Source organism: Pseudomonas sp. Os17, from assembly GCF_001547895.1.
Classification (GTDB): domain Bacteria; phylum Pseudomonadota; class Gammaproteobacteria; order Pseudomonadales; family Pseudomonadaceae; genus Aquipseudomonas.
In genome coordinates this window covers 6,563,507-6,673,686 of sequence record NZ_AP014627.1, presented here as the reverse complement: position 1 = coordinate 6,673,686, position 110,180 = coordinate 6,563,507, and the positions used below count along the sequence as shown (strand labels likewise).

General features: G+C 63.4%; 107 protein-coding genes and 1 other RNA gene (1 of these 108 cut by a window edge). 56 read left to right on the top strand and 52 right to left on the bottom strand.

Annotation, left to right across the window (positions count from 1 at the left end; translation table 11 throughout):
* Both POS17_RS29670 and POS17_RS29665 read right to left on the bottom strand, forming a co-directional pair.
* Positions 1–1,342 carry the 5' portion of a phospholipase D family protein gene (locus POS17_RS29670; RefSeq protein WP_060841708.1) on the bottom strand. It extends 224 nt beyond the left edge of the window, so only the first 1,342 of its 1,566 coding nucleotides appear in the window; its start codon is at positions 1,340–1,342; the stop codon falls past the left edge of the window.
* Between the two features lie 66 nt (positions 1,343–1,408).
* On the bottom strand, positions 1,409–2,833 hold the full coding sequence (locus POS17_RS29665) for an aminotransferase-like domain-containing protein (protein ID WP_060841707.1): 1,425 nt from the start codon (positions 2,831–2,833) through the stop codon (positions 1,409–1,411).
* Between the two features lie 180 nt (positions 2,834–3,013).
* Here POS17_RS29665 and POS17_RS29660 point away from each other — a divergent pair, with 180 nt between their 5' ends.
* Positions 3,014–3,256, top strand: a complete 243-nt coding sequence (locus POS17_RS29660; RefSeq protein WP_060841706.1) for a DUF1127 domain-containing protein — start codon at positions 3,014–3,016, stop codon at positions 3,254–3,256.
* A 27-nt stretch (positions 3,257–3,283) separates the two neighbouring features.
* On the opposite strand, the gene POS17_RS29655 is transcribed toward POS17_RS29660, so the two are convergent.
* Positions 3,284–4,576, bottom strand: a complete 1,293-nt coding sequence (locus POS17_RS29655; RefSeq protein ID WP_060841705.1) for an NAD(P)/FAD-dependent oxidoreductase — start codon at positions 4,574–4,576, stop codon at positions 3,284–3,286.
* Positions 4,577–4,724: 148 nt separating this feature from the next.
* On the opposite strand from POS17_RS29655, the gene POS17_RS29650 reads away from it, so the two are divergent.
* Positions 4,725–5,078, top strand: coding sequence for a YkgJ family cysteine cluster protein (locus tag POS17_RS29650; protein WP_060841704.1), 354 nt, complete (start codon positions 4,725–4,727; stop codon positions 5,076–5,078).
* Positions 5,079–5,135: 57 nt separating this feature from the next.
* Here the strand turns inward: POS17_RS29650 and POS17_RS29645 are convergent, their stop codons facing one another.
* Entirely contained in the window at positions 5,136–5,624 is a 489-nt protein-coding gene (locus POS17_RS29645; protein ID WP_011064210.1) for an Lrp/AsnC ligand binding domain-containing protein, read from the bottom strand.
* 157 nt (positions 5,625–5,781) lie between these two features.
* Between POS17_RS29645 and dadA the strand changes: the two genes are divergently transcribed.
* The 6 genes from dadA (at position 5,782) to POS17_RS29615 (ending at position 11,920) form a co-directional block, all read left to right on the top strand.
* Complete coding sequence (dadA, locus tag POS17_RS29640) at positions 5,782–7,083, top strand: D-amino acid dehydrogenase (RefSeq protein WP_060841703.1); 1,302 nt, start codon at positions 5,782–5,784, stop codon at positions 7,081–7,083.
* Entirely contained in the window at positions 7,055–7,408 is a 354-nt protein-coding gene (locus tag POS17_RS29635) for a RidA family protein (RefSeq protein ID WP_060841702.1), read from the top strand. Before dadA ends, POS17_RS29635 begins: the two co-directional genes overlap by 29 nt.
* Positions 7,409–7,499: 91 nt before the next feature.
* Positions 7,500–8,573 carry an alanine racemase gene (alr, locus tag POS17_RS29630; protein WP_060841701.1) on the top strand — a complete coding sequence of 358 codons (1,074 nt, stop codon included), beginning with the start codon at positions 7,500–7,502 and terminating at the stop codon, positions 8,571–8,573.
* 132 nt (positions 8,574–8,705) lie between these two features.
* Entirely contained in the window at positions 8,706–9,254 is a 549-nt protein-coding gene (locus POS17_RS29625) for a cupin domain-containing protein (RefSeq protein WP_011064206.1), read from the top strand.
* 181 nt (positions 9,255–9,435) lie between these two features.
* Entirely contained in the window at positions 9,436–9,852 is a 417-nt protein-coding gene (locus POS17_RS29620; RefSeq protein WP_011064205.1) for a c-type cytochrome, read from the top strand.
* Between the two features lie 136 nt (positions 9,853–9,988).
* The gene (locus POS17_RS29615; RefSeq protein ID WP_060841700.1) at positions 9,989–11,920 is read left to right on the top strand and encodes an acetyl-CoA hydrolase/transferase C-terminal domain-containing protein; all 1,932 of its coding nucleotides are present in this window, start codon (positions 9,989–9,991) and stop codon (positions 11,918–11,920) included.
* A gap of 100 nt (positions 11,921–12,020) precedes the next feature.
* Here the strand turns inward: POS17_RS29615 and POS17_RS29610 are convergent, their stop codons facing one another.
* Both POS17_RS29610 and rep read right to left on the bottom strand, forming a co-directional pair.
* Complete coding sequence (locus tag POS17_RS29610; RefSeq protein WP_016968070.1) at positions 12,021–12,593, bottom strand: xanthine phosphoribosyltransferase; 573 nt, start codon at positions 12,591–12,593, stop codon at positions 12,021–12,023.
* 55 nt (positions 12,594–12,648) lie between these two features.
* Entirely contained in the window at positions 12,649–14,658 is a 2,010-nt protein-coding gene (rep, locus tag POS17_RS29605) for a DNA helicase Rep (RefSeq protein WP_060841699.1), read from the bottom strand.
* 267 nt (positions 14,659–14,925) lie between these two features.
* Here rep and POS17_RS29600 point away from each other — a divergent pair, with 267 nt between their 5' ends.
* On the top strand, positions 14,926–16,599 hold the full coding sequence (locus POS17_RS29600) for a putative bifunctional diguanylate cyclase/phosphodiesterase (protein WP_060841698.1): 1,674 nt from the start codon (positions 14,926–14,928) through the stop codon (positions 16,597–16,599).
* A 41-nt stretch (positions 16,600–16,640) separates the two neighbouring features.
* On the opposite strand, the gene POS17_RS29595 is transcribed toward POS17_RS29600, so the two are convergent.
* Positions 16,641–18,041, bottom strand: a complete 1,401-nt coding sequence (locus POS17_RS29595) for a NorM family multidrug efflux MATE transporter (RefSeq protein WP_173655966.1) — start codon at positions 18,039–18,041, stop codon at positions 16,641–16,643.
* A 159-nt stretch (positions 18,042–18,200) separates the two neighbouring features.
* On the opposite strand from POS17_RS29595, the gene POS17_RS29590 reads away from it, so the two are divergent.
* Positions 18,201–19,121 (top strand): LysR substrate-binding domain-containing protein, encoded by a 921-nt coding sequence (locus tag POS17_RS29590; protein WP_060841696.1) that lies wholly within the window; start codon positions 18,201–18,203, stop codon positions 19,119–19,121.
* A gap of 193 nt (positions 19,122–19,314) precedes the next feature.
* The gene (locus POS17_RS29585; protein WP_060841695.1) at positions 19,315–21,291 is read left to right on the top strand and encodes a methyl-accepting chemotaxis protein; all 1,977 of its coding nucleotides are present in this window, start codon (positions 19,315–19,317) and stop codon (positions 21,289–21,291) included.
* A gap of 26 nt (positions 21,292–21,317) precedes the next feature.
* Here the strand turns inward: POS17_RS29585 and POS17_RS29580 are convergent, their stop codons facing one another.
* The gene (locus POS17_RS29580) at positions 21,318–22,244 is read right to left on the bottom strand and encodes an ABC transporter six-transmembrane domain-containing protein (RefSeq protein ID WP_414159252.1); all 927 of its coding nucleotides are present in this window, start codon (positions 22,242–22,244) and stop codon (positions 21,318–21,320) included.
* A 113-nt stretch (positions 22,245–22,357) separates the two neighbouring features.
* On the opposite strand from POS17_RS29580, the gene POS17_RS29575 reads away from it, so the two are divergent.
* Together POS17_RS29575 and POS17_RS29570 are read left to right on the top strand one after the other, a co-directional pair.
* Entirely contained in the window at positions 22,358–22,936 is a 579-nt protein-coding gene (locus POS17_RS29575; protein WP_060841693.1) for a TetR/AcrR family transcriptional regulator, read from the top strand.
* A 113-nt stretch (positions 22,937–23,049) separates the two neighbouring features.
* Positions 23,050–24,264 carry an aldose 1-epimerase family protein gene (locus tag POS17_RS29570; protein WP_060841692.1) on the top strand — a complete coding sequence of 405 codons (1,215 nt, stop codon included), beginning with the start codon at positions 23,050–23,052 and terminating at the stop codon, positions 24,262–24,264.
* Positions 24,265–24,268: 4 nt separating this feature from the next.
* Here the strand turns inward: POS17_RS29570 and POS17_RS29565 are convergent, their stop codons facing one another.
* The gene (locus tag POS17_RS29565; RefSeq protein WP_060841691.1) at positions 24,269–25,762 is read right to left on the bottom strand and encodes a YifB family Mg chelatase-like AAA ATPase; all 1,494 of its coding nucleotides are present in this window, start codon (positions 25,760–25,762) and stop codon (positions 24,269–24,271) included.
* Between the two features lie 189 nt (positions 25,763–25,951).
* Positions 25,952–26,212, bottom strand: coding sequence for an accessory factor UbiK family protein (locus tag POS17_RS29560; RefSeq protein WP_060841690.1), 261 nt, complete (start codon positions 26,210–26,212; stop codon positions 25,952–25,954).
* Positions 26,213–26,627: 415 nt separating this feature from the next.
* Between POS17_RS29560 and glnK the strand changes: the two genes are divergently transcribed.
* The 4 genes from glnK (at position 26,628) to sutA (ending at position 29,399) form a co-directional block, all read left to right on the top strand.
* Positions 26,628–26,966, top strand: a complete 339-nt coding sequence (gene glnK, locus POS17_RS29555) for a P-II family nitrogen regulator (protein WP_002555808.1) — start codon at positions 26,628–26,630, stop codon at positions 26,964–26,966.
* Between the two features lie 33 nt (positions 26,967–26,999).
* On the top strand, positions 27,000–28,337 hold the full coding sequence (locus POS17_RS29550; RefSeq protein WP_060841689.1) for an ammonium transporter: 1,338 nt from the start codon (positions 27,000–27,002) through the stop codon (positions 28,335–28,337).
* A 210-nt stretch (positions 28,338–28,547) separates the two neighbouring features.
* A complete protein-coding gene (locus tag POS17_RS29545; protein WP_060841688.1) occupies positions 28,548–28,973 on the top strand; it encodes a secondary thiamine-phosphate synthase enzyme YjbQ in 426 nt (141 codons plus the stop codon).
* A 102-nt stretch (positions 28,974–29,075) separates the two neighbouring features.
* Positions 29,076–29,399, top strand: coding sequence for a transcriptional regulator SutA (gene sutA, locus POS17_RS29540; RefSeq protein WP_016965454.1), 324 nt, complete (start codon positions 29,076–29,078; stop codon positions 29,397–29,399).
* A gap of 128 nt (positions 29,400–29,527) precedes the next feature.
* On the opposite strand, the gene POS17_RS29535 is transcribed toward sutA, so the two are convergent.
* The 6 genes from POS17_RS29535 to lptM are packed head-to-tail and all read right to left on the bottom strand — an operon-like array spanning position 29,528 to position 34,111.
* The gene (locus POS17_RS29535) at positions 29,528–30,223 is read right to left on the bottom strand and encodes an HAD family hydrolase (protein WP_060841687.1); all 696 of its coding nucleotides are present in this window, start codon (positions 30,221–30,223) and stop codon (positions 29,528–29,530) included.
* Positions 30,223–31,119: a tyrosine recombinase XerC gene (gene xerC, locus POS17_RS29530; RefSeq protein WP_060841686.1), complete on the bottom strand. Its 897-nt coding sequence runs from the start codon at positions 31,117–31,119 to the stop codon at positions 30,223–30,225. Before xerC ends, POS17_RS29535 begins: the two co-directional genes overlap by 1 nt.
* Positions 31,120–31,121: 2 nt before the next feature.
* A complete protein-coding gene (locus POS17_RS29525) occupies positions 31,122–31,847 on the bottom strand; it encodes a DUF484 family protein (protein WP_060841685.1) in 726 nt (241 codons plus the stop codon).
* Positions 31,848–31,860: 13 nt separating this feature from the next.
* A complete protein-coding gene (gene dapF / locus POS17_RS29520) occupies positions 31,861–32,691 on the bottom strand; it encodes a diaminopimelate epimerase (RefSeq protein WP_047306595.1) in 831 nt (276 codons plus the stop codon).
* 4 nt (positions 32,692–32,695) lie between these two features.
* Positions 32,696–33,943 (bottom strand): diaminopimelate decarboxylase, encoded by a 1,248-nt coding sequence (gene lysA, locus POS17_RS29515; RefSeq protein WP_060841684.1) that lies wholly within the window; start codon positions 33,941–33,943, stop codon positions 32,696–32,698.
* Between the two features lie 9 nt (positions 33,944–33,952).
* The gene (gene lptM / locus POS17_RS31395) at positions 33,953–34,111 is read right to left on the bottom strand and encodes an LPS translocon maturation chaperone LptM (RefSeq protein WP_082729310.1); all 159 of its coding nucleotides are present in this window, start codon (positions 34,109–34,111) and stop codon (positions 33,953–33,955) included.
* A gap of 239 nt (positions 34,112–34,350) precedes the next feature.
* On the opposite strand from lptM, the gene cyaY reads away from it, so the two are divergent.
* The 3 genes from cyaY to rnk all read left to right on the top strand — a co-directional run bounded on the left by cyaY (position 34,351) and on the right by rnk (position 35,477).
* Entirely contained in the window at positions 34,351–34,683 is a 333-nt protein-coding gene (gene cyaY, locus POS17_RS29510) for an iron donor protein CyaY (RefSeq protein ID WP_060841683.1), read from the top strand.
* Positions 34,684–34,687: 4 nt separating this feature from the next.
* Entirely contained in the window at positions 34,688–34,921 is a 234-nt protein-coding gene (locus tag POS17_RS29505; protein ID WP_016966946.1) for a DUF1289 domain-containing protein, read from the top strand.
* Positions 34,922–35,063: 142 nt separating this feature from the next.
* Positions 35,064–35,477 carry a nucleoside diphosphate kinase regulator gene (gene rnk, locus POS17_RS29500; RefSeq protein WP_011064182.1) on the top strand — a complete coding sequence of 138 codons (414 nt, stop codon included), beginning with the start codon at positions 35,064–35,066 and terminating at the stop codon, positions 35,475–35,477.
* Positions 35,478–35,483: 6 nt separating this feature from the next.
* On the opposite strand, the gene POS17_RS29495 is transcribed toward rnk, so the two are convergent.
* The 3 genes from POS17_RS29495 to POS17_RS29485 all read right to left on the bottom strand — a co-directional run bounded on the left by POS17_RS29495 (position 35,484) and on the right by POS17_RS29485 (position 39,223).
* On the bottom strand, positions 35,484–38,330 hold the full coding sequence (locus POS17_RS29495) for a class I adenylate cyclase (protein WP_060841682.1): 2,847 nt from the start codon (positions 38,328–38,330) through the stop codon (positions 35,484–35,486).
* A 169-nt stretch (positions 38,331–38,499) separates the two neighbouring features.
* Complete coding sequence (locus POS17_RS29490) at positions 38,500–38,745, bottom strand: TIGR02647 family protein (RefSeq protein WP_016966944.1); 246 nt, start codon at positions 38,743–38,745, stop codon at positions 38,500–38,502.
* Between the two features lie 193 nt (positions 38,746–38,938).
* The gene (locus tag POS17_RS29485) at positions 38,939–39,223 is read right to left on the bottom strand and encodes a hypothetical protein (protein ID WP_060841681.1); all 285 of its coding nucleotides are present in this window, start codon (positions 39,221–39,223) and stop codon (positions 38,939–38,941) included.
* 125 nt (positions 39,224–39,348) lie between these two features.
* Between POS17_RS29485 and POS17_RS29480 the strand changes: the two genes are divergently transcribed.
* On the top strand, positions 39,349–40,008 hold the full coding sequence (locus POS17_RS29480) for a glutathione S-transferase family protein (protein WP_060841680.1): 660 nt from the start codon (positions 39,349–39,351) through the stop codon (positions 40,006–40,008).
* Positions 40,009–40,072: 64 nt separating this feature from the next.
* On the opposite strand, the gene argH is transcribed toward POS17_RS29480, so the two are convergent.
* Positions 40,073–41,467: an argininosuccinate lyase gene (argH, locus tag POS17_RS29475; protein ID WP_060841679.1), complete on the bottom strand. Its 1,395-nt coding sequence runs from the start codon at positions 41,465–41,467 to the stop codon at positions 40,073–40,075.
* A 625-nt stretch (positions 41,468–42,092) separates the two neighbouring features.
* Here argH and POS17_RS29470 point away from each other — a divergent pair.
* From POS17_RS29470 to POS17_RS29440, 7 genes are all read left to right on the top strand, one after another.
* Positions 42,093–42,839: a LytR/AlgR family response regulator transcription factor gene (locus tag POS17_RS29470; protein ID WP_060841678.1), complete on the top strand. Its 747-nt coding sequence runs from the start codon at positions 42,093–42,095 to the stop codon at positions 42,837–42,839.
* A gap of 126 nt (positions 42,840–42,965) precedes the next feature.
* Positions 42,966–43,907, top strand: coding sequence for a hydroxymethylbilane synthase (hemC, locus tag POS17_RS29465; RefSeq protein WP_060841677.1), 942 nt, complete (start codon positions 42,966–42,968; stop codon positions 43,905–43,907).
* Entirely contained in the window at positions 43,904–44,671 is a 768-nt protein-coding gene (locus POS17_RS29460) for a uroporphyrinogen-III synthase (protein ID WP_060841676.1), read from the top strand. Before hemC ends, POS17_RS29460 begins: the two co-directional genes overlap by 4 nt.
* A 16-nt stretch (positions 44,672–44,687) precedes the next feature.
* Positions 44,688–45,827, top strand: a complete 1,140-nt coding sequence (locus POS17_RS29455) for a uroporphyrinogen-III C-methyltransferase (RefSeq protein WP_060841675.1) — start codon at positions 44,688–44,690, stop codon at positions 45,825–45,827.
* Positions 45,824–47,062 carry a heme biosynthesis protein HemY gene (locus POS17_RS29450; protein ID WP_060841674.1) on the top strand — a complete coding sequence of 413 codons (1,239 nt, stop codon included), beginning with the start codon at positions 45,824–45,826 and terminating at the stop codon, positions 47,060–47,062. The genes POS17_RS29455 and POS17_RS29450 overlap by 4 nt, the downstream gene beginning before the upstream one ends.
* Positions 47,063–47,228: 166 nt before the next feature.
* On the top strand, positions 47,229–47,750 hold the full coding sequence (locus POS17_RS29445) for a disulfide bond formation protein B (RefSeq protein WP_060841673.1): 522 nt from the start codon (positions 47,229–47,231) through the stop codon (positions 47,748–47,750).
* A gap of 209 nt (positions 47,751–47,959) precedes the next feature.
* Entirely contained in the window at positions 47,960–48,418 is a 459-nt protein-coding gene (locus tag POS17_RS29440) for an Rsd/AlgQ family anti-sigma factor (protein ID WP_060841672.1), read from the top strand.
* 59 nt (positions 48,419–48,477) lie between these two features.
* On the opposite strand, the gene POS17_RS29435 is transcribed toward POS17_RS29440, so the two are convergent.
* Positions 48,478–49,143, bottom strand: a complete 666-nt coding sequence (locus tag POS17_RS29435; RefSeq protein WP_060841671.1) for an FKBP-type peptidyl-prolyl cis-trans isomerase — start codon at positions 49,141–49,143, stop codon at positions 48,478–48,480.
* Positions 49,144–49,336: 193 nt separating this feature from the next.
* Here POS17_RS29435 and POS17_RS31385 point away from each other — a divergent pair, with 193 nt between their 5' ends.
* Positions 49,337–50,383 carry an AlgP family protein gene (locus POS17_RS31385; protein WP_082729941.1) on the top strand — a complete coding sequence of 349 codons (1,047 nt, stop codon included), beginning with the start codon at positions 49,337–49,339 and terminating at the stop codon, positions 50,381–50,383.
* Here the strand turns inward: POS17_RS31385 and POS17_RS29420 are convergent.
* A complete protein-coding gene (locus tag POS17_RS29420) occupies positions 50,380–50,844 on the bottom strand; it encodes a TIGR02444 family protein (RefSeq protein WP_060841670.1) in 465 nt (154 codons plus the stop codon). The genes POS17_RS31385 and POS17_RS29420 overlap by 4 nt on opposite strands.
* A 50-nt stretch (positions 50,845–50,894) precedes the next feature.
* Between POS17_RS29420 and POS17_RS29415 the strand changes: the two genes are divergently transcribed.
* From POS17_RS29415 to POS17_RS29405, 3 genes are all read left to right on the top strand, one after another.
* Positions 50,895–52,805 (top strand): ATP-binding cassette domain-containing protein, encoded by a 1,911-nt coding sequence (locus POS17_RS29415; RefSeq protein WP_060841669.1) that lies wholly within the window; start codon positions 50,895–50,897, stop codon positions 52,803–52,805.
* The gene (locus POS17_RS29410) at positions 52,805–53,386 is read left to right on the top strand and encodes a mechanosensitive ion channel family protein (RefSeq protein WP_025130900.1); all 582 of its coding nucleotides are present in this window, start codon (positions 52,805–52,807) and stop codon (positions 53,384–53,386) included. Before POS17_RS29415 ends, POS17_RS29410 begins: the two co-directional genes overlap by 1 nt.
* A 191-nt stretch (positions 53,387–53,577) precedes the next feature.
* Complete coding sequence (locus POS17_RS29405) at positions 53,578–54,210, top strand: LysE family transporter (RefSeq protein ID WP_060841668.1); 633 nt, start codon at positions 53,578–53,580, stop codon at positions 54,208–54,210.
* Between the two features lie 59 nt (positions 54,211–54,269).
* On the opposite strand, the gene POS17_RS29400 is transcribed toward POS17_RS29405, so the two are convergent.
* The 5 genes from POS17_RS29400 to POS17_RS29380 all read right to left on the bottom strand — a co-directional run bounded on the left by POS17_RS29400 (position 54,270) and on the right by POS17_RS29380 (position 59,111).
* Complete coding sequence (locus POS17_RS29400; protein WP_060841667.1) at positions 54,270–55,013, bottom strand: penicillin-binding protein activator LpoB; 744 nt, start codon at positions 55,011–55,013, stop codon at positions 54,270–54,272.
* A 3-nt stretch (positions 55,014–55,016) separates the two neighbouring features.
* A complete protein-coding gene (gene lpoB, locus POS17_RS29395; RefSeq protein ID WP_060841666.1) occupies positions 55,017–55,604 on the bottom strand; it encodes a penicillin-binding protein activator LpoB in 588 nt (195 codons plus the stop codon).
* A 33-nt stretch (positions 55,605–55,637) separates the two neighbouring features.
* Entirely contained in the window at positions 55,638–56,009 is a 372-nt protein-coding gene (locus POS17_RS29390) for a YcfL family protein (protein ID WP_060841665.1), read from the bottom strand.
* A gap of 12 nt (positions 56,010–56,021) precedes the next feature.
* On the bottom strand, positions 56,022–57,515 hold the full coding sequence (locus POS17_RS29385; protein WP_060841664.1) for a COG3014 family protein: 1,494 nt from the start codon (positions 57,513–57,515) through the stop codon (positions 56,022–56,024).
* Positions 57,516–57,740: 225 nt separating this feature from the next.
* Positions 57,741–59,111 carry a COG3014 family protein gene (locus POS17_RS29380; protein ID WP_060841663.1) on the bottom strand — a complete coding sequence of 457 codons (1,371 nt, stop codon included), beginning with the start codon at positions 59,109–59,111 and terminating at the stop codon, positions 57,741–57,743.
* A 242-nt stretch (positions 59,112–59,353) separates the two neighbouring features.
* Between POS17_RS29380 and POS17_RS29375 the strand changes: the two genes are divergently transcribed.
* Entirely contained in the window at positions 59,354–61,252 is a 1,899-nt protein-coding gene (locus POS17_RS29375) for an FTR1 family protein (RefSeq protein WP_060841662.1), read from the top strand.
* A gap of 77 nt (positions 61,253–61,329) precedes the next feature.
* Positions 61,330–61,785 (top strand): YaiI/YqxD family protein, encoded by a 456-nt coding sequence (locus POS17_RS29370; RefSeq protein ID WP_060841661.1) that lies wholly within the window; start codon positions 61,330–61,332, stop codon positions 61,783–61,785.
* A 145-nt stretch (positions 61,786–61,930) separates the two neighbouring features.
* On the opposite strand, the gene elbB is transcribed toward POS17_RS29370, so the two are convergent.
* Positions 61,931–62,596, bottom strand: a complete 666-nt coding sequence (gene elbB, locus POS17_RS29365; protein ID WP_060841660.1) for an isoprenoid biosynthesis glyoxalase ElbB — start codon at positions 62,594–62,596, stop codon at positions 61,931–61,933.
* 51 nt (positions 62,597–62,647) lie between these two features.
* Positions 62,648–63,274 carry a DedA family protein gene (locus POS17_RS29360; protein WP_060841659.1) on the bottom strand — a complete coding sequence of 209 codons (627 nt, stop codon included), beginning with the start codon at positions 63,272–63,274 and terminating at the stop codon, positions 62,648–62,650.
* Positions 63,275–63,481: 207 nt separating this feature from the next.
* Here POS17_RS29360 and hemB point away from each other — a divergent pair, with 207 nt between their 5' ends.
* Positions 63,482–64,495 carry a porphobilinogen synthase gene (hemB, locus tag POS17_RS29355; RefSeq protein WP_060841658.1) on the top strand — a complete coding sequence of 338 codons (1,014 nt, stop codon included), beginning with the start codon at positions 63,482–63,484 and terminating at the stop codon, positions 64,493–64,495.
* Positions 64,496–64,513: 18 nt separating this feature from the next.
* Positions 64,514–66,727: a polyphosphate kinase 1 gene (gene ppk1 / locus POS17_RS29350; protein WP_016965639.1), complete on the top strand. Its 2,214-nt coding sequence runs from the start codon at positions 64,514–64,516 to the stop codon at positions 66,725–66,727.
* 168 nt (positions 66,728–66,895) lie between these two features.
* On the opposite strand, the gene ppx is transcribed toward ppk1, so the two are convergent.
* The 5 genes from ppx to POS17_RS29325 all read right to left on the bottom strand — a co-directional run bounded on the left by ppx (position 66,896) and on the right by POS17_RS29325 (position 71,396).
* Complete coding sequence (ppx, locus tag POS17_RS29345) at positions 66,896–68,398, bottom strand: exopolyphosphatase (RefSeq protein ID WP_060841657.1); 1,503 nt, start codon at positions 68,396–68,398, stop codon at positions 66,896–66,898.
* A gap of 154 nt (positions 68,399–68,552) precedes the next feature.
* On the bottom strand, positions 68,553–69,287 hold the full coding sequence (locus tag POS17_RS29340; RefSeq protein WP_060841656.1) for an amino acid ABC transporter ATP-binding protein: 735 nt from the start codon (positions 69,285–69,287) through the stop codon (positions 68,553–68,555).
* A complete protein-coding gene (locus POS17_RS29335) occupies positions 69,274–69,924 on the bottom strand; it encodes an amino acid ABC transporter permease (RefSeq protein WP_060841655.1) in 651 nt (216 codons plus the stop codon). The genes POS17_RS29340 and POS17_RS29335 overlap by 14 nt, the downstream gene beginning before the upstream one ends.
* Positions 69,921–70,589, bottom strand: a complete 669-nt coding sequence (locus POS17_RS29330; RefSeq protein ID WP_060841654.1) for an amino acid ABC transporter permease — start codon at positions 70,587–70,589, stop codon at positions 69,921–69,923. The genes POS17_RS29335 and POS17_RS29330 overlap by 4 nt, the downstream gene beginning before the upstream one ends.
* Positions 70,590–70,610: 21 nt before the next feature.
* Positions 70,611–71,396 (bottom strand): transporter substrate-binding domain-containing protein, encoded by a 786-nt coding sequence (locus tag POS17_RS29325; protein WP_060841653.1) that lies wholly within the window; start codon positions 71,394–71,396, stop codon positions 70,611–70,613.
* 254 nt (positions 71,397–71,650) lie between these two features.
* On the opposite strand from POS17_RS29325, the gene POS17_RS29320 reads away from it, so the two are divergent.
* The 6 genes from POS17_RS29320 to POS17_RS29295 all read left to right on the top strand — a co-directional run bounded on the left by POS17_RS29320 (position 71,651) and on the right by POS17_RS29295 (position 77,734).
* Positions 71,651–72,355, top strand: a complete 705-nt coding sequence (locus POS17_RS29320; protein WP_060841652.1) for a FadR/GntR family transcriptional regulator — start codon at positions 71,651–71,653, stop codon at positions 72,353–72,355.
* Between the two features lie 120 nt (positions 72,356–72,475).
* Positions 72,476–72,805, top strand: a complete 330-nt coding sequence (trxA, locus tag POS17_RS29315; protein ID WP_060841651.1) for a thioredoxin TrxA — start codon at positions 72,476–72,478, stop codon at positions 72,803–72,805.
* Between the two features lie 246 nt (positions 72,806–73,051).
* Positions 73,052–74,311, top strand: a complete 1,260-nt coding sequence (rho, locus tag POS17_RS29310; protein WP_016967176.1) for a transcription termination factor Rho — start codon at positions 73,052–73,054, stop codon at positions 74,309–74,311.
* 125 nt (positions 74,312–74,436) lie between these two features.
* Positions 74,437–75,903: a 4-hydroxy-3-polyprenylbenzoate decarboxylase gene (gene ubiD / locus POS17_RS29305; protein ID WP_060841650.1), complete on the top strand. Its 1,467-nt coding sequence runs from the start codon at positions 74,437–74,439 to the stop codon at positions 75,901–75,903.
* Positions 75,903–76,871 (top strand): CDP-6-deoxy-delta-3,4-glucoseen reductase, encoded by a 969-nt coding sequence (locus tag POS17_RS29300; protein WP_060841649.1) that lies wholly within the window; start codon positions 75,903–75,905, stop codon positions 76,869–76,871. The genes ubiD and POS17_RS29300 overlap by 1 nt, the downstream gene beginning before the upstream one ends.
* Before the next feature lie 212 nt (positions 76,872–77,083).
* Positions 77,084–77,734, top strand: a complete 651-nt coding sequence (locus POS17_RS29295) for a gamma-glutamylcyclotransferase (protein WP_060841648.1) — start codon at positions 77,084–77,086, stop codon at positions 77,732–77,734.
* Between the two features lie 12 nt (positions 77,735–77,746).
* Here the strand turns inward: POS17_RS29295 and POS17_RS29290 are convergent, their stop codons facing one another.
* On the bottom strand, positions 77,747–78,724 hold the full coding sequence (locus tag POS17_RS29290) for an NADPH:quinone oxidoreductase family protein (RefSeq protein ID WP_060841647.1): 978 nt from the start codon (positions 78,722–78,724) through the stop codon (positions 77,747–77,749).
* A gap of 158 nt (positions 78,725–78,882) precedes the next feature.
* Between POS17_RS29290 and POS17_RS29285 the strand changes: the two genes are divergently transcribed.
* Positions 78,883–79,290, top strand: coding sequence for a flagellar basal body-associated protein FliL (locus tag POS17_RS29285; RefSeq protein WP_060841646.1), 408 nt, complete (start codon positions 78,883–78,885; stop codon positions 79,288–79,290).
* Positions 79,291–79,391: 101 nt separating this feature from the next.
* Here the strand turns inward: POS17_RS29285 and POS17_RS29280 are convergent, their stop codons facing one another.
* From POS17_RS29280 to POS17_RS29265, 4 genes are all read right to left on the bottom strand, one after another.
* Positions 79,392–80,510 carry an ABC transporter permease gene (locus tag POS17_RS29280; RefSeq protein WP_060841645.1) on the bottom strand — a complete coding sequence of 373 codons (1,119 nt, stop codon included), beginning with the start codon at positions 80,508–80,510 and terminating at the stop codon, positions 79,392–79,394.
* Positions 80,510–83,230, bottom strand: a complete 2,721-nt coding sequence (rbbA, locus tag POS17_RS29275; protein WP_060841644.1) for a ribosome-associated ATPase/putative transporter RbbA — start codon at positions 83,228–83,230, stop codon at positions 80,510–80,512. The genes POS17_RS29280 and rbbA overlap by 1 nt, the downstream gene beginning before the upstream one ends.
* Complete coding sequence (locus POS17_RS29270) at positions 83,227–84,192, bottom strand: HlyD family secretion protein (protein ID WP_060841643.1); 966 nt, start codon at positions 84,190–84,192, stop codon at positions 83,227–83,229. Before POS17_RS29270 ends, rbbA begins: the two co-directional genes overlap by 4 nt.
* A 181-nt stretch (positions 84,193–84,373) precedes the next feature.
* On the bottom strand, positions 84,374–84,823 hold the full coding sequence (locus POS17_RS29265) for an EVE domain-containing protein (RefSeq protein WP_060841642.1): 450 nt from the start codon (positions 84,821–84,823) through the stop codon (positions 84,374–84,376).
* Between the two features lie 197 nt (positions 84,824–85,020).
* Here POS17_RS29265 and POS17_RS32225 point away from each other — a divergent pair, with 197 nt between their 5' ends.
* Positions 85,021–85,167, top strand: a complete 147-nt coding sequence (locus tag POS17_RS32225) for a hypothetical protein (RefSeq protein WP_085984450.1) — start codon at positions 85,021–85,023, stop codon at positions 85,165–85,167.
* 33 nt (positions 85,168–85,200) lie between these two features.
* Here POS17_RS32225 and POS17_RS29255 read toward each other — a convergent pair whose 3' ends face one another.
* The 4 genes from POS17_RS29255 to POS17_RS29240 form a co-directional block, all read right to left on the bottom strand.
* Positions 85,201–85,806: a 5-formyltetrahydrofolate cyclo-ligase gene (locus POS17_RS29255; RefSeq protein WP_060841641.1), complete on the bottom strand. Its 606-nt coding sequence runs from the start codon at positions 85,804–85,806 to the stop codon at positions 85,201–85,203.
* Positions 85,807–85,895: 89 nt separating this feature from the next.
* Positions 85,896–86,074: non-coding RNA, 6S RNA (ssrS, locus tag POS17_RS29250), on the bottom strand.
* A 23-nt stretch (positions 86,075–86,097) separates the two neighbouring features.
* The gene (locus POS17_RS29245; RefSeq protein ID WP_016962902.1) at positions 86,098–86,421 is read right to left on the bottom strand and encodes a cell division protein ZapA; all 324 of its coding nucleotides are present in this window, start codon (positions 86,419–86,421) and stop codon (positions 86,098–86,100) included.
* The gene (locus POS17_RS29240; protein ID WP_011064144.1) at positions 86,418–86,627 is read right to left on the bottom strand and encodes a TIGR02449 family protein; all 210 of its coding nucleotides are present in this window, start codon (positions 86,625–86,627) and stop codon (positions 86,418–86,420) included. Before POS17_RS29240 ends, POS17_RS29245 begins: the two co-directional genes overlap by 4 nt.
* Before the next feature lie 235 nt (positions 86,628–86,862).
* On the opposite strand from POS17_RS29240, the gene POS17_RS29235 reads away from it, so the two are divergent.
* The 9 genes from POS17_RS29235 to gcvH all read left to right on the top strand — a co-directional run bounded on the left by POS17_RS29235 (position 86,863) and on the right by gcvH (position 96,337).
* Positions 86,863–87,420, top strand: coding sequence for a YecA/YgfB family protein (locus tag POS17_RS29235; protein WP_016962903.1), 558 nt, complete (start codon positions 86,863–86,865; stop codon positions 87,418–87,420).
* 23 nt (positions 87,421–87,443) lie between these two features.
* Complete coding sequence (gene pepP, locus POS17_RS29230) at positions 87,444–88,778, top strand: Xaa-Pro aminopeptidase (RefSeq protein ID WP_060841640.1); 1,335 nt, start codon at positions 87,444–87,446, stop codon at positions 88,776–88,778.
* Positions 88,775–89,962 (top strand): 2-octaprenyl-6-methoxyphenyl hydroxylase, encoded by a 1,188-nt coding sequence (gene ubiH, locus POS17_RS29225; RefSeq protein ID WP_060841639.1) that lies wholly within the window; start codon positions 88,775–88,777, stop codon positions 89,960–89,962. The genes pepP and ubiH overlap by 4 nt, the downstream gene beginning before the upstream one ends.
* Positions 89,955–90,440: a DUF4442 domain-containing protein gene (locus tag POS17_RS29220; RefSeq protein WP_060841638.1), complete on the top strand. Its 486-nt coding sequence runs from the start codon at positions 89,955–89,957 to the stop codon at positions 90,438–90,440. Before ubiH ends, POS17_RS29220 begins: the two co-directional genes overlap by 8 nt.
* A 9-nt stretch (positions 90,441–90,449) precedes the next feature.
* Positions 90,450–91,667, top strand: a complete 1,218-nt coding sequence (locus POS17_RS29215) for a 2-octaprenyl-3-methyl-6-methoxy-1,4-benzoquinol hydroxylase (protein WP_164990729.1) — start codon at positions 90,450–90,452, stop codon at positions 91,665–91,667.
* A 137-nt stretch (positions 91,668–91,804) separates the two neighbouring features.
* Complete coding sequence (locus POS17_RS29210; RefSeq protein ID WP_016962908.1) at positions 91,805–92,806, top strand: extracellular solute-binding protein; 1,002 nt, start codon at positions 91,805–91,807, stop codon at positions 92,804–92,806.
* Positions 92,807–93,047: 241 nt separating this feature from the next.
* Positions 93,048–94,664, top strand: a complete 1,617-nt coding sequence (locus POS17_RS29205; protein ID WP_060841636.1) for an ABC transporter permease — start codon at positions 93,048–93,050, stop codon at positions 94,662–94,664.
* A 154-nt stretch (positions 94,665–94,818) separates the two neighbouring features.
* On the top strand, positions 94,819–95,901 hold the full coding sequence (gcvT, locus tag POS17_RS29200) for a glycine cleavage system aminomethyltransferase GcvT (RefSeq protein ID WP_060841635.1): 1,083 nt from the start codon (positions 94,819–94,821) through the stop codon (positions 95,899–95,901).
* A 52-nt stretch (positions 95,902–95,953) separates the two neighbouring features.
* A complete protein-coding gene (gene gcvH / locus POS17_RS29195; protein WP_060841634.1) occupies positions 95,954–96,337 on the top strand; it encodes a glycine cleavage system protein GcvH in 384 nt (127 codons plus the stop codon).
* 61 nt (positions 96,338–96,398) lie between these two features.
* Here gcvH and POS17_RS29190 read toward each other — a convergent pair whose 3' ends face one another.
* The gene (locus POS17_RS29190) at positions 96,399–97,538 is read right to left on the bottom strand and encodes a DegT/DnrJ/EryC1/StrS family aminotransferase (protein ID WP_060841633.1); all 1,140 of its coding nucleotides are present in this window, start codon (positions 97,536–97,538) and stop codon (positions 96,399–96,401) included.
* Between the two features lie 188 nt (positions 97,539–97,726).
* Between POS17_RS29190 and gcvP the strand changes: the two genes are divergently transcribed.
* Complete coding sequence (gcvP, locus tag POS17_RS29185; RefSeq protein ID WP_060841632.1) at positions 97,727–100,600, top strand: aminomethyl-transferring glycine dehydrogenase; 2,874 nt, start codon at positions 97,727–97,729, stop codon at positions 100,598–100,600.
* Positions 100,601–100,607: 7 nt separating this feature from the next.
* Here the strand turns inward: gcvP and POS17_RS29180 are convergent, their stop codons facing one another.
* From POS17_RS29180 to POS17_RS29155, 6 genes are all read right to left on the bottom strand, one after another.
* A complete protein-coding gene (locus POS17_RS29180) occupies positions 100,608–101,540 on the bottom strand; it encodes a fumarylacetoacetate hydrolase (protein ID WP_060841631.1) in 933 nt (310 codons plus the stop codon).
* A gap of 6 nt (positions 101,541–101,546) precedes the next feature.
* Positions 101,547–102,824 (bottom strand): MFS transporter, encoded by a 1,278-nt coding sequence (locus POS17_RS29175; RefSeq protein WP_060841630.1) that lies wholly within the window; start codon positions 102,822–102,824, stop codon positions 101,547–101,549.
* 111 nt (positions 102,825–102,935) lie between these two features.
* Positions 102,936–103,985: a type III polyketide synthase gene (locus POS17_RS29170; protein WP_060841629.1), complete on the bottom strand. Its 1,050-nt coding sequence runs from the start codon at positions 103,983–103,985 to the stop codon at positions 102,936–102,938.
* A 207-nt stretch (positions 103,986–104,192) separates the two neighbouring features.
* Positions 104,193–104,633, bottom strand: a complete 441-nt coding sequence (locus tag POS17_RS29165; protein WP_060841628.1) for a Zn-ribbon domain-containing OB-fold protein — start codon at positions 104,631–104,633, stop codon at positions 104,193–104,195.
* A 12-nt stretch (positions 104,634–104,645) separates the two neighbouring features.
* A complete protein-coding gene (locus POS17_RS29160; RefSeq protein ID WP_016966051.1) occupies positions 104,646–105,842 on the bottom strand; it encodes a thiolase family protein in 1,197 nt (398 codons plus the stop codon).
* 29 nt (positions 105,843–105,871) lie between these two features.
* Complete coding sequence (locus POS17_RS29155; protein WP_060841627.1) at positions 105,872–106,960, bottom strand: hydroxymethylglutaryl-CoA synthase; 1,089 nt, start codon at positions 106,958–106,960, stop codon at positions 105,872–105,874.
* Positions 106,961–107,422: 462 nt separating this feature from the next.
* Here POS17_RS29155 and POS17_RS29150 point away from each other — a divergent pair, with 462 nt between their 5' ends.
* On the top strand, positions 107,423–108,025 hold the full coding sequence (locus tag POS17_RS29150) for a TetR/AcrR family transcriptional regulator (RefSeq protein WP_016966053.1): 603 nt from the start codon (positions 107,423–107,425) through the stop codon (positions 108,023–108,025).
* Positions 108,026–108,078: 53 nt separating this feature from the next.
* Here POS17_RS29150 and phlG read toward each other — a convergent pair whose 3' ends face one another.
* Entirely contained in the window at positions 108,079–108,963 is an 885-nt protein-coding gene (phlG, locus tag POS17_RS29145) for a 2,4-diacetylphloroglucinol hydrolase (RefSeq protein WP_060841626.1), read from the bottom strand.
* 142 nt (positions 108,964–109,105) lie between these two features.
* Between phlG and POS17_RS29140 the strand changes: the two genes are divergently transcribed.
* Complete coding sequence (locus tag POS17_RS29140) at positions 109,106–109,780, top strand: TetR/AcrR family transcriptional regulator (protein ID WP_060841625.1); 675 nt, start codon at positions 109,106–109,108, stop codon at positions 109,778–109,780.
* Positions 109,781–109,851: 71 nt separating this feature from the next.
* On the opposite strand, the gene POS17_RS29135 is transcribed toward POS17_RS29140, so the two are convergent.
* Entirely contained in the window at positions 109,852–110,169 is a 318-nt protein-coding gene (locus tag POS17_RS29135) for a DUF2388 domain-containing protein (protein ID WP_016966055.1), read from the bottom strand.
* Between the last annotated feature and the right edge of the window lie 11 nt (positions 110,170–110,180).

The following is a 110,180-nucleotide window of genomic DNA, read 5'->3' as shown; positions in this document are numbered from 1 at the left end:
CGACTTCGGTGTTCCACAGCACCGAGCGCGGGTCGAAGTTGAACGAGCCGACAAAGGATTTCTGCCGGTCGAAAATCATCGCCTTGCTGTGCAGGCTCGAGTCCGAGCCGCGCCAGGTACTGCGCAACAGATGCGGGCCGCTGCCGCCGTGGTCGCCGGGCTGGCGGCGCAATTCGAACAGCCGCACCCCGTGCTCCAGCAGGGCCTTGCGGTAAGGCGCGTAGCCGCCGTGCACCGCGGGCACGTCGGTGGCTTCCAGGGAGTTGGTCAGGAGGCTCACGTGCACCCCGGCATCGGCGCGTCCGGTGAGGTACACCAGGCCCGGCTGGCCGGGCACGAAGTAGGCCGAGACCATGATCAGCTCCTTGCTGACCCCCTTGAGCTCCGGCGCCAGCTGGGTGGTCAACAGCAGGTGCGGGTCGGGATCGCCCTTGGCCAGGACCTTGGTCGGTGCGTCCCACAGGGCCTGGTTCCAGGCCCAGATCAGCTCCTTGCGCCAGATGTCCATGCGCGGCCGGGTCTGGTAGGTCTTCAGTTGCCGGTACAGCGCCTGGTTTTGCCGGCGGTTGTCCTGCAGCGACTCCTCCAGGCGCTGGCGTGTGTTGTCCAGGGCCCTGGCCGAAGGGGCGCTGGACAGGAATTCGCCGATGGGTCGGCTCAGGGCGCTGTTCCAGTACTGGTCGAAGCTATGGCCCAGTTGCTCGGCCACCGGCCCCACGCTGAGCATGTCGATGTCGGTGAAGTTCAGGTTGGGTTCGGCATCGAAATACTCGTCCCCCAGGTTGCGCCCGCCGACGATGGCCACGCTGTTGTCCGCCAGCCACAGCTTGTTGTGCATCCGCCGGTGCTGCTGCGACAGGTTGAACAGGCGCCCCATGGCCCGGGTCAGGCCGGTGCTGCGGCCCAGGTGCAGCGGGTTGAACAGGCGGATCTGGATCTGTGGGTGGGCGGCCAGGGTGGCGATGATCTGGTCCAGGCCGTCGCTGGTGGTGTCGTCGAGCAAGATGCGCACCCGCAGGCCACGGTCGGCGGCCTTGAGCAGCTCGTCCACCAGCATGCGCGTGCTGACCCCGTCGTGGACGATGTAGTACTGCAGGTCGAGGCTGCTCTGCGCGCTGCGGATCAGCTCGGCGCGGGCCATGAAGGCTTCGGTGCTGTTGGACAGCAGGCGAAAGCCCGAGCGCCCCTGGTGGGGGGCGGCCTGGGCCCGGATCGACTGGGCAAAGGTGGAGTCGCTGGCGGGCAGGGCCTGGCTGGGCTGGTAGGGCACTTCCAGGGTGGCGCAGCCGCCCAGCCCGAGGCTCAGCAGCAAAAGCCAGGTGAATGCCTGTAAACGGCTCAAGTCAGGTCATCTCGTATCACGGCACGGGTTGGCATGGGGCGGCCGGCTTCCTGCAACGGCTCGGGATCAGTCCGGGGTCTCGCTGAGCAGCTTGATGGCCGCGGCTCCGACCTTGCGTACCGCGTCTTCGATCTGCGCGGTTGGCTTGGCAGCGTAGTTCATCCGCAGGCAATTGCGGTACTTGCCCGAGGCGGAAAAGATGCTGCCCACGGCGATCTGGACGCCCTGGTCCAGCAGCACCCGATTGAGCTTCAGAGCATCAAACCCCTCGGGAAGTTCGATCCACAGCATGAAACTGCCTTGTGGGCGACTGGCGCGGGTATCGGCGGGGAAGTAGCGGCTGACCCAGTCGAGCATCAGGTCGCGATTGCGCTGGTACTGAGTGCGCATCTTGCGCAAATGGGGCTCGAAGTGGCCACTCTTGAGAAACTCGGCGATGGCCACCTGCGGCTGCGGGGCCGTGGAGCCGGTGCTGATGTATTTCATGTGCAGCACCCGCTCCAGGTAGCGGCCGGGGGCAACCCAGCCGATGCGCAGGCCCGGGGCCAGGGTCTTGGAGAAGGAGCTGCACAACAGCACCCGGCCGTCGTCGTCGAAGGACTTGATGGTGCGCGGGCGCGGGTAGGTGTAGGCCAGCTCGCCGTACACATCGTCCTCGATGACTGCCACGTCGAAGCGCTGGGCCAGGGTCAGCAGTGCCCGCTTGCGGGACTCCGGCATGATGTAGCCCAGGGGGTTGTTGCAGTTGGGGGTCAACTGTATGGCCTTGATCGGCCACTGTTCCAGGGCCAGTTCCAGGGCTTCCAGGCTGATGCCGGTAATCGGGTCGGTGGGGATTTCCAGGGCCTTCATGCCCAGGCCCTTGAGGGTCTGCATGGCGCCGTGAAAGCTCGGCGAGTCGACGGCGATGATGTCCCCCGGCTCACAGATGGCGCGAATGCTGGTGGACAGCGCCTCGTGGCAGCCGGTGGTGATCACCAGGTCACCGGCCCCCAGCTGGCAGCCGGAATCGAGCATCAGCCGCGCCACCTGCTCGCGCAGCTCAAGCACGCCGTAGATGTTGTCGTAGTGCAGGCCGGGCATGTCCTGGCGCCGGCTGAGGCGGGCCAGGGCTCGCAGCAGGGGCTTCATGGTCGGCGTGGTGATGTCCGGCATGCCGCGGCCCAGCTGCACCACGTCCTTGCGCGGTACGGCGCGGATCAGCTCCAGGACCTGGTCCCATTGAGAGATTTCCACCGGCCTTTGCGCCGGACGCCCGACCGCCGGCAAGGCGGGCAGCTCGCGACTGGGGGGGACGAAGTACCCGGACTTGGGCTTGGGCATCGCCAGCCCGTTGTCTTCCAGCAAACGATAGGCCTGCTGCACGGTGCTCAGGCTGACCCCATGCTCGACGCTCAGGGCGCGTACCGAGGGCAGGCGATCTCCCGGTCGGTAGAAGCCCTGTTCGATGCGGGTGCCCAGGAGTTCGGCGAGGTTCACATAGAGGGTCATGGGGTGGGCTCGAGGTGACGGTGGCAGAGAACCAGTACAGATTGGGCAAAAATACAGGATTCAGCGCCATTTTTGGCAAAACTGTATGAAGTTAATACCGCTGTTTTGAGTCTGTAATGGTTTTGTGGCGCCACGCATCATGTCTGCTCATGGCAATTTGAGCAAACAGGAGCAATGCAAATGAACGGCTTGAGCGATGTGCGGCTGTCGTTACGCGGTCAGGAGCTGGAGGCGGAGCAGGAATGGTCGGCGGCGACTCTGCCGCGCCGCGCGCCGCCGGGCTTGAGCACCTGGGGGCTGTACTGGCATCGGCTGCGCACCCGCAAGGCGTTGCTGGAGCTGAGCGCCGAGCAGTTGCGTGATGTCGGACTCAGCCCCGAGCAGGCGCGGGCCGAGGGCCTCAAGCCGTTCTGGCGTCTGTGACCGCCGGCGACTGGTTGGAGCTGGGCGTCAGACCAGTTCCTTCAGGCGATGCCAGAGCATGCCCAGGGCCAGCAGGGGCGAGCGCAGGTGCTTGCCGCCGGGGAAGGTGATGTGCGGCACCTTGGCGAACAGATCGAAGCCCCCCCCGTGCTGGCCGCTGATCGCCTCGCCCAGCAGTTTGCCCGCCAGGTGCGTGGCATTCAGGCCGTGACCGGAATAGGCCTGGGCGTAATACACATTGGGTTGGTCCTTGAGCCGGCCGATCTGCGGCAGGCGGTTGGCGCCGATGCCGATCATGCCGCCCCATTGGTAGTCGATCTTCACTGCGGCCAGTTGCGGGAACACGTCCAGCATCTTGGGCCGCATGTAGGCGGCAATGTCCTTGGGGTCGCGTCCCGAGTAGTGGCAGGCACCACCGAACAGCAGTCGGCGGTCGGCCGAGAGCCGGTAGTAGTCCAGGGCCACGCGCTGGTCGCAGACCGCCATGTTCTGTGGCAGCAGTTCCCGGGCCTGGGCCGGGCTCAAGGGCTCGGTGGCGATGATGTAGCTGCCGGCAGGCAGGACCTTGCCCCCCAGCTCCGGGTTGAGGTCGTTGAGGTAGGCGTTGCAGCCCAGGACCAGGGTCTTGGCGCGGACCGTGCCTTGGGCGCTGTGCACCTTGACCTCGGGGCCGTAGTCGATGCGGGTGACGGCCGAATGCTCGAACAGTTGCACACCCATTTGCTGCGCCGCCCGGGCTTCGCCCAGGGCCAGGTTGAGCGGGTGCAGATGGCCCGAGCCCATGTCGATCAGGCCGCCAACGTAGCGCTTAGAGCCCACCACGCTGTGCATCTCAGCGGCTTGCAACAGGCGGGTTTCATGGCGATAGCCCAGGCTGCGCAGCTCCTCGGCATCTGCGGCGAAGCCTTCAAGGTCCGCCGGCTTGTTGGCCAGGTCGCAGTAGCCCCAGGTCAGGTCGCAGGGGATCTGCAGGCGCTCGATGCGCTGGCGGACGATGTCCACGGCTTCCAGCCCCATGAGCTTCATCTGTCGCACGCCGTCGCTGCCGATCACCTTGGTGAACTGCTCGAGGCCGTGGCCGACCCCGCGGATCAGTTGCCCGCCGTTGCGTCCACTGGCGCCCCAGCCGATCTTGCGGGCCTCCAGCAGGACCACGCTGAACCCGCGTTCGGCCAGTTCCAGTGCGGTATTGAGCCCGGAGAACCCGCCGCCGACCACGCATACGTCCGCCGTCAGCTCGCCCGCCAACACCGGATAGTCGGGCTGCGGCAGGCTGCTGGCGGCGTAGTAGGAAGCGGCGTGCTGAGGGCTGGCGGGCATGGAAAGCGTCCTGATTGTGGCGTCTGGAAAAATGCACGGAGCATAAGCCGGGGCTTTCCGTCGCGGCAACCGCGGGACGCCCGGCCCTGTCTGCTGCGGGGCATTTGAGGCAGAATCCCCGGCTATTCCTGTCCCGGTAGCCTTTTTCATGAGCTGTAACCGTCAAATCGTCCGCAGCCTGCGTCAGCAGATTCCCTCGTTCGAGTGCGTTCCCGGTTGTCACGACTGCTGCGGCCCGGTGACCACCTCGCCAGAGGAAATGTCCCGACTGCCGCGCAAGACCGCCGCCGAGCAGGAGGCTGCCATGGACGAGCTCAACTGTGTGCACCTGGGACCCGATGGTTGCACGGTGTATGACGAGCGTCCGCTGATCTGCCGTCTGTTCGGCACTACGCCGAGCCTGCCGTGCCCCAACGGTCGGCGCCCGGTGGAGATGATCCACCCTCGGGTCGAGAAGCAGATCCACGCCTACATGGCTGGCAATCGCCAGGTCCTGGTCTAGCCGCTCGCACTCCGTAGGAGCCGGCTTGCCGGCGACAGCGCCTGGCGCCGCCTCGACTCAGTCCGGAATCGGCAGGCTCAGGCTCTCCTTCACTTCTTCCATGACGATGTAGCTCTTGGATTCGCGCACGTGGGGTAGCTTGAGCAGGATGTCCCCCAGCAGCTTGCGATAGGACGCCATCTCCGAGATCCGCGCCTTGACCAGGTAGTCGAAGTCGCCGGAGACCAGATGGCACTCCAGCACGTGGGGCAGCTTCAGCACCGCCCGGCGAAACTCCTCGAAGGTATCGCCGGACTTGTAGTCCAGGCTGATCTCGACAAACACCAGCAGGCTGCCCTTGAGGTGCTGCGGGTTGAGGCGGGCGTTGTAGCCCATGATGATTCCCTCGCGCTCCAGGCGCCGCACTCGCTCGGTGCAGGGGGTGGTGGACAGTCCGACCCGCTCTCCCAACTCGGTGAAGGAAATGCGTCCATCGGCCTGGAGAATCCGCAGGATATTGCGATCTATCTTGTCCAGGGCACGACGAGTCTGATGATTGGTGCGCATAGGGGATGCCCCTCCGTGAAAAGCGATATTGCCGAGAATTCTCGCCAAATATAGGCGGTTATATAGTGAAAATCACTGCTCAATGTTTCTTACACTGCGCCCATCTGTGCTCTGAATAACAAACGTCAGCGGTCATGCCGCGATGAGGGAAATGAAAATGCGCGTTCTGGTCTTGGGCAGTGGCGTTATCGGAACTACCAGTGCCTATTACCTGGCCCGGGCCGGGTTTGAAGTGACCGTGGTGGACCGCCAGCCGGCTGCAGCCATGGAAACCAGTTTCGCCAACGCCGGCCAGGTATCGCCTGGCTATGCCTCGCCCTGGGCTGCCCCGGGCGTACCGCTCAAGGCCATCAAGTGGCTGCTGCAACGCCACGCGCCGCTGGCGATCAAGGCCACCGCCGATATCGATCAATACCTGTGGATGGCGCAGATGCTGCGCAACTGCACCGCCAGCCGCTATGCAGTGAACAAAGAGCGCATGGTGCGTCTGTCCGAGTACAGCCGCGACTGCCTCGACGAACTGCGGGCGGAAACCGGCATCGCCTACGAAGGCCGCAGCCTGGGCACCACCCAGCTGTTCCGTACCCAGGCGCAACTGGATGGCGCAGCCAAGGACATCGCCGTCCTCAAGGAGTCCGGCGTGCCGTTCGAGTTGCTGGATCGTGACGGCATTGCCCGGGTTGAACCGGCCCTGGCCAGCGTCACCGACATCCTTGCCGGTGCCCTGCGCCTGCCCAACGACCAGACCGGCGACTGCCAGATGTTCACCACGCGCCTGGCGGAAATGGCCAGCAAACTGGGTGTGGAATTCCGTTTTGGCCAGGACATCCAGCGCCTCGACTTCGCCGGTGACCGGATCAACGGCGTGTGGATCGACGGCAAGCTGGAAACCGCCGACCGCTACGTGCTGGCCCTGGGCAGCTACTCGCCGCAACTGCTCAAGCCGCTGGGCATCAAGGCTCCGGTGTACCCGCTCAAGGGCTACTCCCTGACCGTGCCGATCACCAATCCGGCCATGGCCCCGACGTCGACCATCCTCGACGAGACCTACAAGGTCGCGATCACCCGTTTCGACAACCGCATCCGTGTTGGCGGCATGGCTGAGATCGCCGGTTTTGACCTGTCGCTGAACCCGCGCCGGCGTGAAACGCTGGAGATGATCGTCAACGATCTCTATCCTCAGGGCGGCAATCTGGCCGAGGCCAGTTTCTGGACCGGCCTGCGTCCGACCACGCCGGACGGCACGCCGATTGTTGGCGCGACGCCGTTCAAGAACCTGTTCCTCAATACCGGTCACGGCACCCTTGGCTGGACCATGGCTTGCGGTTCCGGTCGTTTGCTGGCGGATCTGATGGCCAAGAAAAAGCCGCAGATCAGCGCCGAAGGCCTCGATATTTCCCGTTATGGCAACCCTCAGGAGTCAGCTAAACATGTCAATCCAGCGCCAGCTCACCAATGAGCGCATGAGCCAGATCGTCGTTCACGGCGGTACGGTGTATCTGTCCGGGCAGGTCGGCGATGACATGAGTGCCGGGATCGAACAGCAAACCCGGGAAACCCTGGCCAACATCGAGCGTCTGCTGGACCTGGCGGGCACCGACAAGAGCAAGCTGCTGTCGGTGACCATCTACCTCAAGGACATCGATGCCCACTTCGCGGGCATGAACAGTGTCTGGGACCAGTGGCTGCCAAAAGGCGTGGCCCCGGCCCGGGCCACTGTGGAGGCCAAGCTCTGCGAGCCGGAAATCCTCATCGAGCTTTCCGTGGTGGCTGCTCTGCCTTAAGCGACAAGATCCCTCTCCCGGTGCCGGTGGCGGCCAGCCGTCATCCAGCACCGGTTTTTTATTCCCCATGACCGCCTAGAAGTCTGCCGCCATGCGTCCTGCCCGTGCCCTGATCGATCTCCAAGCCCTGCGTCACAACTACCAACTGGCCCGTGAAGTCTCGGGTGTCCGCGCCCTTGCGGTGATCAAGGCCGATGCCTACGGTCATGGCGCGGTGCGTTGCGCCCAGGCGCTGGAGGCCGAGGCCGACGGCTTTGCCGTGGCCTGCATCGAAGAAGCCCTGGAACTGCGCGCCGCCGGTATTCGTGCGCCGATCCTGCTGCTGGAAGGTTTCTTTGAACCCTGCGAGCTGGCGCTGATCGTCGAGCATGATTTCTGGTGCGTGGTGCATTCCCTGTGGCAGCTGGAAGCGATCGAGCAGACAGCCGTGGCCAAGCCGCTGACGGTCTGGCTCAAGCTGGATTCGGGCATGCACCGGGTCGGTCTGCATCCCAAGGATTATCAGGCGGCCTATCAGCGCCTGCAGGCCAGCGGCAAGGTCGAGAAGATTGTGCTGATGAGCCACTTCGCCCGCGCGGACGAGCTGGACTGCCCGCGCAGCAGCGAGCAGGTCGCGGTCTTCGAGGCGGCTCGTCAGGGGCTGGGGGCTGAAATCAGCTTGCGCAACTCGCCGGCGGTCATGGGCTGGCCGAGCGTGCCCAGTGACTGGGTGCGTCCCGGCATCATGCTTTATGGCTCTACGCCGTTCGAAGAAAACAACTCCGTGGCCGAGCGGCTGCAGCCGGTCATGACCCTGGAATCCAAAGTGATCTGCGTGCGTGAACTGCCCGCCGGCGAGCCAGTGGGCTACGGCGCCAAGTTCGTCACCGACAAGCCGATGCGCGTCGGCGTGGTCGCCATGGGGTACGCCGACGGCTATCCGCGCCATGCGCCGACCGGCACGCCGGTGCTGGTGGAAGGCCAGCGCAGCCGCCTGCTGGGGCGCGTCTCCATGGACATGCTGTGTATCGACCTGACGGATGTGCCGCAGGCCGGGTTGGGTTCCAGGGTGGAGTTGTGGGGCAAGAACATCCTTGCCAGCGAGGTCGCACTGGCCGCCGGGACCATTCCTTATCAGCTGTTCTGCAACCTGCGCCGGGTGCCCCTGGTGTACTGCGAAGGCTGAGATTACGCGGCCTGTACCGAAAGTCGCCTGCCTTTGGGGGAATCGGGACCAAGTGTTGTAAATACTGAACGCTGTCGCCATGATAACGCTCAATTACAACAACGCCTGATTCCCGCCTAGGAGGCTGCCGCATTGGACGTCGGTGAACGACTGCAATCCATCCGTAAACTGAAAGGTCTTTCCCAGCGTGAGCTCGCCAAGCGTGCGGGCGTCACCAACAGCACCATTTCAATGATCGAAAAGAACAGCGTCAGTCCTTCGATCAGCTCGCTGCGAAAGGTGCTGGGTGGCATTCCCATGTCCATGGTCGAGTTCTTTTCCGAGGAAGTCCTCCAGGAAACGCCTTCTCAGATCGTCTACAAGGCTCATGAACTGATCGACATCTCCGATGGCGCGGTCACCATGAAGCTGGTGGGCCGGGCTCATCCGAGCCGTGCCATCGCCTTCCTCAATGAAATCTATCCGCCAGGTGCCGACACCGGCGAAGAGATGCTCACCCACGACGGCGAGGAAACCGGAATTCTTCTCGAAGGTCGCCTGGAGCTGGTGGTAGGGCTGGAAACTTTTGTCCTCGAAGCCGGTGACAGCTACTACTTTGAGAGTACGAAGCCACATCGTTTCCGCAATCCGTTCGATGTTCCGGCGCGACTAATCAGCGCAGCCACTCCGGCGAACTTCTAGCTCAAGAGGCGTCCTGCAAGGCTTGCCATGAAGCCCCAGCGACATTTTGCCGCGAATAAGACCCCTTCGACTTTGGGGTTGTTTCAGTGTGGCGGGCTAACCGTTATACTTTCGCCCGCCTGCGAAACCGTGGCCGCAGGCGTGACTAGCCACCATTGAGGGTGTACGCGTGAACCTAATTATGAAAATGCTGGCCGCACCAGCAACCGTATTGGCCCTTTGGGCAGTCAGCGCTCAAGCTGCGACTAATGACGACATTGCCAAGCGTCTTGAGCCTGTCGGCCAGGTCTGCGTCCAGGGGCAGGAATGCAAGGGTATGGAAGTGGCCGCCTCTGCGGGCGGCGGTGGTGGCGCGAAGTCCCCGGATGACGTGATTGCCAAGCACTGCAATGCTTGCCATGGCACTGGCCTGTTGGGCGCACCGAAAATCGGTGACACCGCGGCCTGGAAAGAGCGCGCCGATCACCAGGGCGGCCTCGACGGCATCCTGGCCAAGGCCATCACCGGTATCAACGCCATGCCGCCTAAAGGCACTTGCGCCGATTGCTCCGATGACGAGCTCAAAGGCGCAATCCAGAAGATGTCCGGTTTGAAATAAGCCGCCATCTGCAGCGAAAAAGCCGCTTACGAGCGGCTTTTTTGTGGGCGCAATTCGCCCGGCGCACTGTTCAACGCAGCAAACTCCCGGCAAGCTCGGTCCAACCTCAATACATGGACGGTCCCTGGAGGGTCAGATGCTGCAATCCTGTTCTATCGAGCATGCGGTGGATGAAGTGCTTTCCCGTTTGCCGCAACACATTCACCTGGGCATGCCCCTGGGCCTGGGCAAACCCAATCGTTTCGCCAACGCCCTGTACCGGCGCATTGCCCAGTTGCCGGAACGCCAACTGACGATCTACACCGCCCTGAGCCTGGGTCGGCCGTCCCTGGGCGACGGTTTGCAGAAGCGCTTTCTCGAGCCTTTTGTCGAGCGGGTGTTCGGCGATTACCCGGAACTGGACTTCCTCGCCGATCTGCATCGCGACCGCCTGCCGCCGAATACCCGTGTCCAGCAGTTCTTCATGCAGCCCGGCAGCCTTTTGCACAGCGACTCGGCGCAGCAGGACTATGTCAGCAGCAACTACAGCCACGCCGCCCGCGACATCAATGCCGCCGGCCTGAACCTGGTGGCGCAACTGCTGGCCCGTGATCCGCACCACCCCGAACGCCTGAGCCTGAGCTGCAACCCGGACATCACCCTCGACTTGCTGCCGATGATTGCCAAGCGCCGTGCGGCGGGGGAAACCATCCTGATCCTCGGCCAGGTCCACAGCGACCTGCCTTACATGCCGGGGGACTGCGAAATCGACGCCGCGGACCTCGACCTGCTGATCGATGACGAAGAACGCAGCACCCTGTTCTCCACGCCCAACATGCCGGTGGGCATTCAGGATCATTGCATCGGTCTGCATGCCAGCACCCTGGTGCGCGACGGTGGCACCTTGCAGATCGGCATTGGCTCCATGGGTGATGCGCTGACCGCAGCCTTGCTGGCGCGGCAGGCCGACAACCAAGGGTATCGCGCCCTGCTGGCGGATCTGCAGGTGGACCATTGGCAGGCGCTGATCGACCGCGAAGGCGGCGTCCAGCCCTTTGCCCAGGGGCTCTATGGTTGCAGCGAAATGTTCGTCAACGGCCTGCTGGCCCTGGCGGATGCCGGGGTTGTGCGGCGCAAGGTCTACCCGACGCTGGAGCTGCAACGGCAAGCCAACGCCGGCACTCTGGATCCGACGGCCGCGCCTGGCGGGGTGTCGATCCACGGCGGATTCTTCCTCGGGCCGCGCAGTTTCTATCAGCGTCTGCGGGAGCTGCCCAAGTCCAAGCTGGCGGAGTTCAACATGACCGCCATCAGCTTCATCAACGAGCTGTATGGCCATGAAGAGCTCAAGCGCCTGCAACGCCGGGATGCGCGGTTTATCAACAGTGCCTTCACCATGACCCTGATGGGCGCCGCCGTGTCCGATCAGTTGCAGGGCGGGAAGGTGCTCAGTGGCGTGGGTGGGCAGTACAACTTCGTTGCCCAGGGCCATGCCCTGGCGGATGCTCGCTCGGTGCTGATTCTGCGCAGCTGGCGCGAGTCGGCGGGGGAGGTGAGCTCAAACATCGTCTGGGAGTACGGCCATTGCACCATCCCCCGTCATCTGCGGGACATCGTGATCACCGAGTACGGCATCGCCGACCTGCGAGGCAAGACGGATGCGAAGGTGATCGAGGCGCTGCTCAATATCAGCGATTCACGCTTTCAGCCTGGGTTGCTGGAGCAGGCGCAGAAAGCCGGAAAGCTGCCGAAGGATTTTCGTCTGGATCCGCGTTTTACCGACAACAGCCCACAGCGTCTGCAGAGGATTCAGGCGCGTCATCGCCACCTGTTTCCGGAGTATCCGTTGGGCAGCGATTTCAGCGACGAGGAGCGTGATCTGCTGCGGGCGCTGAACTGGCTCAAGAGCAAGTTCAAGCTCAGCGAGATCCTCGAACTGGGCAAGGCGGCACTCGATGCGCCGGAGCCTGAGGCCTTTGCGGCGCACCTTGAGCGCATGGGGCTGGAGCAGCCCGATGGGCTGCGCGAGGAGCTGTATCAGCGCTTCCTGCTGGCCGGTCTGCAGGCCACTTCGCCAACGCTGTCGTAGGAGCCGGCTTGCCTTAAGTCTTGCATTGCTCTCAAGGGCGTCTTCGCTGGCAAGCCAGTTCCTACACAAGCCAGCCTCTACGCAAGGCTGGCGGGCGAGTTTACTCGATGAAGGTGACCACGCCGCCGGCCAGGGATTTGACCCGGGCCAGGGATTCCACGCGGTAGCCCTGGGCGTCCAGTTCGGCGCGGCCGCCCTGGAAGGACTTCTCGATGACGATGCCCAGGCCGGCCACGGTGGCGCCGGCCTGCTTGATGATCGAGATCAGCGCCTGGGACGCCTTACCGTTGGCCAGGAAGTCGTCGATGATCAGCACGCGGTCGCTGCTGGTCAGGTGCCGTGGCGAGATGGCCACGGTGCTTTCCACCTGCTTGGTGAAGGAGTACACGGTGGCCGACAGCAGGTTCTCGGTCAGGGTCAGGGACTGGTGCTTGCGGGCGAAGATCACCGGCACGCCCAGATTGAGGCCGGTCATGATGGCCGGGGCAATCCCCGAGGCTTCGATGGTGACGATCTTGGTGATGCCCGAATCCTTGAACAGCGTGGCGAATTCGTCGCCGATCAGCTTCATCAACTGCGGATCGATCTGATGGTTCAGAAAGGCGTCGACTTTCAGTACTTGATCGGAAAGCACGATGCCTTCTTCGCGAATTTTCTTGTGCAGTGCTTCCACGGAGCTTCCTCAAATAGCGCCAATTGCGCCAAAGGTCAGTTAAAAATAGTCGATTTTAGCGCTTTAACATCGCGCGTATATCCGCCAAAGCGCTATTGCCGCGAACGGCTTTGACTTCGGTCGGCGTGTCGTCGTTACCTTCCCAGGCGAGATCGTCCGGGGGCAGTTCATCGAGGAAGCGGCTGGGCGCGCAGTCGATGATTTCACCGTATTGCTTGCGCTTGGCGGCAAAGGTGAAGGCCAGGGTCTGGCGGGCGCGGGTGATGCCCACGTAGGCCAGGCGGCGTTCTTCCTCGATGGTGTCGGCTTCGATGCTGGAGCGGTGGGGAAGGATTTCCTCTTCCATGCCCATGATGAACACGTAGGGAAACTCCAGGCCCTTGGAGGCATGCAAGGTCATCATCTGAACACCCTCGGCGCCTTCTTCCTCTTCCTGCTGGCGTTCCAGCATGTCCCGCAGGACCAGCTTGCCGATGGCGTCCTCGACGGTCATTTCGCCGTCTTCGTCTTTTTCCAGGGTGTTCTTCAAGGCCTCGATCAGGAACCAGACGTTGCCCATCCGGTAGTCCGCGGCCTTGTCGCTGGAGCTGTTGGTGCGCAGCCAGTTCTCGTAGTCGATGTCCATGACCATGCTGCGCAGGGCGGAGATCGGGTCTTCGCCAGCGCATTGTTCACGGACCCGGTCCATGAAGCGCTTGAAGCGCGCCAGGCGATCGGTAAAGCGGCTGTCCAGGTGTTCGCCCAGGCCGATCTCGTCGGTGGCGGCGTACATCGAGATCTTGCGTTCGGTGGCGTAGTTGCCGAGTTTTTCCAGGGTCGTGGAGCCGATTTCCCGGCGCGGCACGTTGATCACCCGCAGGAAGGCGTTGTCATCGTCCGGGTTCACGATCAGGCGGAAGTAGGCCATCAGGTCCTTGACTTCCTGGCGTCCGAAGAAGCTGTTGCCGCCGGACAGGCGATAGGGCACCTGATGGTGCTGCAGCTTGAGTTCGATCAGCTTGGCCTGGTAGTTGCCCCGGTAAAGGATGGCGAAATCGCTGTAGGGCCGGTCGGTGCGCAGGTGCAGGCTGAGGATCTCCATGGCCACTCGCTCGGCCTCGGCGTCTTCGTTGCGGCAGCGGATCACGCGGATCTCGTCGCCGTGGCCCATCTCGCTCCACAGCTGCTTTTCGAACTCGTGGGGGTTGTTGGAGATCAGCACGTTGGCGCAGCGCAGGATGCGGCTGGTGGAGCGGTAGTTCTGCTCCAGCATCACCACCTTCAGCGACGGGTAGTCGTCCTTGAGCAGCATCAGGTTTTCCGGCCGCGCGCCGCGCCAGGCGTAGATCGACTGGTCGTCGTCGCCCACCACGGTGAACTGGTTGCGCTTGCCGATGAGCATTTTCACCAGCAGGTACTGGCTGGCGTTGGTGTCCTGGTATTCGTCCACCAGCAGGTAGCGCACCTTGTTCTGCCATTTCTCCAGGATGTCGGCGTGTTCTTCGAACAGCTTCACCGGCAGCAGGATCAGGTCGTCGAAGTCCACCGCGTTGAACGCCTTGAGCGTGCGCTGGTAGTGGGTGTAGACGATGGCTGCGGTCTGTTCCTTGGGGTTGCGGGCATTCTCCAGGGCTTGGGCCGGCAGGATCAGGTCGTTCTTCCACGCGCCGATCATGTTCTTGATCTCGTCGACGCCGTCGTCCCCGGAGTACTCCTTCTGCATGATGTCGGTCATCAGGGCCTTGACGTCGGTTTCGTCGAAGATCGAGAAGCCCGGCTTGTAGCCCAGCCGCGCATGCTCCTTGCGGATGATGTTCAGGCCCAGGTTGTGGAAGGTCGACACCGTGAGGCCGCGGCCTTCGCCGGCGCGCAGCAGGGTGCCGACCCGTTCCTTCATTTCTCGCGCGGCCTTGTTGGTAAAGGTCATGGCGACAATGTACTGGGCGCGGATACCACAGTTCTGGATCAGGTGCGCGATCTTGCGGGTGATCACGCTGGTCTTGCCGGAGCCTGCACCGGCGAGCACCAAAAGAGGGCCGCCGACATAGTTCACGGCTTCTTGCTGCCGGGGATTGAGTCGGGACATGACAGTAAAAGGAGATCGGTTGCGAAAAGGGCGGGCATTTTAACAGGCTGGACGGATTCTGCTGCTGTCTCCGACTTGTGACGCACAACGCGATCTAAATTTGCCGGTTTTGATACTTTCCCTCAGGATGCTCGCTGAATATGCGCCTAATGTTCGAGTTAGAGCGGTACAAGAAATTGCGCATGATAATCAATACCATTTGTTATTGTTTATTCGCGCGCCATAATGCCCGCCGCCAACTTATTTTGCAGAGTCTAGGGAGCTAGCTTGTCTAAGCCTGTCGAACCCTTGCGTTTGCTGCTACTGGCCGAAGAGCCTGTGTGGACAGCGTTGTTGCGCGAGTGTGTCGCTCCGTTGGGAGACTCGGTGGTATTGATCAGCGCTCCCAGCTGGGAGTCGGTCAGCCGTTTGTTTGAAGACGACCGCAATGCGGTCTTGTTGACCATTGCCCAACTGCAGCCCGGCCCCGGGCGTTGCAGCCTGCCGACCATTCTGTTGCTGGACCAGGAGCCCGAAGTGGCCCCGGTGGGCGTCAGCGATTGGTTGGTGGGTTCCTGCCTGAGCACCGATGCCTTGCGCCGCTGCCTGCGCCATGTGCGCGAACGCGGCGTGCTGGAAACCACGCTGCAGCGCCTGGCCGAGCAGGACCCCCTGACCGGCATCGCCAACCGCCAGGGCTTCCAGACCCTGCTGGCCGCGCGCCTGGCGGAAAACGACGGTCGCGGCCTGGCCCTGGGGCATCTGGACCTGGACAACTTTCGCCACGCCAACGATGCCCTCGGTCATCAGGCCGGTGACCGCCTGATCCTGCAGGTGGTGTCGCGGCTCAAGAGCCAATTGGAGGCCGGTGATCAACTGGCCCGTCTGGGCAGCGACGAATTCGCCTTGCTCATCGACACCCGCCGCGCTCCCCAGCGTGCCGAGTGGATGGCCGAGCGCATCACCGAAGCCATGGCCGAACCCTACTGGGTCGACGGTGAAAGCCTGTTGATCGGCTGCAGCCTGGGGATTGCCCATGCCCGGGCCAATGCCGGCGCCGACCCGCTGATGTGGCATGCGCACATCGCCATGCAGCAGGCCAAGAGCACCCAGGGCTGCACCTTTCACATCTTCAACGAGCGGATCAACCGCAATGCCCGCAGCCTCGCCGACCTGGAAAGCGAACTGCGCCGGGCCCTGCGCCGTGACGAGCTGGAGCTGCACTACCAGCCCCGGTTGAACCTGCACGATGGCAAGATCGTCGGCCTCGAAGCCCTGGTGCGCTGGCGCCACGGCGAGCGCGGCTTGCTGCCCCCCAGCGAGTTCGTGCCGCTGGCCGAGCAGAGCGGGCTGATCGTGCCCCTGGGCTACTGGGTGATTTCCCGGGCCCTGCGCGACATGCAGGCCCTGCGCGAGCGCGGGCTGCCGCCGCTGCACATGGCGGTCAACCTGTCGTTCCGCCAGTTCCAGGACAGTCAGTTGCTGTCGACCCTGAGCCGGCTGATTGCCGAACGCGGCGTCGAGGCGCAGTGGCTGGAGTTCGAACTGACGGAAACCGCAGTGATGCGCCGCAGCGATCTGGTGAAGCAGACCATGGATGCCCTCGGGCGCCTGGGGGTGCGTTTTTCCCTGGACGACTTCGGCACCGGGTTTTCCTCCTTCGTCCACCTCAACAGCCTGCCGATCACCCTGCTCAAGGTCGACCGGAGCTTTGTCGGCGGCATGGAGCAGCGGGAGGAGAACCGCAAGCTGGTACACGCCATGATCAACCTGGCCCACAACCTCAACCTGGATGTGGTGGCCGAAGGGGTGGAAACCGCAGAGCAACTGGCGCTGCTGCGGGGCTTTGGCTGCGATCAGGTCCAGGGCTACCTGATCAGCAAGCCGTTGCCCCTGGCGCAACTGATGGATTACCTGACCTTCGGCAGCAGCCAGCAGTCGTTGCAGGACGGCAGGGCCTGAGGCGCCGCTTCACCGCCATGGCCGGCGGTGCGCGGCGCCTGTCACTCCGCCGCGCCGGCCGGCAGGCTCGCGGTCGTGACGCGGGGCTCGCGCTTGATCATGCGGTGCATCCGCCATTCGAACGCCAGGGTCAGGCTGATGGCCGCACAGGCCAGGCCCAGGGCCAGTCCCCACCAGACACCGGTCGGTCCCCAGCCCAGGGTAAAGGCCATCAGCCAGGCCGCGGGCGCGCCGATCAGCCAGTAGCAGCCCAGCCCCACCAGGAAGGTGGTCTTGGCGTCCTTTAGGCCGCGAATCGCGCCCATGGCAATGGTCTGGGTGCCATCGAACAGCTCGAACCAGGCCGCCACCGCCAGCAGACTCACCGCCAGTCGGATCACCTCGGCGAACGCCGGGTCGTTGTGGTCGAGGAACAGCCCGATCAGTTGGTTGGGCAGCAGCCAGAAGACCATGGCGAACCCGAGCATCGCCACCGCGCCGAAGGCGATGCCCACCCGCCCGGCCAGCCGCGCATCGGGCAGTTGCCCGGCGCCGTAATGCTGGCCGATGCGCATGGTGATGGCGTAGGAGATACCCGCCGGCACCATGAACGCCACTGACACGATCTGCAGGGCGATCTGGTGCGCCGCCAACTGGGTGCTGCCCATGGTGCCCATGCACAGCGCAGCAAAGGCGAACAACCCGACTTCCACGGCATAGGTGCCGCCAATGGGCAGGCCCAGGCGCCACAGCTCCCGCAGGTACCGGGTATTCAAGCGGGCCAGGCCCCGGCGCAGCGGGTAGGCGGCGTAGGCCGGATGGCACTTGATGTGCCAGGCCAGGGCCAGGGCCATGCAGTTGGCGACGATGGCAGTCACCAGGCCGATCCCCACCAAGCCCAGTTTCGGCAGGCCGAACATGCCGGTGATCAACGCATAGTTGAGCAGGAAGTTGGCCACCGTCCCCGCCAGGCTGATGACCATCACCGGGGTTGCCCGGCCAATGGCGCTGGTGAAGCCGCGCAGGGCCATGAAACTCAGGTAGCCGGGCAGGGCAAATGGCAGGATCAGCAGGAACTGGCCGGCGGCCTGGACGTTGCTCGGGGTCTGGCCGAACAGCAACAACAGCGGTTTGAGGTTCCACAGCAGCAGGCCGGCGACCAGGGCCATGATCCAGGCCAGCCACAGTCCCGCCTGGGTCAGGCGCGCGGCGCCCTCGATGTCTCCGGCGCCCTGACGAATCGCCACCAGGGTGCCTACCGCGGCAATCACGCCGATGCAGAAAATCGAGACAAAGGAATAGCTGGCGGCGCCCAGGCCGCCGCCGGCCAAGGCTTGCGGGCTGATGCGGGCCATCATCAGGGTGTCGGTGAGGACCATCAGCATGTGCGCCAGTTGCGAGGCGATCAACGGCCCCGCCAGCCGCAGGATGGCCCAGAGTTCGGTGCGTGCTGGATGCTGCATGGTCATCAGGCTCGATTCTTGAAAATTCGGGAAGAGCGCTGATTCTCGGTGCTTACAGCGCATAGCACAAAAGGATAAAAATACTTGCTGGCATGATAAAAACTCATGCGAAGCCATTTTCTGCCAGTCTGGCGCCCTGGTGTTGTCCGGAGCACATCCATGTCTCGTCGTCTGCCTCCTCTGTATGCCCTGCGTGCCTTTGAAGCGGCGGCACGCCACAGCTCGTTCACCCGTGCCGCCGAAGAGCTGTCGATTACCCAAAGCGCCGTCAGCCGGCATATCCGCACCCTGGAGGAGCATTTCGCCTGCCGACTGTTCCAGCGCAGCGGGCGCAACCTGCAACTGACCGAGGCGGCGCGCCTGCTGTTGCCGGGCATCCGTGAAGGCTTCGGCGCGCTGGAACGGGCCTGCAATACCCTGCGCGCCGAAGACGGCATCCTGCGCATGAAGGCGCCCTCGACCCTGACCATGCGCTGGCTGCTGGCGCGTCTCAGCCGCTTCCGCCACCTGCAGCCGGGCAACGAGGTACAGCTCACCAGCGCCTGGATGGACGTGGACTCGGTGGATTTCAACCAGGAACCCTTCGACTGCGCGGTGTTGCTGAGCAATGGCCACTTTCCCCCGGACTGGGAAGCCAGCTACCTGTTCCCCGAGCTGTTGATCCCGGTGGGGGCGCCGAACCTGCTCAACGACCAGCCCTGGGATGTGGCGCGGCTGGCGGCCACCGAGCTCTTGCACCCCACGCCGGACCGCCGTGACTGGCGCAGCTGGCTGGAGCACATGGGGCTCACCGATCAGGTCTCGCTCAAGGGCGGGCAGGTGTTCGACACCCTGGAGCTGGGGATGATTGCGGCGGCTCGGGGTTACGGCGTGTCCATGGGTGATCTGCTGATGGTGGCCGAAGATGTGGCTCAGGGTCGCTTGAGCCTGCCCTGGCCGACCGCCGTCGCCAGTGGCTTGAACTATTACCTGGTGTGGCCCAAGACCCGGCCGGGAGGCGAACGTTTGCGTCGCCTCAGCGACTTTCTCCAGGGCGAGGTCCAGGCCATGCAATTGCCCGAGGTAGAGCGCCTCGGCTGAAACGATGCAGTGCCCGGCCGGCGGGGGCGCGCAGATATCCTTGCAAGGCGCTCAAGTATTTGCCGGCGCCGCCGAATCCATGGGTTATGGAACCAGCGTTCAGGAAGGTCCTAAATTACTAAAAATCCTAGAATTATGACTGCCGAGCGTGCTGACCGATCAGGATGATCCGCCTTCTCGGCAAGGAGCCATCATGTCCCAACCCCGTGCCCGCATAGCCTCCCAGCTTGGGCTTGCCCTTGCCCTGATTCTTGCCCTGGTCATCAGTGGCAGCACCCTGTTTGCCCTGCGCTCACTGGATTCGGCGAACCTCGATACCCGGGAAGAGCACCTGGCCAGCGAGGCGCGGCTGTTGGCGGACCAGCTCAACACCTTCCACGGCAGCCTGCGCGAGAGCACCCAGCGCCTGAGCGGCCTGTTCGAAAACCGCTTCAGCGGCGGCCTGAGCCTGCACCCCGAGCAACCGGTGAGTGTGGCCGGGGTCCAGACCCCGGGCCTGCACCTGGGGGACGTGGTGCTCAACAACAACTTCGAGGAAGTGGACGAGTTCAAGCAGATGACTGCCGGGGTGGCGACCCTGTTCGTGCGCAGCGGCGATGACTTCATCCGGGTCAGTACCTCCCTGAGCAAGCAGGACGGCAGCCGGGCCATCGGCACCTTGCTCGATCATGCCCACCCGGCCTATCAGAAACTCATGGCGGGCCAGGGCTATGTCGGTCGCGCCCTGCTCTTTGAACGCTTCTACATGACCCAGTACACCCCGGTGATGGATCGCGGCGGCAAGGTCATCGCGGTGCTGTTTGTCGGTTTCGATTACACCGATGCGCAGAATGCCCAGTTCGACAATCTCAAGCGTTTTCGCATCGGCCAGAGCGGTTCCCTGGCCCTGCTCGACGAGCAGGACAAGTGGCTGGTGCCGCCGGCCGGTGTGCAGGGGCTGGACCAGGCTGCGCAGGTCATGGCCACCGCGGCGAAGGAACCGGGCAAGGGCCGCTTCTGGAGCGATCAGGGCGAGGACTTCTACAGCCTGGCGGTGCCGTTTGCCGGTGGTCCCTGGTCGGTGGTGGCCAGCATGCCCAAGGCCGAGATCCGTGCGGTGACCTGGAGCGTGGGGATTCGCCTGGTGATCGGCAGCCTGCTGGCGATGCTGCTGGCGGTGGGGGCCACGGTCTGGCTGCTGCGCAGCAAGCTGGCGCCCCTGAGCGATCTGGTGCGCCAGGCCCAGGCCCTGGGGGGCGGCGACCTGAGCGCGCGGCTGAATGTCTCCAGCCATGACGAAATCAGCCAGCTGGCCCGCAGCTTCAACCAGATGGGCGAAGCCCTGTCGACCATGGTCGAGCACATTCGCCGTTCCGCTGCCGAGGTCAATGGCCGGGCCCAGGCCTTGTCCGGTCTGTCCAGCGGCGCCTATGAAGGCATGGAGCAGCAGTCCGGCGAGATCACCAGCATGGCCGGGGCGGTGGAGCAGTTCAGCGCCACTTCGCTGAACATCGCCGACAACATGGGCAGCACCCAGCGTCTGGCTCAGGAAAACGCCGAGCAGACCCATATCGGCCTCGAATCCATGCAGCAGGCTTCGGCGTCCCTGGAGCAGATTGCCGGGGCCCTCAACAGCACGGCCACGGTGATCAATACCCTGGGCCAGCGTTCCCAGGAGATTGGCGGGATTGTCGGGGTGATCACCGCCATTGCCGATCAGACCAACCTGCTGGCCCTCAACGCCGCCATCGAGGCCGCGCGTGCCGGCGAGCAGGGGCGCGGGTTTGCTGTGGTCGCCGATGAGGTGCGCAACCTGGCGTCGCGCACCCGCGAGGCCACTGATGAAATCTCGCAGATGATCAACAGCATCCAGCAGGAAACCGGCAACGCCATCGAAACCATGGAACAGGGCAACCGCCTGATGCAGGAAGGCTTGTCGCGCAACGCCAATGTCGCCTCGGCCCTGGCCCTGATCGACGAGCAGAGCCGCAGCGCCGGTGAACAGTTCGCCGCCATCACCACCGCGACTCAGGAACAGAGCAGCACCGCCACGGTGCTCAGCAGCAACCTGCAGAGCATTGCCCAGGCCAACAGCGAGCAGCGTGAAGTGGTGTCCAACCTGGCGCTCACCGCCCGTGAGCTGGAAACCCTGGCCGCCGACCTGCGCCAGGAGGTCGACCGCTTCCGCTGATCTGGCCCAGCCGGCTGTGCCGGGGCTCAGCGGGGCTCGGCTGACTCAGCCAGGCCCGGATCCACGCGCTTGCCGATATCCCGCAGGCGCGCCAGCTGGTCGACCATGGTGGGCGCCTCATCGACGCTGCTGACGAAGGTCCACAGGTAAGTCATCACCGCATACACGTGGCCGGCCTTGACCTCGGGTGCCAGCGCCAGCTGGCTGATGGCGATGACGAACAGCAGCGCGGCGACCGCACCAAGGAACAGATAGGCCGTCGCTTCCCGGTCCGAGAGGCCGATGCGCAGCCGCGACAGCAGGCGATAGTGGCGCTGTAGCGAGACGGCACCGACCTTGGCCACCAGGCCGATTTCCTTTTCCAGCCGGTTGTTCAGGCGCTCGTGCAGTTGCTGGTTGCGGCGGGCAAAACGCGGCAGCAGGGTCACGCACAGCAACAGCGCCGTGAGGCAGGCGAGGCCGATCCAGGGTTCGATCACCAGCAGCATCACCGCTGCGCCGACGATCGACACCAGGGCCGTGGCGATGGTCGGCACGTGCTTTTCGAAGAAGTCGACGAACTCCCGGGCCAGCACCACCCGCGCCGCGGCGGTGGACGTGTCCTGCTGTTGCAGGCGCTGGTTGAGGATCACCGGCACCGCGAGGTCGGCGTAGATGCGGGTGAACGTGCGGGTGTCCACCGCCCGCCGCGCCGCGCCCACCACCCAGAAGCCCAGCACCACCAGGGCGTAGATCAGCGCATGGGCGGCGTCGCCGCTCAGGATCGAGTCCACGGCAAAGCCGGCGAACAGCGGATAGGCCAGCAACAGGGCGTTCTCCAGGGCCACCAGGGACAGGGTGCCGAACAGCTTGCCCGGGTAGGCCCTGGCTATGGCCTTGAGAGTCTGGCCGGCGGACTGTTGGCCGATTTTCTGCTTTGGATCCACGGCAATGAGTGGGGTAGCGGCGGGCATGAGTGCACCACAAGAATGATTGGGGTTAATATTGAGCGACTGCTCAATTATCTTTGAGCGATCGCTCAAAATGCAAGCGCCGTCCATCCCGGCGCCAAGAGGCCCGATTGCCCATGTCGCGTAACGACCGCAAAGACCAGATCATCCAGGCCGCCCTGGAATTATTCCGCAGCAAAGGTTTCGCCGAGGTTTCCACCCGGGACCTGGCCGAGCATGCCGGCCTGTCCCGCAGCCACGTTTATCACTACTTCAGTGATTTCAAAGAGCTGCGCCGCGAAGCCTTCGTCCATTTCGCCAATCAACAATTGGAGGCGGTGGGCGGGCCCCTGCGCGGTGCGGCGCCGATGGACGCTTTGCAAGGATTCATCCGTGACTGTCTGCCCGATTGTGCCGAAGACGGCTGGGCCTTGTGGCTCGATGCCTGGGACGAAGCCATGCACGACGCCGAGCTGGCCGAGACTTACCTGAGGATCAATGGCCAGTGGCAGGCAATGCTGGCCGGCATCATTGCCGATGGAGTCGAGACGGGGGTGTTTCACTGCGCCAACCCCCAGCGCGCGGCCCGGCAGTTGCTTGCGCAGACCATGGGCTACACCGATGACCTGCTGCTGCGGGCTTCTCCCGAGTCGGCCCGGGCTGCGTTGCAGGAAGTCATGGAAGTGGCGGGCCTGCTCCTGGGATTCAAGGCCTGAAAGGCAAAGCCGGGCAGTGGCGGAGTTGTGCGGTCAATCGCGAATTTGTAGCTTGCTGAAACGATTCTTCAGCGCTATAAAAACCGCACAACTCCAATAAAGGCAGCCCTTCCATGACATCCCTCAAACTGCTGGTCACCCTCGGCGCGCTGACCGCCGCCTCCCACGCCATGGCCTGGGACTATGTGCTGCTCGACACCGACAAGGCCGCTGAAAACCTGCATATCACCAGCGAGCAGTTGGGTCTGAAGACCGCGCAACCCTTCTCCGTGACCTTGCGCACCTTGCATGGCGGCCGCCAGGAAGGGGTCAGCATCGTCGATATCGACAACGGGCAGATGAAGCTTTCGCTGGTGCCGACCCGAGGCATGAATGTGCTGCAGGCCTCGGTGGGCGACGTGCGCCTGGGGTGGGATTCACCGGTCAAGGAAGTGGTCAATCCGGCCTTCATCGAACTCAATGGCCGCGGTGGCCTGGGCTGGCTGGAAGGCTTCAACGAGCTGGTGACGCGCTGCGGTTACGAGTGGGTCGGGCACCCGGGCATGGACAACGGCGAATTGCTGACCCTGCACGGCCGCGCCGCGAACATTCCGGCCAGCAAAGTCACCCTGCACATCGACGAACAGCCGCCCTATGCGATTCATCTGCGAGGCGAACTCAAGGAGCAGGCGTTCAAGAAGGTCGACTTCAGCGTGGCCACCGAGCTGGTCACCGAGCCCGGCAGCACCAGCTTCACCCTCAACGATCGCCTGACCAACAACGGCGATTATGCGAAGGAATATCAGGCGCTGTACCACAGCAACTTCAGCACCCCGTTCCTTGAACAGGGGGCAAAATTTGCCGCGCCGGTCAAACAGGTGTCGCCGTTCAACGACAAGGCCAAGGCCGATCTGGGCGATTGGCAGACCTACCGCGGCCCGACCCGCGACTATGACGAAACCGTGTACAACGTGGTGCCTTATGCCGATGCCCAGGGCGAGACCCTGGCGGTGCTGCACAACAAGGCGGGCAGCCTCGGGGTGTCCTTGGGCTTCAATACCCGACAGTTGCCGGTGTTCTCGCTGTGGAAAAACACCGACACCCAGGGCCAGGGCTATGTGACCGGGTTGGAGCCGGGCACCAGTTTTTCCTACAACCGCCGTTATCAGCGTCCATTGAATCTGGTGCCGACGATTGGTCCCAAGGAGCAGCGGGAGTTTCAGATCCGCTACAGCCTGTTGGCGGACAAGGTCGCGGTGGACAACGCCTTGAATCGTGTCAGTCAGATCCAGCAAGGGCGTCAGACCGAGGTGCGGCCAACGCCGCTGGTGGATCTGTCCAAGGAGTGAACCTTCAATCGGCGCCGGGACGATAGTGCAGCGCCTCTGCCAGATGGTCGCGACTGATGCTTGCCACCTGCTCCAGGTCGGCCAGGGTCCTGGCCACCTTGAGCAGGCGGTGAGCGGCGCGCAACGACAGGTTCAAGCGTTCGCAGGCCGCTTCCAGCCAGTGCTCGTCGGCTGTGGATAACTGGCAATGGCGCCGCAGGCCGGGCAGGTCGAGAAAGGCATTGGCACAGCCCTGGCGCTGGCCTTGCAGCTGGCGTGCCCGGGCGACTCTGGCGGCGGCTTCGGCGCTGTCGTTGCCCGGTTGTGGCCTGGGGTTGAGGGCGGTGGCCTCGCGGGCCACGGTCAGGTGCAGGTCGATGCGATCGAGCAGCGGGCCGGACAACTTGTTGCGATAGCGCTGGATCTGTTCCGGCGTGCAGCGGCAGCGTCCGCTGGGTTCGCCAAGGTATCCGCAGGGGCAGGGGTTCATCGCCGCGACCAGTTGGAAGCGTGCCGGGAACTGCACCCGGTCGCGGGCCCGGGAGATGATGATCTGCCCGGACTCCATGGGCTCGCGCAGGACCTCCAATACCTTGCGATCGAACTCCGGTAGCTCATCGAGAAACAGCACGCCGTGATGGGCCAGGGTGATTTCCCCGGGTTGGGGTTTGGAGCCGCCTCCGACCAGCGCCGCCCCCGAAGCCGAATGATGAGGCTGACGAAACGGCCGCTGGGGCCAGTGGCGCAGGGGCGTGTGGCTGGTCACCGATTGAATCGCCGCCACTTCCAGGGCCTCGTCCTCCTGCAAGGGGGGCAACAGGCCGGGCAGGCGGCTGGCCAGCAGGGTCTTGCCGGTGCCTGGCGGGCCGCTGAACAGCAGGTTGTGGGCACCGGCCGCGGCGATCAGCAAGGCGCGCTTGGCGGCGAGCTGGCCCTGTACTTCGCGAAGATCGGGGTAGGGGGAGTGGCTCTGTGTCAGGCCGTCGCTGATGTAAGGCGCTATCGGTGCCTGGCCGTTGAGATGGGCCACGGCTTGCAGCAGATGCTCGACCGCGATCACCTCCAGGCCACTGGCCAGGCAGGCTTCTTCGGCATTGGCGCGGGGCACCAGCAGGGTGCGTCCGGCGTCGCGCGCCGCCAGTGCGGCAGGGAGTACGCCGCGCACCGCCCTTACTGCTCCGGACAGCGCCAGTTCCCCCAGGCATTCGATGTTGTCCAGGGCCTGCGCCGGTACTTGCACGCTGGCGGCGAGGATGCCCAGGGCGATGGCCAGGTCGAAGCGCCCGCCATCCTTGGGCAGGTCCGCCGGAGCCAGGTTGAGGGTGATGCGGCGCGCGGGGAAATCGAACCCGGCGTTGAGAATGGCGCTGCGCACCCGGTCCTTGCTTTCCTTGACTGCAGCTTCCGGCAGGCCCACCAGGGTCAGGCTTGGCAAGCCATTGGCCAGGTGCACTTCAACGCTGACCGCCGGTGCCTGCACGCCGACCTGGGCACGGCTGTGAATGATCGCCAGGGACATGGGGAGTTCTTCCTTGAGACAGCGGAACCGCTTCCTGCGGGGCTGCTGCAAGGATAGATGAGGGGGGTGGCGGCAGAGCTGCCTGAATGGGCACAGGATATGTCGCCGGCGTTGCGGCCTTGGTTGGCCAGTCGGCGCCTGCCGCACGGGGCTGCAGGAGCCGGCTTGCCGGCGAACCGGCGGTTCAGCTCAGTCTTGTGCCGGATTCAGCCGCGCTTCCAGTTCCGCCACTTTGGCTTCGAGGCTTTCCAGGCGCGCGCGGGTGCGGGCCAGGACCACCATCTGGCTGTCGAATTCTTCCCGGCTGACCAGGTCGAGCTTGCTGAAGCCGCTTTGCAGCAGGGCCTTGAGTTGGCTTTCGATTTCGTTGCGGGGCAGGGGCGTGTCACCGCTGAGCAAACGCGAGGCGTGGCCGCTCAGGGCATCGAGAAGGTCTTTGGGCGCGAGCATGGGAGAGTCCTGAATTGCAGTCGGCCCGCAGTGTATCACGCAGCAACAGCGCTCCAGGCGAGCCTGGGTTGCACGTTTTTCGCGCATCCGGCCGGGCGCCGACGCACTGTTTTTGTGCGTATGCCGGGCCCGGTTTTCCGGTATTCGCCGCCAGCGCCAGGCAAAGGACTGAAATCACTGAATTTTCCCGAGCTGGCAAGCTTTCTGCTTAGACCCTGGTGACCCATGCACTGATGCAGTCGCTGTGACGAATGCAGTGCGGCAGCCTGCGCGGGGGGTGTTTCGTCAGGAGCGGTTAGCTGGCGTCGGTCTGGCTGAGTAAGGCCGACGATGCGTTACAAAGCCAGGCACTGCGCTTAGACTTGAGTCGGGTTTGTTTTCCTGGGGCAAGTCCACCAATTCGGGAGAGAGTTTCATGAAGCTAGTCACTGCCATCATCAAGCCGTTCAAGTTGGACGACGTGCGCGAGTCGCTGTCCGAAATCGGCGTGCAGGGCATTACCGTTACTGAGGTCAAAGGCTTCGGCCGGCAGAAAGGTCACACCGAGCTGTATCGCGGTGCGGAGTACGTGGTGGATTTTCTGCCCAAGGTGAAGATCGATGTCGCCATTGACGACAAGGATCTTGACCGGGTTATCGAGGCGATAACCAAGGCCGCCAACACCGGCAAGATCGGTGACGGCAAGATCTTCGTGGTCAATCTGGAACAGGCTATTCGCATCCGTACCGGCGAAACCGATACCGACGCCATCTAAGCCGCCAAACCCAACGCCCCAGGAGAAAACAATATGACTCTGCGTAAATTCGCAGGGCTAGGAGCCCTGTTGTCCCTCGTAATGCCTGGCCTGGCCTTGGCGGCAGATCCGGTGCCCCCTCCAGTGCTTAACTCCGGCGACACCGCGTGGATGCTGACCTCCACGGCCCTGGTGCTGTTCATGACCATCCCCGGGCTGGCGCTGTTCTACGGCGGCATGGTGCGTTCGAAAAACATTCTTTCCGTGATGATGCAGTGCTTCGCCATCACCGGTCTGGTCACTGTCCTGTGGTTCATCTATGGCTACAGCATGGCGTTCGATACCACCGGGATGGAAGCTGGCGTCGTCAATCTCAATTCCTTCGTGGGCGGCTTGTCCAAGGCCTTCCTGGCGGGTGTCACCCCGGCCAGCCTGACCGGCCCGGCGGCGTTGTTCCCCGAGGCGGTGTTCGTCACCTTCCAGATGACCTTCGCCATCATCACTCCGGCACTGATCGTCGGTGCCTTCGCCGAGCGGATGAAGTTCTCCGCGATGCTGATCTTCATGGGCGTCTGGTTCACCCTGGTGTACGCGCCAATTGCCCACATGGTCTGGAGCGGTCCGGGTTCTCTGCTGGGCGACTGGGGCGTGCTGGACTTCGCCGGCGGCACTGTGGTCCACATCAACGCCGGTATCGCCGGGCTGGTGGCCTGCCTGGTGCTGGGCAAGCGCAAAGGCTTCCCGACCACGCCCATGGCGCCGCATAACCTGGGCTACACCCTGATGGGCGCGGCCATGCTGTGGGTCGGCTGGTTCGGTTTCAACGCCGGTTCCGCGGCGGCTGCCAACGGCACCGCCGGCATGGCCATGCTGGTCACGCAGATCGCAACGGCTGCCGCCGCCCTGGGCTGGATGTTTGCCGAGTGGATGACCCACGGCAAGCCAAGCGCGCTGGGCATCGCTTCGGGCGTGGTGGCCGGCCTGGTCGCCATCACTCCGGCCGCCGGTACCGTGGGCCCGATGGGTGCGCTGATCATTGGCCTGGCGGCAGGTGTGGTGTGCTTCTTCTGCGCCACCAGCCTCAAGCGCAAGCTGGGTTATGACGACTCCCTGGATGCCTTCGGCGTTCACGGCATCGGCGGTATTCTCGGGGCGATCCTCACCGGCGTGTTCGCTGCACCGTCCCTGGGCGGCTTCGGCACCGTCACCGATATCGCGGCACAGGTCTGGATCCAGGCCAAGGGCGTCGGCTTCACCGTGATCTACACCGCGATCGTCACCTTCATCATCCTCAAGGTCCTGGATGCGGTCATGGGGCTGCGTGTCACCGAGGAAGAAGAAGCGGTCGGCCTCGACCTGGCGCAACACAACGAGCGTGGTTACAACCTGTAATCGCGTGGGGAAAAAAGCCCGGCTCCGGCCGGGCATTTTTTTGCCTGACGTTTGTCATTGAAAAATGGCTGAAAGGATTTTCTGACAAGCATTGGCGTGTTTGCCGTGGCGATTTCCAGCAGGACAAATGCTTACACTAAAGCAGGATTATTCGGCGCTTTGTTTTTTCACTGAGCGCGCTAGAATGCGCGCCGAAGCGTGGAGATCGGTATGTGGCAGCAGACCCTGATTACCTTGCGGGCCAGGCCCCGGGGCTTTCACCTGGTGACGGACGAGTTGCTCGCCGGCCTGCCCGAGTTGAGGGCGTGTCGGGTTGGTCTGCTGCATTTATGGCTGCAACATACCTCGGCCTCGTTGACCATCAACGAGAACGCCGATCCGGCGGTCCGGCGTGACTTCGAACGTTTCTTCAACACCCTGGTGCCTCAAGGCATGGCCGGGTACGAACATAACGACGAAGGCGAAGACGACCTTCCGGCGCACTTCAAGGCCAGTTTGCTAGGCTGTCAGCTGACTTTGCCGGTAGCGGCGGGACGCTTGGCGCTAGGCACCTGGCAAGGTGTTTATCTGGGCGAGCATCGCGATCATGGCGGTGCTCGCAAAGTCCTTGCCACCCTGCAGGGTGATAGGGCATAAGCCGCTGAGTATCAGTGGACGTTGATTTTTTTCCGGCGGCCTTCGACAGTCGGCGCAGCTGGGCTATAACTAATCTGCTTTTCGCAAGTCATGAGGTAGAACATGAGCGACGATGATCTGGAAAACGACGACCTCGAAGTAGGTGACGAAGACGATACCGAAGAAGGTCTTGAAGCGGCCGCCGACGATGTGGTGGAAGACGATGGCAGTGATGTTCCTGCTCCGACCGCCAAAGGCAAGGCCAAGGCTGCCGTTTCGGTAGACGAGCTGCCGAGTGTCGAAGCCAAGAACAAGGAGCGTGATGCACTGGCGCGTGCCATGGAAGAGTTCCTGGCCCGTGGCGGCAAAGTGCAGGAAGTCGAGGCCAATGTGGTCGCCGATCCGCCCAAGAAGCCTGATAACAAGTACGGCAGCCGGCCTATCTGAGCCTTGCTACTTGCTTGCTGAAAAAGCCCGCCGTCGCTGCGGGCTTTTTCATGGAAGAAAGACAGGCAGCGGCAAGTTACGAGCTGCAAGCTATAAGTTCGAGGCTTGAGGCTGCGGCGGCCAGCCGCCTATTTCCAGCTGGCCAGCAGTCGTGGCAGTTCAATCAGGCTGCGGATCTCGGCATCTGGTGCGCGCTCGGCTTCCCAGGTCTTGCCGCTGGGATTGAACCAGATCGCGCGCAGGCCCGCCTGCTGGGCGCCGGCAATGTCGTCGCCCGGGTGATCGCCGATATGCACGGCGGTATCGGCCGTTGCGCCACCGCGCTGCAGGGCTTCATGGAACAGTCGGGCATCCGGTTTGGCGACCCCGATGTCTTCGGCGCACAGGGCGAACTTGAAGTAGTCCGCCAGGCCCAGGCGGCGCACGTCGGCATTGCCGTTGGTGACCACCCCCAGGGCGAAGTGATTGGCCAGGGCTTCCAGGGTCGGCAGCACCTCGGGAAAGATCTCCAGTTGATGCCGCGCGTGCAGGAATACTTCGAAGCTCTGATCGGCCAGCTGGCTGGCTTGACTGTGCTCGTACCCAGCCTCTTCCAGGGCATGGAACAGTACCTGGCGGCGCAGGGCGCTGATTCGGTACTTGAGGTGCGGTTGTTCGAGCAGCACGCGTTCGCGAATGCTCCACAGATGCTCCACCGGCACGCCGCCGAGATTCGGTGCATGCTCGGTCAGCCACTGACGCAGGGTGGCCTCGGCGCTGACGATCACCGGGGCGGTGTCCCAGAGGGTGTCATCAAGGTCGAAGGTGATCAGTTTGATGGTCATTACTCACCGCCTTTGTTGCGTTTGGCCCGAGGGTGGGCGCTGTCGTAGACCGCTGCCAGGTGCTGGAAGTCCAGGTGGGTGTAGATCTGTGTGGTCTTGATATCCGAGTGCCCGAGCAACTCCTGCACGGCACGCAGGTCCTGGGAAGACTCCAGCAGGTGGCTGGCAAAGGAATGACGCAGCATGTGCGGATGCAGGTTCTGCCCCAGCTCGCGCTCTCCGGCGGCCTTGACCCGCAGTTGGATGGCGCGCGGCCCCAGGCGCCGGCCCTTTTGACTGACGAACAGGGCGCCGTCCGGCGGGTTGCTCAGAGCACGCAGCGGCAGCCACAGTGCCAGGGCCTCCCGGGCTTTTTTGCCCACGGGCAGCACGCGGGTCTTGCTGCCCTTGCCCAGGACCTGCACCAGCCCGTCCGCCAGATCCAGTTGCTCGAGGTTCAGGCTGGTCAGTTCGGAAAGACGCAGCCCGCAGGAGTAGAACAGCTCCAGGATCGCCTGGTCGCGATGGGCCAGGAAGTCATCCTCCACTGCGCCATCGAGCAGCTGCAGGGCGCGATCGGTGTCCAGGGTCTTGGGCAGGCGGCGCTCGCCCTTGGGCGGCGCCAGGCCGTTGGCCGGGTCGTGATCGCACAGCCCTTCGCGGTTCAGGTAGTGATAGAGCCCGCGCACCGCGGACAGCAGGCGGGCCAGGCTGCGGGACGACTGACCCTGCTGGTGCAGACGGGCAATCATGCTGCGCAGGCCCTGGACATCCAGGTCGGTCCAGCTGCGAACCTGCTGTTTCTCGCAAAACCCCAGCACCTTGTCGAGATCGCGTCGATAGGCCTGCAGGGTGTGGGGCGACACCTGGCGCTCACTGCGCAGGTGTGCGCAGTAGGCATCCAGTTGCTGCTGCATGGTCAGCGTACCGAGCGCAGCGAGTGGGTGAAGCGCGGCAGGACCCGGCCGGTGACTTCGGCGATGTAGTTGAGGAACAGGGTGCCGACCGAGCTCTTGTAGTGCTGCGGGTCACGGCTGGCGATGGCCAGGACTCCATGCAGGCCCTGATGCGCCAGAGCGACCACCGCGGTGGAGCCGATCTGCTTGCGCTGTTCTTCGCCGAAGAGGAAGTCCAGTTCATGTTCGCGCAGGCTGCCGCTGACACTCTTGCCTTCCGAGAGCAGGCCGCCGATGGCGCCCTGGGCTTCGGCGGCCGAGACCCAGCGACCCACCGGCATGGCGTTGTCGCTGAACAGGATCAGGCTGACGAAGGGTACCTGGAAGTCCTGGCGCAGGCTGTCCTCGACACTCATGACCACTTCTTCCAGGCTGCTGGCGTCCATCAGCGCCAGAATCAGGCGGCGGGTCTTGTCGAACAGGCGGTCGTTGTCCCGGGCCACGTCCATCAGTTGCGACAGGCGGTGGCGCATCTCGATGTTGCGCTCGCGCAGGATCTTCATCTGTCGCTCCACCAGCGACACGGTATCGCCGCGCTGGTGGGGAATGCGCAAGGCCGGGAGCAGCTCGTCGTGGTCGACGAAGAAGTCCGGATGGGCCTCCAGGTACGCAGCGACGGCGGCTGCGTCCAGCTCGGCAGAAGGCACTGGGTCGGGCTTTGCGGCGGGAGCCTGGGGCTGATCAGTCATGGGTTTCGCTCACTTAAAGACGCACCTGTCCTTCGTATACGCGTACTGCCGGGCCGGTCATCATCACCGGTTGGCCTGGACCTGCCCATTCGATGGACAGGCGCCCGCCTGGCAGGTCGATCAATAGTGGCGAATCCATCCACCCCTGGCTGATCGCGGCCACTGCAGCTGCGCAGGCACCGGTGCCGCAGGCCTGGGTTTCCCCGGCACCGCGTTCCCAGACCCGCAATTGCGCGCGCTGACGGTCCAGCACCTGGAGAAAACCGACATTGACCCGCGCCGGGAAGCGCGGGTGATGCTCGATCTTCGGCCCCAGCTCGTGCACCGGCGCGCTGTTGATGTCATCCACCCGCAGCACGGCGTGCGGGTTGCCCATGGACACGGCGGCCAGCTCGACCTGGACGCCATCGACGTCCAGCGTGTAGCTGTTGGCCTGGGCCGGTGCCTGGAACGGGATATCCGCCGGCACCAGGCGTGGCGCCCCCATGTTGACGCTGATCTGACCGTCGTTGCGCACGTCCAGTTCGATCACGCCGCTCTTGGTCTCGACGCGGATCTGGCGCTTGGTGGTCAGGCGCTTGTCCAGCACGAAGCGGGCGAAGCAACGGGCACCGTTGCCGCACTGTTCCACTTCGGAACCATCGGAGTTGAAGATCCGATAGCGGAAATCCACGTCCGGGTTGCTCGGGGCCTCGACGATCAGCAACTGATCGAAGCCGATCCCGGTGTTGCGATCACCCCATTGCTTGGCGTGCTTGGGCAAAATATGCGCGTGCTGGCTGACCAGGTCGAGAACCATGAAGTCATTGCCCAGGCCGTGCATCTTGGTAAAACGCAGCAGCATGGTCTTACTCCGGCAGCAGGCTTTCGCCAGCGAATAACTCGGCTACCGTCTCGCGGCGACGCACTTCAACAGCCTGGTCGCCATCGACCAGCACTTCAGCGGCACGGCCGCGGGTGTTGTAGTTCGAGCTCATGACGAAACCATAGGCGCCAGCGGAATGCACCGCCAGCAGGTCGCCCTCGGCCAGGGCCAGCGAGCGTTCCTTGGCGAGGAAGTCGCCGGTTTCACAGATCGGGCCGACGATGTCGTAGGTACGGGGTTCGGCGTCGCGTGGTTGCACGGCGCTGACGTCCATCCAGGCCTGGTACAGCGCCGGGCGGATCAGGTCGTTCATGGCCGCGTCGACGATGGCGAAATCCTTGTGTTCGGTGTGCTTGAGGTACTCGACCCGGGTCAGCAGCACGCCGGCGTTGGCGACGATGAAACGGCCCGGTTCGAACACCAGGGCCAGGTCGCGGCCATCCAGGCGCTGGCGCACCGCCTTGACGTAGTCGGCGGCCAGCGGCGGCTCTTCGTCGCGATAACGCACGCCCAGGCCACCACCCAGATCGATGTGGCGCAGGTAGATGCCGCACTCGCCAAGGCGATCCACCAGGTCCAGCAGGCGGTCGAGGGCGTCGATGAAGGGTTCCAGGGTGGTCAGTTGCGAGCCGATATGGCAGTCGACCCCGACGATATCCAGGTTCGGCAGTTGCGCGGCGCGGATGTACACATCCTCGGCCGTGGCAATGTCGATGCCGAACTTGTTTTCCTTGAGCCCGGTGGAGATGTAGGGGTGGGTGCCGGCGTCGACGTCGGGGTTGACCCGCAGCGAGACCGGCGCGCGAACTCCCAGCTCGGCGGCGACCTGTTGCAGGCGCTCCAGTTCTTCGGCGGATTCGACGTTGAAGCAGTGGACGCCGACTTCCAGGGCGCGACGCATGTCGTCACGGGTCTTGCCGACACCGGAAAAGACGATCTTGTCGGCCTGGCCACCGGCGGCCAGGACCCGCTCCAGTTCGCCCCGGGAGACGATGTCGAAACCGGCGCCCAGGCGGGCCAGGACATTCAACACGCCCAGGTTGGAGTTGGCCTTTACCGCGAAGCAGACCAGATGTGGCATGCCGGCAAGTGCCTCGGCATAGGCCAGGTACTGGGCCTCGATATGCGCTCGGGAATAGACGTAGGTCGGCGTGCCGAAACGCTCGGCAATGGCGGACAGGGCTACGCCTTCCGCGAACAGCTCACCGTCGCGGTAGTTGAAAGCGTCCATGGTGAGCCCTTAGTAGGTGTCGTGCTTGTGCGACTTCGATTGCGACTTGGCCTGCTCTTCAGGGGATTTGCTGTCATCAGGCAGATACAGCGGGCCTTTCTGGCCACAGGCAGTAACAAGGCAGGCAACCGCGACGAGCGCAGCAAGGGAAGAGATCAGGCGCTTCATGGCGAAATCCTTGAGAATGCGTAAATTGCGCCCGAGTATACCGGCCACCCGGCAGCTTGCCTATGCAGCGTAACTCCCGTCCAGCGGGCCTTTGCCAGGCCCTGTTCAGGGGCTTTGGATGGCTGGCGGCGCAATGGACGTCGCATTTGTCCGCCTGTTCGGTATCCTTTGCATTCGCCGGGGAGCGCCCGTATCTTGCGGCGCTTGAGCGTGAGTAGACACTATTCGAGGTTCCCGCAATGAGTTTGACCGAAGCCCGTTTTCACGACCTGGTGGACGCTACCCAGCAGACGCTGGAGGATATTTTCGATGAGAGCGACCTGGACATCGACCTGGAAAGCTCGGCCGGTGTGCTCACCGTCAAGTTCGACAACGGCAGCCAGGTGATCTTCAGCCGCCAGGAACCTCTGCGCCAACTGTGGCTGGCGGCCCGATCCGGTGGTTTCCACTTCGATTACGACGAGGAAAGCGAGCGCTGGATGTGCGACAAGAGCGAGGAGCAGTTGGGCGAGATGCTGGAGCGTATCGTCTTCGAACAGGCGGACATCAAGCTTGAGTTCGAAGGGCTCTGAGATCGTGACCGAGCCCGCTGCCGTGCGCCCGCCCAAGCCCCTCTACAGCAACGTCAGTCCGGCGGTGAGTTCGCCGTGTATCAGCCTGTGCCGTCTCGATGAGCAGAAGGTCTGTCGCGGTTGCTTTCGTCATGTCGAGGACATTCGCGAGTGGCGCTCGGCCGATGATCAGCGTCGGCGAGTGATCTGCGCCCAGGCGTTGCTGCGCAAGCAGAGCGTGGCCGCGGAGGGACTTTAGGTTCGTACTCGTACGGTTTGTTTATTCAGTGTGCTGTGATAGTGTCCGGCTTCGCCTCGCTACATCGAGGCCGGTGAGAACCCCGTCTTATTTGGCGGGGTTTTGCTTTTTTGTGCAGAAAAAATAGGAGTCAGCCAGGATCATGAGTACTGCACCATCCATCATCCTTACCCGCCTTGACGTGCAACGTCTGGAGCGTCTGATCGACAGCCTGGACGACTCGCTGCCAGGCGTCATCGCACTGCAAACCGAGTTGGATCGTGCCGAAACGCTGGTGGGTCACGATGAAGTTCCGGCCGGTGTCGTCACCATGAATTCGCGTGTGCACTGCCGTGAAGAAAGCAGCGGCAAGGACTATCACCTGACTCTGGTTTATCCACAGGACGCCAATGCCGACGAGGGCAAGATTTCGATCCTCGCGCCAGTGGGCAGTGCCTTGCTGGGCCTGCAGGTCGGTCAATACATCGACTGGCCGGCCCCGGGCGGCAAGACCCTGAAGCTGACGCTGCTGGAAGTGGAATACCAGCCGGAAGCCGCCGGCGACTACCACCTCTGATAGCGGCTAGACCTGCTCGAGCGCGTCATTCAGCGCGCGCTCCAGGCTGGCCTTGTAACGCAGGTAGAGAATGCTCGGACTCTGTCCATCACCGAGCAGGCCGGACAGGTCCAGGTCGGTGATGTAGCAGCGATAGCGCTGCGGTTCGCGGCGCTGGGCGACGATGTCCTGAGCCACTGCGCCAAACAGCTGATCGCCATATTCCAGCTCGGAAAACTCCCGTTGATTGCAGTACAGCGAGACTTGCACCTGACCCGGTGCGGCCTTGCCGATGATCGCCTGCACGTCATAAAAAGCCTTGTCGACCGGCGTCGGCGGTGCCGGGCGCGGCTCAACCCGGCGTGCCCGGCCGCTGCCCGAGGGCAATACCTGAAAGTAGAGTGTGTCCAAAGGTTTCTCGCCTGGGTTGCTGCTCATCGGCAACAGCGCATCGCGACGGTAGAGAATCGACTGCAGGAAACGCTGCAGTGGCACCAGCAGGCTGTGCTCGTCGTGATAGGGCAGGGTCTGCTGCCACAGGGCATTGTGCTCGTCGAGCAGATACAGCTCGGCCTGCTCGTCGACGATTCGGTAGAACACCTGGATGCAGCCCGGCTGGCCCATGGGCAGGATCAGCGCCAGGTCGTGATCTTCCAGGGCCATCGGGTCCAGGTGCAGGGGGCTGTAGCAGGCCTGTTCCTGGCCCAGGTATTCCAGCAGTGCGGCAGGATTGGCCATGGCCTGGTGCCGTACCTGGCCAGCCACCAGTTCCAGGACGTGATAGTGCTGCTGCACCTGGATCAGGTAGCGGTAGTTGAGCTGGCTGAGCAACAGGTGCTGCGCGGTTTCGAACAGCTCCTCTACCCGCCGGGCGATGAATTGCGCGCGGTTGTGGCAGAAGCAGCGGACCCTGAGGCGCGGCTGGGGCCCGGCAGGCAGGCTGTTCAGGTAATCGCGCAGGCAATCGAGCAGTGCATGCTCGGCGTCGTAGCGGTCGACCATGACCTCGTTCCAGCTATTGAGGGTGACCTGATCCAGGGTCAGCACCAGATTCTCCCGGACCCCGGCATAGCTCAGGGAGTCGGTGCGTTCGGTGGTCATGAGGATGTTCAGGTCGCGGTGATGCTTGAGGGGGTCGACTCCGACGTTCACCAGAATCAGTACTTCGCTGGGGACGCTGGCGTGCAGTAGCTGGTCTTCGTCCGCCGTGGCCAGTGGCAGGGCCACCGTCTGCTGCAGGCTGCCCAGCAGGTTGAACAGTTCGAACTCGCTCAGATCGCTGCTGCCAGGGTGCAAGGCCAGGCGCGTACTGCTGTCGATCACTCCGTTGCGATGACACCAGGTGAGCAGCTCCAGCAGTTCCCGGCTGCGCTTGATCGGGGCGAAATGTTCCCATTCCAGTGCGGTCAGGTTGCCGTTGTACAGGCCCCAGTAGGTTTGTCCCGGTTCTTTCTTGTTCGGCGACTGCACCAGGGTCAGGGTGTCTTCCGCGAGGTCCGGGGCGATGCCGGGATTGATGAACTCGATCTTCCCGGCCTTGCGTTCGAAGGCGGCGTACAGGCGTCGGCCCAGCACGTTCAAATCACGCTTGTTGATCAGGCTGGCGGCCTGTTCGGTGCGGGCGAACTGGGTCAGGAAGCGATAGCTGTAGTTGAGCTCGTTGACCAGGGCCCGGCGTTCGCTGCTGACCTGGCGCACCTTCCATTGGCTGCGGCTGTCCAGCAGGGCCAGCTGGCGCTGATCCCAGCCCCACTCGCTGGCCAGGCGCTCCAGCAGGGCCCGCTGCCAGTTCGGGCTGCGGGCGCCATTGCCATGGGTGAGCTTGCGATTGACCTTGAGGTACAGGCTGCGTCTGACCAGCTCCAGGCGTTCCGGTTCTCCCCGGGCCTTGAGGTACTCCTCGATGCGTCGGTAGACCACGATGTAGGGGTCGAGCTCGTCCAGGTCCAGGCGGTTGGCGAACACCGCCTGCTTGAAGCGCAGGCTCAGGCACTGAACCCTGGGATGCTCGCTGGCATAGACCTCGATCAGCAGCAGCTTGAGTACCGACTTGTAGGGAGACTCGATGCCCTTGAACAACTGCCAGAGTCCGGCCCCGATGAACTCGCCGGGCGGAATGCGTGCCATGTGGCCCAGGTCCAGATTCTCTTCGGCGGGTACGAAGCGCTTGGAGAGCAGGGTGTGGATGTAGCGCTCATAGCGGGACTCCTCGTACACCGGCACCAGCCACCACAGCGGCGTGCGTCCGGCCAGCCAGATGGCGGTGCGGTAGAACTCGTCCAGCAGCAGGTAATGCTGGGTGGTGCCGCAATCATCCGAGCTGAGCTGGGTGTCGCGTTCGCCGCGGACAAAGCGGCTGGGGTCGATCAGGAAGAAATGAGCTTCGGCGCCCTGGCTGGCAGCCCAGGCTTCCAGCAGCTGGCATTTCTTCTGCAGTTCGGCCAGCTCGGTTTCACTCAAGTCTGCGGCGTGGCAGACCCAGACATCCATATCGCTCTGGTCGGCCTGGGCCAGGGTGCCCAGGCTGCCCATGAGAAACAGACCGTGAATCGGCCGCGGCGGGTTGCCATGGCGCGGCTTGTAGGAAAAGGATCGGGTCAGGCGCTGGGCTTCGGCCAGGGCCTGCGGATCGGGTTCATAGTTGGACAGCCCCGCCGGGGTAGCGCCGGAGACATAGCCGGGCAGCAGCGGGTGATTGACGTGAAAGAACAGCGGCAGCAGGTTGAGGACCAGTTGCTGGCGTGCCGACAACCCCTCCATTGCCCGAGCCAGGCGTCCTTGATTGACAGTAAGGAAGCGCGTGCGCAGTCGACTGAGAACCTTGCGATCGATTCCTTCATCCAGAACGGGACGGATTTCATGGGTATGGGGCATTTCAAGCGGAGCTCGAAGGTGACGGGGTTCGGAACGGCAGCAGTTTAGCGTCAGACAGGGCCGAGTCTTAAGCTCAATTTATTTTTTTGACGCCAGTTTTCTAGCGTATTGGCGGGAGGGTGCCTACGGAATCCGACAGACGGGAACCCCGCAGGCCGAGGAACGATGTTCAGGCGGTTTCTTTGACGCTCAGGATGGTCAGCAGGCCTTGGGCGTGCTCGGCGGCGTCGCGGCCAAGACTGGTCAGGTAGCCTCCATCGGCTTGGGTAATCAGTTCTTTGTCGAACAGGCGTTGGGCAGCGGCAATGGCGGAAGGGGCAGCGGTCTGATGGATTTTCAGGCCTTCCTGGGAGTTGTCCAGATTGAAGAGTGCAAGGATTTCCAGTTCGGCAACCAACTCAGGGGTATACGACATAAGGACTCCAGACTTTCTAGGAATGAGAGGTCAGCGTTCCTAAGGTGACCGCAGAACGGCGGCGTGTCCAGCGTTCGCTGAGGACTTTTGTACCTGGGGGTGGCGGTGTTTGGCCGCAGGGTGCCTGCAGTGTAGTCGGGGCGGGAGCGCGGCGCCGGAGCGTTGCGGCGGGCAGCGCTCCGGTGCTGCGGGCTCAGGACTTCTCGGGCGGCAGTTGCGGCAGGGCGCGCAAGGCGGCTTCGTACCATTGGGTATCGAAGGCGCGGTCTTCCTCGAGAATCGCGTCGATCTCGATGGCCAGGACGTGAGCCATGAGATTGAGGATTTCTTCCCGTTCGTAACCCACCAGGGTCAGTTTGTTGAACGTGGCTTTGGCTGCTGGCGGGTTGTCACTTTCGATCTGGTTTTCGATCGCTTCGATCAGGGTGTTTTCGGCGAACTCTTCTTCGTCGTTGTCGATATCGGTTGGCTCGCTCATGGCAGGCTCCTCAAGGAAAGGTCGCCAGTTTACTCGTATTCAGGGTGGTGATGCTGCTGGCCAGAAGTGCATTGGGCTTCTATAAAAAATGCTGCCAACCCCCTGCACGGCCTGGAGGCTATGTGATGCTCAAGCTTTGCGGTTTCTCTGTCAGCAACTACTACAACATGGTCAAGCTGGCGTTGCTGGAGAAAGGCCTGCCTTTCGAAGAGGTGCCTTTTTCCGGTGGCCAGACTCCTGAGGCATTGGCCATCAGTCCACGGGGCAAGGTTCCGGTGCTTGAGGTCGAGCAGGGGTACCTGAACGAAACCAGTGTGATTCTCGAATACCTGGAGCACACCCAACCAGGTCGGGCGCTGTTGCCCAGCGATCCATACCAGCGTGCCCAGGTGCTGGCGCTGGCCAGGGAGATCGAACTGTATATCGAGCTGCCGGCGCGGGCCTGTTACCCCGAGGCGTTCTTCGGTATGTCGGTGGCCCCGGCGATCCAGGAAAAGTCCAAGGCTGAGTTGCTGCTAGGGTTTGCCTCCCTGGCGCGGCACGGCAAATTTGCGCCTTATGTGGCCGGCGACAGCCTGAGTGTGGCGGATCTGTATTTTCTCTACAGCGTGACCCTGGCCCGGGCGGTCGGACACAAGCTGTTCGGGGTGGACTTTCTGGAGGGGATGCCGGCGGCGAAAGCCTTGCTGGAGCGCCTGGAACAGTTGCCCAATGCCCAGCGAGTAGCAGCGGATAGAGAGGCGGCGATGCCGCAGTTCCTGGCCATGGTGGCGGCCAGGAAGTAGCGTCGCTCAAGGTGGCGCGGGTGACTGGTGAGCCTGCTGATGCAGCAGGCTCACCGGCGACGGCCTAGCGACTGGCCAGCAAGGCCTGTCCGCGAACCACGGCCGCCCGGACCTGGGCCGGTGCGGTGCCGCCGATGTGGTTACGGGCATTCACCGAACCTTCCAGGGTCAGCACGGCGAACACGTCCTGCTCGATCTGGTCGCTGAACTGGCGCAGTTCATCCAGGCTCATTTCTGCCAGGTCCTTGCCGGTTTCCACGCCGTACTTCACCGCGTGGCCGACGATTTCGTGGCAGTCGCGGAATGGCAGGCCACGGCGCACCAGGTAGTCCGCCAGGTCGGTGGCGGTGGAGAAACCGCGCAGTGCCGCTTCGCGCATGATGGCGTGCTTGGGCTTGATGGCCGGGATCATGTCGGCGAAGGCCCGCAGCGAGTCGCGCAGGGTGTCGGCGGCGTCGAACAGCGGTTCCTTGTCTTCCTGATTGTCCTTGTTGTAGGCCAGGGGCTGGCCCTTCATCAGGGTCAGCAGGCCCATCAGTGCGCCGAACACCCGGCCGCTCTTGCCCCGCACCAGTTCCGGTACGTCGGGGTTTTTCTTTTGCGGCATGATCGAGCTGCCGGTGCAGAAGCGGTCCGGCAGATCGATGAACTGGAATTGCGCGCTGGTCCACAGCACCAGTTCTTCGGAGAAGCGCGACAGGTGCATCATTGCCACGCTGGCGGCGGCGCAGAATTCGATGGCGAAATCGCGGTCCGAAACGCTGTCCAGGGAGTTGCCGCCCACGGCTTCAAAGCCCAGTAGCTGGCAGGTCAGCTCGCGATCGATCGGATAGGTGGTGCCGGCCAGTGCGGCGCTGCCCAGGGGCATGCGGTTGGTGCGCTTGCGGCAGTCCACCAGGCGCTCGTAGTCACGGCTGAGCATTTCGAACCAGGCCAGCATGTGGTGGCCGAAGGTCACGGGCTGGGCAGTCTGCAGGTGGGTGAAGCCCGGCATGATGCTTTCGGCCTCGCGCTCGGCCAGCTCCAGCAGGCCTTTTTGCAGGCGGGTGATCTCGGCCAGGATCAGGTCGATCTCGTCCCGCAGCCACAGGCGGATGTCGGTGGCCACCTGATCGTTGCGGCTGCGACCGGTGTGCAGCTTCTTGCCGGTGATGCCGATGCGATCGGTGAGGCGCGCCTCGATGTTCATGTGCACATCTTCAAGGTCCACGCGCCAGTCGAAGCTGCCGGCCTCGATCTCGCCCTGGATGGTCTTCAGGCCGTCGATGATGCTGTCGCGCTCGGCGTCGGTGAGCACGCCGACCTTGGCCAGCATGGTGGCGTGGGCGATGGAGCCCATGATGTCGTGGCGATACAGGCGCTGGTCGAAAGTGACAGAGGCGGTGAAGCGGGCGACGAAGGCGTCGACGGGTTCACTGAAGCGGCCGCCCCAGGACTGATTGGTCTTGTCAGTGCTCATGAATTCGCTCGTGATCTGCTGAAGGAAGATGGCGTGAAAAACAGGCGCCGATGATAACAGGGTTGCCTCGGCTGTCGCTGGCACTGGTCGGCAGCTTTTTTCTTCGGGGCGCCGCCGCATGGCTTGTCGCCGGTCATGAGGGCGCAGAGACTGGCACCGGGACAATCCGTGGCGCGTCAGGGGCAGGAAGCCTTGAGTGCGGAAGGTGATATCGATCAAACGATATTTGTCGATTGAGCAATATCGTCTTGGCAACCGTCTACAGTTGGACAGGAGGACCGGCACAATTGCGTAACACCCCCTCGCGTGTTCGCAGTGGGCCTGTCCATCGAGTTCACACCGCGCAGGTCCTGGCAATCCGCCCATGAAACGAGGCGGGTGCGGACAAGGTGGACGCCGACCACAGTCACGAGGGGGGCTTTGTGTTGAATACCAGCATTCCCTGCGGCACCGTCGCGCAGCCACCGACCTTGGGCGGTATCGGGCAGGTACGGGTAAATATTGGTGCCCGACTTGCGGCACTTTTTGGCCTTCGCACTAGTCTTAGCGTGGATCGCGGTGACGGACGTCACTCCACCTGTCTACGCTATCCTTGTGCGAGACTCACGCAGGAATCCAGCGCAATATGAATGTCCTGATCGTTGATGACGAACCCCAAGCCCGCGAGCGCCTGAGCCGGATGGTCAGTGAGCTTGAGGGGTACAGTGTCCTGGAGCCCAGCGCCACCAATGGCGAAGAGGCATTGAGCCTGATCGACAGCCTGAAGCCGGATATCGTATTGCTCGATGTCCGCATGCCGGGTCTGGATGGGCTGCAGGTTGCCGGTAAATTGTGCGAACGCGAGACGCCTCCGGCGCTGGTGTTTTGTGCGGCTCCGGATGAATTCGCCCTTGAGGCCTTCAATGCCAGTGGCGTCTGCCATCTGGTCAAGCCCGTGCGCCCCGAGCTGTTGCTCGAAGCGTTGAAAGCGGCCGAAAAGCCCAACCGTGTGCAACTGGCGGCCCTGACTCGGCCGGCAGCGGAAAGCGGCAACGGTCCGCGTAGCCACATCAGCGCGCGAACACGTAAGGGTATCGAACTGATTCCCCTGGCTCAGGTGGTGTATTTCATTGCCGACCACAAGTACGTGACCTTGCGTCACGAAAGTGGCGAAGTGCTTCTGGACGAACCCTTGAAGGCCCTGGAAGACGAATTCGGTGATCGCTTTGTGCGTATTCACCGCAATGCATTGGTGGCCCGCGAGCGGATCGAGCGCCTGCAACGAACGCCGCTGGGGCATTTCCAGCTGTACCTCAAGGGGCTCAATGGCGATGCCCTGATCGTCAGCCGGCGCCACGTAGCGGGCGTGCGCAAGATGATGCAACAGCTCTAGCGCGCTCGTTTGCTCGCTTATCAAGGCAGGCCCGGCGTCGGGAGGACGCTGCGTTTCTGATACAAGTCAAAGCTGCTTTGGCTGAGCTGTTATTATCTGCCGTATCTATTCAGTACGGATTGATCCATGTCCTCTCGCGAAATCCGCATCGCTACCCGCAAAAGTGCTCTGGCCTTGTGGCAGGCCGAATACGTCAAAGCCCGTCTGCAAGAGGCCCATCCGGGCCTTGTCGTGACCCTGGTGCCCATGGTCAGCCGCGGTGACAAACTGCTGGACTCGCCCCTGTCGAAAATCGGCGGCAAGGGGCTGTTCGTCAAGGAGCTGGAAACCGCACTGCTGGAGAACCAGGCCGACATCGCCGTGCACTCGATGAAGGACGTGCCCATGGACTTCCCCGAAGGTCTGGGCCTGTTCTGCATCTGTGAGCGCGAAGATCCGCGCGACGCCTTTGTCTCCAATACCTACGAAAGCCTTGAACAGTTGCCGCCAGGCAGCGTCGTGGGCACCTCCAGCCTGCGCCGCCAGGCCCAGTTGCTGACCCGTCGCCCCGACCTGCAGATCCGTTTTCTGCGGGGCAACGTCAATACCCGGCTGGCCAAGCTGGACGCCGGCGAATACGACGCCATCATCCTGGCTGCAGCCGGTCTGATCCGTCTGGGATTCGAAGAGCGCATCAGCTCCTCCATCAGTGTCGACGATAGCCTGCCTGCCGGTGGCCAGGGCGCGGTCGGCATCGAATGTCGCAGTGCCGACACTGAAATCCACGCTCTGCTGGCCCCTCTGCATCATGCCGATACCGCCATCCGGGTCACGGCCGAGCGCGCGCTGAACAAGCACCTCAACGGTGGCTGTCAGGTGCCGATCGCCTGTTACGCGGTGCTCGAAGGCGAACAGATCTGGCTGCGCGGCCTGGTGGGCGAGCCTAGCGGCGGCCTGCTGCTCAGCGCCGAAGCCCGTGGGCCTAGAGCATCTGCCAGCGAGCTGGGGGTGCAAGTGGCGGACGACCTGCTGGCCCAGGGCGCCGATGAGATCCTGCGCGCGGTGTACGGCGAGGCGGAGCAAGAGTGACCGGCTGGCGCCTGCTGCTGACCCGGCCGAGCGAGGATTGTGCTGCACTGGCAGCGATCCTGGCCGACGCCCAGGTGTTCAGCAGCAGCCTGCCGTTGCTGGAGATTCAGGCCTTGCCCGTCACTGACGCGCAACGCGCAACCCTGCTTGAACTGGATCGTTACTGTGCGCTGATCGTGGTCAGCAAGCCGGCGGCCCATCTTGGCCTGAAACTGCTGCGCGCCTATTGGCCAGAGCCCCCGTCCCAGAGCTGGTTTACCGTGGGCGCCGGAACCGGGCAGATCCTTGCGGACGCCGGTTTGCAGGTGTTCTATCCACAGGCGGGGGATGACAGTGAAGCCTTGCTTGCCCTTCCCCAATTGCGCGAGGCTATCTGCCGGCCCGATCCCCGGGTGCTGATCGTGCGTGGCGAGGGTGGTCGTGAGCTGCTCTCTGAGCGCTTGCGCGACCTAGGTGCTAGTGTCGATTATCTGGAACTCTACCGCCGGTGCCTCCCGCGTTACGCCGAGGATGCGCTGTTGCGCAAGATTGCGGGGGAACGCTTGAACGGGCTGGTGGTCAGCAGTGGACAGGGTTTCAGCCATTTGCTGCAGCTGGCCGGAGCGGACTGGCCGCAGTTGGCGCGGATACCGTTGTTTGTTCCAAGCCCCCGGGTCGCCGACATGGCACGTGCCGCCGGGGCGGAAAAAGTTGTGGATTGTCGCGGCGCCAGTGCCGCGGCTTTGCTAACGGCGTTACGGGAGCAACCCGTGCCCGTTCTCTAACGCAAAGGATGGATACGTGAGCGAAACAGCCTTGCCTAAAGATGAAGTCCAGCCGGTGTCCGAAACACCTGCTGAGCCCACGACCCCAACCGTTGAGCGTCGTGGCAACGGGTTGGCGATACTGGCCCTGCTGCTGGGGGCTGCGGGTGTCGCGGCCGGTGGCTGGGGGATCTGGCAGGTGCGCAGCCTGCAAGCCAATCACCAGCAGCAACTGAGTCAGTTGCAGGCCCTGGGGGATCAGGCCCAGAGCTTCAAACTCAGTGAACAGCGCCTGAGTGCGCGTCTTGAGCAGTTGCCGCCCGCCGACGAGCTGGAAGACCGGCGGCGTCTCGTGGCCCAGCTGCAAGGTGATCAGCAGCGTCTGAGTCAGCGCCTGGAAACCGTGCTGGGGGCCAGCCGCAAGGACTGGCGCCTGGCGGAAGCCGAACACCTGTTGCGCCTGGCCAGTCTGCGTCTGTCCGCGCTGCAGGACATCAGCAGCGCCCAGGCCCTGGTCCAGGGCGCCGACGATATCCTGCGTGAGCAGAACGACCCGGGCTCTTTCGCTGCACGCGAGCAGTTGGCCAAGAGCCTGGCGGCGTTGCGCAGCACCGAGCAGCCGGATCGCACCGGTCTGTTCCTGCAGTTGGGCGCCCTGCGCGATCAAGTCCTGGAGCTGAGTGCGGTGGCACCGGAATTCAAGGACCGCGGCGAATCATTACTGGGGCTGACCGCCGACGGCGATGGCGCAAGCCGCTGGGCGCAGTGGTGGGATCAGATCTCCCGCTACTTCCGTATCGACTTCAATGCCGACAAGAACATCCGTCCGTTGCTGGCGGGGCAGGGCCTGACTCAGGTGCGCCTGGCCCTGAGTCTGGCGCTGGAACAGGCCCAGTGGGCGGCCTTGAATGGTCAGGCGCCGGTTTATACCCAGGCGCTGACCGAGGCCCGGGATGTGCTGGTCGGCAACTTCAATCAGGACAATCCGCAGAGCAAGATCATGCTCGAGCGCCTGTCCGAACTGAGCAAGCAGCCGGTGACCGTGGTCACTCCAGACCTGGCCAAGACCCTGAGCGCGGTCCAGGCCTATCTTGAGCGGCGCAACTTCAACGCTGAGGACTCCATCAAGCCTCTGGCCAAGCCTGCGGCGAACACCGCCCAGGAGACCAGCCCATGAAACGCGCCTACGTGATTGTGCTGTTGGTCATCGCCGCCATCGGCTTGCTGGGGCTGGCCATCGCCGAGCATCCCGGCTACGTGCTGATCGCCTACAGCAATTTCCGTTATGAATCGAGCTTGTGGGCGACCCTGGCCCTGGTGGCGCTGATCTGGCTGGTGATCTGGGGCATCAAGCTGTTGATCGAGCTGGTGATGGTTTCCGGTGGCGTGGTCAATCCCTGGTCGCGCCGCAACCGCAGTCGCCGGGTGCAGATCGCCATCGAGCAGGGCCAGATGGACCTGGCCGAAGGTCGCTGGGCCAGCGCGCAAAAGCACCTGCACCGTGCCGCCGAGGCCGAGCGCCAGCCGTTGCTGTACTACCTCGGTGCGGCCCGTGCCGCCAACGAGCAAGGGCACTACGAAGAGTGCGACCGGTTACTGGAGCGGGCGCTGACCCGGCAGCCCCAGGCGGAGTTGGCGGTGGCCTTGAGTCATGCCCAGTTGCAGACCGATCGGGGCGACACCGAAGGCGCCCTGAGCACCCTGCAAGCCATGCACGAGCGTCATCCGCACAGCGTTCAGGTGTTGCGTCAGTTGCAGCGTTTGCATCAGCAGCGTGGCGACTGGTCGGCGCTGATTCGCTTGCTGCCCGAGTTGCGCAAGGACAAGGCGCTGCCGGCCAGCGAGTTGCAGGAGCTGGAGCGTCGGGCCTGGGGCGAGAACCTGAGCCTGGCGGCGCGTCGTGAAGAGGATCAGGTGGCGGGCTTGCAGTCTCTCAATCGCGCCTGGCAACAACTGACCTCGGCGCAACGTCAGGAGCCGCAACTGGTGCTGGCCTACGCCGAGCAGTTGCGTCAGCTGGGGGCCGGTGCCGAAGCCGAAGAGGCGCTGCGTACCGCCATCAAGCGCAAATACGAAAGCCATCTGGCGCGGCTTTACGGCCTGGTGCGTGGTAGCGACCCGTCCCGTCAGTTGCAGACCGCCGAGCACTGGCTGAAGGAGCATGCTGACGATCCCGGTCTGCTGCTGACCCTGGGGCGCCTGTGCCTGCAGAACAGCCTGTGGGGCAAGGCCCGGGACTACCTGGAAAGCAGCCTGCGTCTGCAGCGCAATCCTGAAACCTGTGCCGAGCTGGCCCGGTTGCTGGCACAGTTGGGCGATACCGATCGCAGCAACCAACTGTTCCAGGAGGGCCTGGGCATGCTCGACGAGCGTCTGCTGGCCTCACCGTTGCCGGTTCCGGCGCGGGCCTGAAGCGCTGTCAGGGCCGGTTGCCTGTAATGGGCAACCGGCCTTTTTTTGCCCGGTTTGCAGAACTTGCTCGCTGGCTCTCGTCGATTGACTGCGGCATAGCGCTTCTTGAAAGCCGCGAGCGCTTTCTCTACCGTGGCTGCCTGTTTCTTTGTGTTACGGATATCTCATGTCGCTGGCAGGCTCCCGCGTGCTGTTCTCCCTGGTGTTCCTGGCGGGGGCCTTGGCCTCATGGGCGGCATTCAACCTGCAAACCGGTGGCGGCCTTGAGTCCTGCCCGTTGTGGGGCGTGCAGCGCTTGTTGCTGCTGATGTTCGGCGGGGTCAACCTGCTGGCTGTGGTGCAAGGGCCGGGGCGTGTCGGGCGAGCGCTCTACTGGGGATTCAACCTGGTGCTGGGCCTGCTCGGGGTGATCACCGCCGGGCGTCATGTGCTGTTGCAGAACATTCCGTCCGAGCAACTCCTGGCCTGTCTGCCGGACATGCCTTTCATGCTGCGCCAGCTGTCCTGGTGGCAGGCGCTGCAGCTGACCTTCAGGGGCACCTCGGATTGCGCCGAGGTCACCTGGACGCTGCTGGACATGAGCCTGCCCGAATGGAGCCTGCTGTTTTTCCTGATCATGCTGATCTTCAGCGGTTATCGTCTGCTGTGCATGATGCGGGCTGCACGCAGGGTTGAGGCGTTGCCCTGAGTCAGTGTTTGGTGGCAGGCCGCGGATTAAACGCTTGTATGAACTTTATCCCCTGTGTGCCTTGATGCTGTTGTCGAGCGGGCATAATCTGGCCCGCACCTGTCACCGGAATTATGTTGCTCGATGCTGTTGTGTCCGACCGGATCCAGAGTCTCCAACAAGGGGGGCGGCGGGCAGACGGCATGACCCATAAGGGAAGAGAGATCACCATGCTCGAAAGTTGTCAGAATGCTCAGGAACGCTGGGGTGGAGTGCATCTGCTGATCGATCGCTGGTTGCAGGAGCGTCACGAACTGGTTCGAGCCTATGATGCGCTGGGCGCCGAGCCGGAGGCGTTGAGCGAGAGCAAAAAGCCCCTGCAGGAGTTCTGCGGGATTCTGGTGGACTATGTTTCCGCCGGACATTTTGAAATCTACGAACAGCTGACCAGCGAAGCCAAGGCCTTTGGCGACAAGCGCGGTCTGGAGCTGGCCGATACCCTCTATCCGCGTATCGACGTGATTACCGAAAAGCTCCTGGCGTTCAACGATCTGTGCGATGCGGGTCAGTGTGTGGCGCAGAAGTTCAAGGAACTGGGCGGCCTGTTGCACGAACGCTTCGAACTGGAAGATTGCCTGATCGAAGTGTTGCACAACGCCCACAAGCAGGACGCGGTCGCTCAGGCCTGAATACAGGTTCGAGCAGCAGAAATCGGCACGCCAAGGCGTGCCGTTTTTGTTTCTGCGACTCAGCCGGCAACGCCCAGCAATTCGATATCGAACACCAGCGGCGTGTAGGGCGCGATCAGGTCGCCGGCGCCTTCGGTGCCATAGGCCTGGTCCGAAGGAATCACCAGCCGCCATCTGGCACCGGTGGGCATCTGGGCCAGGGCGATGCGCCAGCCGGCAATCACGCTGTCCAGGCGAAACCATTGAGGCTGTTGTGTCTGATCGAACACGGTGCCGTCAGGCAGGCGCCCGGTGTAGCGCACCTGGACCGAACCGTTGGGGCTGGCCTTGTTGCCGCTGCCCGGTGCCAGCTCGGTCAGCAGGATGCCGTCAGCCAGCTGGCGCACGCCGGGCTTGGCTTTTTCCTGATCGAGAAAGCGTCGTTCGTTCTCCAGCGCCGTCTCGATCTGCGACCGGGCCGACTGTTCGCTGATCTGCGCTTCGTGCTGGGCCAGGAGCTGCTCGATGCGCTCGCTCTTGAGGGCCAGCGGCTTGCCTTGGTAGGCGGCTTTCAATCCCTCCACCAACGCCTGGATCTGCAGGTCGGGGACTTCGTCGCGCAGTCGTTCGCCGAGGCTCGCACCCAGGCTGTAGGCAAGATCATGAGCGTCGTTGGGCGGTGCTTCGGCAGCAGCCTGCTCCAGGGGCAAGAACAGGCTCAAGGACAAAAACAGGTAACGCGACATGGGCACTCTCCGGCCTGAGTAGCGGTGGATTATGCCAGCGACAAAGGGCGGGTTGGTGAGCAACTTCGATGGTGGCGAAGAACATTTTCCGTCGGCTGCAACGCCGGGCTTTCGATACTGTCAACATGCCCTAGCGGCGGTAACAGCAGAGGTCTAGTATGAGCCGCAACTCACGTCAGCCAGGAGGTAAACCATGTCGGCCAATAAGAAGCCTGTAAATACTCCGTTGCATTTGCTCCAACAGTTGTCGGGCAGCTTGCTCGAACATTTGGAAAACGCTTGTTCCCAAGCCTTGGCTGATGCTGAAAAACTGCTCGCCAAGCTGGAAAAACAACGAGGCAAGGCACAGGAAAAACTGCACAAGTCGCGCACCAAATTGCAGGATGCCGCGGCGGCCGGCAAGGCCAAGGCACAAGCCAAGGCCAAGACCGCGGTCAAGGAACTCGAAGACCTGCTGGACGCATTGAAAGAACGCCAGGCCCAGACCCGCAGCTACATTCTGCAACTCAAGCGCGATGCCCAGGAAAGCCTGAAATTGGCTCAAGGCGTTGGTCGTGTGAAGGAAGCGGTTGCCAAGGCATTGAGCACTCGTGATGCCAAGCCGGACACCGTGGTGGCGAAAAAACCGGCAGCCAAGCCTGCGACCAAGGCGCCGGCCAAATCCGCTGCCAAGCCAGCAGCCAAACCCGCTGCGAAAAAACCTGCTGCCGCCAGCGCCGCCAAACCTGCGGCGAGCAAGCCCGTAGCGGCTAAGCCTGCTGCTGCCAAACCGGTTGCCACCAAGACCGCTGCCGCCAAGCCAGCAGCCAAAACCGCCGCCAAGCCTGCTGCCAAACCCGTGGCCGCTAAACCAGCCGCCAAGCCTGCAGCCAAGCCAGCAGCCACCAAAACCGCTGCTGCCAAACCGGCAGCGAGCAAAACTGCCGCTAAACCTGCGGTAGCAAAAGCCCCGGCAAAAACTGCGGCCAAGCCTGCGGCGGCATCGGCAGCGAAACCTGCGGCCAAGCCAGCTGCCAAGCCTGCAGCGAAACCAGCGGCAAAACCCGCCGCGAAAAAACCGGCGGTCGCCAAGCCAGCCGCCACCAAAACCGCAACTCCAGCGGCCAAGCCGGCTGCACCTGCGCCTGCTGCGGCCAAACCTGCCGCTCCGGCACCCGCGGCGTCTTCAGCTGCTCCGGCGAGCACCCCAGCCGCCGCGCCTGCACCGGCTGCTGCCGGCACTCCCTCCAGCGTTTCCTAAGCGCCGGTCACCGCGACGCGCAGCACCTGCAGCGCGTTGCGGTTGCGTTCGGCGGCTTCGGCCGCCAATCCCTCCAGCCAGTCGTCCAGGCTCTTTGCCTGAGAGTCCGGCCATGGCCGTACCCGCTCCTGCAAGCGCAACAGCAATTGCCGTTCGGCTTCCAGCTCCAGGGTCTTGACCTGTTCGCGCAAGGCGCTCAATTCACTGTCCTCGCGGGCCGCCTGGCGCCAGCCGGTGCGCAAGTCGCGCAAGGGTTGAATCACGTCGCGCTGCCAGGGCGCCGCCAGCGCCTGCAACTGCTGCAAACGCTGAGCGTCGCAACTGACGCCTCGCTGGCCAAGCCAGGCGCCACAGAGCAACAGGCAGACATTGGCGCCACTGTCCTGCAGTTGCAGGCAGGCCTCCTGCACGCCGGGAAGGGCATAGGTGCTAAGGGAAAAACTCCACAGGTCAGAGGACATAGTGCTACTCGCGCCAGTTGCGAACGAAGCTGGTAGACTCCGCCGCCATTATGATTCGACTTCAGAACCTGACTTTACAGCGTGGCCCGCAACGTCTGCTAGAAGACGCCGAGCTGACCCTGCACGCCGGCCAGAAAGCCGGCCTGATCGGTGCCAACGGCGCCGGCAAATCCAGCCTGTTCGCCCTGCTGCGTGGGGAGCTGCACCCGGATTCGGGTGACTGCTTCCTGCCCGCCGATTGGCGCATTGCCCACATGCGTCAGGAGGTCGATACCCTCGAGCGCCTGGCGGTGGACTATGTGCTCGACGGCGACCTGCGCCTGCGCCAGGTGCAACGCGACCTGGCCGCCGCGGAAGCGGCCCACGACGGCGCCGCGCAAGCACGTCTGCATGCCGAGTTGGACAGCGCCGACGGTTACACCGCCGACGCCCGGGCGCGCAAGCTGCTGGCCGGCCTGGGCTTCACCAACGAGCAGATGGACCGCCAGGTCGGCGACTTCTCCGGGGGCTGGCGGATGCGCCTGAACCTGGCCCAGGCGCTGATGTGTCCCTCGGACCTGTTGCTGCTCGACGAACCGACCAACCACTTGGACCTCGACGCCATCATCTGGCTCGAAGACTGGCTCAAGGGTTACCCCGGCACCTTGCTGCTGATCTCCCACGACCGGGATTTCCTCGATGCCGTGGTCGATCACGTCGCCCATGTCGATCAACGCAAGATCACCCTCTATCGCGGTGGCTACAGCGCCTTCGAGCGCGCCCGTGCCGAGCGGCTGGCCCAGCAACAGCAGGCCTACGAGAAGCAGCAGGCGCAGCGCGCGCATATGGAAAGCTACATCGCCCGCTTCAAGGCTCAGGCCACCAAGGCTCGTCAGGCCCAGAGCCGGATCAAGGCCCTGGAGCGCATGGAGGAGCTGTCGGCGGCCCACGTCGATTCGCCGTTCGACTTCACCTTCCGTGAGTCGACGAAGATTTCCAGCCCGCTGATCGACCTCTCCGATGCCCGCCTGGGGTATGGCGAGCGCACGATCCTGGAGAAGGTCAAACTGCAACTGACCCCGGGCGCGCGGATCGGTCTGCTGGGCCCCAATGGTGCCGGCAAGTCGACCCTGATCAAGAACCTCTCCGGCGAACTCCAGCCGTTGTCCGGACGCCTGACCCGGGGCGAGAACACCGTGGTCGGCTACTTTGCCCAGCATCAGCTCGACTCCCTGGATTCCAAGGCCAGCCCCTTGCTGCACTTGCAGCGCCTGGCCCCCACCGAGCGCGAGCAGACCCTGCGTGATTTCCTCGGCGGCTTCGACTTCCGTGGCGCCCGGATCGACGAGCCGGTGCTGAACTTCTCCGGCGGCGAAAAAGCCCGCCTGGCCCTGGCGCTGATCGCCTGGGAGCGGCCGAACCTGTTGCTGCTCGACGAACCCACCAACCACCTGGACCTGGAGATGCGCCTGGCCCTGACCATGGCCCTGCAAGAGTTCAGTGGCGCGGTATTGGTGGTGTCCCACGATCGCCATCTGCTCAAGAGCACCACGGACAACTTCTTCCTGGTGGCCGACGGCAAGGTCGAGGAGTTCGACGGCGACCTGGACGACTACACCCGTTGGCTGGTGGATTACCGCCAGCGCAATGCCCCGGTCAGCAACACCCCGGTCAACCCGGACAAGACCGACAAGAAGGCCCAGCGCCAGGCCGCCGCGGCGTTGCGTCAGCAACTGGCGCCGCACAAGCGCGAGGCCGACAAGCTGGAAGCCGAGTTGGGCAAGGTGCATGAGCGCCTGGCCAGGATCGAGACCAGCCTGGGCGACAGCGGTCTGTACGAGGCTGCGCGCAAGGATGAGCTGCGGGATCTGTTGGCTGAACAAGCCAAGCTCAAGACCCGTGAGTCCGAGCTGGAAGAAGCCTGGATGGAGGCCCTGGAGCTGCTGGAAAGCATGCAGGCGGAGCTGGAGGCGCTCTCCTGATGGAAGCGCTGCAGTTGCCGTTGCCGGCGCAGTGGATCGGTCCACTGTGGGTGGGCGTGCAGATCCTGCTGATTCTCCTGGCGGGCTACTTGGCCCAGCGCTTTGTCGCTCGCGGCCTGACCCGTCTGGGCGAGCGTTACCCGTTTCCCCCGCAGTTGCTGATGCCCCTGCGCGGTGGCTTGCGCTGGCTGATCATGGGCAGTGCGGTGATCTTCGTGCTGGAGCGCCTGGGGGTTTCCGCCACGGTGTTGTGGACCGCACTGTCCGGCTTCGTCGCCGTGGCGGCGGTGGCGTTCTTCGCCATGTGGAGCGTGCTCTCCAACCTGCTGTGCGCGATCCTGATCTTCACCGTCGGCCCGTTCCGCCTGGGCGACGTGGTGGAGCTGGTGGACACCGTCGACAAGCCCGGGGTCAAGGGCCGGGTAGTGGCGATCAACCTTTTGTACACCACCCTGATCGAGTCCGAAGAAGCCGGTACCGGCAGCGCCATGGTCCAGGTGCCCAACAGCCTGTTCTTCCAGCGCTCGGTACGTCGCTGGCGCGGCAGCGATGTGCTGCCGGTAGGAACTGGCGAAAAGTAGTCCCTTCCTCCGTAGCCGCTGCCGCAGGCTGCGAACGGCTGCGCAGCTATTGCCCCTGGTCCTGCGGACCTATCGCAGCCTGCGGCAGCGGCTACAGGGCCGTGAATCAGCTTTGGGCGAAAAAAATATAGTCAGCCGCGGGTCGGAGGATTAGCTTAGGCAGTCACGACCAATTCGATCCGAGGTGTGCAATGGTGCTTGAGACATGGCTGGCGTTCTTTGCCGCCAGTTGGGTAATCAGTCTTTCTCCGGGAGCCGGCGCGATTGCGTCGATGTCCTGCGGCCTGCAATACGGCTTCTGGCGCGGTTACTGGAACGCCCTGGGCCTGCAGCTGGGCCTGGCCATGCAGATTGCCATTGTCGCCGCCGGTGTCGGTGCCATCCTCGCGGCCTCGGCTACCGCCTTCTATGCCATCAAGTGGTTCGGTGTGGCCTACCTGGTGTACCTGGCGGTCAAGCAATGGCGTGCGCTGCCCAGCGATCTGAGCGATGACGCCGCGGTCCGTCCCATCGGCAAGCCCCTGGCCCTGATGTTCCGCGGCTTCCTGGTGAACATCAGCAACCCCAAGGCCCTGGTGTTCATGCTGGCGGTGCTGCCGCAGTTCATCGATCCCCATGCGCCCCTGGTCAAGCAGTACCTGATCCTCGGCGCCACCATGATCGTGGTCGACCTGATTGTCATGGCCGGCTACACCGGGCTGGCGTCCAAGGTCCTGCGCCTGTTGCGCACCCCGGTCCAGCAGCGGCGCATGAATCGCACCTTCGCCGGCCTGTTCCTCGGTGCCGCGGGCTTTCTGGCGACCATCCGCAAAGCGGCGACCTAAGGTTTTGCAGGAACAAAAAAAGGCGACCCAGCGGGTCGCCTTTTTCGTTTGCATACGGCTTAACGCAGGATCACGGGGGCAGTGTCCCGCGGCAGGTTGTTGCGCATCGGCGCCTGCCCCGGTTGCTCGTAGCCACCGCGACCCAACTGCTCGGCCATTTGCCGGGTGACGTCCTCGCCCAGGGCCTTGGAGACTTCACGCACCACCCGCGGACGGTTCAGCGAGACACGGATGTCCCGGCTGTTCACCAGCTTGGTGTCCTGGCCTTCGCCCATGGCGGTGAACGCCGAGGTGATCTCGAAGGTGCGGGTGTTGATCAGGCTGAAATCCGCCACCAGGGTCAGGCCCAGCACCGCCGAGTAGCTGTCGGTATTGGCCAGCTCGTTGATGTCCTGGGTGAAGTCGATGTCCGACACGGTGCCGAACAGCACGTAGTCGGCACCCTTGAAGTTGCCGGCCTTGATGCGCTTGATGATGTCGTAGACGTTGGTCTTGGACGCGTCGGTGTGGGGCGAGCCCTGCACCAGCTGGAACATCCCGGACTTGAGGATCCCGCCCTTGATATCACCGGTGAACTTGCGCAGTTCGCCTTCCTCGATGTAACTGGTGCTCGATTCCAGTTCGTTGTAGCTGGCCGAGCCGCTGGAGCTGTAGTAGCCCTCGCGGTAGCTCTGCTGGGCCGAGACCACGTGAATGTATTCCTGCACACGTTCCTGGTAGGCCAGGTCCATGACTGCGACTTTCGGGGCCGCCTGCGCGCTGAACGCACAGGCCAGGGCCAGGATGCCAATCCATGCACGCATTGCTTAGCGCTCCGTGGTCTTGCGGATCTCTTTCTCGTCCATCCACTCGGCCAGACCGCTCTCGACGTCGATCAGTTGCAGGCTGAATTTGTAGAAGACGTCCTTGTAGTCGCTGCTGCGCTTGACGATGGAGCTGATGGAGCCCTCAAGACGGTACTTGGCGGCGACCATGTTGCCGGTCTTGGCCACGGTGGACTTCTTGTACAGGCCGCTCTGGTTCTGCAGCTTGAGCTGGTCGACCTGGCTCTGCATCGCGGTGTTGTCGCTGGCGAAGCGGGCGGTGCCGGATTTCATCAGCTGGGTCTTGATCGAGGTGGTGATCTCGCGGGTATCGATGTACTCGCTGGTCTTGTTCTTCACGTCGTAGACCTGCACCACCGGGCGGCCCTGGAGGATGCCGGACTGGGCCAGGGAGCGGGTCATGGATTCGGCGATCATCTGCAGGTCGGTGGAACCGAACTCGTTGGTCACCAGCTCCACGGCCTTGCTGTCGCCGTAGCTGATGTTCTTGCCGCCCAGGACGGGGGAGTTGTTGGCGCAGCCGCTGGCCAGCAGGGCGACCACGGCGAGGAAGGAAAAGCGTGCAAACATGGAAGTGCTCTCTTGATCGGGTTCAGGGACGGCTTATTGGGTTTTGACTTCCAGGCGGAAGTCGGTGGCCTTGGGCACCGGCGCAATGGCCGGCAGGAAGGTGGCCTGGGCCGCGTACAGGTTGAAGACTTTCCAGCTTTCTTCGTCGGCCACCGGGAAGCCGTCGTCGCCCAGCCAGACGAAGCGGTAGTACATCGTCATGTTGGTGTGGCTGGTGTTGTTCAGCGCCACCTTGACCGTCAGGAAGCCGTTTTCACGGGCGACCCGCATCGCGCCGATGGCGATGTTGTTGAACTTGTTCATCACCACCACCTTGCTCGCGGCACTGCCGGGGGCGGGAGGAGGCGGGGTGGCGCAACCGGCCAGTAGGGCCAGTGCGGCGACAGCGAGAAGTTTCAAGCGCATGGGGGGCTCCGCTTAAGGACGTTGGTTGCTGGCCATGTTCTGGCCGGCGTTGTTCGGGATCACTTGTGCGGCCAGACCGCTGCTGAATACCTGGTTGCCGACGACCCGCAGGGCGATGACCTGATAGCGCTGGTCCACTTTGACCTGCACCTGGGTGCCGCCCTGGGCGTTGGCCAGGTTCAGGCGGTGTTCGCCCCGCTTCAGGCGCAGGCGGGCCACTTGGGTGTTGTCCGGCAGGGTGCGCCAGGTGCGGGTGTCGGCACCTTCGGTCACCGCTGAAGCCAGGCCCACGGCCAGGCCGGCCAGCGGGTTGACCTCATTGAGGTTCTTCTGCGCCACACCACGGGTCACGGCGCGCACGGTGGTGCGCAGGATGATCCCCGGCATGTCGTCGCGCAGGGCGCGGCGGGACATGGCGGTGGTGCTGTTGAGCAGGGTCAGGTTCTGCGGCTGGCCGTCGATGCCGATCTGGGCGAGGGTCTGGGTCGAGGTGTCGGGCTTGATCACCGGGAACGACAGCGGGGTGATCACCAGATTGCCGTTGATCGGCAGCGGCAGGGGAATGCGCACCGAATCCCGGGCCGGGGCCAGGCCGCTTTGCACCACGATCAGTACGTCACTTTCATCTTCAGCCAGGGCTGGCACCGCCGGCGCCTTGGCGGGGGCCTTGGCCGCAGCCTTGCGCTTGGACTTGGTCGAAGACTTGCTCGGGGCCTCGACTTTGACCGGCTCCACCGGGGCGTCCAGGTTCAGCAGGGCCTGTTCCAGCAGGGGCGTGTTGGGGCGCAGTTCGGCGGCCTTGCGGTAGCCGGGCGCGGCCAGGTCCTTCTCGCCCAGGGCTTCGTAGACGAAGCCGGCCAGGTAGTGGCTGAAGGCGCTCTGGTAGCTGTTTTTCAGGTTGACCACGTCCGGCGCGTCGAGGGCTTCCACCGGATAGCCCTTGAGGTCCTTGTACTCGGTCTTGACCCCTTGCTTCTCGGCTTCGTCCTCGCGCTTGAGGTATTCCTTGTCGCGCAGTTCGGCGATCACCGCTTCGCGCTCGTGGGTCTTCTTGATCGCCATGCGGGCGCCGTCGAAGTCATTGCCGGCCAGCAGGTTCATGGCCATCTGGGTGGTCAGCATGACTTTTTCATAGTCATAGCCTTCGTAGCGGCGGACCTTGTCGTTGACCAGGAAGCTGCCGAACTGGGCCAGGTACTTGTCGGTATCGAGCTTGACCGAGTCTTCCCAGCTGGCCACCACCTGATCGGCATGGCCCCAGGCGGCCTGGCTGCCATTGAGGTCGCCCTTGGCCCGCAGCAACTCACCCTTTTCGAAGTAGTAGAGCAGGTCCTTGTCTTCGCCCTTGTTGTTCTTTTCCAGCAGGATCAGGGCGGCATCGAGGTTGCCGGCGCGCAGTTGCTGGTTGGTTTCCTGGAGCTCGTTGTCGTAGCTGCGGAAGGCCGAACAGCCTGCAAGCAGAGTGACTGCGCCAAGCGCAATCGAAGTGAGGGCGCGGGATGCCATGGGTACTTCTTCTTCCCTGAATGAGACAGCCGGGCGTGCGGGTCGGGCTGGACGAACCCACTGGCAGGAGCGCTGGCTACCATGCCAATTCCTCATAAAAAAAAGGAGCTTAAATGCCATCTCGCGATAACGAGGGCGCGGCATTATAAACGTGGTTCCGGGTGATGTAATGGCTTTTTAAGGTCAGATTGATATGTAGTTGGCCACTATGTGAGCGGCTGCGCATTAACCGCCGAATATCGCTGCGAGCGGCTTTCGCTCTTCTGGCGCGGGAGCGATGACGAATATCTGGTCGCCCACTCTGCGCAGGCAGATGACCTGGAAACGTTGGTCCAGTTTGAGCACCAGTTGCGCGGTCTTGCCCAGAGCAAACTGGTGCTGACCTTTTTTTAGGCGTAAACGGGCTATCAGGGTGGTGTCCGGCAGCGTGCGCCAGGTACGGGTGTCAGCGTCTTCGATCAGCATGTTGAGCCGCTGTTTCTCCTTGGCTCGCTCAGGGTCTTTCTTCAATTGTTGGGCTTGGTAGGCGGCGTAGGCCTGGGCGCGATAGGTGGTACGCAGGATGATCCCGGGCATGTCGTCGCGCAGGGCCCTGCGTGACATGGCGCTGATGCTGTTGAGGGCGGTCAGCGGCTGTTTGCGACCATCCACACTGAGCTGTTCCACGGGGTGGGTGGAGGTGTCTGCGAGTATGATGGGAAATGACATCAGGGTTGGGATCGGCTGGCCCTCAAACTCCACGGTTACCGGCAACTGCACTGAGCCCCGGGCCGGTGCGAGGCCGTTTTGTACAATGATTAGCACATCGCTTTCATTGGCCTTGGCGGTGGGGCGATCGAGGCTGCGTAAGGCTTGTTCCAGCAGCGGGGTATGGGGGCGCAGCTCAATCGCCTGGCGATAACCAGCGGCGGCCAGGCCTCTTTCGCCCAGTGCTTCGTAGAGGTAGCCGGCCAGATAATGGCTGAAGGCGCTCTGGTAGCTATTTTTCAGCTCCAGCACTTCCGGAGCGTCCAGGGTGGCCACCGGGTAGCCCTGCAGATCCTGGTAGCGCACGTTGATGCCCAGGTTGTGGGCCTGCTCTTCGAGTTGCAGGTACTGCTTGTCGCGCAGTTCGGCAATCAGCGCTTCGCGCTCGTGGGTCTTCTTGATCTCGATGCGCGCGCCATCGAAGTCGTGCAGGGCTAGGTGGTTGATCGCGATCTGGGTGGTGAGCATGATCTTTTCGTAGTCGTAGCCTTCGTAGCGCCGGACCTTGTCGTTGATCAGGTAGCTACCGAATTGGGCCAGGTATTTGGCGCTGTCGAACTTCACCGATTCTTCCCAGGTGAACACCACCCGGTCGGCCCGGCGCCAGGCCAGCTGGCTGCCAATCAAGTCGCCCTTGGCCCGCAGCAGTTCGCCTTTCTCGAAGTAATAGAGCAGGTCCTTGTCTTGCCAGGGATTGTGCTGCTCCAGCAGGTCCAGGGCGCCGTCGACATTGCCTGCTTGCAGTTGCTGGTTGGTCTGTTGCAGCTCCAGGTCGTAGTTGCGAAAGATCGAACAGCCGCTCAACAGCAGCAGGATCGACATCAGCAAGGGTATGAGGCAGCGGGTCATAGATGGTGTTTCTTCCCTGAACGAGACCTGCAAGAGGTGGCGCATTATCAGCGGCAGGCAGTGGGCAGGGAAGGGCTATCGGGTCGTGGTGGCCGGCTTGAGCGCTTGTCACACGGTCGGCGGGCGGATGCCGTTGGGCAGGCGGTGGTCGGCGCAAGTGTTTCAACAGACGGATAAGCCTTGAGTGAAACTCACTGGGAGTGAACAATATGTTACTTCGTATTTCCATTTGAGATTCGTTCATGACTGGCCCTTCCCGTTTACTGGCCTTGCTGGTGCTGCCGGTACTCGCGCTCTGCAGCTTCAACCTGCTGGCCGAGACTGTCGATGGCGCGCCCAAGGCTCTGCATTTGCTGGATTACATCGGCGCCGATTACCCGCCCACGGTTGAAGCCGGCAAGGTCGTCGACGAGTCCGAATACCGCGAGCAGGTGGAGTTTCTCGGGGTCTTGCAGGGGCTGATCGCCGAGCTGCCGGCCAAGCCGGAGAAGGCCGAGCTGGAGCAGGGCATCGCCAGCCTGCGCAAGGCGGTGGACGAGCGTGTCCAAGGCGGCCAGGTGGCACGTCTGGCGCGGCAGATGGGGGCCAAGCTGGCGGTGGCCTATGAGGTCAGCCAGGCGCCGGTGATCACCCCGGATCCGAGCCGCGGTGCGCCGCTGTATGCCCAGCATTGCTCGGTGTGCCACGGCGAGAAAGGCGCCGGCGATGGTCCGGCCGGCGTCGGCATGACCCCGCCGCCGGCCAATCTGCGGGATGCCGAGCGCCTTGATCGCCTGAGCCTGTACGCGGTCTACAACACCCTGGGGCTGGGGGTCGAAGGCACGGACATGCCGGCCTTCGCCGATCAGCTGGATGACCGTCAACGTTGGGATCTGGCCACCTACATTGCCGGGTTCAGCGCCGACCCGGCGGCGGCCAAGGGCGAGCAGGGCTTCAACCTGGCCGACCTGGCCCGGCAGACGCCCGCTGAAGTGCTGGCCGCCCAAGGCCCGCAGGCAGCCGCCACCTTCCGCACCCAGCGGGCCCAGCCGCCTCAGGTCAAGCGTGGTCCGGGGCAGTTGCTCGACTACACCGCATCGACCCTGGACAAGAGTCTCGCGGCCTATCGCAACGGCGATCATGAACAGGCCTATGACCTGTCGGTAGCGGCGTACCTGGAAGGTTTCGAGCTGGTGGAAAGCTCCCTGGACAACGTCGATGCCACGGTGCGCAAGGACACGGAAAAAGCCCTGATGGCCTACCGTCAGTCGTTGCAGGACGGTTTGCCGGTGGCTCAGGCCGAGCAGCGCCTGGATGCGGCCAAGGCCAAGCTCAAGGAGTCGGCCGGGCTTTTGGGCGGCGACAGCCTGAGTTGGTCGCTGAGCTTTATCTCCGGTTTGCTGATCCTGCTGCGCGAAGGCCTGGAAGCGATCCTGGTGCTGGCGGCGATCCTTGCCTTCCTGCGCAACACCGGCCAGCAATCGGCGGTGCGCAGTGTCAACGTTGGCTGGGGCCTGGCGCTGCTGGCGGGCTTGGGCACCTGGGCTCTGGCGGCTTATGTGATCGACGTCAGCGGTTCCCAGCGCGAGCTGCTGGAAGGCGCTACCGCGCTGTTCGCCAGCGTCATGGTGCTGTGGCTCGGGGTGTGGATGCACGACCGCCGGCATGCGGCGGCCTGGCAGGACTACATCAAGAGCAGCCTGGTGGGCGGTGGCGGGCGTTTCGGCTTTGCCGTCCTGGCGTTCTTCTCGGTGTATCGCGAGCTGTTCGAGGTGATCCTGTTCTACGAAACCCTGTGGCTGCAGGCGGGACCTGCGGGGCACAACGCGGTACTTGCTGGCGGCGCCACCGCCCTGGTGCTGCTGGTGGGCCTGGCCTGGGTGATCCTGCGGGGGTCGGCCAAGCTGCCGCTGGCGCTGTTCTTCGGCATCAACGCGGCGCTGCTCTGCGCCTTGTCGGTGGTGTTCGCCGGGCACGGGGTCAAGGCCTTGCAGGAAGCCGGTATCTTCGGCACCCGGCCGGTGCCGTTCTTCGACTTCGATTGGCTGGGGATCCATGCCGACGCCTACTCGCTGGGAGCCCAGGTGGTGGCGATACTGGCGATCGTGGTGCTTTATAGTCGCAGTCGCCTGAGTGAGAAGCGGCGTTTGCAGGCTTCTTGACGCTGCGCGGTTGATCGCGGGCAAGCCAGCTCCACGGGGCGGCTTGCCCGTTTTGCATTCTGGAAGGAGAACACTCGATGCGTGTGTGGATCGATGCCGACGCTTGCCCCAAGGCGGCCAAGGATCAGGTGGTGCGCTTCGCCCTGAAGCGTCAGTTCGAGGTGGTACTGGTGGCCGGGCAGGCGCAGATCAAACCGGCGTTTGCCTGCGTCAGGCTGATCGTGGTGCCCAGCGGTCCGGATGCCGCCGACGATTACCTGGTGGAGCACGCGGTGCCGGGCGAATTGGTGATCTGCAGCGATGTGCCGCTGGCCGACCGCCTGGTGAAAAAGGGCGTGGCCGCCCTGGACCCGCGGGGCAAGGAGTTCGACGCGCAGAACATGGGCGAGCGCCTGGCGGTGCGCAATCTGTTTACCGATCTGCGGGAGCAGGGGCAGGTCAGCGGCGGGCAGGCGCCCTATGGCGATCGGGAGAAGCAGGCATTTGCCAATGCGCTGGATCGGATTCTGACCCGGCTGTCGCGTCAGGCCTGAAGGGCCTGATGTGCCGGGGGAGTCTGGGGGGATGTGCAGCCGGCGGGGAGCCGGCTGCAGTGCGGTGTTCGGGTATGCGGCCGTTTAGCGGCCTGGCTTGAACCCCTGTGCTCCGCCACAGGAGGCTGTCCTTGTGGCGGGGCGGTTATTCGCCTTCGTGGGTCAGTTCCAGCACCCGGTCCACCAGCTTGTTGATGCCCGAGGCGGCTTCGCTGATGGACTGCGCCAGCATGTAGGCGGGGGTGCTCACCAGCTTGCGCGCCTTGTCTTCGATGATGTCGCCCACCGCGCATTCGGCGTGGCTGGCGCCCATCTTGCCCAGGGCCGCTGCGGTATCGGCGTCGTTACCGATGGTGCAGGTCACGCCCGGACCGTAGATCTTCGCCGCCAGGGCCGGGGCGATGCACATCAGGCCTACCGGCTTGCCTGCTTCGGCAAAGGCTTCGGCCAGGGCCAGGACGTCGGCCTGGACCGTGCAGGCGGCACCTTCGGTGGCGAAGCTGGAGAGGTTCTTGGCTGCGCCGAAGCCGCCGGGAATGATCAGCGCGTCGAAGTCGTCGACGCTGGCTTCAGCCAGGTCCTTGACCTGGCCCCGGGCAATGCGCGCCGATTCCACCAGCACGTTGCGGGTCTCGGCCATGGTTTCGCCGGTCAGGTGGTTGAGCACATGCATCTGCGGGATGTTCGGGGCAAAGCACTGCACCTGGGCTCCACGCTGGTCGAGGCGCAGCAGGGTGATCACGCTCTCGTGGATCTCGGCACCGTCGAACACGCCGCAACCGGAAAGGATCACTGCAACTTTTTTGCTCATGGTTGTTTCTCCAGGTTAAGGGTGCCGAGAGCATGCCAAATGACGGGCGTGTCACTCCACCGGTGTGGTCGAAGCCTTGGTCTTGTCTTGCGCGGCGGCTTGTTCGGCCTCGTAGATCTGCTTGGCCAGGCGGGCGTTCTTGAAACGCCGGCGCACCCACAGGCCGAAGCCCAGCACCAGCAGGGCGCCCAGGACCCACAGCTCGTACTTCTTGATGCTGCCGAGCATGCCTTCCATGACCGCGCCGAAATGATAGGCGGCCTGGGCCAGGGCCACGGCCCAGATGGCCGCGCCAATGCCGTTGAGCAGCAAATAGCGGCCCGGCGGATAGCCGGACAGGCCAATGGCCACCGGCATCACGGTGCGCAGGCCATAGACGAAGCGGAAGCTCAGCACCCAGATATCCGGATGCTTGCGGATATGTTCCAGCGCTCGATCGCCCATCATTTGCCAGCGCGGCTTGCGCGCCAGCAGCTTGCGGCCATGCTTGCGCCCCAGGAAGTACCACAGCTGGTCGCCGGCGTAGCTGCCGAGGAAGGCGACGATCATCACCAGCTTGATATCCATGTATCCGCGGAACGCAAGAAACCCGGCGAGAACCAGAATGGTTTCACCTTCGAAAAACGTGCCGAGAAAGAGGGCGAAGTAGCCGAAATCCTGAAGAAATTGTTGGAGCATTGTCTGGATGCTGGCGAAATGAACGCGCAGCCTACCCCTTCGACGACGTTCGGGAAAGTATCGAAATGTGTCTCGACGTGAACAATTGGGCCAATGACAATGAGTGTTGCTGCCGGTCAACAGCTTGAGCACAACTGTCATCTGTTCGTCATAATGCCCGCTTATAACTGTTCCGCTCGCCCGCCAGCGCGGGCCCTGGAGTCCGCCGTGAGCTTTACCCCTGCCAGCCGCCTGTTTCCAGCCACTCGTCTGCGGCGTAATCGTCGCGATGATTTCTCTCGCCGTCTGGTGCGGGAAAACCGGCTGAGCGTCGACGACCTGATCCTGCCCGTATTCGTGCTTGACGGTGAGAACCGCCGCGAGGCGGTGGCGTCGATGCCCGGCGTCGAGCGCCTGACCATCGACCTGCTGCTGGAAGAGGCGGCGCACTGGGTCGAGTTGGGGATTCCGGCCCTGGCGCTGTTTCCGGTGACCCCGGCCGGGCTCAAGTCCCTGGACGCGGCCGAAGCCTGGAACCCGGAGGGCATCGCCCAGCGCGCCACCCGTGCCCTGCGCGAACGCTTTCCGGCACTGGGGGTGATCACCGACGTCGCTCTGGACCCGTTCACCACCCATGGCCAGGACGGCATCCTCGACGAACAGGGTTATGTACAGAACGACATCACCGTCGATGCCCTGGTGCGTCAGGCGCTGTCCCACGCCGAGGCTGGCGCCCAGGTGGTGGCGCCGTCGGACATGATGGACGGGCGGGTCCAGGCAATCCGCGAGGCCCTGGAGCTGGCGGGGCACGTCAACGTGCGGATCATGGCCTACTCGGCCAAGTACGCCAGCGCCTACTACGGCCCTTTCCGCGATGCGGTGGGTTCGGCGTTGAACCTGGGCAAGGCCGACAAGGCCTCGTACCAGATGGACCCGGCCAACGGTGACGAAGCCCTGCATGAAGTGGCGGCGGACCTGGCGGAAGGGGCGGACATGGTCATGGTCAAGCCAGGCATGCCGTACCTGGATATCCTTTTTCGGGTCAAGGATGAATTCAAGGTGCCGACCTTTGTCTATCAGGTCAGCGGCGAATACGCCATGCACATGGCGGCGATCCAGAATGGCTGGTTGGGTGAAGGGGTTATTCTTGAATCCCTGACCGCCTTTAAACGTGCGGGTGCCGATGGCATCCTGACTTACTTTGCCGTCCGTGCTGCTCAATTGTTACGAGAGCAAAAATAGCCCTCCCAGGAACACGCGATGAATACTGAAGGACTCTCAGAAGTTGCCGTAAAAGACGCTCAGCCGGTGGTCGAGCCAGTGGTTGAAACCCCGCCGGAGCTCGAACCCGCGCCTGCGGTGGCCGAGGCGCCACCGGCGCCGGCCATTGTCATCCCCAACCTGGATGACAGCAGCCTGTACATTCACCGCGAGCTGTCGCAGCTGCAATTCAACATCCGCGTGCTGGAACAGGCGCTGGACGAGTCCTACCCGCTGCTGGAGCGCCTGAAGTTCCTGCTGATCTTTTCCAGCAACCTGGACGAGTTCTTCGAGATCCGCGTCGCCGGCCTGAAGAAGCAGATCACCTTCGCCCGTGAGCAGGCCGGGGCCGATGGCCTGCAGCCGCATCAGGCGCTGGCGCGGATCAGCGAGCTGGTGCATGGTCACGTCGACCGCCAGTACGCGATCCTCAATGACATCCTGTTGCCGGAACTGGAGAAGCACCAGATCCGCTTCATCCGTCGCCGCTACTGGACCACCAAGCTCAAGACCTGGGTACGCCGTTACTTCCGCGACGAGATCGCGCCGATCATCACCCCGATTGGCCTGGACCCGACGCACCCGTTCCCGTTGCTGGTGAACAAGAGCCTGAACTTCATCGTTGAGCTGGAGGGTATCGACGCCTTCGGTCGCGATTCGGGCCTGGCGATCATCCCGGCACCGCGCCTGCTGCCGCGGATCATCAAGGTGCCGGAAGAAGTCGGCGGCCCTGGCGACAACTATGTGTTCCTGTCGTCGATGATCCACGCCCACGCCGATGACCTGTTCCAGGGCATGAAGGTCAAAGGCTGCTATCAGTTCCGCCTGACCCGTAACGCCGACCTGGCGGTGGACACCGAGGACGTCGAAGACCTGGCCCGCGCCCTGCGCGGCGAGCTGTTCTCCCGGCGCTACGGCGACGCGGTGCGCCTGGAAGTGGCCGACACCTGCCCCAAACACCTGTCGGACTACCTGCTCAAGCAGTTCAACCTGCACGAGACCGAGCTGTACCAGGTCAATGGTCCGGTGAACCTGACGCGGCTGTTCAGCATCACCGGCCTGGACAGTCATCCGGAGCTGCAATACACCCCGTTCACCCCGCAGATTCCCAAGCTGCTGCAGAACAGCGAGAACATCTTCAGCGTCATCAGCAAGCAGGACATCCTGCTGCTGCACCCGTTCGAATCCTTCACCCCGGTGGTCGACCTGCTGCGCCAGGCCGCCAAGGACCCGCACGTGCTGGCGGTGCGTCAGACCCTGTACCGCAGTGGCGCCAACTCGGAGATCGTCGACGCCCTGGTGGACGCGGCGCGCAACGGCAAGGAGGTCACCGCGGTGATCGAGCTGCGTGCGCGCTTTGACGAAGAGTCCAACCTGCAGATGGCCAGCCGCCTGCAAGCGGCCGGCGCGGTGGTGATCTATGGCGTGGTGGGCTTCAAGACCCACGCCAAGATGATGTTGATCCTGCGTCGCGAAGCCGGCGAGATCGTGCGTTATGCCCACCTGGGCACTGGCAACTACCACGCGGCCAACGCCCGTCTGTACACCGACTACAGCCTGCTGACCTCCGACGACGCCTTGTGCGAAGACGTCGGCAAGCTGTTCAGCCAGCTGATCGGCATGGGCAAGACCCTGCGCATGAAGAAGCTGTTGCATGCGCCGTTCACCCTGAAGAAGGGCATGCTCGACATGATCGCCCGGGAGACTCAGTTCGCCCTGGACGGCAAGCCCGCGCACATCATTGCCAAGTTCAACTCGTTGACCGATCCGAAGATCATTCGCGCCTTGTACAAGGCCAGCCAGTCCGGCGTGCGCATCGATCTGGTGGTGCGTGGCATGTGCTGCCTGCGGCCGGGGATTGCCGGTGTATCGCACAACATCCACGTGCGCTCGATCATCGGTCGCTTCCTGGAGCACACCCGGGTGTTCTACTTCCTCAACGGCGGCGAGGAGCAGATGTTCCTCTCCAGCGCCGACTGGATGGAGCGCAACCTCGATAAACGAGTCGAGACCTGCTTCCCGGTGGAAGGCAAGAAGCTGATCCTGCGGGTCAAGAAAGAGCTGGAAAGCTATCTCACCGATAACACCCACAGCTGGAGCCTGCAGTCCGACGGCCGTTACATCCGCAACACGCCGACCGGCAACCAGAACCCGCGCAGCGCCCAGGCGACCTTGCTGGAGCGTCTTGGCAGCCCGGTATTGCCGGTGCGCTAAGCGCGGCAGGCGTCAATGAAAAAGGCCAGCCCGATCACCGGGCTGGCCTTTTTTGTGCGGTTTGCAAGAGCTGTAGGAGCTGGCTTGCCAGCGAAGACGTCCCTGCGAGTGATGCAAGGTTTCGCGGCCTCTTCGCCGGCAAGCCGGCTGCTACAGGTCCGTGGCAGGTCAGCGGACGTTGAGCACGATGCCGACCCGGGTCAGCCATTCGGCTTCCAGGGCGAAGTCGGCCTGGGTCAGCTGGTTCTCATCCAGCCAGTGCTCCGGGAACTCCAGATCCAGGTGGTCGCCCTGGGCGCGCAGGCTCACTTGGGGCATCTGCTGGGTGCCACGGATGTGGTGGAACAGGATGGCGAAACGCAGCAGCACGCACAGGCGGATCAGCTTGATGCCGTCGTCGCCGAACTCGGCGAATTTCTCCTTGGGAATGTTGCGGCGGTGGCCGCGTACCAGCAGCGCCAGCATTTGCTGGTCTTCCCGGGAGAATCCGGCCAGGTCCGAGTGCTCGATCAGGTAGGCGCCGTGCTTGTGGTAGTGGTAGTGGGCGATGTCCAGGCCCACTTCGTGGACCTTGGCCGCCCAGCCCAGCAGTTCGCGCCAGACGCCGTCTTCCAGGTCCCAGTCCGCGGCGACCTGGTCGAAGGCGCGCAGGGCCTTGCCTTCGACTCGCGAGGCCTGTTCCAGGTCGACGTGGTAACGCTCCATGAGCGAGCTGAGGGTGCGTTCGCGGACGTCTTCGTGGTGGTGACGGCCCAGCAGGTCGTAGAGCACGCCTTCACGCAGGGCGCCTTCGCAGTGGTCCATGCGTTGCAGTTCCAGGGCGTCGAAGATCGCTTCGAGAATCGCCAGGCCCGCCGGGAAGATCGCCCGGCGATCGGGCTTGATGCCTTCGAAGTCGATCTTCTCGGCATCCCCCAGCTTGAACAGCTTGCGCTTGAGCCAGGCCAGGCCTTCGGCGTTGACTTCGCCACTGCCCTGGCCGCCGGCCTTGAGGGCCAGGCCGATGGCGCGGATGGTCCCGGACGAGCCGATGGCTTCGTCCCAGGTCAGGCGATGCAGGGCATGCTCGATGCTCATGATCTCCAGGCGCGCGGCGGTGTAGGCCTGGGCGTAGCGGGCCGGGGTGATCTTGCCGTCGCGGAAGTAGCGCTGGGTGAAGCTCACGCAACCCATTTGCAGGCTCTCGCGCAGCAGCGGTTCGAAGCGCTGGCCGATGATGAATTCGGTACTGCCGCCGCCGATGTCGGCCACCAGGCGCTTGCCCGGGGTATCGGCCAGGGTGTGGGACACCCCGAGGTAGATCAGCCGGGCCTCTTCACGGCCGGAGATGACCTCCACCGGGTGGCCGAGGATCTCTTCGGCGCGGCGAATGAACTCGCCACGGTTGCGCGCCTCGCGCAGGGCGTTGGTGCCGACGATGCGCACCGTGCCCGGCGGCATGCCATTGATCAGTTGGGCGAAGCGCTTGAGGCAGTCGAGCCCGCGCTGCATGGATTCTTCGTTGAGCTGGCGTTCTTCGTTGATGCCGGCGGCCAGTTGAACCTTTTCACCGAGCCGCTCGAGAATGCGGATTTCACCGTTCCGGGCCTTGGCCACGACCATGTGAAAGCTGTTGGAGCCCAGATCGATCGCGGCGATCAGGGACAGATTCTTGGCTTGGGATTGGGGCATGGTTGGGGGTCTCGGTCGATAACCTCGCCATCCTGCCACGATCAACGGCCTGCGCCAACGCGCAGTGTCCAATGCGTTGATTCAACGCACAAAACCTGCGCCAGGCGCTGCTGTCGCTGTTCTCCCGCCAGCCGGCCCCTGCGACCGGGCCGCCTCAAGCCTGCTCGGTGCTGCCAATGAAGTTCGCCAGCTCGGCCGTCTGCGGGTGGGCGAACAATTGCTTCGGATCGCCCACTTCGTGCACCTTGCCCTGGTGCATGAACACCAGTTTGTCGCCGACCTCCCGGGCAAAGCGCATTTCATGGGTGACCATGATCAGGGTCATGCCGTCCCGGGCCAGTTGGCGCACCACGCTGAGCACTTCATTGACCAGCTCCGGATCCAGGGCCGAGGTGATCTCGTCGCACAGCAGCACCTTGGGTGACATCGCCAGGGCCCGGGCAATCGCCACTCGCTGTTGCTGGCCACCGGACAGCCGGTCTGGAAAGGCGTCGAACTTCTCCGCCAGGCCGACCCGCGCCAGCATCTGCCGCGCCAGCTCGGCAGCCCGGGCCTTGGGCACCTTCTGTACCACCTGCGGGGCCAGCATCACGTTCTCGCCCACGCTCAGGTGGGGGAACAGATTGAACTGCTGGAACACCATGCCGACCTTCTGTCGCAGGCTGCGCAGGTCGGCGCGGGCGGCATCCAGGTACTCGCCGTCGACCTCGATGACCCCGTCGTTGATCGACTCCAGGCCGTTGAGGGTGCGCAGCAGGGTGCTCTTGCCCGAGCCGCTGCGTCCGATGATCGCCACCACCTGGCCTTCCTCGATGCTCAGGTCGATGCCTTTGAGCACATGGTGGTCGCCGTAGTATTTATGCAGGGCGGAAATTCTAAGCAGAGGCATGCAGTCTCCTTTCCAGGTAGCGGGCACTGAGGGACAGGGGGTAGCAGAGCAGGAAGTAACCGAGGGCCACCAGGCCGTAGACCATGAAGGGCTCGAAGGTGGCGTTGGCCAGCATGCTGCCGGTCTTGGTCAGCTCGGTGAAACCGATGATCGAGGTCACCGCGGTGCCTTTGACCACCTGCACCGAGAAGCCCACGGTGGGCGCCACGGCGATGCGCAACGCTTGCGGCATGATCACGTGGCGCAGCTGTTCATAAGGGCTCAGGGCCAGGCTTGACGAGGCCTCCCACTGACCGTGGGGAATCGACTCGACGCAGCCGCGCCAGATCTCCGCCAGGTAGGCGCTGGTAAACAGAGTCAGGGCGATGGCGGCGGCCAGCCAGGGCGAGATATCCACCCCCAGCAGGGCGATGCCGAAGAACACCAGGAACAGCTGCATCAGCAGCGGTGTGCCCTGGAACAGTTCTATATAGGTGCGGGCGCAGGAGCGGGCCCAGCCCTTGTCGGAGATCCGCAGGGTCATGATCAGCAGGCCGATCAGGCCGCCGCCGATAAAGGCCACCAGGGACAGCAGCAGGGTCCACTGCAGGCCGCTGAGCAGGTTGCGCAGGATGTCCCAGAAGCTGAAGTCGCTCATCGGCTGTTCCTCAGGATGTAGCGCTGACCGATCCAGTTCAGCAACTGACGGATCAGCAAGGCCATGCACAGGTAGATCAGGGTGGTCAGGGCGTAGGTTTCAAAGGCGCGGAAGTTGCGCGACTGAATGAAGTTGGCGGCGAAGCTCAGCTCTTCGGTGGCGATCTGCGAGCACACCGCCGAGCCCAGCATGACGATGATGATCTGGCTGCACAGGGCCGGCCAGACCTTGCCCAGGGCCGGTAGCAGCACCACGTGGCGAAACGCCTCGAAACGGCTCATGGCCAGCGCCGCGGCAGCTTCCAGCTGGCCCTTGGGGATCGCCTGGATGCCGGCGCGGATGATTTCCGTGGAATAGGCGCCAAGGTTGATCACCATGGCCAGCACGGCCGCCTGCCACTCGGAAATCTGCAGGCCCAGGGACGGCAGGCCGAAGAAGATGAAGAACAGCTGCACCAGGAACGGGGTGTTGCGGATCAGCTCGACGTAGACGCCGAACATTGCCGCCAGGGGCTGAATCCTCCAGGCCCGCACCAGGGCGCCGATGATCCCTAGGCTGACCCCGAGCAGCGTGCCGATGGCGGTCAGCTCCAGGGTGAACAGCGCGCCGCGCAGCAGCAGGCCGGTGTTTTCCAGCACCGGCAGGAAGTCGAACTGGTAAGCCATGCTCAAGCTCCGGGAGGGCGGTCAAAGGTCGGCCGGCAGCGGCTCCTTGAGCCACTGCTGGGAGTTTTTCTCCAGGGCGCCGTCGGCCTTGGCGGCCGTGAGGATCTGGTTGACCTTGTCCAGCAGCTCCGGCTGGTTCTTGTTGACCCCGACGTAGACCGGCGAGTCCTTGAGCTTGATCTTCATCGCCGGGATGCGTTTCGGGTTGCGCTGGCTGATGGCGACCATCACCACGTTGCCGCTGGCGATCAGGTCGACCTGGCCGGCGAGGTAGGCGGCGATGGTCGAGTTGTTGTCCTCGAAGCGCTTGATGGTCGCGCCCTGGGGCGCCACGGCGGTCAGCTCGATGTCCTCGATGGCGCCGCGGGTGACGCTGATGGTCTTGCCCTTGAGGTCGTCGAGGCTGGCGATGGCGGCGTCGGGCGGGCCGAACACCGCGAGGTAGAAGGGCGCGTAGGCCCGGGAGAAGTCGATGACCTTTTCCCGTTCCGGGTTCTTGCCGAGGCTGGAAATCACCAGGTCGACCTTGCCGGTGGTGAGGAACGGGATGCGGTTGGTGCTGTTGACCGGGGTCAGCTCCAGCTTGACCTTGAGCTGTTCGGCCAGCAGGCGTGCGGTGTCGATGTCCAGGCCGCGGGGCTGCATGTCCGGGCCCACCGAGCCGAACGGCGGGAAATCCTGGGGCACGGCCACCTTGAGGGTGCCGCGGGCGATCACGTCGTCCAGGGCGCTGGCCTGGGCCGGGGCCTGGCTCAGCAGCAGGCTGGCGAACAGGGCAGAGAGCAGGGCGCAACAGCGTTTGGTCATGGCGAATCTCCGCAAGTCTTGGGAAGTGAATGCTGTGTGGCGACAGAGCACAGGCCATGCCAATACCCGGAAAAGGCCGTGGATACGCGGTTTGCAGTGGTTTTTTCGGTCTTACTGGTCTGAACAGTTGGGCTTTTTTTCGCACCTGGATCGAGCATCGCGGGGCCGCGCCGAACCCCCGTGGGGCACGACTTGCCGGGTTCGGCGAATAGCTTTACAAGGGAGCTTTTCCTGCACCGGTCAGCCGCCAATCCATGAATTCGATCACCCGTGCCGTACCCGAACTGGCCCTGCAAGCCATTCGCCAATTGATCATCGAACGGGGCTTCGGTCCGGGGGATGCGCTGCCCTCGCAACGGGAGCTGGCGGTGCAATTGGGGGTCAGCCGGGCGTCGCTGCGCGAGGCTCTGTCCTCCTTGAGCGCCCTGGGGCTGATCAATGTGCAGCCGGGCAAGGGAGTGTTCGTCCAGGCACCTGAAACGGTTCCGGCCGGTGCCGGATTGAGCTGGCCGTTCGCCGCCCAGGCCTCGCCGGTGGATATCTTTCAGTTGCGCTATGCCCTGGAGGGGTTCGCTGCGGGCCTGGCGGCGGTGACCCTGACCGCCGATGAGCTGGATGCCCTGGAAGACAATGTGCAGGCCATGCGCCGTGAGTTGCGGGCCGGGGATTTCGAGGCGGCGGCGCGGCTGGACTTCGAGTTTCACCAGAAGATCCTCCTGGCCAGCGGCAATCAGGCGATGCTGAGCATCCTCAGCGCCAGTGCCGAGATTTTCCTGGAGAGTCAGAAGCTACCGTTCATCCGACCCGAGCGCGCCATGGAAACCTGGCAGGAGCATCGCAAGATCCTCCGTGCCCTGGTCCGGCACGCTTCCGGAGCGGCACACAAGGCCATGCAGGAGCATGTGCGCAATGCTGCCCTGCGCACTGGAATCGCCTTTGTCACCCCCGCATCTTCCTGAGCTGAGCTATACCCAAACTCATGGGGGACCATAGTGAGAGTCAATCATCTCCGGCTTCCTGAACGCGGGAAGGGCAGATATGATGGGCCACGTTTTTTTGCTTACAACCTGGAGAATTCCATGAGCAGCGATCTTATCAAACACGTCAGCGACGCCAGCTTCGAGACCGACGTACTCAAAGCCGAAGGCGCTGTACTGGTCGACTACTGGGCTGAGTGGTGCGGCCCATGCAAGATGATCGCTCCGGTTCTGGACGAAATTGCTGAAACCTACAAAGGCAAACTGACCGTTGCCAAGCTGAACATCGACGAAAACTCGGAAACCCCGGCCAAGCACGGCGTGCGTGGTATCCCGACTCTGATGCTGTTCAAGAACGGCAACGTCGAGGCCACCAAGGTCGGCGCACTGTCCAAGTCGCAATTGGCCGCTTTCCTCGACGCCAACATCTAAGCGTCGATTTCAGTGCCCTGGAAAAGCCCCGCAAAATGCGGGGCTTTTTCGTAATTGAGGGCTAGACGCTCCGAAACTCAGGTGTTACATTCGGCCCCGCACTGGTTTCTCCAGTGCCCCCTGCAAGCTGTCGCCGACGCTCTCCTTTTCGAATAAGTACGCGATCCTGTCGCCTTCTCTGCGGCGCGGCCTCATTAAGCCAAAAGCTTAATTTCCCCCCTCTATAAATGATTACGTCATTCCTATATGAATCTGACTGAACTCAAGCAAAAGCCGATTACCGAACTGCTCGAATTGGCCGAACAGATGGGCATAGAAAATATGGCCCGTTCGCGCAAGCAGGACGTGATTTTCTCCCTGCTGAAAAAGCACGCGAAAAGCGGTGAGGAAATCTCCGGTGATGGCGTGCTGGAGATCCTCCAGGACGGCTTCGGCTTCCTCCGCTCCTCCGACGCCTCCTACCTGGCCGGCCCGGACGATATCTACGTCTCGCCAAGCCAGATCCGTCGCTTCAACTTGCGCACCGGTGACACCATCGTTGGCAAGATCCGCCCTCCCAAGGAAGGCGAGCGTTACTTCGCGCTGCTCAAGGTCGATACCATCAACTACGACCGTCCTGAGAACGCCAAGAACAAGATTCTGTTCGAAAACCTGACGCCGCTGTTCCCGACCGTGCGTATGAAGATGGAAGCCGGCAACGGTTCCACCGAAGACTTGACCGGTCGTGTCATCGACCTGTGCGCGCCGATCGGCAAGGGCCAGCGTGGTCTGATCGTTGCTCCGCCGAAGGCGGGCAAGACCATCATGCTGCAGAACATTGCTGCGAACATCACGCGCAACAACCCAGAAGTTCATCTGATCGTGCTGTTGATCGACGAGCGTCCGGAAGAAGTGACCGAGATGCAGCGCACCGTGCGCGGCGAAGTGGTCGCCTCCACCTTCGACGAGCCGCCAACCCGTCACGTGCAAGTGGCCGAGATGGTGATCGAGAAGGCCAAGCGCCTGGTCGAGCACAAGAAGGACGTGGTGATCCTGCTGGACTCCATCACCCGTCTGGCCCGCGCCTACAACACCGTGATCCCGAGCTCCGGCAAGGTCCTGACCGGTGGTGTCGATGCCCACGCCCTGGAGAAGCCGAAGCGTTTCTTCGGTGCTGCGCGCAACATCGAAGAAGGCGGCTCGCTGACCATCATCGCTACCGCGCTGGTTGAAACCGGCTCGAAGATGGATGAAGTGATCTACGAAGAGTTCAAGGGTACCGGCAACATGGAGCTGCCCCTGGACCGCCGTATTGCCGAGAAGCGCGTATTCCCGGCCATCAACATCAACAAGTCCGGCACCCGCCGCGAAGAGCTGCTGACCGCCGATGACGAGCTGCAGCGCATGTGGATCCTGCGCAAGCTGCTGCATCCCATGGATGAAGTGGCTGCCATCGAGTTCCTGGTCGACAAGCTGAAACAGACCAAGACCAACGATGAGTTCTTCCTGTCGATGAAGCGCAAGTAAATCGATCAGGCCAGCAAGAGCCGGGGAAACCCGGCTTTTTGCTATCTGACATTCTCTATTCTGAACCTGTGGGTTCGGCGCTAAACTGCCTGCCCCGAATGCCACGGCGAAAACGAGGCTCACGCATGCAGTATCGCGACTTGCGCGACTTTATCAGCGGCCTGGAACAGCGCTCGGAACTCAAGCGCATCCAGGTCCCGGTGTCCCCTGTGCTGGAAATGACCGAGGTCTGCGATCGCACCTTGCGTGCCAAAGGCCCGGCCCTGCTGTTTGAAAACCCCACCGGTTATGACATTCCCGTGCTCGGCAACCTGTTCGGCACCCCCGAGCGCGTGGCCCTGGGGATGGGCGCCGAAGCCGTCAGCGAACTGCGGGAAATCGGCAAGCTGCTGGCCTTCCTCAAGGAGCCCGAACCGCCCAAGGGGCTCAAGGACGCCTGGTCCAAGCTGCCGATCTTCCGCAAGATCATTTCCATGGCGCCCAAGGTGGTCAAGGACGCGGTGTGCCAGGAAGTGGTGATCGAGGGCGACGACGTCGACCTGGGCATGCTGCCGGTGCAGACCTGCTGGCCCGGCGACGTCGGGCCGCTGATCACTTGGGGCCTGACGGTGACCAAGGGGCCGAACAAGGACCGACAGAACCTGGGCATCTATCGTCAGCAGGTGATCGGCCGCAACAAGGTGATCATGCGCTGGTTGAGCCACCGTGGCGGCGCGCTGGATTACCGCGAATGGTGCGAGAAGCACCCGGGCAAGCCGTTCCCGGTGTCCGTGGCCCTGGGCGCGGATCCGGCAACCATTCTCGGCGCGGTGACCCCGGTGCCGGACAGCCTCTCCGAATACGCCTTCGCCGGCCTGCTGCGGGGCAACCGCACCGAGCTGGTGAAGTGCCGCGGCAACGACCTGCAAGTGCCGGCCACTGCCGAAATCATTCTTGAGGGGGTGATCCATCCCGGCGAGATGGCCGATGAAGGTCCCTATGGCGACCACACGGGTTATTACAACGAGGTCGACAGCTTCCCGGTGTTCACCGTGGAGCGCATCACCCATCGCACCAAGCCGATCTACCACAGCACCTACACCGGCCGACCACCGGATGAGCCGGCGATCCTTGGCGTGGCGTTGAACGAAGTGTTTGTGCCGATCCTGCAGAAGCAGTTCCCGGAGATCACCGACTTCTACCTGCCGCCCGAAGGCTGCTCCTACCGCATGGCGGTGGTGACCATGAAGAAGCAGTACCCGGGCCACGCCAAGCGCGTGATGCTGGGTGTCTGGTCGTTTTTGCGACAGTTCATGTACACCAAGTTCGTTATCGTCACCGACGACGATATCAATGCCCGGGACTGGAACGACGTGATCTGGGCCATCACCACGCGCATGGACCCCAAGCGCGACACGGTCATGATCGACAACACCCCGATCGACTACCTCGACTTCGCCTCGCCGGTGTCCGGCCTGGGTTCGAAGATGGGGCTCGACGCCACTCACAAGTGGCCCGGAGAAACCACCCGAGAGTGGGGCCGGGTCATTGTCAAGGATGAGGCGGTCACCCGCCGGATCGATGCCATCTGGAATCAGTTAGGAATAGATTGATGCGTGTAACCTTGCAGCCCTCCGGAGCAGTGCTTGAGACGCTGCCCGGCGAGCGGATTCTCGATGCGGCGCGGCGCCTGGGCTATGAATGCCCGCAAAGCTGTCGCAATGGCAACTGTCATGTGTGTGCCGCGCTGCTGGTGGAGGGCAGCGTGCAGCAAGCCGGCGATGTGCGTGATCACGGCGAGTTCTACACTTGCATTGCAGAGCCGCTGGAAGACTGCATCGTGCTGTGGGATGGCGTCCTTGCGCTGGGAGAGTTGCCGGTGCGCAGCCTGTCGTGTCAGCTCACTGAATGCCTGGAAGTCGGCGGCGATGTCTGGCGGGTCAGGCTGCGAGCGCCGGCCGGCAAGCCACCGCGCTATCACGCGGGCCAGTACCTGATGCTGGAGCGCGATAACGGCGAGAAGTCGGCGTTCTCCCTGGCTTCGGCGCCCCATTGCGGGCGGGATCTGGAGTTGCACGTACTGGTGCGCGAAAACAGTGCGCAAAGCCTGATGCAGCAGTTGCAACGCGAGCGCATGGCGCGGATCGAGATGCCGTTCGGCGATACCCACCTGGCCGAGCTGCCGGACGGTCCGCTGGTGCTGATCGCCGCCGGGACCGGCATGGCGCAGATGCACAGCCTGATCGAGCACTGCCGGGCCAAGGGCTTCAAGCACCCGGTGCATCTGTATTGGGGCGTGCGCCGGCCGGAAGACTTCTACCAGCTGGAACACTGGGATGAATGGCAGCAGTTGCCCAACCTGTACCTGCACAAGGTGGTCAGCGACCTGTGCGGCTGGGAGGGACGCTGCGGCATGCTGCACGAGGCGGTGTGCGAGGACATCACCGACCTGTCCTCGGTGCATGTTTATGCCAGCGGCTCGCCGGCCATGATCTACGCCACCCTGGACGCACTGGTGAATGCCGGGATGGACGCCCATCAGATGCGGGCCGACGTGTTCGCCTACGCTCCGCGCCCCTGACGGCATCTGATCGGGGCTGTTCTTTATAACTCTGTATATAGCCCATCGGTATTTATCTAATTAAATAAATGCCGGTAGGTTATATATAAGCCTTCAACTTGAGTGCCGCTCTAATGGCACTTAACTTGCCTTGAAACTTTTGTGTCTTGTAGTTACTGCCAGGCGTTCTATTAAGTAACTTCTTTTACGCGGGGAGCCGAACGCTATTCGCCATGACAGCCCTTGAATCCAGTTATCTGAATCTGGCTTACCCTCCGCGGCTCGATCTGGGGCCGCAGCTGACCCACGAACAACTTCGCAGCTCCATGCAATCCACCATGGCCCGGCACAAGGGTGGTCCGGTCTGGCTGTTCGCCTACGGTTCATTGATCTGGCGCCCGGAGTGTTCGGCGGTCGAGCGCATGCGCGGACGGGTGCACGGCTATCATCGCGGTCTGTATCTATGGTCACACGAGCATCGCGGCACGCCGGAAATGCCGGGCTTGGTGTTCGGCCTGGATCGTGGCGGCTCCTGCAGCGGCTTCGCCTACCGCCTGCCGGAGGAGCATCTGGACGCCTCGCTGTATGCCCTGTGGCAACGTGAAATGCCTTATCCCTCTTACCGTCCGCACTGGCTCAACTGCCGTCTTGAGGATGGCAGCCAGGTCCAGGCCCTGGGATTCGTGCTGGAGCGGCACCTGCCCAGCTATGCCGGCAACCTGCCGGATCATGTGCTGAGCCAGGTGTTCGAGAGCGCTTGCGGGCGTTATGGCACCACCCGCGATTATGTCGAGCAAACGGTCCAGGCCCTGCGCAGCCACGCCATGCCGGATCGCAATCTGGAGGCACGGCTCAAGCGCTGCAAGAGCGTTGCGGCCCATTGACGAAAGCCGGCCTCAGCGGACCTGCACCACCACTTTGCCCACTGCCTTGCGCTGCCCCAGATCATCGATGGCCCGGGCGGCTGCCGTCAGAGGATAGACCTGGGACACCAGCGGCTTGAGCTTGCCTTCGGCGAACCAGCCGAACAACTGCTGGAAGTTCGCCGCGTTGTCCTGAGGCTGGCGCTGAGCGAAGGAGCCCCAGAACACGCCCACCACCGCCGCGCCCTTGAGCAGCGCCAGGTTCACCGGCAATTCGGGAATGCGTCCGCTGGCAAAGCCCACCACCAGCAGGCGACCGTTCCAGGCGATGGAACGAACGGCCTGATCGAACAGGTCGCCGCCCACCGGGTCGTAGATCACGTCGGCGCCGTTGCCATCGGTCAGGCGCTTGATCTCGTCCTTCAGGCTGCTTTCGCTGTAGTTGATCAGCTCATCGGCACCGGCGGCCTTGGCCACGGCGAGCTTTTGCGCGCTGCTGGCGGCAGCGATCACCCGGGCGCCCATGGCCTTGCCGATTTCCACCGCCGCCAGTCCGACTCCGCCCGAGGCGCCGAGCACCAGCAGGGTTTCACCGGGCTGCAGGTTGCCGCGCTGCTTGAGGGCATGCATCGAGGTGCCGTAGGTCATGCTGAACGCGGCGGCGGTGTTGAAGTCCATGGCGGCGGGAATCGGCAGCACGTTGTAGCCCGGCACCGCCACCTGTTCGGCAAAGCTGCCCCAGCCGGTCAGGGCCATGACCCGGTCACCGACCTTGAGATGGCTGATCTTCTCGCCCACCGCGCTGACGACCCCGGCCGCCTCGCCACCCGGGGAGAAGGGGAAGGGGGGCTTGAACTGGTATTTGCCCTCGATGATCAGGGTGTCCGGAAAATTCACCCCAGCGGCATGCACGTCCAGGAGGATCTCGTTCTTCTTCGGCACGGGACTTGCGACCTCTTCCAGCACCAGCGTTTCGGCGGGGCCGAAGGCTTTGCACAGCACGGCTTTCATCAGGGCTATTCCTTTGGGGTTGGTGGCCGATAAGTGTAGGAGCGTGAATCAGGCGGTCAACGAGCATGCCCGGCCCTGATGGGCAGCCATAAGCTTGTGCTTGGGCTCAGGCGGGCGGGCCTTTATGCTAGGCCGCAAACCGGATTAAGGAGCGAATTGTGAAAGCGTGGATCATGTTGCTGCTGGCCCTCTCTCTGCCGATGGCAGCGATGGCCGAAGAGGCCAAAGAAGGTGAAGCACCGAAAGTCAGCTACATCAGCCTGAGCCCGCCCTTTGTCGGCAACTACGGCCTGGATGGCGGCCCGAAGCTCAAGGTCTACAAGGCTGACGTGGCCCTGCGAGTGACCGGCGATGCCTCGGCCCAGGCGGTCAAGGCCAATGAGCCGCTGATTCGCAATCAGCTGGTGGCGCTGTTTGCCCAGCAGACCACCGAGACCATGAACAACGTCGAGGCCAAGGAAAAGCTGCGCCAGGAAGCCCTCAAGCAGGTGCAGCAAGTGATGAGCGACGAAACCGGCAAACCGGTAGTGGAAGACCTGTTGTTCAACAACCTGATCATCCAGTAACCCTGCCCGCCGTAGGAGCTGGCTGGCCAGCGAAGACGCCCGAGAGGGCGATGCAGGGCTGAGGTCCCTTCGCCGGCCAGCCGGCTCCTACAAGGCGTGGCTCACGAGGCCAGGCTCTTGCGAAAGCGCGCCAGGGCGATGGCGAAGAACACCAGCCCGATTGTCGCCAGGGCCAGCAGGTCGGGCCAGACCACACTGACGCCCGCATCACGAAACAGGATCGCCGCGCTGAGGCTGACGAAGTGCGTGGATGGCGAGCCCTGCATCACCCACTGCAGCCACTGCGGCATGCTGTCCAGCGGTGTGCTGCCGCCGGACAGCAGCAGCATCGGGATGATCACCGGGATCGCCAGCAGGCCGAATTGCGGGGTCGAACGGGCCAGGGTGGCGAGGAAGATGCCCAAAGCGGTGCTGGCGAACAGATACAGCGCCGTGACCATCAGGAACAGCGCCATCGAGCCCGCCAGAGGCACCCCCAGCACGCCCTTGACGATCACCTCCAGCGATATCCAGGTGCACAGCACCACCACCAGCATGTTGCTCCAGACCTTCGCCAGCATGATTTCCAGCGCCGTCAGCGGCAGCACCAGCAGATGATCGAGGGTGCCGTGCTCGCGTTCGCGCAGCAGCGCGGTGCCGGTGAGCACGATGGCCAGGATGGTGATGTTGTTGACGATCTGGATCACCGCCAGGAACCAGCCGCCTTCCAGATTGGTGTTGAACAGGGCGCGGGTGGTCAGCAGGGCCGGGGCCTTGCTTGCGGCATCCGCCTGATTGGCATAGCTGAGCAGCTCGCGCTGGAAGATCCGACCGATGTAGCCGGCGCCCATGAACGCCTGGCTCATGGCGGTGGCGTCGACGTTGACCTGCACCGCCGGCTGGCGGCCGGCCAGCAGGTCACTCTGGAAGTTGGCGGGAATGTTGATCACGAAGGTGTACTGGCCGCTGTCCATCACTTCGTCCAGTCGGTTGTAGGGCAGCGACACCGGGGCCTGGAACTCCGGTGGCTGCAGGGCTTCGGCCAGCTGTCGCGACAGTGCGCTGTGGTCCTCGTCCACCAGCGCCACGCTGGCATTGTGCACCCCGATCACCGAGCCGGCGGCGGGCATGTAGATGGCCACGGTGAAGGCATACATCAAGAACAGCAGCAGGACGCTGTCGTGGCGCAGGCTGGTGAGCTCCTTGAGACCCAGGCGCAGGATATGGGCGAGCCGGTTCATCAGACCTCCTGCTTTTTCAACATGACCAGGCTGAGCCCGGTGAAGCCAAGGAAGAACCCGATCAGGGCCAGGCATTGAGGCCAGAGCTCACGCAGGTCCAGGGCCTTGGTGAAGGTGCCGACGGCAATGTCGAGGAAGTGCCCGGCGGGGAACAGCTGGCCCATGATCGCCGCCGCTCCTTCCAGGGACGAGCGCGGCACGATCAAGCCGGAGAACTGGATGGTCGGCAGGCTGGTGATGATCATGGTGCCGAGGATTGCCGCGATCTGGGTGCGGGTGAAGGCCGAGATCAGCAGGCCCATGCTGGTGGTGGCCAGCACGTAGAGCACCCCGCCCAGGGCCAGGGTCAGGCCGCTGCCCTTGAAGGGTACGCCGAACAGCCAGCGGTTCATGGCCACCAGCAAGCCCAGGTTGATCAGGCTCACCACCAGGTAGGGCGCCTGCTTGCCCAGGAGAAATTCCAGGCGGGTCAGGGGCGTGGCATAGAAGTTGGTGATCGAGCCCAGTTCCTTCTCGCGCACGATGCCCAGGGCGGTGAGCATGGCCGGAATGAACGCCAGGATCAGCGCCATGACCCCGGGCCCGATGGCGTTCACGCTGACCACGTCCTGGTTGTAGCGAAAGCGCGTTTCCAGCTTGGCGGCAGGTCTTGAGTTCAGTGCCGGGCTGCTGTGTTCAGCCAGCAGTTCGAGGTTGGCCTGGTGGACCGCCTCGACATAGTTGCGGCTGGTTTCCGCGCGAAACGGCATGCCGCCGTCCAGCCAGGCGGCCACTGTCGGTTGGCGCCCGGCATACAGATCGCGGCCAAAGCCGGGAGGGATTTCCAGGGCCAGCTTGATCTCCGAACGCTGCAGGCGCCGGTGCAGTTCAGGGGCGCTGCGGATGCTCGGTTTTTCCTCGAAGTAGCGTGAGCTGCGAAAAGCCTCCAGATAGGCGCGGCTTTGCGGTGTCTGGTCCTGGTCGTAGACGGCGAAGGCCAGCTTCTCCACGTCCAGGGAAATGCCGTAGCCGAAGATCACCATCATGAAGATCGCCCCCAGCAGGGCGAAGCCCAGGCGTACTTTGTCCCGCAGCAGTTCCTTGCCTTCGCGGGTGGCCACCGCCAGCAGCCGGGCCAGGCTCAGGCCCGAGCGCGGAGGGGCGATGGCGTGGCTCGAGGCAACCGCCGGAGGCGGCGCTGGCGCTGCATCCGCGGCTCCTTGGGCGTCTTCCAGGCAGCGGACGAAGGCGGCTTCCAGGGTGTCGCCGGCAAACTGCTGTTGCAGCGTCGCGGGCGTGTCGCAGGCCAGTACCTTGCCGGCGTGCATCAACGAAATGCGGTCGCAGCGCTGGGCTTCGTTCATGAAGTGAGTGGAGAGGAAGATGGTCACGCCCTGTTCCCGGGACAGCTCGATCAGCAGGCGCCAGAAGTCATCACGGGCGGCCGGGTCGACCCCGGAAGTGGGCTCGTCGAGGATCAGCACTTCCGGCCGGTGCAGCACCGCCACTGCCAGGGACAGGCGCTGGCGCAGGCCCAGGGGAAGGGCGCCGGACTGTTGCTCGGCAATCGCCCCGAGATCGAAGCGCTGGATCAGTTCCTCGATGCGCGGGCCGCTTTCCGCCGGTGGCAAGTCGAACAGGCGGGCGTGCAGGTCCAGGTTCTGGCGCACGCTGAGCTCGCCGTACAGGGAAAAGCTCTGGGACATGAAGCCGACCCGTTTGCGGGTGGCCAGGTCCTTGGCGTCCACCGGGTTGCCCAGCAGTTTGGCGCTGCCTTCGGTGGCGGGCATCAGTCCGGTGAGGACCTTCATGGTGGTGGTCTTGCCGCAGCCGTTGGAGCCGAGGAAGCCGAATATCTCCCCGCGCCCGATGGCGAAGCTGACTTTGTTGACCGCGGTGAAGTCGCCAAAGCGCAGGGTCAGTTCGTGGGCCTCGATGGCGATGTCGTGGTTGTCGCCGGAGCGGAGCGGAATGACCAGCGGCTGATTGTCGTGGCCCGTGTCGCCCTGGAAGTGGGTGAAGGCGTCATCCAGCTTGCCGCTGGCCGTCACTTTCGCCAGTTCCTGGCTCAGGCCCTGGGCAATCATCCGGCCCTTGTCGAGCATCAGGCAGTGTTCGAACTGCTCGGCTTCCTCCATGTAGGCGGTGGCCACCAGCAGGGTCAGTTGCGGACGCTGCTGGCGCACATCTTCCACCAGTTCCCAGAAGCGCCGCCGGGACAACGGGTCAACCCCGGTGGTGGGCTCGTCGAGAATCAGCAGGTCCGGTTCGTGGATCAACGCGCAGCACAGGCCGAGTTTCTGTTTCATCCCGCCGGACAGCTTGCCCGCCGGGCGCTCGGCAAAGCGCAGCAGGTCGGTGGCCAGCAGCAGGCTGTGCATGCGCTGTTCGCATTCGTCACGGGGCAGGCCGAACAGGGTGGCGAAGAAACGGATGTTTTCGCTGATGGACAGGTCGGGGTACAGGTTGCCCCCCAGGCCCTGGGGCATGAAGGCGATGCGCGGATAAAGGCTGCGGCGGTGGCGGCGCTGGGAAATGGCCCCGCCGAGCACTTCAAGCTCGCCCTGCTGGAGCTTCTTGACCCCGGCGATCAAGCCCAGAAGGCTTGACTTGCCGGCGCCGTCCGGCCCGATCAAGCCGCAGCGGGTGCCCGCCGGCAGGTTGAAGCTGATATCGATCAGGGCCTGCTGTGAGCCGTAGCGATGGCCAATGCCGCTTGCCTGCAGCGCCAGGCCGCTCATTTCAGGTTGGCCGGCCAGTCCACGGGAGCCGTGCGCACATAGCCGGCACCGGGCATTCCCGGTTTGGCCTGGGGCACGGCGGCAGGTTGAGTCAGGCGCACCTTGACCCGAAACACCAGCTTCTGGCGCTCGTCCCGGGTTTCCACTTCTTTGGGGGTGAACTGGGACTTGGCGGCGACGAAGCTGATCTTCGCCGGCAGTGGCTGGTTGGGCAGGGCGTCGAGGAGGATTCGCGACTCATCGCCAACGGTCAGGCGACCGGTCACCGAGGCCGGCAGATAGAGGTTCATGTATTGATCGTTGGGGTCGATCAGCAGCAGCACCCGGCCACCCGCACCCAGGACTTCGCCGGGCTCGGCCAGGCGCAACTGAATGATGCCGTCGATGGGCGCCCGCAGGCTGCTGTCGTCAATCTCGCTGGTGAGCTGGGCCACCTGGGCCTGAGCGGCGCCAATGGCGGCCTTGACCGCCGCGACCTGGGCCTGGGCGGCTAGCACCGCTGCGTTGCCGGTGGTCAGGCGGGCTTGCTGCTGGTCGATGAGTTGCTGGCTGGCGAAGCCGCGGCGGAACAGTTCCTGGGAACGCTTGAGCTCCTGGTTGGCCAGCAGTTGTTCGCTCTGGCGCAACTGGACGTTGGCTTCGGCGGCCGACAGGTTTTCCCGCGCCCGCAGCACCTCGGCCTCGGCCTGGTTGCGCTGTGCCTCCAGGGTGCGGGTATCCATGCGGGCCAGCAGTTGCCCCTGGAGCACTTTGTCGCCTTCGTTGACACGCACTTCCGCCAGGCGTCCGGGGATCTTGCTGGCGATCTGCACCTCGGTGGCCTCAAGGCGGCCATTGCCCATGCTCAGGCCTTCCGGCAGGCGATCCTGGAGGGACTTCCAGTAGCCGAAGCCACCGGCGGCGAGCAACAGAATCAAGAGGGAAACAGCGAAAATGCGGGAAGAACGGTGGTTCGTCGACATGTATTCTGCGTCCTGCGGCTATAGCGTCCAAGTCTGACAGAGCCAGGCTCTCGCCCGCTTGATGCTCGTCAAATGAAAGGGGCAAGACTAAACCTATTGTCCGCAGGCTGCATGGCGATCGCGGCAAAATAACCGCCACTGCCGCCGTGGCCCGGATCAGGCCCGGCGACTCGGGGAAGGCTCAGAGCAAGGCGAGGACGGCAGCCCATTGCTCGGCGGTGACCGGCATCACCGACAGGCGGCTGCCCTTTTGCACCAGGGGCATCTCGGCGAGGGCGGCCTGCTGCTTAAGGTAGTCCAGGCGCAGGACCTTGTCGAAGGTCTGCACGTGGGCCACGTCGATTGCGCTCCAGGCATTTTTTTCGGCGCTGGCCTTGGGGTCGAAGTAGTGGCTGTCCGGTTCCAGGGCGGTCGGGTCCGGGTAGGCCGTCTTGATGATCCGGCCGATGCCGGCGATGCCGGGTTCCGGGCAACTGGAGTGATAGAAAAAGAACTCATCACCGACGGTCATGGTGCGCAGAAAATTGCGCGCCTGATAGTTGCGTACGCCATCCCAACGGGCTTGGCCTAGCTGCTGCAGGCCGAGGATCGAGAGTTCGTCCGGCTCGGATTTCATCAGCCAATAGGCCATGTTTCTTACCCTCCAAAGGGTGATTGGGCAGGTTGCCGGAGGATTTTATGACAAACCGACGGTCGGTTGACGCCAGCGTTTGCGTGTCGGTTCACGTTATCGCAAAATGCCGGGATTTTAAGCTTGACGCTGCTGCACGGCCTGTTATGGAAACCGTTGCTGTCATCGTGTGTGACTTGCCCGAGGGGGGGCAATCGATGAAACGCCAACCGGATTTACTATGGATTTTGGTTATTTTGTTCGGTTTGGGCGTTGTAACCACCGGTTATGCGCAAAGCTTGTGGGCCAACAAGACCGATGCTCCGATCGAGATCGCCCAACAGCCGCAACCCTTCAAGCGCTGAACCTGCCCGGGTGTCGCTGAGCGAACGCGACGTCTATCGGGCGCAGTACCATCCCTGATCCGTCACGGTGCCTTGCAGCGGCACATCCCAGCTGGCCTGATCGAGTCTCGCGACTTTCTGGCACTCATGAGCCAGGCCCAGCAGTGTCGGCTTGCGCCAGTTCTGGCGGCGCGCCAGGTACGCCAGGCTGCGGTCGTAGAAGCCACCGCCCATTCCCAGGCGACCTCCCTCTTCATCGAATCCCACCAGGGGCAGCAGCACCAGATCCAGTGCCCAGACCTTGCGCTGGCGTGCGGCGTTGATCCGCGGTTCGAGAATGCGAAAGCGGTTGGGGCGCAGTTTTTCTCCGGGGCGGATGCGCTGGAACACCATCTTGGTTCGTGGCCAGGCACTGAGCACAGGCAAGTAGGTGGCCTTGCCCCGGCGTTGGGCGGCACGCAGCAGCAGGCGCGGATCGATTTCGCCATCGGTGGGCAAATACAGGGACAGGTGTCGGGCCCGACGAAACACCGGGTTCTGCGCCAGTTGGCGGTACAGGTCACGGGCGGCCTGGCGTTGCTGGGCTGGTGTGAGGGCACGACGGGCTTTACGCAGCATGCGTCGAAGTTGCGGGCGGGAAAGCGGCGCAGGTTCGGTCATGGAGGAGGCTATGGAGAGTCGGACATGGCAGAACAGCCTACCCGGAAAAACCAATGCCAGCATGGATAACTGGCATTGGCTGACAATTCAGGCTCCCCAGGCGAACCGCTGTCGACTTAGCCCTTGAACCCGAAAGTTCAAGGCGGAAGATGCAGCAGGCTTTAAGGCTTTCCGTCTAGCGGACATGCACACCAGCCCAACGTGCAACTTCCAGGGTAGTGCGAATCGGCTCAGGGACATCGCCAACTGGCAAGCACCCCAGGGAGTGGCGCGAGTATACCGCAACCGCTGTCAGGAATCAGCTTTGCTTGCGTCCGAATCGGTGGCCAGGACCAGGTCAACACGTTCCAGCAGATCCCGTACCTGTTCGCGGGTGGTGGCGCTGGCCTGCACATCCGGACGCTCCTGGCGGTGCAGCAGATCGTGGGTGATGTTCAGCGCGGCCATGACCGCAATGCGATCGGCGCCGATGACTTTGCCGCTGCTGCGGATCTCGCGCATCTTGCCGTCCAGGTAACGGGCGGCGCTCACCAGATTGCTGCGTTCTTCCTGGGGGCAGATGATCGAATATTCTTTGTCGAGGATCTGCACGGTAACGCTATTGCTTGAACTCATGAGTCTTGCTCCAGGGCCTTGAGGCGCGAAATCATCGATTCGACCTTACGCCGGGCGATTTCGTTTTTTTCAATGAGGTGCGCGCGTTCCTCGCGCCAGGTCTTTTCCTGAGCTAATAAGAGTGCGTTTTGACTCTTTAGTTGCTCGACCCGGGTAATAAGCAGTTCGAGTCTGGCCATCAGTGCGTGCAGGTCGGTGTCTTCCATTGTGTCCCACTGAAGTTGGTCTGATGAGTGGCAACTGGCTGGACAGCGCCTGGGTGGCCTGAACGGTCCTTGCGCATTCGGTGCTGTCCGGTCGGCAATCTGTCCGTCGCCCAAGGCCCGGCGGACCGCTGTAACGGGGCGCTAGGCGCAACGCGGCGCTGGCAATGAATGATGACACGCCCTACGATACAAGGCCTTCATTCTAGACATTGCGCCGCTTGGCGCCTAGCTGCCCATGCCCATTCAGAATTCCCCGTACAACGCCTTCGCCACCCTGCTCAGCAGCAGTGGCCATCCTGTTTCTCCTGCCGAATTGCACGGCCTGTTGCTGGGTCGCAGCTGCGCCGGCGCCGGGTTCGAGGTCGACGGCTGGCTGGTTGACGCCGCCGAGCTGCTCGAAGGCGAGCCGCAGGACAACGTGCGCAACGCCTTGATCGGCCTGCAGGAAATGGTCAAGGGCGAACTCACCAGCGACGACATGACCGTGGTCCTGCTGCTGCCCAGCGACGACGCTCCCCTGACCGAGCGTGCCGCGGCCCTGGGCCAGTGGTGCCAGGGCTTCCTCGCCGGCTTCGGCCTCAACTCCCGTGACAGCAGCGCCCTGAGCGCCGAGGCCACTGAAGTGTTGCAGGACCTTGCCGCCATCGCTCAGGTCCAGGATGCGCTGGAAGAGTCCGACGACGGTGAAAGCGACTACATGGAAGTGATGGAGTACCTGCGGGTCGCGCCGTTGCTGCTGTTCACCGAAACCAACAAGACCGTTGCACCGGCTGCCAAGCCTTCTCTGCACTGATCGACAGGGAACTGCATCTGCCCATGATTCATATCCCTAAAACGGAATACAGTCGTCGCCGCAAGGCGCTCATGGCGCAGATGGAGCCCAACAGCATTGCGATCCTGCCGGCGGCAGCCGTGGCCATTCGCAACCGCGATGTGGAGCATGTCTACCGCCAGGACAGCGATTTTCAGTACCTCAGCGGCTTCCCCGAGCCCCAGGCCGTGATTGTGCTCATGCCCGGTCGCGAGCATGGCGAGTACGTGCTGTTCTGCCGCGAGCGCAATGCCGAGCGCGAGCTCTGGGATGGCCTGCGGGCAGGCCAGGAAGGCGCGATTCGCGACTATGGCGCGGACGATGCGTTCCCCATCACCGACATCGACGACATTCTCCCGGGCCTGATCGAAGGTCGCGACCGGGTCTATTCGGCCATGGGCAGCAACCCTGAATTCGATCGTCATTTGATGGAGTGGATCAACGTGATCCGCTCTAAAGCGCACCTTGGCGCCCAGCCGCCGAACGAATTCGTTGCCCTGGATCATCTGCTGCACGACATGCGCCTGTATAAATCGGCGGCGGAAGTGAAGGTGATGCGCGAAGCCGCACGGATATCCGCCCAGGCCCATATCCGCGCCATGCAGGCCAGTCGCCCCGGATTGCACGAGTTCAGTCTGGAGGCCGAGCTGGATTACGAGTTCCGCAAGGGCGGGGCGAAGATGCCAGCTTATGGTTCCATCGTCGCGGCGGGGCGCAACAGTTGCATCCTGCACTACCAACAGAATGACGCCCTGCTCAAGGATGGCGATCTGGTGCTGATCGACGCCGGTTGTGAAATCGACTGCTACGCCAGCGATATCACCCGGACCTGGCCGGTCAACGGCAAGTTCTCGCCCGAGCAGAAGGCGATCTATGAACTGGTGCTGGCGGCCCAGGAAGCGGCGTTTGCCGAGATCGCCCCGAACAAGCACTGGAACCAGGCGCACGAGGCGACGGTTCGGGTCATCACCGCCGGTCTGGTGAAGTTGGGCCTGCTGGAAGGCGCGGTGGATGAGCTGATAGCCAGCGAGGCCTACAAAGCGTTCTACATGCACCGTGCCGGACACTGGCTGGGCATGGATGTACACGATGTCGGCGAGTACAAGGTCGGCGGCGAGTGGCGGGTGTTGGAGGTCGGCATGGCGCTGACCGTGGAGCCGGGCATCTATATCTCCCCGGACAACCAGCAGGTGGCTAAGAAGTGGCGCGGCATTGGCGTGCGCATCGAGGACGACGTGGTAGTGACCAAGCAGGGCTGTGAAATTCTGACGGGCGGCGTGCCGAAAAGCGTCGCCGAGATCGAGGCGTTGATGGCCGCTGCCCGGGTCCAGGCGTCATGAGCCGGGTCAATCTGGCCATCATCGGTGGCGGCCTGGTCGGAGCCAGCCTGGCCCTGGCCCTGCAGGCCGGAGCCAAGGCCCGGGGCTGGAAGATCGTGCTGATCGAGCCGTTCGCCCCCGGCGACAGCTTCCAGCCCAGCTACGATGCACGCTCTTCGGCGCTGTCCTTTGGCGCCCGGCAGATCTACCAGCGCCTGGGCCTGTGGCAGGCGATTTCCCGGCGTGCCGAGCCGATCAAGCAGATTCACGTGTCCGACCGCGGGCGCTTCTCCACGGCGCGCTTGTCGGCCATGGAAGAAGGCGTTCCGGCCCTGGGCTATGTGGTGGAAAACGCCTGGCTCGGCCAATGCCTGTGGCAGGGCCTGGACAAGGACGTGATCAGTTGGCGCTGCCCGGCGGAAGTCACCCGCCTTGAGCCCCTGGAGGGCGGCTATCGCCTGACCCTGAATGACGAAACCACCCTGGAATGCGACCTGGCGGTGCTCGCCGATGGCGGGCGCTCCGGCTTGCGCGAACAGTTGGGGATCGGGGTCAGGAATCGCCCTTACAACCAGAGCGCGCTGATTGCCAACATCACCCCCAGTGAAGCCCACAACGGTATGGCCTTCGAGCGCTTCACCGATGATGGCCCGATGGCGCTGCTGCCCTTGCCGGACAACCGTTGCGCGCTGATCTGGACCCGCCAGGGCATGGACGCCCAGCGTCTGGCCGATCTGGATGAGCGCAGTTTCCTCAGCGAACTGCAGGGCATGTTCGGTTACCGCCTGGGCACCCTGAAACAAGTGGGGGCACGGCATCTGTATCCGCTGTCCCTGGTGGAGGCCGAAGAGCAGGTGCGCCCCCATCTGGTGGTGCTGGGCAACGCCGCCCACAGCCTGCATCCGATTGCCGGCCAGGGCTTCAACCTGTCGCTGCGTGACGCTCAGGCCCTGGCGGATGCCTTGCTGGCCAGCGAGCGCTTGCCGGGGGATTTTGCCGTGCTGCAGGCCTATCGCGAGCGCCAGCGCCTGGACCAGAGCCTGACCGTGGGCTTCTCCGACCAGGTCACCCGGCTGTTCGGCAGCAAGCTGCCGCTGCTGTCGGTGGGGCGCAACCTCGGCTTGCTCGGACTGGACCTGCTGCCCCCGGCCAAGCGCTGGTTTGCGCGCCAGGCCATGGGCCTGGGTACTCGCCCGGATGCGTGAGTGGCTGACCCGACGGTTCGGCAAGGCCCGCCTGTTGCGCTGCTTGATGAGCCTGTATCCACCCTACCTGGGGGCCGGAGTGCGGGGCCGCCGGATCAGCGCGGATTTTCGCGAGGTCGAGGTTCACATGGGCCTGGGCTGGTACAACCGCAACTATGTCGGCACCCAGTTCGGCGGCAGCCTGTATTCGATGGTGGACCCGTTTTTCATGCTGATGCTGATGGAGAACCTGGGGCGCGACTACATCGTCTGGGACAAGGCGGCAGCCATCGATTTCATCGCCCCGGGCAGGGGACCGGTATTTGCCCGGTTCAGTCTCGACCCGGCGCTGCTTGACGAGATCCGCCGGCAGACCGCCAGTGGCGAGAAGTACCTGCCGCAGTTGCAGGTCGAGATTCATGACGGCTCCGGCACCCTGGTGGCGCGGGTCGATAAAACCCTTTATGTGCGGCGCAAGCCGCAAGCGAGACAGGCCTAAAGCATGGAAATGCGCGCAGATGTGCTGATTGTCGGAGCCGGAATGGTCGGCAGTGCCTTGGCGCTGGCGTTGCAGGGCAGCGGCCTGGAAGTGCTGCTGCTCGATGGCGGCTCCTTGAGTGTCAAACCCTTCGCCGCCGAGTCGGCGTTCGAACCCCGGGTCAGCGCCTTGTCGGCGGCCAGCCAGCGTATCCTCGAACGCCTTGGCGCCTGGGACGGCATCGTCCGGCGTCGCAGCAGCCCCTACTGCGAGATGCAGGTCTGGGATGGCAGCGGCACCGGGCAGATCCACTTCTCGGCGTCCAGCGTGCATGCCGAGGTGCTGGGGCATATCGTCGAGAACCGGGTGGTGCAGGACGCCCTGCTCGAACGTCTGCACGAATGCGATATCGGCCTGCTGGCCAATGCCCGCCTGGAGCAGATGCGCCGCTCCGGCGATGACTGGCTACTGACCCTGGCCGATGGCCGGGTGTTGCGGGCACCGCTGGTGATCGCCGCCGACGGCGCCAACTCGGCGGTACGCCGCCTCACCGGTTGTGCCACCCGCGAGTGGGACTACCTGCACCACGCCATTGTCACCAGCGTGCGCAGCAGCCGGCCTCACCAAATGACCGCCTGGCAGCGCTTCACCGATACCGGCCCGCTGGCCTTCCTGCCCCTGGTGCGGGATGGGCAGCAGGATTGGTGCTCGATTGTCTGGTCCACCACGCCCACTGAAGCCGAGCGCCTGATGGCCCTGGACGACGAGAGCTTCTGCGCAGAACTGGAGCGCGCCTTCGAAGGCCGTTTAGGCAAGGTGCTCGGTGCCGACCCGCGGCTCTGCGTACCGCTGCGCCAGCGGCATGCCAAGCGCTATGTGGCCGAAGGCCTGGCGCTGATCGGCGACGCTGCCCACACCATCCATCCGCTGGCGGGGCAGGGGGTCAACCTGGGCTTCCTCGATGCCGCGGTACTGGCCGAAGTGCTGCTGCAAGCGGCCGATCGTGGCGAGCGCCTGGCCGAGGTCAAGGTCCTCAGCCGTTTCGAGCGCCGGCGCATGCCTCACAACCTGGCGCTGATGGCGGCCATGGAAGGCTTCGAACGGCTGTTCCAGGCCGATCCGCTGCCACTGCGCTGGCTGCGCAACACCGGCCTCAAGGTGATCGAGCAAATGCCCGAGGCCAAGGCGGTCTTTGTGCGCCAGGCCCTGGGCCTGAGCGGCGATCTCCCTGAGCTGGCCAGAGCCTAGGAGCCGGTTCGCCGGCGAAGCGTTCCGGAGGAGGGTTCCACGCAACATCTGGTAACGCCTCGGCGCCGGGTTCGGTTGAGATGGCAAATGGGAGTCCTTATCATTTCGCCTCATTTTGAAATCGAGAGACTGCTCCCATGTTGGCACCGAAGCGTCTACTGACCGCCCTGGCCCTCACCCTCATCGGCAGCGCCGCCCAGGCCGCCGATGAAGTCGTGGTCTACTCCTCGCGTATCGATGAGCTGATCAAGCCGGTGTTCGATGCCTACACCCAGAAGACCGGGGTGAAGATCAAGTTCATCACCGACAAGGAAGCGCCGCTGATGCAGCGGATCAAGGCCGAAGGCGAGAACGCCACCGCCGACCTGCTGCTCACCGTGGATGCCGGCAACCTGTGGCAGGCCGAGCAAATGGGCATCCTCCAGCCGTTCACTTCCAAGGTCATCGACAGCAACATTCCCCTGCAATATCGCTCTTCCAACCACGCCTGGACCGGTCTGAGCCTGCGGGCGCGGACCCTGGCCTACTCCACCGAGCGGGTCAAGCCTTCCGAGTTGACCACCTACGAAGCCCTGGCCGACAAGCAGTGGGAAGGTCGCCTGTGCCTGCGCACCGCGAAGAAGGTCTACAACCAGTCCTTGACCGCCACCCTGATCGAAACCCACGGCGCGGCGAAGACCGAAGAGATCGTCAAGGGCTGGGTCAACAACCTGTCCACCGATGTGTTCTCCGATGACATCGCCGTACTGGATGCGATCAACGCCGGGCAATGCGACGTCGGCATCGTCAACACCTACTACTACGGTCGCCTGCACAAGCAGAAGCCGAACCTGGCGGTGAAGCTGTTCTGGCCGAACCAGGGCGACCGCGGGGTGCACGTCAATCTGTCGGGCATCGGCCTGACCAAGCACGCGCCGCACCCGGAAGCGGCCAAGGCCCTGGTGGAGTGGATGACCACGCCCGAGGCGCAGAAGATCTTCGCCGACGTCAACCAGGAGTTCCCGGCCAACCCGGCGGTGGCACCTTCGGAAGAAGTGGCCAGCTGGGGCAAGTTCGTGGCCGACACCCTGCCGGTTGAAATCGCCGGCAAGCGCCAGGCCGAAGCCATTCGCTTGATGGACCGCGCTGGCTGGAACTGAGCCTGCCGTTATACTGCGCCCCGCTTTTGCGGGGCGTTTTGTTTAACGGTTGGGCTTTTGTGGCGAGGGAGCTTGCTCCCGTTCCACCGCGTAGCGGTGGCAAGCCCTGAATACGTGATTCAACTGGCGTAACGTGGTTGCAGCCGTTGGGGCGGCCATGGCACCCAGCGGGAGCAAGCTCCATCACCCCACGCGTTTTGCGCAAGTATTTTTGTCTGTTCCACCTGCCCGAGAGTTCTTTGTGGCCCATCCCGCCCAACGTCGCTGGTATCCCCTGGTCTTTGCCGTAGCGGCCCTGGTCCTGCTGCCGCTGAGTGTGCTGCTGCTGTCCTGGCAGGCGGTCGATGCGCAGATCTGGTCCCACCTGTGGGACACGCAGATGACACGGTTGCTGAATAACACGCTGACCCTGGTGCTCGGGGTGGGCGTTGGCGTGACCCTGCTGGGGGTGAGCCTGGCCTGGCTCACCAGCCTCTGCGAGTTTCCCGGGCGGCGCTGGCTGGACTGGGCGCTGATGCTGCCCTTCGCGATCCCGGCCTATGTCCTGGCGTTCGTCTTCGTCGGCCTGCTGGACTTTTCCGGGCCGGTGCAAAGCCTGCTGCGGGAATGGTTCGGCAGCGGCCTGCGACTGCCGCGGGTACGTTCCACCGGCGGGGTGATCCTGGTGCTGGTGCTGGTGTTCTATCCCTATGTCTACCTGCTGGCGCGCAACGCCTTCCTGGCCCAGGGCAAGGGGTTGATGGAGGCCGCGCGGGTGCTCGGCCAATCGCCCTGGCAGGCGTTCTGGCGCGTGGCGCTGCCCATGGCGCGGCCGGCCATCGGTGCCGGCGTGGCCCTGGCGCTGATGGAGACCCTGGCGGATTTCGGCGCGGTGGCGGTGTTCAACTTCGACACCTTCACCACCGCCATCTACAAGACCTGGTATGGCTTCTTCAGCCTTTCCAGCGCAGCGCAGCTGGCCAGCCTGTTGCTGCTGGCGGTGATGCTGGTGCTGTACGGCGAGCGTCGCGCGCGGGGCGCCAGCCGCACCGGCAACGAGCGGCCCCGGGGCAAGGCCCTGTATCACCTGCGGGGGATCAAGGCCGTGGCGGCCACGGGCTGGTGCCTTCTGGTCTTTGCTTGCGCCTTCGTGATTCCGCTGCTGCAGCTGCTGGCGTGGTTCTGGCAGCGCGGGCGCTTCGATCTGGACGAGCGCTACGCCGGATTGATCGTGCATACCCTGTACCTGGGGGGCATGGCGGCGTTGATCACTGTCAGCGTGGCCCTGCTGCTGGCCTTCGCCCGTCGCCAGGCACCGACCCGGGGAATTCGCGCCGGGGTCAGCCTGGCCAACCTGGGCTACGCCTTGCCCGGTTCGGTGCTGGCGGTGTCGATCATGCTGGCCTTCAGTTACCTGGATCGCGAACTGGTGATCCCGTTGTCCGGCTGGTTGGGCGGGGCCGGCATGCCGCTGTTGCTGGGCAGTCTCTCGGCCCTGCTGCTGGCCTACCTGGTGCGCTTCATCGCTGTGGCCTACGGACCGCTGGAAAACAGCCTGGAGCGGATTCGCCCGTCGCTGCCCGAAGCCGCGCGCAGTCTGGGGGTGGGTGGGCCGCGACTGTTTTTCAAAGTGTATCTGCCGCTGTTGCTGCCCGGGACCTTGAGCGCCGCCCTGCTGGTGTTCGTCGATGTGCTCAAGGAAATGCCCGCCACCCTGCTGATGCGCCCGTTCGGCTGGGACACGCTGGCGGTGCGGATCTTCGAGATGACCAGCGAAGGGGAGTGGGCCCGGGCGTCGTTGCCGGCGCTGACCCTGGTGCTGGTTGGCCTGCTGCCGGTGATTGGCCTGATCCGCCGCTCGGCCCATCGAATCGGTTAGGTGCCAGCCTTGCACCTTGCAGCTACAATGCGCGGCATTCGGTGCGGCCTGTTGTTTGGCCGGGACGCTGAAGTCGGCTGCAAGCCATCTATTTCAAGGCTTTCACCCTAGCAGCGCCAGTCCGCACCCTCGCCACGCCCGGAAGGAGAAACCCATGGGACAGCGTACGCCTCTGTATGACCTGCATCTCGCCCTCGGCGCGAAAATGGTCGATTTTGGCGGTTGGGATATGCCTTTGCATTACGGTTCGCAGGTCGAGGAGCACCATCAGGTGCGACGTGATTGCGGTGTGTTCGATGTATCCCACATGACCGTGATCGATGTCAGCGGCTCTCAGGCCAAGGTCTGGCTCCAGCACTTGCTGGCCAATGATGTCGAACGTTTGCAGCACCCTGGCCAGGCCTTGTACAGCACCATGCTCAATGAGCGCGGCGGCATCGTTGACGACATGATCGTCTATCGCCTCGAAGACGCTTACCGTCTGGTGGTCAACGCCGCCACGCGTGATCAGGACCTGGCCTGGATGCAGGCGCAACTGGGCGAGTTCCAGGTGCAACTGCGCGAGCGCCCGGAACTGGCGATGCTGGCCATCCAGGGGCCCCAGGCGCGGCACAAGATTGCCGAGCTGGTGACCCAGTCCCGCGGCACCCTGATCCAGCAGCTCAAGCCATTCGAAGCCGGCAGCGACGGCGACTGGTTCATTGCCCGCACCGGCTATACCGGCGAGGACGGTCTGGAGATTGTCCTGCCCGCCGACCAGGCGCCGGGCTTCTTCAACGACCTGGTGGGCGCGGGGATCTCGCCCATCGGCCTGGGCGCTCGGGATACCCTGCGCCTGGAAGCCGGCATGAACCTCTACGGTCAGGATATTCACCAGGATGTCTCGCCCCTGGCGGCAAACATGGCCTGGAGCATTGCCTGGGAGCCTTCCTCGCGCAAATTCATCGGGCGCACGGCCCTGGAGGCCGAGCGAGCATCCGGGGTGAAGCAGAAACTGGTGGGCCTGGTGCTGGAGGAGCGTGGGGTTTTGCGCGCGCATCAGGTGGTTCGCATCGCGGATGTTGGCGAAGGTGAGATCACCAGTGGTAGTTTCTCCCCTACGCTGAGTAAATCGATCGCACTGGCGCGGGTGCCGATGGCCACCGCCGACCGTGCCGAAGTGGAAATCCGCGGCAAGTGGTACCCGGTCCGGGTGGTCAAACCGACCTTCGTGCGCCACGGCAAGACCTTGATCTAACTATTTCCAGCCGGCATTGCGCCGCTGACACTTCTTCTTGAGGACACAGAACATGAGCGATATCCCTGCCCACCTGCGTTTTGCCGATAGTCACGAATGGGCCCGTCTGGAAGCCGACGGCAGCGTGACCGTGGGTATTAGCGACCACGCTCAGGAAGCCCTGGGCGACGTGGTGTTCGTCGAGCTGACCGAAGTCGGCAACGTGTTTGGCGCAGGGGACCAGGCCGGTGTGGTGGAGTCGGTGAAAGCCGCTTCCGACATCTATGCGCCGGTTGCCGGCGAGGTGATCGCGGTCAACGAAGAGCTGAGCACCAGCCCCGAGCTGCTCAACAGCGAGCCTTACGACGCCTGGATCTTCAAGCTCAAGCCAAGCAACCCGGCCGATCTGGAGAAACTGCTGGACGCCGCCGGCTACAAGGCCGCCATCGGCGAGTAAGGCATTCCTGCAGGCAGGCCCGCTCCCGTTTTTGCAGGAGCGGGCTGGCCCGCGCAGGTGCTTAAGCCTGCAACACCTCTTTTACGGCCGCCACCGCACGTTCCACGTCGGCCTTGTTCATGGCCGTGAACATCGGCAACGAGACGATCAGTCGACCGACCCGTTCCGCCACCGGGAACATCCCTTCCTTGAAACCGCGCTCGCGGTACAGGCTCAGCAAATGAATCGGCGGGTAGTGATAGCCGATGCCGATCCCCCGTTCCTGCATCTGCTCCATGAAGGTGGCGCGGGCCGGCTTGCCGTCTTTGCGCTCCGGCAGCACCAGCTGGAACAGGTGCCAGTTGCTGTTGCTGAAATCCGCCGGCGGTAGCTGGGCGCCATAGCGGGCCTCGAAGTCGCTGCCGAAGCATTCGAAGTAGTGCCGGGCCAGCTCACGGCGATGGGCGGTGATCGCCTCGATATGGGCAAACTGCCCGAGGCCGATGGCCGCGGCCACGTCGGTCATGTTGAACTTGCCGCCGAGCACGTCCACGTCCAGGCCGTCGAAGCCGCTGCGGGTCACGCCTTGCAGGCGGTACTTCTCCGCCAGGCGCACTTCCTCCGGGGTATTGAGTACCAGACAGCCGCCCTCGGACGAAGTGACGTTCTTGTTGGCCTGGAAGCTGAAGGACACGAAGTCGCCAGCGGCGCCGATGCGCTGGCCATTCCAGCTGGAGCCCAGGGCCTGGGCCGCGTCTTCCACCACCCGCAGGCCGTGTTTCTGTGCCAGGGCGTACAGGCGAGTCATGTCCACCGGCAAGCCGGCCAGGAACACCGGGATGATGGCCTTGGTGCGCGGGGTGATCGCCGCTTCGACCTGGGCCAGGTCGATGTTGCGGGTGACCGGATCGATGTCGGCGAACACCGGCGTGGCGCCCACTTCGAGAATCACGTTGGCGGTGGCAACCCAGGAAATCGGCGTGGTGATGACTTCATCCCCGGGGCCTATGCCGGCGATGCGCAGGGCGATCTCCATGGTGCAGGTGCCGGAGTTGAAGGTGCGTACCGCGCGTCCGCCGAAGAACTCCGAAAGCTGGGCTTCGAAAGCCTGGACCTTGGGACCGCTGGTGATCCAGCCCGAACGCAGCACTTCGCCGACGGCGGCGATGGTGGATTCATCGATGGTGGGTTTGGAGAACGGCAGGAATGGCAGTTGGCTCATGACAGTGGGACACCCGATAAGCGGACGATGGAAGCAGGGTTGAGGCGCGCCGGGGCTGGCGCGCGAACGCCCTGCATGATGGTACCGATTGCCTCGGGACGCCAGTGCGTCGAGCGGTGGAATCGGCTGCTATGCTGCTTTGCACCCTGTTGCATCGACGCTGAGCGCCGCTTATCGGAGAGCCTGCCATGTCCCAGTCGCCATCCCTGAGCCAGTTACGCGAGCCCAACGCTTTTCTCAACCGGCACCTGGGTCCCGATGCCGAGGAGCAGCAGGCGATGCTCGCCAGCCTCGGGCTGGGCAGCCGCACCGAGCTGATCGAGCAGACCGTGCCGCCGGGAATCCGCTTCAACCGCCCCCTGGAGCTGCCACCGGCGCTGGATGAACAGGCCGCCCTGGCCCGGCTCAAGGGCTATGCCGCGCAGAACCAGGTCTGGACCAGTCTGATCGGCATGGGCTATCACGGCACCCTGACGCCCACCGTGATCCTGCGCAACGTGCTGGAGAACCCCGGCTGGTACACCGCCTACACGCCCTACCAGCCGGAAATCGCCCAGGGCCGGCTCGAAGCGCTGCTCAACTTCCAGCAGATGACCATCGACCTCACCGGCCTCGACCTGGCCAACGCTTCATTGCTCGACGAGGCGACGGCGGCCGCCGAAGCCATGGCCCTGGCCAAGCGCGTGACCAAGTCCAAAAGCAATCTGTTCTTTGTCGATGAACACTGCCATCCGCAGACCATTTCCGTGGTGCGTACCCGGGCCGAAGGGTTTGGCTTCGAACTGATCGTCGACGCTGTGGATAACTTGCCCGCGCACCAGGTGTTCGGCGCGCTGTTGCAATACCCGGATACCCACGGCGAGATCGTCGATCTGCGGCCGCTGATCGACCACCTGCACGCACAGCAGGCCCTGGCCTGTGTCGCTGCCGATCTGCTCAGCCTGCTGTTGCTGACCCCGCCCGGCGAGCTGGGGGCCGACGTGGTGCTGGGTTCCTCCCAGCGCTTCGGCGTGCCCATGGGCTACGGCGGTCCGCATGCGGCGTTTTTCGCCTGCCGTGACGAGTACAAGCGCGCCATGCCCGGGCGCATCATCGGCGTGTCCAAGGATGCCCGGGGCCAGGTGGCGCTGCGCATGGCCCTGCAAACCCGCGAGCAACATATTCGTCGCGAAAAGGCCAACTCCAACATCTGCACCGCCCAGGTGCTGCTGGCCAACATCGCCGGCTTCTATGCGGTCTATCACGGTCCGGCGGGGCTCAAGCGCATTGCCCAGCGGGTGCACCGGCTGACCTGCATTCTCGCCGCCGGCCTTGAGCGCAAGGGGATCACCCGGGTCAACCGGCACTTCTTCGACACCCTGACCCTGGAGGTCGGGGGCAGCCAGACGGCGATCATCGAGAGCGCCAGGGCGCTGCAGATCAACCTGCGGATTCTCGGGCGCGGCCGGCTGGGCCTGAGCCTGGATGAAACCTGCGACGAAACCACCGTGGCCCGGTTGCTGGATGTGTTTCTCGGTGCCGACCACGGGCTGGACGTCGCTGAACTGGACGCCGAGGCGCTGGAGTCGGGACTGCCCGACGAACTGCTGCGGCGCAGCCCCTGCCTGACCCATCCGGTGTTCAACGGCCATCACAGCGAAACCCGGATGCTGCGCTACCTCAAGCAGCTGGAGAACAAGGACCTGGCGCTCAACCAATCGATGATCCCCCTGGGCTCCTGCACCATGAAGCTCAACGCCAGCAGCGAGATGATCCCCATCACCTGGCCGGAATTCGCCAACCTGCACCCTTTCGCCCCGCGGGAGCAGGCCGTCGGTTACACCTTGATGATCGAGGAACTGGAGCGTTGGCTGTGCGCCATCACCGGTTTCGATGCGGTCTGCATGCAGCCCAACTCCGGGGCCCAGGGCGAGTACGCCGGGTTGCTGGCGATTCGTCGCTACCACGAGAGCCGCCAGCAAGGCGGGCGGCACATCTGCCTGATACCGGCCTCGGCCCATGGCACCAATCCGGCGTCGGCGCAGATGGCCGGGATGCAGGTGGTGATCGTCGAGTGCGACGAGTCCGGCAACGTCGATCTCCAGGACCTGAAGGCCAAGGCTGCCGAAGCCGGCGATCGCCTGTCCTGCCTGATGGCGACTTATCCGTCGACCCACGGTGTCTATGAGGAGGGCATCAGCCAGGTCTGCGAAGTTATCCACAGCCACGGCGGCCAGGTGTACATGGATGGCGCCAACCTCAACGCCCAGGTGGGCCTGGCCAGGCCGGCGGACATCGGCGCCGACGTCTCCCACATGAACCTGCACAAGACCTTCTGCATTCCCCACGGCGGCGGTGGGCCGGGCATGGGGCCGATCGGCGTGCGCGCCCATCTGGCACCCTTTGTCGCCAATCACCCGGTGGTGCCGATCGACGGACCGCTGGCGGACAACGGCGCGGTCAGCGCGGCGCCCTGGGGCAGCGCCAGCATCCTGCCCATCAGCTGGATGTACATCGCCCTGATGGGGCCGCAACTGGCGGATGCCAGCGAAGTGGCGATTCTGGCCGCCAATTACCTCGCCGATCAGCTGAGCGGAGCCTTCCCGGTGCTCTATAGCGGGCGTAATGGCCGGGTGGCCCATGAATGCATTCTCGACCTGCGACCGCTCAAGGCCCTGACCGGCATCAGCGAGGAGGATGTGGCCAAGCGCCTGATGGACTACGGCTTCCATGCCCCGACCATGTCGTTCCCGGTGCCGGGTACCTTGATGGTGGAGCCCACCGAAAGCGAGTCCAAGGCCGAGCTGGATCGCTTTGTCGAGGCCATGCTGAGCATCCGCGCCGAGATCGCCCAGGTCCAGGAGGGCAACTGGCCGGCCGAGGACAATCCGCTCAAGGGCGCGCCCCATACCCTGGCGGATATCGCCGGGACCTGGGAGCGGCCTTACAGCATCGAACAGGCGGTGCTGCCCAGTGCCCACACCCGGGCCCACAAGTACTGGCCGACGGTGAACCGGGTGGACAACGTCTACGGTGACCGCAACCTGTTCTGTGCCTGTGTCCCGGTGGCGGCCTATCGCTGAGTCCGCCTCAGTAGTGCTGGCGTAGCCGCGTCGGGCGGGTGCCGTGGGCGCGGCCCCGGTGTGGCTGACTCTCCAGGGGGTAGAGGTGCAGCAGCTCTTCCTCGCTGACCTGGTTGCTCAGGCCCAGCTCCAGCTCCGGGCAGTCCAGGTCCAGCCAGTCGCCGTGCTGCAACTGCAGTTCGTTCTCGCGCCGGCTGGCGCTGTGGAACACATAGTGGACCATGCCCGGTTGCAGGAACTGCTCGTGCTGTTCGAGGAACGTCTGGGAGTACTTGCGAATCGCCCACCAGTTCTGCAGATCCAGGTGGTAGCTGAGGTAGGACAACTGCGCGCCCTGGCGTTCCACCCGGACATTGAGTGACAGGCTGTGCTGCAGTTCGCCAAGGATCAGCGCCGGGGTGATGGCGCATTGGCGTAGCCGCGATTGCGCGCAGGAACTGGCGTCCTGGCGGCTCAGCAGCGGGTCGTGGATGTCCTGGCCCAGGCTGAATCCGACAAACCGCAGTTGCTTGAAGTGATCCACCAGGTACACGCAGACCACCCCCGGCTGACTGCTGATGCTCAGGGCGTGGTAGGGGATCGTCAGCGCCTCGCCATCGGTCTTGAGCAGGTTGCCGTTGCCCTTGTAGAACCAGCCCTGGTGCGTGTGCGGGGTGTTCAGGGTGACCTCGCAGACCTGGGCCAGCAGGTTGTCGCTGGGCTTGAGCGGCGGACGCAGCGGTCCTTGCACAAGGCCTTCGACAGGCAGCCGGGGATGGGCCGGGAGGCTGCGCAGGTGCTCGCTCCAGCTCAGATGGCGACGGGCGCAGAACTGCAGGGTTTCGTACAGTCCGCCATGTTCGGAAAGGGCGCGCAGGCTCTGGCCATTGTGAAAATCGAACAGCCCGATGGCGCGCTGATCCTTGTGGCAGACATCCAGCAACAGCAGGTAATCGTCCATGATTCTCTAGTCCTTGAGGGGCAAGCGGGCTGGGAGGATAGGCAACGGCCCGGAGGCCAGCGCGCGTTGGGGCTGGCGCGCACTGTCCTTGAGCAGCAATGACAGGAACAGGCCGGCCAGGCTGCCGCTCAGGGCCACGTACAGGATCGACGGGAGGCCGAAATGGCTGGCGGCAAACCCGGCCACCGCCGGGGACAATCCGCCGCCGAGGATCTCGCCGAAACCCACGACGATCCCGGTCGCCGTCGGCAACAGGGCGGGGGCCACGGATTCGCTGGTCAGCGGGCCGACCGTCATGCAGATCAGGCTGAAATTGAAAAACGACAGCAGGAACAGCAGCAGGAACAGCAGCCAGGGAATCGCCGGGCTGACGATCAGCAGGCCCACCAGGGTGCTGCTGGTCATGAAGCACATCGACACCACCGGCTTGCGCCCGAGGCGGTCGGACAGGCCGGGAATGATCAGCTGGCCGATGAAGCCGCCCAGGCCGATGGCCGAGATGACCAGGGCCATGGACAGGTTCTGCAGGTGCAGATGGTCGGTCAGGTAGCTGGGCAGCATGGCGCAAAGCACGAACTGGCAAGTGAGGATGCAGAACATGATGAGGATGTTCAGGCTGACGTTGCCGCTCTTGAAGGCCGCCAGCCATTGGCGCCCGGCGCTGGCGTCGGCCCCTGTACGGGGCGTTGCCGGCAGCGGCCGGTAGGCCTTCCACAGGTAGCCGGCCAGGAGCAGGCCGGGCAGGGCGATGATGGCGAAGACCGCACGCCAGGAACCGGTCAGTTGCAGCAGGCCGGCAGCGATCAGCGGCCCCAGGCACAGGCCGAGAATCGGAAACAGCGCCTGCTGGATGCCCAGGTTCAGTCCGCGCCGGTCGGGGCGCGAGACTTCGTTGGTGACAATGATGCTGGTCGGGGTGAAGGCGCCTTCGCAGATGCCCATCAGCCCGCGCAAGATGACCAGCCCGAGTACCCCGGTGGCCAGCGCGGAGAAGCCGGACAGCAGCGACAGTACGGTGATGGAGATCACCAGCACGCGGCGGGTGCCCAGGCGCTCGATCACGCTGCCCATGCCCAGGGCGGACAGTCCCCAGGTGAAGGCCAGTGCGGCGGACAGGTAGCCCAGGTCCTGATAGTCCAGTTGCAGGTCGTGCATGATCACCGGGAACAGCGGCAGGATGATGAAGCGGTCCAGCCCCACCAGCCCGAAGCTCAGTGACAGCAGCAGCACCATGGTTCTTTCGTAACGGCTGTCGGCAGCCGTGGTTGGTATTCCAGCGTTCATCGCTCAGCTTCCTTGTGAAACCATGAACCCGGCGCGGTGCGCCGTGAGGGTGCGACCCGAGGTGGCCATGCAGCCCGGCAACCTCGGGTCGGACAGACGCAGGGCGCTACCTCAGGCGGTCCACTCGCCCACCGCCATTTCTGCGGTAAAGCCCGGGCCAAAGGCCGCCAGCAGGCCGATGTCGCCCTGATTCAGATTGGAATCGAACTGGCGCTTGAGCACGTCGAACACCACCACGCTGGCGATGTTGCCGGCTTCCGACAGGCTGCTGCGCGATTGCGCCACCCGGTTCGAGGCCAGGTCCAGGTGCATCACCAGTTCGTCGAGGATCTTGCGGCCGCCGGTGTGGAAGATGAAGAAGTCGTTGTGCGCGCAGTTCTGTTCGAAGCTGTCGTAGTTGAGCTTCTCCATCACCGGCGCCACATCCTTGATGGAGTTCATCACCGCCTTGTCGAGGGTGAAGTGGAAGCCGGTGTCCTTCACGTCGTACTTGATGTAGTGCTCGCTCTTGGGCAGGAAGAACGACTCGGTCTTCTTGATCTTGAAGCCGCCGGCCTGGTCATCGGCGCGCAGCACGCAGGCCGACACCGCATCGCCGAACAGGGCCGCGGAGATGAAGGCGTGCAGCTTGGTGTCGTCCGGCTGATAGCACAGCGAAGAGAACTCCAGGGACACGATCAGCACGTGGTTGCGCGCATCGAGCCGGGCGAAATCGTTGGCCCGGTTGATGGCCGCGGCGCCGGCAACGCAGCCCAGCTGGGCGATGGGCAGTTGCACGGTGGAGTTGGGCAGGCCGAGGTCGTTGATCAGGTGCGCGGTCAGCGACGGCATCATGAAGCCGGTGCAGGAGGTGACGATCACCATGCGGATGTCGCTGATCTGCAAGCCGGCATTCTCGATGGCCTGGCGCGCCGCAGCGGACGACATCTGCCGGGCTTCACGCTCGTAGACGATGCTGCGGTGGGTAAAGCCGGTGTGCACCGCCAGTTCGTCGATCGGCAGCACCAGATGGCGCTCGTTGACTTCGGTGTTGGCGATCATGCGCTTGGCCAGGGCCATGCGCGGATGGTCGCCGTGCAGGTTCTCCAGGTGATCAATCATCTGTTGTTGAGTGATCTTGTGTTGCGGAAACATGACGTGTGGGAGGCAAAGAGTAGACATGATGGGTCCTTGGCTCTAAGTAAGCCAATAAGTTAAGGGTGGGGAAAGTCCCCGTTCATAGGCACAGGAATCTGTAGGCCCTAAAGGAAATCAGGACCTTAAGGCAACTTCGAGGCGTGAAGCGGCCGTTGATGTAACTTTTAAGTTGGATTTTATTTTAATGGCTAACTTCAAGGTGCCTTATATAAAGGCACCTTGAACAACAACTTATATATCCAGTACGAACTTATAAGCGTATTGCCAGGCCAGGTTGCTTTCGCGCACGTGCTTGCGAATCACCATGCGCACCGGCGCGCCGACTTTCAGCTGTTGCGGGTCGCAGATGTCGACGATTTCCGAGGCGATCACCAGACCGTCATCCAGGCGCACCATGGCCATCATGCGCGGCACGGTTTCGCCATAACCCATGGCGGCCAGGACCGGGTTCTCGGCGTGGGCCATGACTTCGATCTTGCCCGTGCGCTTGCAGCGGTAAGGCTTCACGCTCAGGGAGTTGCAGGCGCCGCAGACGGTACGCCGGGGGAAGAAGATCTCGTTGCATTCTTCACACTGGCTGCCTTCGAGGCGGTATTTGCCGCCATGCTCGCGCCATTCGCGAAGCATGCTGGCAGTGGTCATTCTGTGGATCTGTTCTGGGTACATGGACATGGTCCGGGCTCCTTAGTCGTTCGAGAGGACAATCACTGAGTTGTGCGCCGCATAACCGCCAAGGTTCTGCGACACGCCGATGCGTGCGCCCTTGACCTGGTTGTCGGATTCACCCCTCAGCTGCCGGAACAGCTCGGTGATGTGCAGGATGCCGTCGCAGCCGGACGCGTGGCCGCGGCCGATGTTGCCGCCGTCGGTGTTCAGCGGCAGTTGGCCGTCCAGGGCGATGCCGCCTTCGAGCACGAAGTCGCCGGCCTGGCCCTTGCCGCAGATGCCCATGGATTCCATCTGGATCAGCCCGGCGCCGAGCAGGTCGTAGACCTGGGCCACGTCGATGTCTTTGGCGGTGATCCCGGCTTTCTTGTAGGCAATTTCCGCGCAGGCGATGGAGTTGGCCGAGACGGCCATGCCCACGTCCTTGGGCAGGCCCGGATGGTGCAGGGTCGGGTTGTGGAAGCGTGTGCCGAAGTAGTGGGAGACCCCGGTGTAGGCGCAGCCGCGGACGAACACCGGTTTGTCGGTGTATTTGTGGGCCAGGTGCTCGGCCACCAGGATCGCGCAGCCACTGGCTTCGCCCCAGGCCAGCATCGAGCCGCAGGCTTCGCTGTTCTTCAGCGCTTCCAGGGTGGGAATCGGCTGGCCGTAGCGGGTGGCGGTCGGGGTGTTGTGGGCATAGACGCGCATCTGCCGGCCAAAAGTGGCCAGGACATCGGCCTCGCGACCGGCATAGCCGAACTTCTGGAAGTACTCGGCGGTGGCCAGGGCGAAGGCGTCGGTATGGGAGATGCCGAGGAAGTAATCGTATTCACATTCAGTGCTGGAGCCGATGTACTCGGCGTAGTTGAAGTGATCGGTCATTTTCTCGAAGCCACCGCACAGGACGATGTCGTACTCACCGGATGCCACCATCTGGTGACCCATCTGGAACGACACCGAACTGCTGGTGCAGTTGGCGGTGCTCATGAAGGTCGGCGCCGGACTGATGCCCAGGGCGTCGGAAATGGTCGGCCCCAGGCCGCCATATTCGGAAATGCCTTCACCGTGATAGCCGTAGGCGACCCCCTGGATTTCCCGGGGATGCATCTTGGCGTCCTTGAGGGCTTTATAGGCGGACTCGACGATCATTTCCTTGAACGTCTGCCGAACTCGTGAACTTCCGGGCTTCGGCGTATAGGCGGCCGAAACGATTGCAACACGACGTGCGCACATGTGCATGCTCCTTGCGTAGACAGGCGTAATCAGAGATAGGCGGTCAGGGCGTAGTCAGCCCGCAGGTACTTGAATTCGTACTTGATGGAGGTGCCGTAATCGACGTAGGTCTTGGCTTCGAGCAGTTCGCGCAGGGGTTTGTTGTGCTTCTGGTACTGCTCGATGGCGTCGGTGACGGTCAGGGCGATGGCGTCACTGCCGGCCCCGAAACCATAGGACACCATGAGGATTTTCTGCCCCGGACGGGCCTGGTCCAGCACGTTGATCAGGCCGAGCAGCGGGCTGGCGGAGCCAGTGTCGCCCACATCGCCGGCATAGATGCCCGGTTCGATCTGCTTGGTGTTGAAGCCCAAGTGCTTGCCCAGGGAGTAGGGCGTGGACACCAGGTTCTGCTGGAACACCACGTAGTCATAGTCGGCGGCGCTGGTATGCAGCTTGGCCATCAGGCCTTCGGCGGCGCGGCGGGTCTGGTCTTCCAGCCCGATGCTGTTCTTGTCCGAGCCCAGGCCCATTCCGGAACGGATGTAGCGATCGCCTTGGGGGCGGATGTTGTCGGCGATATCGGCGGCGCAGGAGAAGCTGGCGTCGAACTCGGCGATGACGTTCTGATTGCCGATCAGCAATGCCGCGGCCCCGGCCCCGGCATAGGACTCGGTCAGGTCGCCGGGTGCGGTATTGCGGTTGATGGTGTCGGCGCCGATGGCCAGGGCGCTGCTGGTCATGCCGGATCCCACCAGGGCCTGGCAGATCTGCAGGGCGGAAGTACCGGACTTGCCGGCGAACTGGACGTCGGCGCAATAGGCGTCGTAACCGCTGCCGAGCATTTCCAGGATGATCGAGGCCGAGGCACGTGAATCGTAGGGGTTGGTGCAGGTGCCCAGATAGAGGGCCTGGAGCTCATGGCCGGGGACTTTGTCCAGGGCCCGTTGCGCTGCTTGCACGCCGAGGGTGATGACATCTTCATCCGGCTGCAGCACCGCTCTTGCGCTGACGCCGAGGTTTTCCTCTACCAGCTTCAGATCAGTGTTTTTCCAGACGTTGATGACGTCCTGAACTTTGAGACGGCATACCGGAACAGCCGCGCCATAGCTGACAATGCCTACTTTTTTCACGTTCATTTTCCTCTTGATTCCATTCTTTTTGAGAAAACTGGGTCGTGCTTGCTCAGAAGCACCCTTGAAACATACGGAAAACAGTTTTTGCTGCCCGACTCTGGCCAGCACCGCGTAAACCCTCAGCCCAGAGGGTTTTTGCAGCAGGCTCCAAAGAGGGGAAAACCCACTCGAAAGCTGTTTTTCTTCACCTCTCTGTGCTATGATACGGAACGTTTCGTTTAATAATAATTTCAGACGATCCAGTCTCTTTAGAGGAAAGGCTTCAAGTCTCGAATTCGAGGAACTCAGAGTTACAAGGCCTGATCCGCTCAACCCTTACGAGAAATTTCAAGAACTAGATGGATCGGTGCAAGAATTTCATGATTCTTTCAAGAATGAAACGAAACGGACCGTTTCATTTCGATTCGAGGGAATCCTATACCCTGCGTTGCGTTTGTCAAGCGCCCTGCCTGGAGATTTTTTATTGTGGCTCGTACCCCATCTCGCAGCTCCATCGGCTCTTTGCGAAGTCCGCATACCCACAAAGCCATCCTCAGTTCCACCATCGAGATCCTCAAGGAATGCGGTTATTCCGGGCTCAGCATTGAGTCGGTCGCGCGCCGGGCGGGTGCCAGCAAACCGACGATCTATCGGTGGTGGTCGAACAAAGCGGCGTTGATCGCGGAAGTCTATGAAAACGAGAGCGAGCAGGTGAGAAAGTTTCCTGATCTCGGCTCGTTCAAGGCCGATCTCGACTTTTTGCTGCGTAATCTCTGGAAAGTCTGGCGGGAAACCATTTGCGGCGAGGCGTTTCGCTGTGTCATTGCCGAAGCCCAGCTGGATCCTGCGACGCTGACTCAGCTCAAGGATCAGTTCATGGAGCGCAGAAGGGAGATGCCGAAAAAGCTGGTGGAAAATGCCATCAGCAATGGTGAGCTGCCCAAGGACACCAATCGCGAATTGCTGCTCGATATGATTTTCGGTTTTTGCTGGTATCGGTTGCTGACTGAGCAGTTGACTGCAGAACAGGATATTGAGGAATTCACTGATTTACTGATCAACGGTGTCTGTTCTGGCGCACAACGTTGATCTCTTTACAGCATTGAGCCCGCACATGATGCGGGCTCAATGACATGGGACTCTCAGGCTGAAGCGGTACCGAACTCGCGATACAGGTCCGGCAGAAAGCTGGCCAGGTGATTGAACTCGCACATGTCGTGAACGGCGAACTCATAGGCCAGGGTTTCCAGCTCGGCTTCGCCGAAACCACTCTCCTTGAGCAGCGCCGAGGCTTTTTCTGCCCCGGGAAAGCGGGCCATCGACGGGTGCGAACCGACCCAGTAGCGGCTGGTCAGGTACATGCCGCCCGGGACCTCCTTGAACAGATGCACCATCAGTGACACCGGCACCTGCGGATGTTCGGCCAGACTCATCAGGGCGCTGACGCTGCCATCGATTTTCGCTTCGCGATACAGGTCGGCGTCCAGGCCCAGGCTGGCCGGCTCCTTGAAATCGATATGCAGGTGCATCAGGCGGTCGCCGACATATTCCGAGGCGCAGAAGGTGTTGCCGTACAAACGCTCTTCGAAACTCAAGGACGCGTCACCCAAGCGCTGGTGGTTCACGCATGGATTGCTCACGTGAGCGTAGGGGAACCACAGGGTGTAGCGCTCCGCTTCCGCGGGGTGCCACATGAACCACCACTTGAACATCTGCGCGCTGCAGCCGGGGAAGAACTTGCGGCTCTGCACATAGGCCATCGGGCCCGGCAGCAGGGCGTAGCCGGATTCTTCGCTGACGAAGTCCGGGTCGAGCAGGCGATTGATGTCCTCCACACTCGGGGTCAGGGTGTCTTTGAGGTCCATGGGGCCTTGCTGGATCTTGCGCACGGCGGACAGCGGCACGCGCATTTCCGAGCGGAAATATTTGGCATAGGGCTTGTTCCTGACCGCGGCCTGGTTGCGTAGGAACAGCTTCTGCATGGGCAGGGAGAAGTAGGTGAAGGGGGTCATGACGCGCGCTTCCATGCTGATATCCTTTGGCTTGACTAGACGAGTGGCCGGCATCTTCCTGTACTCCCTCAAACGTGGTTGCACGAGAAACTGGCGCTTTGTAGCTAAGCAGTGCATAAACAAAAGTCAAATTTGAATTTAACTTAGTGAGAAAGCCATGGCTCTTTCCGCTTCCCCGCAGACGCCTGCGGCCCGTGCACCGCGCCAGGATGGTCAGGCGACTCGCCAGCAGATCCTGGAAACGGCCGGCCAGCTGTTTGCCGAGCTGGGGTACGCCAACACCACCAGCAAGCAGATCTGCGAGAACTCCAAGGCCAACAACGCCTCGGTCAATTATCACTTCGAGAACAAGGACGGCCTGTATCGGGCGGTGTTGCGCGAGGCCCATGACCGCCTGCTGCGGATCGAGACCATGATCACCCTGAGCGAGAGCCAGGACCGTGCCGAGGACAAGCTGCGAGCCATCATCACCGTGCTGATCGAGGGGCTGGCCAACCAGCGCGAGGGCTGGGCGCTGAAGGTGCTGACCCGCGAGCTGCTGTCGCCCTCGTCGGTGTTGCCGGAGGTGCTGGAGCAGCAGGCCTTTCCCAAGGCGCAGATCGTGCGCAACATTCTCGGGCAGATCATGCAATTGCCACCGGACGACCCGGCCACGCTGCGCAGCGCGGTCAGCGTGTTTGCGCCCTGCCTGTTCCTGCTGATTGCCCATGAGCCGCTGACGCGCCATGTGTTGCCCGGGTTGGCGCTCGATCCGCCGGCGTTGATCGAGCACATGATGAGTTATGCCCTGGCCGGCCTGGCTGCCGTGTCCCGGGCTTCGACCCCCGTATAGGCCGTTGTCCGGGCAAAAAAAACGCCGACCCAGAGGTCGGCGTTGCTGTTCGGCGATTCCCGGGCCGGTTCTTACTCCTGGGCGACGGCGTTCTTGGCCAGGATGGCGTTGGCCAGCTCCATGTCGGTGGCTTTGAGGCCGGGGTTGTCGGCGCGGACTTTCTGCATGGCGGCTTCCAGGTAAGGGCCGCGGATGCTGCCTTCGCTGGCCACGAAGCTACCGGCGTCGTCCTGAGCGGCGACGATCAGTTTGTGATCCTTGAAGGTCAGGTAGGTGGAACCGGTGGTGGCACCGGAGGAAATGACGTTACGCCAGAAGGTGTCGGCCATTGCCGAACCAACGGGAAGGGAAAGCAGGGCAAGGGTGGCGACAGCTATTTTCAGACGCATGATGGGTGACT

What these genes read in the sequence shown, in the direction of transcription:
- POS17_RS29665 (WP_060841707.1), bottom strand. Translation starts at nt 2,833, where the DNA reads ATGACCCTCTATGTGAACCTCGCCGAACTCCTGGGCACCCGCATCGAA.
- POS17_RS29660 (WP_060841706.1), top strand. Translation starts at nt 3,014, where the DNA reads ATGAACGGCTTGAGCGATGTGCGGCTGTCGTTACGCGGTCAGGAGCTG.
- POS17_RS29655 (WP_060841705.1), bottom strand. Translation starts at nt 4,576, where the DNA reads ATGCCCGCCAGCCCTCAGCACGCCGCTTCCTACTACGCCGCCAGCAGC.
- POS17_RS29650 (WP_060841704.1), top strand. Translation starts at nt 4,725, where the DNA reads ATGAGCTGTAACCGTCAAATCGTCCGCAGCCTGCGTCAGCAGATTCCC.
- POS17_RS29645 (WP_011064210.1), bottom strand. Translation starts at nt 5,624, where the DNA reads ATGCGCACCAATCATCAGACTCGTCGTGCCCTGGACAAGATAGATCGC.
- dadA (WP_060841703.1), top strand. Translation starts at nt 5,782, where the DNA reads ATGCGCGTTCTGGTCTTGGGCAGTGGCGTTATCGGAACTACCAGTGCC.
- POS17_RS29635 (WP_060841702.1), top strand. Translation starts at nt 7,055, where the DNA reads ATGTCAATCCAGCGCCAGCTCACCAATGAGCGCATGAGCCAGATCGTC.
- alr (WP_060841701.1), top strand. Translation starts at nt 7,500, where the DNA reads ATGCGTCCTGCCCGTGCCCTGATCGATCTCCAAGCCCTGCGTCACAAC.
- POS17_RS29620 (WP_011064205.1), top strand. Translation starts at nt 9,436, where the DNA reads ATGAAAATGCTGGCCGCACCAGCAACCGTATTGGCCCTTTGGGCAGTC.
- POS17_RS29615 (WP_060841700.1), top strand. Translation starts at nt 9,989, where the DNA reads ATGCTGCAATCCTGTTCTATCGAGCATGCGGTGGATGAAGTGCTTTCC.
- rep (WP_060841699.1), bottom strand. Translation starts at nt 14,658, where the DNA reads ATGTCCCGACTCAATCCCCGGCAGCAAGAAGCCGTGAACTATGTCGGC.
- POS17_RS29595 (WP_173655966.1), bottom strand. Translation starts at nt 18,041, where the DNA reads ATGCAGCATCCAGCACGCACCGAACTCTGGGCCATCCTGCGGCTGGCG.
- POS17_RS29590 (WP_060841696.1), top strand. Translation starts at nt 18,201, where the DNA reads ATGTCTCGTCGTCTGCCTCCTCTGTATGCCCTGCGTGCCTTTGAAGCG.
- POS17_RS29585 (WP_060841695.1), top strand. Translation starts at nt 19,315, where the DNA reads ATGTCCCAACCCCGTGCCCGCATAGCCTCCCAGCTTGGGCTTGCCCTT.
- POS17_RS29580 (WP_414159252.1), bottom strand. Translation starts at nt 22,244, where the DNA reads ATGCCCGCCGCTACCCCACTCATTGCCGTGGATCCAAAGCAGAAAATC.
- POS17_RS29575 (WP_060841693.1), top strand. Translation starts at nt 22,358, where the DNA reads ATGTCGCGTAACGACCGCAAAGACCAGATCATCCAGGCCGCCCTGGAA.
- POS17_RS29570 (WP_060841692.1), top strand. Translation starts at nt 23,050, where the DNA reads ATGACATCCCTCAAACTGCTGGTCACCCTCGGCGCGCTGACCGCCGCC.
- POS17_RS29565 (WP_060841691.1), bottom strand. Translation starts at nt 25,762, where the DNA reads ATGTCCCTGGCGATCATTCACAGCCGTGCCCAGGTCGGCGTGCAGGCA.
- POS17_RS29560 (WP_060841690.1), bottom strand. Translation starts at nt 26,212, where the DNA reads ATGCTCGCGCCCAAAGACCTTCTCGATGCCCTGAGCGGCCACGCCTCG.
- glnK (WP_002555808.1), top strand. Translation starts at nt 26,628, where the DNA reads ATGAAGCTAGTCACTGCCATCATCAAGCCGTTCAAGTTGGACGACGTG.
- POS17_RS29550 (WP_060841689.1), top strand. Translation starts at nt 27,000, where the DNA reads ATGACTCTGCGTAAATTCGCAGGGCTAGGAGCCCTGTTGTCCCTCGTA.
- POS17_RS29545 (WP_060841688.1), top strand. Translation starts at nt 28,548, where the DNA reads ATGTGGCAGCAGACCCTGATTACCTTGCGGGCCAGGCCCCGGGGCTTT.
- sutA (WP_016965454.1), top strand. Translation starts at nt 29,076, where the DNA reads ATGAGCGACGATGATCTGGAAAACGACGACCTCGAAGTAGGTGACGAA.
- POS17_RS29535 (WP_060841687.1), bottom strand. Translation starts at nt 30,223, where the DNA reads ATGACCATCAAACTGATCACCTTCGACCTTGATGACACCCTCTGGGAC.
- xerC (WP_060841686.1), bottom strand. Translation starts at nt 31,119, where the DNA reads ATGCAGCAGCAACTGGATGCCTACTGCGCACACCTGCGCAGTGAGCGC.
- POS17_RS29525 (WP_060841685.1), bottom strand. Translation starts at nt 31,847, where the DNA reads ATGACTGATCAGCCCCAGGCTCCCGCCGCAAAGCCCGACCCAGTGCCT.
- dapF (WP_047306595.1), bottom strand. Translation starts at nt 32,691, where the DNA reads ATGCTGCTGCGTTTTACCAAGATGCACGGCCTGGGCAATGACTTCATG.
- lysA (WP_060841684.1), bottom strand. Translation starts at nt 33,943, where the DNA reads ATGGACGCTTTCAACTACCGCGACGGTGAGCTGTTCGCGGAAGGCGTA.
- lptM (WP_082729310.1), bottom strand. Translation starts at nt 34,111, where the DNA reads ATGAAGCGCCTGATCTCTTCCCTTGCTGCGCTCGTCGCGGTTGCCTGC.
- cyaY (WP_060841683.1), top strand. Translation starts at nt 34,351, where the DNA reads ATGAGTTTGACCGAAGCCCGTTTTCACGACCTGGTGGACGCTACCCAG.
- rnk (WP_011064182.1), top strand. Translation starts at nt 35,064, where the DNA reads ATGAGTACTGCACCATCCATCATCCTTACCCGCCTTGACGTGCAACGT.
- POS17_RS29495 (WP_060841682.1), bottom strand. Translation starts at nt 38,330, where the DNA reads ATGCCCCATACCCATGAAATCCGTCCCGTTCTGGATGAAGGAATCGAT.
- POS17_RS29490 (WP_016966944.1), bottom strand. Translation starts at nt 38,745, where the DNA reads ATGTCGTATACCCCTGAGTTGGTTGCCGAACTGGAAATCCTTGCACTC.
- POS17_RS29485 (WP_060841681.1), bottom strand. Translation starts at nt 39,223, where the DNA reads ATGAGCGAGCCAACCGATATCGACAACGACGAAGAAGAGTTCGCCGAA.
- POS17_RS29480 (WP_060841680.1), top strand. Translation starts at nt 39,349, where the DNA reads ATGCTCAAGCTTTGCGGTTTCTCTGTCAGCAACTACTACAACATGGTC.
- argH (WP_060841679.1), bottom strand. Translation starts at nt 41,467, where the DNA reads ATGAGCACTGACAAGACCAATCAGTCCTGGGGCGGCCGCTTCAGTGAA.
- POS17_RS29470 (WP_060841678.1), top strand. Translation starts at nt 42,093, where the DNA reads ATGAATGTCCTGATCGTTGATGACGAACCCCAAGCCCGCGAGCGCCTG.
- hemC (WP_060841677.1), top strand. Translation starts at nt 42,966, where the DNA reads ATGTCCTCTCGCGAAATCCGCATCGCTACCCGCAAAAGTGCTCTGGCC.
- POS17_RS29450 (WP_060841674.1), top strand. Translation starts at nt 45,824, where the DNA reads ATGAAACGCGCCTACGTGATTGTGCTGTTGGTCATCGCCGCCATCGGC.
- POS17_RS29445 (WP_060841673.1), top strand. Translation starts at nt 47,229, where the DNA reads ATGTCGCTGGCAGGCTCCCGCGTGCTGTTCTCCCTGGTGTTCCTGGCG.
- POS17_RS29440 (WP_060841672.1), top strand. Translation starts at nt 47,960, where the DNA reads ATGCTCGAAAGTTGTCAGAATGCTCAGGAACGCTGGGGTGGAGTGCAT.
- POS17_RS29435 (WP_060841671.1), bottom strand. Translation starts at nt 49,143, where the DNA reads ATGTCGCGTTACCTGTTTTTGTCCTTGAGCCTGTTCTTGCCCCTGGAG.
- POS17_RS31385 (WP_082729941.1), top strand. Translation starts at nt 49,337, where the DNA reads ATGTCGGCCAATAAGAAGCCTGTAAATACTCCGTTGCATTTGCTCCAA.
- POS17_RS29420 (WP_060841670.1), bottom strand. Translation starts at nt 50,844, where the DNA reads ATGTCCTCTGACCTGTGGAGTTTTTCCCTTAGCACCTATGCCCTTCCC.
- POS17_RS29415 (WP_060841669.1), top strand. Translation starts at nt 50,895, where the DNA reads ATGATTCGACTTCAGAACCTGACTTTACAGCGTGGCCCGCAACGTCTG.
- POS17_RS29410 (WP_025130900.1), top strand. Translation starts at nt 52,805, where the DNA reads ATGGAAGCGCTGCAGTTGCCGTTGCCGGCGCAGTGGATCGGTCCACTG.
- POS17_RS29405 (WP_060841668.1), top strand. Translation starts at nt 53,578, where the DNA reads ATGGTGCTTGAGACATGGCTGGCGTTCTTTGCCGCCAGTTGGGTAATC.
- POS17_RS29400 (WP_060841667.1), bottom strand. Translation starts at nt 55,013, where the DNA reads ATGCGTGCATGGATTGGCATCCTGGCCCTGGCCTGTGCGTTCAGCGCG.
- lpoB (WP_060841666.1), bottom strand. Translation starts at nt 55,604, where the DNA reads ATGTTTGCACGCTTTTCCTTCCTCGCCGTGGTCGCCCTGCTGGCCAGC.
- POS17_RS29390 (WP_060841665.1), bottom strand. Translation starts at nt 56,009, where the DNA reads ATGCGCTTGAAACTTCTCGCTGTCGCCGCACTGGCCCTACTGGCCGGT.
- POS17_RS29385 (WP_060841664.1), bottom strand. Translation starts at nt 57,515, where the DNA reads ATGGCATCCCGCGCCCTCACTTCGATTGCGCTTGGCGCAGTCACTCTG.
- POS17_RS29380 (WP_060841663.1), bottom strand. Translation starts at nt 59,111, where the DNA reads ATGACCCGCTGCCTCATACCCTTGCTGATGTCGATCCTGCTGCTGTTG.
- POS17_RS29375 (WP_060841662.1), top strand. Translation starts at nt 59,354, where the DNA reads ATGACTGGCCCTTCCCGTTTACTGGCCTTGCTGGTGCTGCCGGTACTC.
- POS17_RS29370 (WP_060841661.1), top strand. Translation starts at nt 61,330, where the DNA reads ATGCGTGTGTGGATCGATGCCGACGCTTGCCCCAAGGCGGCCAAGGAT.
- elbB (WP_060841660.1), bottom strand. Translation starts at nt 62,596, where the DNA reads ATGAGCAAAAAAGTTGCAGTGATCCTTTCCGGTTGCGGCGTGTTCGAC.
- POS17_RS29360 (WP_060841659.1), bottom strand. Translation starts at nt 63,274, where the DNA reads ATGCTCCAACAATTTCTTCAGGATTTCGGCTACTTCGCCCTCTTTCTC.
- ppk1 (WP_016965639.1), top strand. Translation starts at nt 64,514, where the DNA reads ATGAATACTGAAGGACTCTCAGAAGTTGCCGTAAAAGACGCTCAGCCG.
- ppx (WP_060841657.1), bottom strand. Translation starts at nt 68,398, where the DNA reads ATGCCCCAATCCCAAGCCAAGAATCTGTCCCTGATCGCCGCGATCGAT.
- POS17_RS29340 (WP_060841656.1), bottom strand. Translation starts at nt 69,287, where the DNA reads ATGCCTCTGCTTAGAATTTCCGCCCTGCATAAATACTACGGCGACCAC.
- POS17_RS29335 (WP_060841655.1), bottom strand. Translation starts at nt 69,924, where the DNA reads ATGAGCGACTTCAGCTTCTGGGACATCCTGCGCAACCTGCTCAGCGGC.
- POS17_RS29330 (WP_060841654.1), bottom strand. Translation starts at nt 70,589, where the DNA reads ATGGCTTACCAGTTCGACTTCCTGCCGGTGCTGGAAAACACCGGCCTG.
- POS17_RS29325 (WP_060841653.1), bottom strand. Translation starts at nt 71,396, where the DNA reads ATGACCAAACGCTGTTGCGCCCTGCTCTCTGCCCTGTTCGCCAGCCTG.
- POS17_RS29320 (WP_060841652.1), top strand. Translation starts at nt 71,651, where the DNA reads ATGAATTCGATCACCCGTGCCGTACCCGAACTGGCCCTGCAAGCCATT.
- trxA (WP_060841651.1), top strand. Translation starts at nt 72,476, where the DNA reads ATGAGCAGCGATCTTATCAAACACGTCAGCGACGCCAGCTTCGAGACC.
- rho (WP_016967176.1), top strand. Translation starts at nt 73,052, where the DNA reads ATGAATCTGACTGAACTCAAGCAAAAGCCGATTACCGAACTGCTCGAA.
- ubiD (WP_060841650.1), top strand. Translation starts at nt 74,437, where the DNA reads ATGCAGTATCGCGACTTGCGCGACTTTATCAGCGGCCTGGAACAGCGC.
- POS17_RS29300 (WP_060841649.1), top strand. Translation starts at nt 75,903, where the DNA reads ATGCGTGTAACCTTGCAGCCCTCCGGAGCAGTGCTTGAGACGCTGCCC.
- POS17_RS29295 (WP_060841648.1), top strand. Translation starts at nt 77,084, where the DNA reads ATGACAGCCCTTGAATCCAGTTATCTGAATCTGGCTTACCCTCCGCGG.
- POS17_RS29290 (WP_060841647.1), bottom strand. Translation starts at nt 78,724, where the DNA reads ATGAAAGCCGTGCTGTGCAAAGCCTTCGGCCCCGCCGAAACGCTGGTG.
- POS17_RS29280 (WP_060841645.1), bottom strand. Translation starts at nt 80,510, where the DNA reads ATGAACCGGCTCGCCCATATCCTGCGCCTGGGTCTCAAGGAGCTCACC.
- rbbA (WP_060841644.1), bottom strand. Translation starts at nt 83,230, where the DNA reads ATGAGCGGCCTGGCGCTGCAGGCAAGCGGCATTGGCCATCGCTACGGC.
- POS17_RS29270 (WP_060841643.1), bottom strand. Translation starts at nt 84,192, where the DNA reads ATGTCGACGAACCACCGTTCTTCCCGCATTTTCGCTGTTTCCCTCTTG.
- POS17_RS29265 (WP_060841642.1), bottom strand. Translation starts at nt 84,823, where the DNA reads ATGGCCTATTGGCTGATGAAATCCGAGCCGGACGAACTCTCGATCCTC.
- POS17_RS32225 (WP_085984450.1), top strand. Translation starts at nt 85,021, where the DNA reads ATGAAACGCCAACCGGATTTACTATGGATTTTGGTTATTTTGTTCGGT.
- POS17_RS29255 (WP_060841641.1), bottom strand. Translation starts at nt 85,806, where the DNA reads ATGACCGAACCTGCGCCGCTTTCCCGCCCGCAACTTCGACGCATGCTG.
- POS17_RS29245 (WP_016962902.1), bottom strand. Translation starts at nt 86,421, where the DNA reads ATGAGTTCAAGCAATAGCGTTACCGTGCAGATCCTCGACAAAGAATAT.
- POS17_RS29240 (WP_011064144.1), bottom strand. Translation starts at nt 86,627, where the DNA reads ATGGAAGACACCGACCTGCACGCACTGATGGCCAGACTCGAACTGCTT.
- POS17_RS29235 (WP_016962903.1), top strand. Translation starts at nt 86,863, where the DNA reads ATGCCCATTCAGAATTCCCCGTACAACGCCTTCGCCACCCTGCTCAGC.
- pepP (WP_060841640.1), top strand. Translation starts at nt 87,444, where the DNA reads ATGATTCATATCCCTAAAACGGAATACAGTCGTCGCCGCAAGGCGCTC.
- ubiH (WP_060841639.1), top strand. Translation starts at nt 88,775, where the DNA reads ATGAGCCGGGTCAATCTGGCCATCATCGGTGGCGGCCTGGTCGGAGCC.
- POS17_RS29220 (WP_060841638.1), top strand. Translation starts at nt 89,955, where the DNA reads ATGCGTGAGTGGCTGACCCGACGGTTCGGCAAGGCCCGCCTGTTGCGC.
- POS17_RS29215 (WP_164990729.1), top strand. Translation starts at nt 90,450, where the DNA reads ATGCGCGCAGATGTGCTGATTGTCGGAGCCGGAATGGTCGGCAGTGCC.
- POS17_RS29210 (WP_016962908.1), top strand. Translation starts at nt 91,805, where the DNA reads ATGTTGGCACCGAAGCGTCTACTGACCGCCCTGGCCCTCACCCTCATC.
- gcvT (WP_060841635.1), top strand. Translation starts at nt 94,819, where the DNA reads ATGGGACAGCGTACGCCTCTGTATGACCTGCATCTCGCCCTCGGCGCG.
- gcvH (WP_060841634.1), top strand. Translation starts at nt 95,954, where the DNA reads ATGAGCGATATCCCTGCCCACCTGCGTTTTGCCGATAGTCACGAATGG.
- POS17_RS29190 (WP_060841633.1), bottom strand. Translation starts at nt 97,538, where the DNA reads ATGAGCCAACTGCCATTCCTGCCGTTCTCCAAACCCACCATCGATGAA.
- gcvP (WP_060841632.1), top strand. Translation starts at nt 97,727, where the DNA reads ATGTCCCAGTCGCCATCCCTGAGCCAGTTACGCGAGCCCAACGCTTTT.
- POS17_RS29180 (WP_060841631.1), bottom strand. Translation starts at nt 101,540, where the DNA reads ATGGACGATTACCTGCTGTTGCTGGATGTCTGCCACAAGGATCAGCGC.
- POS17_RS29175 (WP_060841630.1), bottom strand. Translation starts at nt 102,824, where the DNA reads ATGAACGCTGGAATACCAACCACGGCTGCCGACAGCCGTTACGAAAGA.
- POS17_RS29170 (WP_060841629.1), bottom strand. Translation starts at nt 103,985, where the DNA reads ATGTCTACTCTTTGCCTCCCACACGTCATGTTTCCGCAACACAAGATC.
- POS17_RS29165 (WP_060841628.1), bottom strand. Translation starts at nt 104,633, where the DNA reads ATGTCCATGTACCCAGAACAGATCCACAGAATGACCACTGCCAGCATG.
- POS17_RS29160 (WP_016966051.1), bottom strand. Translation starts at nt 105,842, where the DNA reads ATGTGCGCACGTCGTGTTGCAATCGTTTCGGCCGCCTATACGCCGAAG.
- POS17_RS29155 (WP_060841627.1), bottom strand. Translation starts at nt 106,960, where the DNA reads ATGAACGTGAAAAAAGTAGGCATTGTCAGCTATGGCGCGGCTGTTCCG.
- phlG (WP_060841626.1), bottom strand. Translation starts at nt 108,963, where the DNA reads ATGGAAGCGCGCGTCATGACCCCCTTCACCTACTTCTCCCTGCCCATG.
- POS17_RS29140 (WP_060841625.1), top strand. Translation starts at nt 109,106, where the DNA reads ATGGCTCTTTCCGCTTCCCCGCAGACGCCTGCGGCCCGTGCACCGCGC.
- POS17_RS29135 (WP_016966055.1), bottom strand. Translation starts at nt 110,169, where the DNA reads ATGCGTCTGAAAATAGCTGTCGCCACCCTTGCCCTGCTTTCCCTTCCC.